The organism is Enterobacter cloacae complex sp. 2021EL-01169, from assembly GCF_020733125.1.
Classification (GTDB): domain Bacteria; phylum Pseudomonadota; class Gammaproteobacteria; order Enterobacterales; family Enterobacteriaceae; genus Enterobacter; species Enterobacter roggenkampii.
In genome coordinates this window covers 345013-459214 of sequence record NZ_JAJFTC010000001.1, presented here as the reverse complement: position 1 = coordinate 459214, position 114202 = coordinate 345013, and the positions used below count along the sequence as shown (strand labels likewise).

Below are 114202 nucleotides of genomic sequence, written 5' to 3'. Positions count from 1 at the left end.
ACGACACCACCCGCCTGTGGCTGGAAGCGTGGATTGCCACCCAGAAGGGCTGGCGCGTGGATGTTCTGGCGCACTCGCTGGCGCAGCTCAGACCTGAGTTTTTCGACGGCCAGACCCTGCTGGTCTGGTGTGGCGAAGTGCCGTCCGCCTCGCAGCAACAGCTGCTGACGGAATGGCGTGAGAATGGTTACCCGGTCTATTCCCTTGGTCCGGATGAGCCATAACGGCATTTAATGGTTCATTAACACCTGCGCTTCACCGTATAATTGTTCCGTTAACAACAGGAGCACATGATGAAGGCAACCAAACTGGCCATTATTACCCTTTTTGTCCTGATGGCCGTAAGCGGTATCGGCGGCGTGATGCTGGCAGGGTACTCGTTTATTGTTCGCGGCGGTGTCGGCTGAGGTACAGCGCCAGCCGCTCAAAAGCGCGATCGACGACGATTGCCGCCAGCGCAACCAGCAGCGCTCCCTGCACAATATACGCCGTATTAAACCCGCTTAAGCCGATAATGATCGGCGTGCCCAGCGTATTAGCGCCGACTGTCGACGCAATGGTCGCCGTCCCGATGTTAATGATGACCGACGTGCGGATCCCGGCAATGATAACCGGTGCCGCTAGCGGCAGTTCAACCTTGCGCAGCCGCTGACCGCGACTCATCCCCATCCCTTCTGCCACGCTCAGCACGGACGCAGGTACCGCCGCGAGGCCCGCCAGCGTGCCCTGCAGCACCGGCAATACGCCGTACAGAATCAGCGCAATGATGGCAGGCTGTTGGCCAAAGCCCATCACCGGCACCGCTATCGCCAGCACCGCCACCGGGGGAAATGTCTGTCCGATGGCCGCAATCGTCTCCACCAGCGGGCGAAACTCCCGGCCCGCGGGCCGCGTGACCGCGATGCCCGCCCCCACGCCCAGCACAACCGCGATGGCGCTTGAGAGCGCCACCAGCCAGAGATGCGCCAGGGCGAGATTAATGAAGCTCTCCTGCTGATACACCGGCCGCGGCAGCCCGGGAAAGAGACCGTTAAACAGCGCCGCGCTGTGGGGCATCAGAAACAGTAAGCCGACAAAGAGCGCTACCAGCCAGAGAAGCGGATCACGCAGTGCCTTCACGCGTCACCTCCCCGGCCAGCAGATCGCGAAAGTGTAAGGTGCCGCACGGCGCGCCCCGGGCATCAGAAACGGGCAATACTTCGCACTGGCGCGCGACAAACGCGGAGAGCGCATCCCGCAGGCTCATCTGCGCCTGCAGCGGTTCGCCGCTCACCGGCGCCGCCTCCCGACGCATATAGTCGCTCACCGTGCGCAGGGAGAGCAGCCTGACGCCCAACTCGCTGCGGCCAAAAAACTCGCGCACAAAGTCGTTCTTCGGCCAGGTTAACAGCTCAAGCGGCGAGCCCTGCTGCACCACTTCGCCATGATCCATCAGCACCAGATGGTCGGCCAGGCGCAGGGCTTCATCAATATCGTGCGTCACGAGCACGATCGTGCGTCCGAGAATGCGGTGAATGCGGGTCATCTCCGCCTGCAGCGCCCCGCGCGTGACCGGATCCAGCGCGCCGAAGGGTTCATCCATCAGCAGCACCTGCGGGTTGGCCGCCAGCGCACGCGCCACGCCCACGCGCTGCTGTTGCCCGCCGGAAAGCTGGTGCGGATAGCGGTCGCGCAGCGCGGGCTCTAGCCCCAGCAGAGACATTAGCTCATCAACACGTTCGGCGATTTTCGTCCGCGACCATTTCTCCAGCTGCAGCACGGTGGCGATGTTCTGCGCCACCGTCCAGTGCGGAAACAGGCCGATGGACTGAATGGCATAGCCCATCCGACGGCGCAGCTCCAGCACCGGCAGGCTGCGGATCTCTTCTCCGGCAAAGCGGATCAGCCCGCTGTCATGCTCAACCAGCCGGTTGATCATCTTCAGCGTGGTGGACTTGCCCGACCCCGAGGTGCCTATCAGCACGGAAAACGCCCCCTCGGCAAAGTTCAGGTTCAGGTGGCTCGCCGCGGGGCGACCGGCAAAGGTTTTACTGACATCATGAAATTCAATCATTGGCTCTTCTCCCGAGCAGCGCGAGCCATAAGGCAAACAGTGCGTCGACGACCACCGCCAGCGCAATCGTGGGCACCACGCCCAATAACACCAGATCCAGGGCACTGCTCAGCAGCCCCTGGAAGACCAGCGCGCCAAAGCCGCCCGCGCCAATCAGCGCCGCAATCACCGCCATGCCGACGGTCTGAACTGCCACCACCCTCAGGCTGCGCAACAGCAGGGGCAGCGCCAGCGGCAGCTGAATTTTCCAGAAACACTGCCGCGCGCTCATTCCCATCGCATGGGCGCTTTCCAGCACGTCAGGTGCGACCTGACCTAAGCCCGCGACCACGCCGCGTACCAGCGGCAGCAGGGCATACAGCACCAGCGCGATAAGCGCGGGCGTTAATCCCGTTCCGGCTATTCCCAGCATTCCCAGCGCCGGAAACGACTTCACCAGCCCGGCCAGCGGCGCAATCAGCAGGCCAAACAGCGCGACGGAAGGAATGGTCTGGATAACATTGAGCACGGTAAAAACCCCGCCCTGGCGTGAAGGATGGCGATAGCACCACATGCCAAGGGGGATCCCAACCAGAAGCGCCGGAAAGAGCGTACCGAAGAGGATCGTCAAGTGCTGCGCGAGGGCATCATCAAACACCTCCTGACGGTTGGCGTATTCTTTTAACAGCGAGAGGTTGTTCAGCTCACCGCTGAACAGCAGGAGTAAAGGAATACACCATATCTGCGCATTGAGCACCCATCGCCAGACGGCGCTGGGGATGAGTCGACGAATCGCATCGCTGCAGGCCAGCAGGCAGAGCGCCAGCCACAGCCACAGGCCGCTGCCGATAGTGGTTCTCGCCAGCGGACTTTCCGCCGAGGCCATATGCGTCGCCGCCAGCCCAGCGCTCCAGAACAGGAGAATAAACAGCCCTTCAGAGAGAAGCAGCGTCAGCCACTGCGCCGGGCGTCCCTGCCAGAGCGACAGGATCACCCACGCGCCCAGCGCCGCCGCCAGCCACCCCGGCGTAAACGACCAGACCTGCCAGAGCGCTTTTCCCTCCCCCGACATCAGGCGGTTTGGGGCAACGTTGACAAACGGTAACGCGACCGCCGCGATGGCTACGAAGGCCAGCAGCAGCAGGACGCGGTTATGACATTTTATTGGCACAGCCTTTTCCCGTTACTTCACAAGCCCTTGTTGTTTCAGGAAGTCGGCGGCCACTTTTTTGGCATCCAGCCCCTCGACGGCAATGCTGGCATTCAGCTGCTGCAGCGTTTTTTCATCCAGCTTTTCGAAGACCGGTTTGAGCCATTCTGCAATGTCCGGGTACGCTTTCAGCACCGCCTCACGCACCACCGGGGTCGGCGCGTAAATTGGCTGTACGCCTTTTGGATCGGTCAGGGTCTGCAGGCCAAGCGCCGCCACCGGGCCGTCGGTACCGTAGGCCATGGCCGCGTTAACGCCGGAAGTTTGCTGTGCCGCCGCTTTGATGGTCACCGCGGTATCCCCACCCGCCAGCGAGAGCAGCTGCGCCTGGTCGAGCTTGAAGTCGTAGGCTTTTTCAAACGCGGGCAGCGCGTCAGGACGCTCGATAAACTCCGCCGACGCCGCAAGCTTAAAGTCGCCCTTCTCTTTCAGGTAGCGGCTGAGATCCGCCAGGGTAGTCAGCTTCCCTTTCTCCGCCACGTCCTTGCGCACGGCGATAGTCCAGGTATTGTTGGCCGGTGCCGGGGTCAGCCAGACCAGTTTGTTCTGTTCCGCGTCGAGTTTTTTGACTTTCTCATACCCGGCTTTGGCGTTTTTCCATGCCGGATCGTTTTCATCTTTGAAGAAGAATGCGCCGTTGCCGGTGTATTCCGGGTAGATATCCAGCTCGCCGGAGGTAATCGCGCCGCGCACGACGGGCGTGGTGCCGAGCTGGACTTTATTGACCGTTTTCACGCCGTGGCTTTCCAGCACCTGCAAAATGATATTGCCGAGCAGCGCGCCTTCGGTATCGATCTTCGAACCCACTTTTACCGGCTCCGCCGCCTGTAACGGCAGGCTCAGCGCCGCCAGTAACACCGCAGATCCCAACATCCCCTTTGCAATCGTCATTCCGCTATCCTCATTTTTTTGCTGCCTTTTTCAGAGGCTTGAGAGAAAAGCGTAGCTTAAAACGGCGGAATTAACCGTCAAAATGCCTTTTTAGCATAAGGTAAGACGCCTCCCCCGCAGGACGGGGGGAGGCAAAGGAGGGAAAGGTTACAGCAGCTCGAACTCGCCTTTATTCACGCGGGCGGAGTCCATGCCGATAAAGACGTTAAATTTGCCCGGTTCCGCATCGTATTTCATCTGCTGGTTCCAGAACTTCAGCGCATCCACGTCGATCGGGAAGCTGATGGTTTTGGTTTCCCCCGGCTTCAGCGTGACCTTCTCGAAGCCGCGCAGCTGTTTCACCGGACGGCTCATCGACGCGGTGACATCCTGCACGTACATCTGGATCACCGTAGCCCCTTCGCGCTTGCCGGTGTTGGTCACCTCAACGCTGGCGGTGACCTTGCCGTCACGCTTCAGGGTCGGCGCCGACATTTTCACGTCGGAGACCTTGAAAGTGGTGTAGCTCAGGCCGTAACCAAACGGATAGAGCGGGCCGTTAGCTTCGTCGAAGTAGCGAGAGGTGTACTTGTTCGGCTTGTCGGCGTTGTACGGGCGACCGGTATTCAGGTGGCTGTAGTAAACCGGGATCTGCCCGACGGAGCGCGGGAAGGACATCGGCAGCTTGCCCGACGGGTTGTAATCGCCAAACAGCACGTCGGCGATGGCGTTACCGCCTTCGGTACCGGCGAACCAGGTTTCCAGAATGGCGTCAGCCTGCTGGTCTTCCTTCACCAGCGCCAGCGGACGACCGTTCATCAGCACCAGCACCAGCGGCTTGCCGGTGGCTTTCAGGGCGGCGATCAGATCGCGCTGGCTCTGTGGAATGGTGATATCGGTACGGCTGGAGGCTTCGTGCGCCATACCCTGCGCTTCCCCCACGACCGCAACAACGACGTCAGACTGCTTCGCGGCGTTCACCGCTTCGTCAATCATCTCCTTCGGCGTTCGCGGATCGACCTTCACCGCTTCCTCGTACTGGTTGAGGAAGGTCACGATGTCTTTATCGTTGGTGACGTTCGCCCCTTTGGCGTAAACCACTTTGGCGTTTTCACCAACGGCACTCTTGATACCGGTCAGCACGGTCACGGACTGGTCAGCCACGCCCGCGGCAGACCAGCTGCCCATGACGTCGCGCTTGCTGTCGGCCAGCGGACCCACCACGGCAATGGTGCCGGATTTTTTCAGCGGCAGCGTGTCGAGGCGGTTCTTCAGCAGCACCAGGCTTTCGCGCGCGACGTCTCGCGCCTCTTTGCGGTGCAGGCGGCTTTCGGCATTGGTATCTGCCGGGTCGGAGTCTTTCGGACCCAGGTGGCTGTACGGATCGTTAAACAGCCCCATGTCGTATTTCACGTTCAGCACGTGACGGGTGGCATCGTCCAGCTCCGCCATCGTCACCTTGCCGCTCTTCACCAGCCCCGGCAGGTACTTGCTGTAATACTCGTCGCTCATGCTCATGTTGATGCCGGACTTGAGCGCCACGCGCACCGCGTCTTCCGGATCGGAGGCGGTACCGTGTTTGATCAGCTCTTTAATCGCGCCGTGGTCGGAAACGGTGATACCCTTAAAGCCCCACTGGTCGCGCAGCACGTCTTTCAGCAGCCAGGAATCAGAGGTTGCAGGCGTGCCGTTCAGCGAGTTCAGCGCCACCATCACCGCGCCGCTGCCCGCATCCAGCCCTGCCTTGTACGGCGGCATGTAGTCGTTGAACAGGCGCTGCGGGCTCATGTCGACGGTGTTGTACTCTTTACCGCCCTCCACCGCGCCGTAGGCCGCAAAGTGCTTGACGCTGGTCATCACCGAGTAGCGGTCCGCCGGGCTTTTGCCCTGCATCGCTTCCACCATGGTTTTACCCATCGTGGAGGTTAAATACGTATCTTCACCAAAGCCTTCCGAGCCGCGGCCCCAGCGCGGATCGCGCGAGACGTCCACCATGGGCGCCCAGGTCATGTTCAGCCCGTCGTCCGCCGCTTCATAAGCCGACACGCGCCCGACGGTTTTCACTGCGTCGAGGTTAAAGGAAGACGCTAAGCCAAGGCTGATGGGGAAGACGGTACGCTGGCCGTGCACCACGTCGTAGGCAAAGAACAGGGGAATTTTCAGGCGGCTGAGATCCATCACCTGGTCCTGCATCTTGCGGATGTCCTGGCGGGTGACGGTATTAAAGATGGCGCCTACCTGCCCGTCTTTGATCATCTCGCGGATGGCCTCTTTCGGGTTATCCGGGCCGACGCTGATCAGACGCAGCTGGCCGATTTTCTCATCGACCGTCATTTTCTTGAGCAATTCCGTGACAAACGCGTCCCGCGCTTCAGGCGTGAGCGGGTGATTGCCAAACAAATCCTCTGCCAGCGCAGGTTGCAGCGCCAGGCTGACGGCGACACCTACAGAACATAGCCATTTCATGTCGTTTTACTCTCTCATCAATAACCGCCGGACGATCTCGGCCATACCGTGCGAAAAGCGCAGTGTGCCACAAACCCTCCGATCGTTGCAGGGTTATTCTCTGATTTTTCTCGTGAATACTCGACCGCTTAACAGTTAATCGCGCTATGCTTTACAGCGAGAAATTTGCCCCACCACAAGGAGTGGAAGATGTCTTCTGTTCGAACTGACGATAACAAAACTTTTATTAACGAACTGTCGCGCCTGGTTGGCTCCTCTCACCTGCTCACCGACCCGGCTAAAACCGCCCGCTACCGCAAGGGCTTCCGCTCCGGTCAGGGCGAGGCGCTGGCGGTGGTTTTCCCCGGCACGCTGCTGGAGCTGTGGCGCGTCCTGAGCGCCTGCGTCGCCGCCGACAAGATTATTTTAATGCAGGCGGCCAACACCGGCCTGACCGAAGGCTCCACGCCGAACGGCAACGATTACGATCGTGACATCGTGATTATCAGCACCCTGCGCCTCGACAAGCTGCACCTGCTGGATAAAGGCGAGCAGGTGCTCGCGTTCCCCGGCACCACGCTTTACTCCCTCGAGAAAGCGCTTAAGCCGCTGGGCCGCGAACCACACTCGGTGATCGGCTCCTCCTGTATTGGCGCCTCGGTGGTCGGTGGGATCTGCAATAACTCTGGCGGCTCGCTGGTGCAGCGCGGCCCCGCCTATACCGAGATGTCCCTGTTTGCCCGTATTGACGAAAACGGCAAGCTGACGCTGGTGAACCACCTGGGAATCGATCTCGGCGTCACGCCAGAACAGATTCTCAGCAAGCTCGACGACGATCGCGTGAAGGATGAAGATGTGCAGCACGACGGCCGCCACGCGCACGATCACGACTACGTGACCCGCGTGCGGGATATCGACGCCGATACGCCGGCGCGCTACAACGCCGACCCGGACCGCCTGTTTGAATCCTCCGGCTGCGCGGGCAAGCTGGCCGTTTTTGCGGTACGTCTGGACACCTTCCCGGCAGAGAAAAAGCAGCAGGTATTCTACATCGGCACCAACCAGCCTGAGGTTCTGACGGAGATCCGCCGTCATATTCTGGGCGAATTCACCCATCTGCCGGTGGCGGGCGAATACATGCACCGGGACATTTACGACATCGCCGAACGTTACGGCAAAGATACCTTCCTGATGATCGACAAGCTCGGCACCGACAAAATGCCGTTCTTCTTCACCATGAAGGGCCGCACCGACGCGATGCTGGAGAAAGTGTCGCTGTTCAAACCCCACTTCACCGACCGCTTTATGCAGAAGCTGGGCAACGTTTTCCCGGCGCATCTGCCGGAGAGGATGAAAACCTGGCGCGACAAGTACGAACATCACCTGCTGCTGAAAATGGCCGGAGACGGAATTGCCGAAGCGCAGAGCTGGCTGACCGAATTCTTTAAAACGGCCGAAGGGGATTTCTTTGCCTGTACGCCTGAAGAGGGCAGCAAAGCCTTCCTGCACCGCTTTGCCGCCGCAGGGGCCGCCATCCGATATCAGGCGGTACATTCCGAAGAGGTGGAAGATATTCTGGCGCTCGATATCGCCCTGCGGCGTAACGACACCGAGTGGTTTGAACACCTGCCGCCGGAAATCGACAGCAAGCTGGTGCACAAGCTCTATTACGGTCACTTTATGTGCTATGTCTTCCATCAGGATTACATCGTCAAGAAAGGGGTCGATGCACACGAACTGAAGGAGCAGATGCTCGCCCTTCTGCGTGAACGCGGCGCACAATATCCTGCGGAACACAACGTCGGACATCTTTATAAAGCCCCTGACGCACTTAAGCAGTTTTATCGCGAGAATGACCCTACAAACAGCATGAATCCCGGCATCGGTAAAACAACGCGGAAGAAATACTGGAAAGAGAGCGCAGACGTGGAGCAGCACATAACGCAAACGTCTGATTAATTCCTACAGCCAAATTTGAGAGATTGTTAAGCGCTCCTTAATCGTAATAGAGTAACGGCTTATCGCCGGAGAAACGTTTCTCCGGCCTTCGATAACGAGGAGCAGGCACATCATGTCGGCTATTGATGTTTTATCCGAGACCGAGCTGGAAGTGCGCGACGCCCGTCCCGATGATGTGCATGCCATTGCCGCGATCTATGCCTGGCATGTGCTTCACGGGCGCGCGTCATTTGAAGAAGTCCCTCCGACTATTGACGAAATGCGTCATCGCATGAAAAGCGTGGCGGAGAACGGTTTACCGTGGCTTATCGCGCTGTACCGCGGCATTGTGGTGGGCTACTGCTATGCCACCCCTTACCGACCGCGACACGCCTACCGCTATACCCTGGAAGAGTCGATTTACGTGGATGCCAGCATCACCGGGCGCGGTTTTGGCACGGCACTGATGGATGCGCTGATCGCACGCTGCGAGCAAGGGCCGTGGCGGCAGATGATTGCCGTGGTAGGGGATGGCAATAACAATGCCGGCTCGTTACGCCTGCATAAAAAACATGGTTTCGTGATTGTCGGCCAACTGCGCAGCGTAGGCTATAAGAAAGGCGACTGGCGGGATACGGTGATTATGCAGCGTCCGCTCAACGATGGTGACTGGACGCTGCCGGAATAAACGCAAAACGGTAACCTGGGTTACCGTTTTTTTGTGTTTGTAGGCCGGGTAAGGCAAAGCCGCCACCCGGCGCTGACAGACGGCTCAGTCGTTCTGCGCCGTCGCCATCTGCTCCGCTTTCTGCTTTTTATACGTCAATGCCGCGGCCGGGACAGGCTGCACTTTTCCTGTTTCAATCCAGGTACGCAGGCGGCTCGCGTCGGCGAAGTGCGTGTATTTGCCGAAGGCATCCATCACTACCAGCGCCACCGGCTTACCGTTAAATACGGTGCGCATCACCAGACAGTGTCCCGCCGCGTTGGTAAAGCCGGTTTTGGTTAGCTGAATATTCCAGTTATCCCGGTATACCAGATGGTTAGTATTGCGGAACGGCAGCGTATAGGCCGGGTTCGCAAAGGTCGCCATCTCTTCACGGGTGGTACTGAGCTGACCAATCAGCGGGTACTGTTTGCTGGCAATCAGCAGTTTCGTCAGATCGCGCGCCGTGGAGACGTTGTTGATCGACAGACCCGTCGGTTCCACATAGTGCGTATTGTTCATCCCCAGCGCTTTGGCTTTGGCGTTCATCGCGCGGATAAACGCGTCGTAGCCGCCAGGATAGTGGTGCGCCAGGCTCGCCGCCGCGCGGTTTTCAGACGACATCAGCGCCAGCAGCAGCATATTTTTACGGCTGATCTCACTGTTCAGCCGCACGCGGGAGTAGATCCCTTTCATCTCCGGCGTGTGGCTAATATCCACTTTCAGTTTTTCGTCCAGCGGCAGATGGGCATCAAGCACCACCATCGCGGTCATTAATTTGGTAATTGAGGCGATCGGTCGCACCAGGTCCGGATGGCTGGCGTAAATCACCTTATTGGTGTTGAGATCGACAATCATCGCGCTGCCGGACGCAATTTGCGGCTGAGCAGCAGCGGTGGTCACCGCGGGCGTTTTGGCGACGGCCGGTACGACTGCGGACGCACCCAGCAACAGCGCCAGGCTAAGTAAAGAGACTCGGAATTTCAGCATGGTGAGACTTCTGATAATTATTCACGCACGTTATGACGTACACCGCCTGGGTTGTTAGATAAACACAGGCTGGCCTCGGCATCATAGCCGTCAGCGGGCGTTGTCGCCAGAGGATAATCGTGAACGGATGCTGCATTGCTGGCATTTACGCCAGCAATGCAGTGAACTCAGAAGAGACGGTATCCATAACCCCAAAGAATCACCGTCAGTGCCAGTAACGCCTCCAGCACCAGCACCCCGATGGCGAGCGTTGAGCTCGAGAAGCTCAGCCCCTCTTCTTTATTGATATTCAGGAAGGTAGGAACCCCCAGATACAGCAGATAACCGGTGTAAAAGAGGGCAATGGTACCGATCAGCGCGCACAGCCAGACCAGTGGATAGAGCGCAACAATACCGCTTAAGAACAGCGGGGTCGCGACATACCCGGCAAAGACCATACAGTGCGCCAGCGATGGACGCTGCGGATAGTTACGCGCCATCCAGTGAATGACGCGCCCCATGACCGCCACCCCCGCCAGCATCAGGCCATAAAAGATGATGGCAAGATAGAGTCCGGTAAACCAGGAAAGCTGAACCACGGTGCCGTCACCGAAGTTCCAGCCGATTTGTGTCGTTCCGATAAAAGCGCATATTACCGGCACCGCGGCCATCAGCAGCACGTGGTGCGTGTAATGATGCGAGACCGTTTCGTTCTCACTTTTAATGACATGCATTTCACGATCGGGATGGGAGAAAAGTCCCCAGACATGGTTCATAGCGCCCCCTTGTTGTCGGCCCGTCAGCGATACCTTAAGTATAATGCAGGCTTTAGATTATTTTATGTACAGTGGGAAATTTCCGTTGATTTCCCCGCCGTTGATTCAAGGGGTATATGATTAAACGAGGCACGCAGAGGGAGAAAACCGTTACGTAATGGATATTAACGCACTCATTGAGCAATATGGCTATGCCGCGCTGGTCATCGGCAGCGTGGCAGAAGGTGAAACCATCACGCTGTTAGGGGGCGTCGCCGCGCATCAGGGGTTACTGAAGTTCCCGCTGGTTGTTGCAGCGGTCGCGCTGGGCGGGATGATAGGCGATCAGCTGCTCTACTTTCTGGGGCTGCGCTTTGGGCCCACGCTGCTCAAGCGTTTCGCAAAGCATCAGAAGAAAATCCGCCGCGCTCAGCGGCTCATTCAACGTCATCCCTACCTGTTCGTTATTGGCACGCGCTTTATGTATGGCTTTCGCATTATCGGGCCGATACTGATTGGCGCCAGCCATCTGCCGCCCAAAATTTTTCTGCCGCTCAATATTGTGGGCGCGATTGCCTGGGCGCTGATCTTTACGACGCTCGGTTATGTAGGGGGCGAAGTGATTGCGCCCTGGCTGCATAATCTCGACCAGCACCTGAAGCACTGGGCGTGGTTGATTCTGGTGGTTGTGGCGGTGATTGCGGTGCGACTGTGGCTGAAGCACCGTGAAAAGACGCGGGATGAGGAGTGAGTACGGCCTGATGCCCTCACCCTAACCCTCTCCCACAGGGAGAGGGAACTAAAAATACCCTCTCTCACAGGGAGAGGGGAATCTATCCCTCCGGCTTAAACTGCGGGTTCGCCAGCATAAAGCCCCCGTCGACGATAAACGATTGCCCCGTTGCGTAGCTGGCGTCGCTGTCGCACAGCCACGCCACCAGGCTGGCAATCTCTTTCGTGTGGCCCGGCCTTGCCAGCGGGATTTCCGGCATGGAGCCTTCCTTCACTTCGCTGTCGTCCATGTCGTTCATCGGCGTGGCAATCGCACCCGGCGCGACGGCGTTCACCAGAATGTTGTGCTTCACCAGCTCCATCGCCATGGATTTGGTTAAGCCGCCGAGCGCGTGTTTTGCCGCCGTGTAGGCACTCGCTTGCGGCAGAGGCGTGTGTTCATGCACCGAGGTGATGTTCACAATCCGCCCCCCTTCCCCCTGCTTCACCATCTGCCTTGCGGCTATCTGTGAACAGAGAAACGCACCGTCCACGTCGACGGTGAAAATATTCCGCCAGTCGTCAAACGGCATCTCGAGGAACGGCGCTTTGGTCATCGCCCCTGCATTATTGACCAGCACGTCCAGCCGGCCAAAGCGCGCAATCAGCGTCTCTATTGCCTCAGCGCCTTCCGGCAGGGTGCTTAAATCAAGATGGACAGCCTCCGCGCGCTGCCCCTGCGCTTCGACTTCACGGCAGGTTTCCAGCGCCCCTTTCTCATCCGAGTGCCAGGTGACGCCAATATCAAACCCGCGCTCAGCCAGCATCAGGGCCGTGGTTTTACCGATCCCGGAATCCGATGCGGTCACAATCGCTACTCTGGTCATACTCACCTCCTGAAAAACTGCAAAGAGGTAAGTATAGTTAATGACCTTTTTTAGTCATGATGATAGCCACCGCCCAGCGCGGAGGTCAGCTGCAGCGTGGCGTCCACATACTGCCCCTTCAGCAGCAGTCCTTCGAGGTGCTCTTTGAGGGCCGGTATTCTGGCTTCACTGACCCGGGAGCCCGCAACGATCCCCGCGCTGAAACGCGCCTGCGCCAGCGCTACAACCCGTGCCGCATCTTTTTCAACCTGCTGCTGGTGGCTGTTTTTCGCCATCAGCGTTTCGACTTCACTGGCCGTGTGTGCCACCTGATTGACGGCCTCTACCACCGCTTTGTTGTAGTTGGCTACCGAAAGGTTGTTCTGCGCCTGAGCGATATCCAGCCCGGCGTTAAGCCTGCCGCTGTCGAAAATCGGCAGCGTCAGCCCGGCGGTCACGCCCATCTGCTGCGCGGACGAACGGAACAGATCGCTCAGATGGAGAGCATCCTGCTGTAAGAACGCCATCAGGTTCACGTCAGGATAAAACGCCGCTCGGGCGGCCTCCACTTCGCTCATGGAGGCTTCGATATACCAGTGCGCCTCCTGCAGATCCGGACGGCGTGCCAGCAGTTCATAGCCGAGCGTCGACGGTAGCGAGGCTTCCACCGTTGGCAAGGCGTGCCGCGTCAGCTTCACGGAGGAGGCGTTCGTCAGCGCGACCAGGCGCGCCTCAATGGCTTTCATTTTCCCGTTGACTTCGGCCAGCTGCTCTTCGGTTTTGCTGGCGTTGATATCCGTTTCAACGCCCTCCACGGAGGAGGTGATCCCGTGTTGATACAGCTCGCGATCGGCACCGATAATATTGTCCTGCTCATGTTTAATCTGCGCGAGGACCTCCCCCACGGCGGCCTGCGTTTGCCACTCCCAGTAGAGCCGCGCCACGCTGCTGGCCAGCAGCTGACGGGTCTGCTCCAGCTCCGCTTTTTGCGCATTCACTTTGCCAATCCGGGCTTCGACCTGCGCGCGATTTTTTCCCCACAGATCGAGATCCCAGCCTGCCGTCAGGCCAAAGGTGCCGTTGGTGTACCACGGCCCGGTTGTCCCTGCCGCCGGGTCGGTAATGGCAAAGGGCCCCATCAGCCCCTCGGCGGACATTTTCTGACGTTCGGCATCCGCTGAAAAATCGATCTGCGGACCGTCGGCAGCCATAGCCGCTTTGGCCTGGGCTTCCGCAAGCGTAATGCGCTGACGGGCAATCTGCATATCCGGCGCATCGCTTAATGCTTTCGCAATAAGCCCGTTAAGTTCCGGATCGTTATATGCTTTCCACCACTCATTTTTCGGCCAGTCCTTATGATTCAGAACCGTATTCACCGACGCCGCCGTGGTTTGCGTTTTAATGGGAGATACCGTGGCATGTTCAGGCGCACAGGCAGCCAGAATAAAAACGAAGGGAGCACACAGAGATAAAATAAGAGAACGTTTCATGACGCCATAAACTCAAAAAATAAAGGCGCAAATTACGCTTGATTCTCTTTATTTTTTTAGTAATGCGTGGCAATGCGTAAATTGTCATAGATTTAAATATACGGAAAAATATTCACCAAAATTATTATTTAAATTGAATTATGCAAATAAAAAATAATCAACCCGACAGGGTGAACATCCCCTGTCAGGTTGATCGCTTTATTAAACTTTCAGCGAAGCGCCTTTTGTCGCAATAACCTCTTTATACCAGTAGAAACTTTTCTTACGGCTGCGCGCCAGCGTGCCTTTCCCGCTGTCATCGCGATCGACGTAAATAAAGCCGTAGCGCTTAGAGAGTTCAGCTTTTGATGCGCTCACCAGGTCGATGGGCCCCCAGCTGGTGTAGCCCATCACCTCAACGCCGTCTTCAATGGCTTCCCGCACCTGCACCAGGTGATCGTTGAGATAGCTGATGCGGTAGTCGTCCTGCACTGTGCCGTCTGCGTCCGGTTTATCCTTCGCCCCGAGGCCATTTTCCACGATAAACAGCGGCTTCTGATAGCGATCCCAGAGTACGTTTAGCAGGGTACGCAGGCCGATGGGGTCAATCTGCCAGCCCCATTCGGAACTGGCCAGATGCGGGTTTGGCACCATGCTCAGGATATTGCCGCGCGCCTGCTGGTTGAGGGCTTCATCCGCGGTGACGCAGCCCGTCATGTAGTAGCTGAAGGAGATAAAATCGACGGTAGATTTCAGCGCCTCGCGGTCGGCGTCCGTGACCTCTAGCTGAATGCCGTTGTCGCGGAAGAAGCGCTGCATATACCCCGGGTAGGCGCCACGGCACTGCACGTCGCCAAAGAATTGCCACGCGCGGTTTTCCTGCAGCGTCTCCAGAACATCTTCCGGCTTGCAGGTCAGCGGATACATCAGGCCGCCCAGCAGCATGTTGCCGATTCTGGCATCCGGGATAATCTCATGGCAGGCCTTCACCGCCAGCGCGCTGGCCACCAGCTGGTGGTGGATCGCCTGGTACACCTCCCCTTTGCTGCTGGTTTCCGGCAGACCGACGCCGGTCATCGGCGCGTGCAGAGACATATTGATCTCGTTGAAAGTCAGCCACAGCTTGACCTTCTCTTTGTAGCGCGCAAACACGGTACGGGCATAGCGCTCAAAGAAGCCGATAGTCTGACGGCTGCCCCACCCGCCGTACTGCTTCACCAGCCCCCACGGCATTTCATAGTGCGACAGCGTCACCAGCGGCGTGATGTTGTGCGCGGCCAGCTCGTCAAACAACCGGTCGTAAAACGCCAGCCCCGCCTCGTTCGGCTGCTGCTCGTCACCGTTCGGAAAAATGCGGGTCCAGGCAATGGAGACGCGCAGGCAGCTAAAGCCCATCTCGGCGAACAGCTTGATGTCTTCCGGGTAGCGATGATAGAAGTCGATGGCGACATCCTTGATGCCGCTGTCCCCAGGGACGCGCTCAACTACCGGGCCGAAGACACCCTGCGGCTGAACGTCAGAGGTGGACAGCCCTTTCCCCTCCTCCAGATACGCACCCTCTACCTGATTCGCGGCAACCGCGCCGCCCCATAAAAAATCGTCCGGGAAAGTTTTCATCACGTTCTCCTGTTATTGATGACTGACGCTGAGTAACGGCGCACCGGCATTGACGGACGTTGCCGCCACGGTCGCCACCTCGCGATACTCGTCGCTGTTACTGATAATAATCGGGGTCGCCAGGTCGTATCCGGCATCGATAATCGCCTGTCGGTCAAACTCCAGCAGCAGATCGCCGGGCTGCACCTTGTCACCGACCTTCACATGGACGGTAAACGGCCTGCCGTCGAGCTTCACAGTGTCGATACCCACGTGGATCAACACTTCAATCCCGCTGTTACTGAGCAGGCCGATGGCGTGTTTGGTCTGGAACAGCGAAGCCACCACACCGGCAAACGGGGCAACCACTTTGTTATCGGAGGGAATAATCGCGGCGCCGCTGCCCAGCAGGCCGCTGGCAAACGTGGTATCCGGCACCTGGTCGAGAGCAAGAACGGTACCGGTCATCGGCGATAGCACATCGTTTTCGCCCGCGGAGACCACATTCTCTGGCGCGGTGTTTCCTGGCATACCGGCGAGCAGCGTCAGGCCGCAGCTCAGCACCAGCGCCACCACCGTGCCGATAATGCCTCCCCACAGCGTGGCGTCCACGCCGCCCGGCGGAATCATCTGGGCGATGGTAAAGATATTGGCGAAGCCGAAGGAGTAAACGTGGGTGTCGCTGAAGCCGACAATCGCCCCGCCGATAGCGCCAGCCACGCAGCCAAAGATAAACGGACGGCGCAGCGGCAGGTTTACGCCATACACTGCGGGTTCGGTGATACCAAAAATACCTGCCGTCACGGATGAACCGGCCAGCATTTTCTGACGCGCATCACGGGTACGCAGGAAAATGCCCAGCGCCGCCCCCACCTGGCCAAACACCGCAGGCAAAAGCATCGGCAGCATGGAGTCATGCCCCAGCACCGCCAGGTTGTTGATCATCAGCGGCACCAGCCCCCAGTGCAGGCCAAAAATAACGCAGACCTGCCACAGCGCGCCCATCGCCGCGCCCGCCAGCCACGGTGCCAGAACGTAAATAGTCTGATAGCCGTTCGCCAGCATCTGGCTCAGCCAGGTCGCCAGCGGCCCGATAACGAGGAAAGTCAGCGGCACGGTCACGGCCAGACAGATCAGCGGCGCGAAGAAGTTTTTCATCGAGGAAGGCAGCAGCCTGGTGCTCTGTTTTTCCAGCCAGCAGCTGACCCACGCGGCGAGAATAATCGGGATCACCGACGAGCTGTAGTTGAACCACGTGACGGGGATGCCCAAAAAGGCTTCCGATACCGCCCCCGGCTGCTGGCTGGCGTTAAATGCCGCAATCATCACCGGATGGGTGAGCGCCCCGCCGATCGCCATGGTAATAAACGGGTTGCCGCCGAACTTTTTCCCGGCGGTATAGCCCAGCACCAGCGGGAAGAAGAAAAACAGCGCATCGCTGGCGGCAAACCAGATTTTATACGTGCCGCTCTCGGTCGTGAGCCAGCCGCAGACCACGGCCAGCGCCAGCAGCCCCTTCAAAATACCGGACGCGGCCAGAATGCCGATAAACGGGGTAAAGATCCCGGAGACGATATCAATCAGGCGGCCCAGCAGGTTCCCCTTTTCGCCCTTCTCTTCCACGACAGGGGCATCGTCGGTCAGGCCTGCTTCATTGCGCACTGCCTGCCAGACGTCGTGAACGTGGTTGCCAATCACCACCTGAAACTGGCCGCCGCTTTCGACCACCATGATCACGCCCGGGTTTTTCTTGAGCCCTTCCGCATCCGCCCGTTGATTCTCTTTCAGTTTGAAGCGAAGCCGGGTCGCGCAGTGCACAAGACTGACGATGTTCTCTTTTCCGCCAACGTGGCCGAGAATATCCTTCGCTAACGCCTGGTATTCCATCTCGATTTCCTTACATCCGATGCCCGCAGGCACCTGTTGACTGAGTACAAAAATAAAAAAACCCGAGAACGACCTTCTGACGAAGGCCGCGCTCAGGTTTTGCCTGCGTGATGCAGTAACAATCCTGTTTTGAGGCTTAACGCCCCTCTTTTCTCACCCGCTCGATATGAATGGCGAGGAACATAATTTCTTCGGTTGTCAGCTCACGCTGATAGCTTTTGTTCAGGTGCTGCGCAATTTTCTCGGCGCATTTCCACGCCTTCGCGTAGTTGTCTTTGACTGCGGTATGCAGCGAGACATCGTCATCTTCCACCACGGTGCGGGTGAGCATCCGCTGGGCAAAAAACTTCAGGTGGGTGACGAAACGCTGGTAGCTGAGCGACTCTTCGTCATACTCAAGCTGCAGCTGATACTTCACCAGTTGCAGGATCTCCTGCATCACCCGCGTCACGTGCATCACCTCCGGCATTTCGCTGTTCAGCTGCGCGGTGACCAGATGCAGCGCGATAAAACCGGCCTCATCCTCCTCCAGTTCGACGTTAAGGCGTCTGGCGATAATGGCCCGCGCCTCCTGCCCTAATTCGAACTCCTTCGGATACAGCCGTTTAATATCCCACAGCAGCACGTTTTTGATGGCCAACCCGTTCTTCTGCCGCTCAATCGCAAAGTAGCAGTGATCGGTGAGGGTGATATACAAGCTCTCCTGCAGCTTGCCCAGCCGCTGCGCCGCCAGCCCGATGATGCGGTCGCAGGTGGTCATCACCTCCAGCGGAATCTGACTCAGCAGCTCGCCGAGCCGACGCACCAGTTCATCGCTTTGTAACGCAAACACCTTTTCAACCCGCGCGGTATCCAGCGCTTCTCCGACGCGCTTCTGAAAGGCCAGCCCACGGCCCATCACCACCTGTTCGCGCCCGCGCTCATCCTGAACAACCACCACGTTATTATTGAGTATCTTGGCGATTTTCATCTGAACCCCAGAAACAAAAAAACCTGACCTCCGGCAGATGCCAGAAAATCAGGTTTTGCCTGCCTAAGCAGTAACAATCCAGTTCTGGCACTCTATCAGTTTCATTCGTAGCCTCAATGCGTCACGCGTCAGAAACGTGACGCGGATCGAACTTGCTACCGTGATATCAGAAGGTCACCACCGTTTTCAGCTCGGTGACCCAGGCATCCTGGGTGCGGCTGACCCCGCCGGGATGGTGCCAGTACTGAATGCCCGGCTGCAGTTCAAGCCATGACACCGGACGAAAGCGGTAGTAAAACTCGCCGTTCAGGGAATGGCCCGGCACCGGGTGCCAGGCCGGATTGTTGTAGTCGCTTACGCCGCTCAGGCTGTTCAGGTAACGCTGGTTGCGCGCGTACTGGCTGCTCATATCAATCCAGGTTAAGCCAAAGCCAATCCAGTCTTCCGGTCGCGCATCAAACAGCCCGCGGTAGCGCAGCGAGGCGGCGTAAACCTGATGCTGCGTAAGCTGCTGGTTCAGCCCGGCGTACATGAACCAGGTCCGGCTGTGGGTATCGAATCCGTCCGGGTCCGTCGCGCCCGCCCCGCCGGATTTGCCGCGATAGAGATCGGTTTGCGGCGCGTTGGTAAACACCACGCCCAGGTTGTACGCGCCCGGCAGGCCGTTAATCAGCGGACGCGCTTCGATTTCAACCGGCAGTAAGACCCCTTCGCTGCCCTTCGTCGACCAGCTCCAGGCATGGCTGCGGCTGGCGGCCTGCGGATTTTGCTCCATCACGCCGCCCTTCAGGGTTAGCGTCGGCGTGAGTTTATACGCAAGCGTGGTTCCCCAGGTGTGGACGTTCCAGTTGTTCCAGGTGAGCGAGTTGGCTGACTTTCCGCCGCACTGGGACAGCAGCTGAAAATCACAGGGGATAATTTGATCGAAGGTCTGCACCTTGTTCATCATCCCGATGCGCCAGGTCAGACGCCGGTCGTCAAAGCTGCGGGCAAAGGTCAGCCAGCCCAGACGGGTAATCGACTGCCCGCCCCAGCTCTCCTGGGTCAGATCGTTGAAGTTGACGCGCGGGTCCTGCACGCGTTTGGTGGTGAGATCGTCATTGTGGTTGCGGTTGACGATGTTCCCCTCGATACGCGCGTCCGGGATACCGGTCCAGCGCTCCAGATCCTGGTTGAAGGTCAGCGCGAACTGGTCAATATAGGCCACGTGGGAGTCGTGGTTATATCCGCCACCGCCGTTCCAGCCAATTTCATTCAGGTATCCGAGGTTATAGGTAAAACCGTTATCGTTAAGGATTTTACGTATGCCGAGCATTTCGCCCAGCACAGGCTCCGGCGGAGCTTCCAACCCTAATACCGTACCGTTCCAGTCTTGCGCCATCGACAGCGGGGATATCGCCAATAAGGCGAACGCATAGAGTTTATTTTTATATGCCATGATAACAACCTGTGATTGAGTATTGAGTGCGTAACCGGCCGCAGGAAATTTTTCTATTTCCTGTCGCTATTTCTTTTTTTAAAAATCATTAAAAAGCGCTAAGCCAAATATCTCTCCTGCGTAAATGACAGGCAAAAAAAAACCTAAGCGCCCCACAGCGAAAATGCTGTGGAACGCTTAGGTTTTGCCTGTTAACCAGTCACAATCCTGCGTTGAAAACAGTGGCACCTTAACACCGTCGCGCCACGTTGAAAACCTGAACTGTTTTCTGTTTTAAAAAAGTGTGAGCAATTTAACGCTTATTATTTGGACTGAATCACCCGCGCAATATCAGCCGACGTCTGTAAAGTACGAATCTCCTGAAATAATTCCAGCGCTTCCTCGTACTCTTTGCGTAAATAACTCAGCCACTGCTTAATACGCGCGACGTGATACAAACCGGTGTCGCCCTGCTTTTCCAGACGGCTGTATTTTTGCAGCAGCGTGACGACATCTGCCCAGGGCATACGCGGTTCGTTATATTTCACCACCCGGCTGAGGTTGGGCACATTCAGCGCGCCGCGGCCGATCATTACCGCATCGCAGCCGGTGGCCTGCAGACAGGCCTGCGCGCTCTCGTAATCCCATATTTCGCCGTTGGCGATCACCGGAATGGAGAGGCGTTTGCGGATCTCACCGATCGCCTGCCAGTTTATGCGATCGGCTTTGTAGCCATCTTCTTTAGTGCGGCCATGCACCACCAGCTCGGTGGCCCCGGCCTGCTGCACCGCATCGGCGATCTCGAACTGTCGGGCATCGCTGTCCCATCCCAGCCGCACCTTTACCGTCACCGGCAAATGCGCGGGCACGGCCTCGCGCATGGCTTTCGCGCCGCGGTAAATCAGTTCAGGATCTTTCAGCAACGTCGCCCCGCCGCCGCTGCCGTTCACCAGCTTAGACGGACAGCCGCAGTTGAGATCCACCCCGTAAGAGCCCAGCTCAACCGCGCGGGCGGCGTTTTCCGCCAGCCATTCCGGGTACTGGCCGAGCAGCTGAATCCGCACCAGCGTGCCGGAAGAGGTTCGGCTCTGGTTGTGCAGCTCGGGGCAAAGCCGGAAGAAGGATTTTACCGGCAACAGCATATCCACCACGCGCAAAAACTCCGTCACGCAGAGATCGTAGTCGTTCACCTCGGTCAGAAGCTCGCGCACGAGGGAGTCGAGCACGCCTTCCATTGGGGCCAGTAAAACACGCATAGCAGTACCTGTGAAAAAAGACGCGCTATAGTAGCCGCTCTCTATATCGCTGGGAAGCGCTTCTGTTCAGGCAGAAAGTCACCCGGCGTTGCCCCAACAATGGCGCGAAACGCCGCCGCAAATGCCGCCGGGCCGGAAAACCCCAGCATCCAGGCCACCTGCTTAACCGGGTATCCGTTGGCGAGGAGATCCAGCGAGGCACAAATCCTTGCGCGCTGTCGCCAGGCCCGGAAGCTAAAGCCGGTATCGTTGATAAACGCACGTGAAAATGTGCGTTCAGACATCGCGGCCCGTTCCGCCAGCCTTTCCAGAGAGAGAGCCCAGAGATTGTTGGCAATGAGGTCACAGGCCACGCGATGTAAGCGCTCATCCACGGGCATCGGCAGTTCGGCTGAAATCTGCTGCGTCTCGCTGAGGATGTCGAGCAGCAAAACGGCCATGCTGCGCTGGCTTGCCGGCCGGTATTCCGCGCTGAACAGCCCGGCAATCAGCTCTTTGAACAACGCTGTGGCCATAATCACGTGAACCTCGTCTTTCCGCTTAAAAGGTTCGCATTGCGAAATCAGCGTAGGGCTAAACCAGACCGCGCGAAGCTCCGTTGCGGATAACACGCTGTAGGTATGCTCCTGAAAGGGAGGGATCCACAGCGCGCGCTGCGGCGGTATGACCCAGCGTTGGCTGCCGGTTTCGACCAGCATGACTCCTTTGATGGCAAACAAAAGTTGTCCCTGCGAATGCTGGTGAGGCGGATCGACTTCGCCGCGCGTATAGCGAATTGCCCCTCTTGACCATCCGATAGCATCGTCGTGAATTGGCGTTTTATCGATAACGGTTGGCATTTCACATTCCTCCCTTCCTCTTATGATGCTGCTTGTACACGTAACCAGAGAGAGACGCAATGCACATCCATTTTATTATTCATGAACATTTCGAGGCGCCAGGCGCCTATGAAATCTGGGGGAAAAGTCGCGGCTGCAGTTTGAGCTACACCAGAGTGTATCAGGGCGATCCGTTACCTGAGGAACTGGGGGGCACAGACCTGCTTATCATCATGGGAGGCCCGCAGTCACCCGCCACCACGCGTGAGGAATGCCCCTGGTTTGATGCGCAGGCGGAAAAGGCACTCATCAGCCGCGCGATAGAGGCAGGTAAAACGGTGATTGGCGTTTGTCTGGGCTCACAGCTTATCGGCGAAGCGCTGGGCGCAGCGTTTTGCCACAGCCCGGAAAAAGAGATCGGCAAATTTCCCGTCAGGCTCACAGATGCAGGCAAGGCGAACCCGCTGTTTGAGGGCTTTGGCAGCGTGCTGAACGTCGGTCACTGGCATAACGACATGCCTGGGTTGACGCCGCAGGCTAAGGTTTTGGCTTACAGCGAGGGCTGTCCCCGCCAGATCGTGCAATACAGCGAACGGGTTTACGGTTTCCAGTGCCATATGGAGCTGACGCCGGAGGTGGTAGAGTTGCTGATTGAGCATTCGCAGAATGACCTCCTCCGTGCGGGTGAATTCCGTTTTGTCGAAACGGCGGAAAAACTCCGCTCGCATGATTATCGCGAAATGAACCAGGTGCTGTTTTCTTTTCTCGATAAACTGACCGCCTGACGCTGATGCCTTCTCTGGCGCGTTACTTCGCCACCGCACTCCCTTTCCTCTAAACTGTAGCCTGCACCAGTAAGGTGATACCGGACGTTCCATTCCGGAATGTCTGGTATGCTCAAAATTCATGATGTGATCCGTGGCACATTTTTAGGTTTAATTGTATGATGAATGCGTTTCAGCAAGGACTATCACCATGAGCAAATCATTGAACATTATCTGGCAATATCTGCGCGCATTCGTCCTGATTTACGCCTGCCTGTATGCCGGGATTTTCATCGCGTCGCTGCTGCCCATCACCATTCCCGGCAGCATTATCGGCATGCTGATCCTCTTCGTGCTGCTGGCGCTGCAAATCCTGCCTGCAAAGTGGGTCAACCCCGGCTGCTTCGTCCTCATTCGCTATATGGCGCTGCTTTTCGTGCCTATCGGCGTCGGGGTCATGCAGTATTTTGATTTGCTCAAAGCCCAGTTCGGCCCGATTGTTGTTTCCTGCGCGGTGAGTACGCTGGTGGTTTTCCTGGTGGTGAGCTGGAGTTCACATCTGGTGCATGGCGAACGTAACGTGATTGGGGAGAAAACAAAAAAATGATGGACAATATCTGGTGGTCCCTGCCGCTCACCCTTGCAGTCTTTTTCGCCGCACGTAAGCTTGCCGCGCGTTTCAAAATGCCCTTGCTGAACCCCCTGCTGGTGGCGATGGTGGTGATTATTCCGTTCCTGCTGCTCACCGGCATCCCTTACGAACGCTACTTTGCCGGCAGCAAAATCTTAAACGACCTGCTGCAGCCCGCCGTCGTGGCGCTGGCGTTTCCTTTATATGAGCAGCTGCACCAGATCCGCGCCCGCTGGAAATCCATCATTACCATCTGTTTTGTGGGCAGCCTGGTGGCAATGATCACCGGCACGTCGGTGGCGCTGCTGATGGGTGCTTCCCCACAGATTGCGGCGTCAATCCTGCCTAAATCGGTGACCACGCCTATCGCGATGGCGGTTGGGGGCAGCCTCGGCGGCATTCCGGCCATCAGCGCGATGTGCGTCATTTTCGTCGGTATTCTCGGCGCGGTGTTTGGCCACACCCTGCTGAACGCGATGCGTATTCATACTAAGGCGGCACGGGGGCTCTCGATGGGCACCGCCTCGCACGCGCTGGGCACTGCCCGCTGCGCGGAGCTGGATTATCAGGAAGGGGCGTTTAGCTCCCTGGCGCTGGTGATCTGCGGGATTATTACCTCCCTGCTGGCCCCGTTCATTTTCCCGCTGATTCTGGCAGTGATGGGCTAAAATATGCGATGCGTCGCGCAAATTTCATTTTGATTTCATAAGTTGCATACATAATGAGAAGTGGATTACATATAAAGCCCTGACGGCTCCGTAAACTACCGATCCATTAACCTTTATGAGGCAAACGCCATGCACCCACGTTTTCAAGCTGCTTTCGCCCAGCTTGCAGAGAATTTGCAGTCAGCCCTTGCTCCCGTTCTGGCAGATGCGCACTTCCCCGCCCTGCTGACCGCGGAGCAGGTCACGATGCTGAAACAGGCAACGGGACTGGACGAAGACGCGCTGGCTTTCGCACTGCTTCCTCTGGCTGCCGCCTGCGCGCGGGCCGATCTCTCCCACTTCAACGTCGGGGCCATTGCGCGCGGCGTCAGCGGCACCTGGTACTTCGGCGGCAACATGGAGTTCCTGGGCGCAACCATGCAGCAAACCGTTCACGCCGAGCAGAGCGCAATCAGCCACGCCTGGCTGCGCGGTGAAAAAGCGCTGAGCGCCATTACCGTGAACTACACCCCCTGCGGCCACTGCCGTCAGTTTATGAACGAGCTGAACAGCGGGCTGCAGCTGCGCATCAACCTGCCGGGTCGCGCGCCGCACACGCTGGCGGATTACCTGCCTGATGCGTTTGGCCCGAAAGATCTGGAGATCAAAACCCTGCTGATGGACGAGCAGAACCACGGTTTCGCCCTGTCCGGCGATGACCTGAGCCAGGCGGCGATTACCGCCGCCAACAAGAGCCACACGCCGTACAGCAAATCCCCAAGCGGCGTGGCGCTGCAGTGCCGCGATGGCCGAATCTTCACCGGCAGCTATGCGGAAAACGCCGCGTTTAACCCAACGCTGCCGCCGCTGCAGGGCGCACTTAACCTGCTGAGCCTGAACGGCTATGACTATCCGGACATTCAGCGCGCCATTCTGGCCGAGATTGCCGATGCGCCGCTGATCCAGTGGGATGCCACCGCCGCAACGCTCAAAGCGTTAGGCTGTACGACAATTGACCGCGTACTGCTGGCGTAATCCTTCCGGCGGGCAGAAATGCCCGCCAGTTTGTTGAAAAACCCCTCAGTTGAGTCGCTGTTTCTTGCGCTAACCAGGCGGGTAAAGTAGCCTGAGTTAAATTTCACCTTCGGTACGAGCCATCTGCATGTTAAAGCGCGTTTTTTACAGCCTGTCTGTCCTGGTCGGCATACTGCTGTTGATCGTGCTCGGCCTCGACCGGTGGATGAGCTGGAAAACCGCCCCCTACATCTTTGACGACCTGCAGGACCTGCCCTATCGTCAGGTTGGCGTGGTGCTCGGCACCGCCAAGTATTACCGCACCGGCGTCATCAACCAGTATTACCGTTACCGCATTCAGGGCGCGCTGAACGCCTACAACAGCGGCAAGGTGAACTACCTGCTGCTGAGCGGCGATAACGCCCTGCAAAGCTATAACGAACCGGTGACGATGCGTAAGGACCTGATTGCCGCGGGCGTGGATCCTGCCGATATCGTGCTCGACTATGCGGGCTTCCGCACCCTGGACTCCATCGTCCGCACGCGCAAGGTCTTCGACACCAACGACTTCATCATCATCACCCAGCGCTTCCACTGCGAGCGCGCGCTGTTTATCGCCCTGCACATGGGCATTCAGGCGCAGTGCTACGCGGTGCCGTCACCAAAAGATATGCTGAGCGTGCGCGTCCGCGAGTTCGGCGCCCGCTTTGGTGCCCTGGCCGATCTGTATATCTTTAAGCGCGAACCGCGCTTTTTAGGCCCGCTGGTGCCGATTCCGGCGATGCACGAAGTGCCGGAAGACGCGCAGGGTTATCCTGCCGTCACGCCCGAGCAGCTGCTGGATATGCAGAAAAAAGAGAAATAACGGGACCGCCTTTATACTTTATTTACGCCGGGCCTGACGCTTTTTATCTCCCCTTTACGTCGGCTCTTTTAAGCTGAGTTCACTGCCGCTACGGCTTCATTGAAGAATTACTATGAACTCGATAATGAATGCGTTTTTCCTCAAAAGTCTCCGCCCATATTTTAACTTTCCCGGCTTATCACTCCCTGGCGCACTTAATTCTGGCCTCTGGCTGGATGAAAAAATTGACGCCCTGCAGCACAACGTTGCCGTGGAAGTGGCCGATTATCTGGAACGTTACCCGCAGACGAAACATGTTGACGTTTACCTGAACGATATCAACGGCACGATGCGCGGCAAGCGCCTCTCGGTAGAGAGCATGCTGAGCCTGGAAAAAGGCTGTTATTTTCCGCTTTCCGTCTACTCCATGGACCAGAAGGGAAACATCGCCGCCCCGCTTTATGATGAACCCGACCGGCTGTGCGTCCCTGTCGCCGGCTCTTTGCGTCCCTGTCCGCAGGATCCAGAGCACACGGCGCAGATCCTGCTGACGATGAAAGACAGCGACGGTAATCCCTGCCCGCTTGAGCCGCGCGCGATACTGCAGAACGTCGTGGCCCGCTTCCACCAGCACGGCCTCTTCCCGGTGATTGCCCCGGAAATCGAGTTCTATCTGACGGGACAGGGCGATCGCGATCCGCAAAATCAGGGCTGTTTTCATATGGATACCTCGTCGGCGCACGCGGCGCTGTTTGACGAGCTGGAACAGCTGGCGCACCTGCAGCGCATCCCGCTGTCAGGGGTGGTAGCGGAAGCCGAGTCCGGACAGTACGAATTAAACCTGAAGCACAGCCAGCGCGTCGTAGAGGTCTGTGATAACGTGCTGGCCCTGCGCCGCCTGACCCGCTATGTCGCTGAAAAGCACGGTCTTCAGGCCAACTTTATGACTAAGCCGTTCAGCCAGCTCTCCGGCAGCGGTTTGCACATCCATTTCAGCCTGAACGATAGCCGTGGCGAAAACGTTTTTGCCTCGCCGGTGAACGCGCTGAGCAGCATGATGCGCTTGTGCATCGCAGGCCAGCTGGCGCTGATGCCCGCCTCCGTCGCCATTCTTGCGCCGGGGGTCAACGCGTTTCGTCGCCTGCGTAAAAACCTGACGGAACCTGTCTTTAACTCCTGGGGCTATAACACACGCTCCGCCGCCTTGCGTATTCCCTGCTCGGATGAGAGCAACCGTCGTATCGAGTACCGGCTGGCCGGGGCCGATGCGAATCCGTATCTGGTGGCGGCCACTATCCTGACAGGCATGCTGTACGGGCTGGAACATATCGACGAGGGGGATCTCCCTGAGCCGCAGCACGACCAACCCGAACTGCCGCTGTTCCAGCAGGAGGCGATTGAGGCCTTTGCCCGCTGTCAGTATCTCACCGACAGCCTGGGCGACGCCTTTTCCGAACAGTGGGTCGCCTGCAAGCTTTCTGAACTCGACTGGTTTGAGCGGATTGTGACGCAGGAGGAGTCCCATCTGGCATAGGGCATAAAAAAAGCCCGCTCGGTGAGCGGGCCGGGTATTGCGAGGGACGATTACTTCTTACGGGCGTACTTCAGTGAATCCAGCGCAACCGCGAAGATAATGATGGCGCCCTTGATGATGTACTGCCAGTACGGGTTCACGCCTATGTAGGTCAACCCGTAGTTGATGACGGTGAAGATGATCACACCCGTCACCACGCCGAGTACGGTACCCACACCGCCGCTGAAGGAGACGCCGCCCACCACGCAGGCTGCGATCGCATCCAGTTCGTACATGAAGCCAAGGTTGTTCGTTGCAGAGCCGATGCGGCCCGCTTCCAGCATCCCGCCGAAGGCGTAGAACACGCCGGACAGGGCATAGATGATAAGCAGGTTCAGGGCGACGTTTACGCCGGACACTTTCGCCGCTTCCGGGTTACCGCCGATAGCGAAGATGTTTTTGCCAAAGCGCGTTTTGTTCCACAGGATCCAGACAAAGGCGACCGCAATCAGCGCATAGAAGGTGATATACGACAGGCGGAAGCTGCCCAGCGCGATAAACCCTTGCGTAAAGGTCGAGAAGCCGCTGTCAAAGCCCGAGATGGGCGAAGCACCGACGAAGTCGTAGTACAGGGAGTTGATACCGTAAACGATGATCATCGTGCCCAGGGTGGTGATAAATGGCGTCACGTTCAGGTAGGCGATGATAATACCGTTGATCAGACCAATCACCGCACCAATGGCGCAGACAATCAGGATCACCACGAAAATCGGCATGGTGGCCATTTCCGGGAAGACCTTGTTGGCGTTTTCCATCGACTGCAGCAGGGTTGCCGCGATAACCGCCGCCAGACCTACCTGGCGACCGGCAGAAAGATCCGTCCCCTGGGTCACGATCAGACCCGCCACGCCCAGCGCAATGATAATACGCACGGAGGACTGGGTCAGAATGTTACTCAGGTTGAGCAGGCTTAAGAACGTAGGGTCCTGGAAAATGATGATTGCCAGCAAGACTAAAAGAACAACGTAAATACCGCCTTCTTTCAGGTAAGTGAGAAAACTTTTTTTATTTAACGCACTCATGAGGAGCCCCTGATCTTAAAGGTGCAAAGACGCAAGACGCAAAATTTCATTTTGCGTTGTCGTTTTGGTGTCAACAATACCGGCGACGAGACCATTGCTCATAACCAGAATACGGTCCGTGATCCCTAACAGTTCCGGCATTTCGGAAGAAATAATAATGATCCCTTTATTCTTTTTCGCCAGCTCGGCAATCAGCTGATAAATTTCAAACTTCGCGCCGACGTCAATACCGCGGGTCGGCTCATCCAGCATCAGGATTTCGGGCTGCGTTAATAACCAACGGCCAATAATCACTTTCTGCTGGTTACCGCCTGACAGCGAACCAATCTGGGTGCGGTGGCCTGGCGTTTTCACGCGCATGGAGTCAATCACCCACTGGGTATCGCTTTTCATGCGGGAATTATCCAGCAGCCCGACTTTGTTTTTGTAATTGCGAATGTTAGAAATTAACGAGTTAAAGTTAATATCCAGATAAGCATAAATACCGGTCGAACGACGCTCTTCCGTCACCAGCGCAAAACCATTATTAATGGCTTCGTTGGCGTTGTGGTTATTGATTTTCTTACCGTGCAGCGTAATGGTGCCTTCGGCTTTCTCACGAATGCCAAACAGGGTTTCCACGATGTCGGTACGCTTTGCCCCCACCAGCCCGGCAATTCCCAGGATTTCACCCTTATGCAGGTCGAAGGAGACATCGCGGATAGACGGCTGACGTAACGAGGTCAGGTTGCGCACTTCCAGGATGACTTCACCCGGCTTGTTTTCTTTGTCCGGGAAGCGCTGGTTCAGGGAACGGCCGACCATCATGGCGATGATCTTGTCCATGTCCAGCCCTTCCAGCGGCTGCGTGGCAATCCACTGGCCGTCGCGCAGGATAGTGATCTCATCGCACAGCTGGAAGATCTCTTCCATTTTGTGGGAGATGTACACAATGCCGCAGCCGCGATCTTTCAGCTTACGAATAATGGTAAAAAGGTGGTTAACCTCTTTTTCCGTTAATGAGGATGTCGGTTCGTCCATGATGACAATTTTCGCATCATAGGAGAACGCTTTGGCAATTTCGATCATCTGCATCTGGGAGACGGATAATGTTCCCACGCGGGCGCGCGGATCGATATCAATATCCAGCTCGTCGAAAATCGCCTTGGTGTCGCGATACATTTTGTCCTGATCGACAAAAACACCTTTGGTGGGATAGCGCCCCAACCACATGTTATCCATGACTGAACGCTGCAGCACCAGGTTTAATTCCTGGTGAACCATCGAGATACCGTTTTCCAGTGCTTCTTTCGCTGAATGGAAATCGATCTCTTTCCCCTGAAAAAGAATGCTGCCAGAATCTTTTTGATAGATCCCAAAAAGACATTTTAATAATGTTGATTTACCCGCACCGTTCTCCCCCATTAAGGCATGAATAGAGTGAGGACGCACTTTTAAATTAACATTATCGAGTGCCTTAACGCCGGGAAATGACTTGTTGATACCGCTCATTTCCAACAGGTATTCACCGGATGACTGAGTTGTTGTGCTGACCATAATTATACCTTGTTGGCCTCGCATATCGCGTTATAAAAGGGCGCAACTCGTTGCGCCCAGTGAAGACAAGTTAACTCTTTTATTTACCGATAAACTCAGCCAGGTTGGACTGGTCTACGCCCACGTAAGGTACGCGAACGATTTTGTTGTCAATTTTCCAGTTGGTGCCATCTGCCGCACCTTTGCCATCGGCCAGGTTTTTCGCCAGGTCGAAGGTGGCTTTCGCCTGGTTGTTGGCATCGTTCAGCACGGTACCGGCCATTGCACCGGATTTAACCAGCGCCAGCGCTTCTGGCAGCGCATCTACGCCGAATACCGGGATAGAGGATTTGTTGTGTGCTTTCAGCGCTTCTACCGCACCCATTGCCATCGCATCGTTGTTGGCGATAACCACTTCGATTTTGTTGGCGTTAGGGCCGGACAGCCACGCGTCCATCTTATCTTTCGCCTGAGCGGTATCCCACATCGCGGTATCTAACGCCAGCTGCTGGGTTTTCAGGCCCTTGTCGTTCAGCTCTTTGATAACGTAGGTGGTACGCGCTTCAGCATCCGGGTGGCCAGGTTCGCCTTTCAGCAGCACGAACTGAATCTGACCGTCTTTGTTCAGGTCCCAGTTCGGGTTCGTCGCCCAGTGTTTCGCGATCAGATCGCCCTGAATAATACCGGACTCTTTGGAGTCGGTACCGACGTAATACGCTTTGTCGTAGCTATCCAGCGCCTTACGGGAAGGTTCTTTGTTGAAGAAGACGATCGGCACGTTCTGGCCACGCGCCTTTTCAATAACCGTGCCTGCTGCAGCCGGGTCAACCAGGTTGATGGCGAGGGCTTTCACGCCTTTCGCCAGCAGAACGTCGATCTGGTCGTTCTGTTTGGACTGGTCATTCTGGGAGTCGTTCATCAGCAGCTGAACGTCTGGCGCTGCTTTCGCATCTTTCTCAATCGCTTTACGCACAACAGACATGAAGTTGTCGTCGTATTTATAGATGGTCACACCAATACGGGTATCCGCAGCGTGCGCTGCTGCACCAAAAAGCATGCTTGCCATTACAGCAGACAGGGTCAACACCTTCTTATTCATGGTATCTCCGGTTTTTTTTATGCAGGGTAGTTCTTGTGAATAACGAGCGGCGGGCAGATGTTAATAAAACGTTACTGACAGCCGAGGTTCACTTATAAAATTTCTCTCTTCCGTGTTCGGTAACGCTCCAGAAATGCGTTTTATTCGTTGTTTGCGGCACATTGGCTATAGTGAAAGTGAATAATCACTGTTACATAGCGTTTCAGCCCCTAAAACGCTGACATCATAGTCAGCGCCTTGTTAAGATACTGTGAATTTACTCACAGATTGAAAACGGTTACATCACCACATGTAATCAGTTAGTGATCGGAACCACAATTTGCCGGGCCGCGACGGAGTGGCGGCGCACTAAAGTCGGCATGAAACAGTGTGTTGCCCCCGGATCCAGCATGCCTGCGGCCCCCTGTAACGCCAGCTCAGTCGCCAGTTTCGCCATAGAGGCAATCGGGTAACGCACGGTTGTCAGCTGCGGGTCGGTGTAACGGGCAATCGGGATATCATCGAAACCAATGAGTGATAAATGCTGTGGCACCGCAATGCCGTTATCCTTCAGCGCGGTCAGGGCGCCTGCCGCCATGCTGTCGTTATAGGCAAACACCGCAGACAATTGCAGATTGCGGCCCAGCAGCTCTACCATCGCCGCTTCACCGCCCTGCATGTCCGGCGTGCCGGTCCCCACCCAGCTCTCGGATGGCGTAATGCCATGCTCTTTCAGGGCGTTTTGCCACCCCTCGCGCCGCAGTTCGTCATCTTCAATCGCGTGGCTGGAAGCCAGATAACCGATCCGCTGATGCCCGTTGTTGATGAGCATTTTCGTGGCCATCATGGCGCCGCTGACGTTATCCAGCCCGACGCAGCGGTGGGCATAGCCGGGGACGATGCGGTTGATCAGCACCATGCCCGGGATCTGCTCCATCAATCCGGTTAGCTCTTCATCGCTCAAGGCTTTTGAATGGACAATCAAGGCGTTACAGCGCTGGCGGATCAGCACTTCAATGGCATGACGTTCTTTTTCCGCCTCATGATAGCTATTGCCGATCAGGACATATTTCTCATGCTGCTGGGCGACCATATCGACCGCTTTCACCAGTGCGCCGAAAAAGGCATCCGAGACATCCATCACGACCACGCCGATGGTGTCGCTGACCTGCGTCGCAAGCGCCTGGGCATTGGCATTTGGCCGGTACCCGAGCTGGGTCACGGCTTTCATTACGGTTTCTCGGGTTTCAGGGCTGACCAGCGCGCTATTGTTCAGCACGCGTGAGACGGTAGCCACAGAAACGCCCGCCTGACGGGCGACGTCACGAATGGTGATCATATTCACCATCCTTCAAAGGATTGCAGCAACTCACAGACACCCCCTGTGTTTAGCAAGGTGGCTATTTTGGCAGCGAGAGAAAGGGGACTACGTGAAGAAGCTCACAGTCATGAAAACGCTTACATCCGTTTTGTTAATGATTGTGATCCAGATCGTTATCTGGATGTATTTTTCAATGATATCCCTGAAGCACGTGCGGTTAACTGACGCCATACCCACTCCAGCGGTCCCTGGCGGAAATAGCGTAGCCAGAGAACAGAAAACGCCAGGTTTACTGCCCAGACCGGAATAACAAACGCCAGCAGCGTAAGTCGGTCGAATTTCATAAACAGGCCAAAGCGATAGAAAAGCGTGGTGCAGATTAGCGTTTGCAGGAGGTAATTGCTTAACGCCATGCGTCCCACGCAGGCGATAGCGCTGACCATCCACAGACGAGAAAGCGAGGGCCAGAAGCCGTAGACCAGCGCCGCGTAGCCGATGGTCTGGAACGGCGCGCTCAGTTCACGCGGCACCTGGAGCAGGAACGCGCACCAGCGGTAATCCCAGTGGATATGCCACTGCGCTATCACCGCCGGGAGGTTAATCAGCACGCCGAGCAGCACCAGACCGGCGCCTGTGCGACGATAGTGACGCAGGCTGAATTCCCCTTTCAGCCAGCCGGTGCGCATCAGTGACGCGCCCATCAGCATCATGCCCGCCAGCTGCCAGCCGTATTGCGCGCCCAGCGCGAGGAGGTTATCCCCCAGCATATCCGCGCGGTTGCTTATCGCTTCCGTACCGCCTTTCAGCTTCCAGAACTGTTCGTTCTGCAGGTTAGCGGCATCCGGGATCCAGGCACGATTCGTCGCCTCGCCGGAGATCATCCCCAGCAGCAGCAGTACCCCAAGCCCCATGACATAGAGCATCACGCCGGTGTTGAACAGGCTTTTAACGCTGTGCGCATCGCGAATGAGGCGCCAGCAGATGAGCCCGACTAACCCATACGCGAGAAGAATATCGCCGTCCCAGAAGAACAGGCCATGGATAAAGCCGAGGATAACCAGCAGCGTCAGGCGCGACTGGATCCAGCGCGTACCGCGTTTGAGGAGGAGCTGCAGGCCTGCGCCAAACAGCAGGGCAAAGAGCGTAAGGAATTTGACCTGCGCAAAGAGATCGAGGATTGCCCAGGTCCAGGCATCACTGCGGGTGATGTCGCCATACCACGCGGGATTGAGATACGCCGCCTTCGGCAAACCGAAGGCGGTGATATTAAGCAGCAGGATACCGAGAATGGCGACGCCGCGAACAAAATCGAGCGTGACGTTTCGCTCCATGGTCCCTGCCCTGTCAGACTTAGTTGTGGTGACGTACGGCGCGCAGGAACTCCTGGCGGGTATTCTGGCTCGATTTAAACAGACCGCCCAGCGAGGTTGTGGTGGTCGCACTGGTGGCATCGCGCACGCCGCGCGCTTTCACGCAGTAGTGAACCGCGTCGATAGAGACGGCCACGTTATTAGTGCCCAGCAGCGTTTGCAGCGCGGTCAGGATCTGCTGGGTCAGGCGCTCCTGCACCTGCGGACGCTGAGCGAAGAACTGCACGATGCGGTTGATCTTCGACAGACCAATCACCGTATCTTTGGGGATATACGCCACGGTCGCTTTACCGTCGATGGTCACGAAATGGTGTTCGCAGGTGCTGGTCAGCGTGATATCGCGGACCGTTACCATCTCATCCACTTTCATCTTGTTTTCAATGACGGTGATTTTCGGGAAGTTGGCGTAATCCAGGCCGGAGAAAATTTCGTCGACGTACATTTTCGCGATGCGGTGCGGCGTCTCCATCAGACTGTCGTCACTCAGATCGAGATTCAGCAGCTCCATGATGTCGGTCATGTGACCGGCAATCAGACGCTTGCGGGTTTCATTGTCCAAATCCTGTACGGGCGGACGCAGTGGCGTTTCAAGACCGCGCGCAACCAGGGCTTCGTGGACCAGGGCAGCTTCTTTACTGAGTGATGACATTTTGTTCTCCTGCAGGTGTGGCGTCTTTTGCCCTCGTTGTGGCAAAAGTATGCGTTCATTGTGCGTGAGGCGGCGCACATAATCCAGTATTCACGACGATAATTATTGCGATTGCTGTTGCCTTTCAGCGTGACGATTCCAGACAAGCGCTCCTCCAACGAACAGCGCAATGCCCGCCAGCCCCAGCGCGGGCTCCAGCCGGTGGGTAAGCCAGGTTGATAACGCCGAGGTGACCGGACCAATCAACTGCCCAATCGCATACCCGGTGGTGAGCAGGCCTGCCATATAACGCGTGTGGTTTGGCGCCAGCTCGCGGCCGTATAAAAGAGAGAGCTGCACGGCACACAAAAAGCCGCCGCCCACCAGCAGCCCGCCCGTCAGCAGCCCGCCAATCCCCGGCAGCAGCCAGGCCGCCAGCACGCCTGCGCCCTGTAACCACAGTACGATCGCCAGCCTGCGATTAGCCGTTGAGGTATGGCGTAACAGAATACTGAGCGCAATCCCCACCACGGCGGCGAGACCAAAAATCGGCCAGACAAACTGGGCAAACAGGCTGCCGGGAAAACGCACGGCCGCCATTTGCGACAGGAAGGTCGCCGGGAGGATATAGCCAAACCCGGCCAGGCTGTAGCTCCAGACCAGACGCGTTAAATCCGCCGTCAGCACCAGCGGCTCCGGCGCGGTGCCGGGTCGATGGAGCTGCCCGGATCGCGGGAGGTAGCGCGCCACCAGCGCAATCAGCACCAGCGCCAGCACGCCGTAGATTTGCCATGCCGCCCCGGCCGACAGGGACTTCGCCTGAATATAGACGGCGAGCAGCCCGCTCAGGGCAATGCCCGCCCCCGGTCCGGCAAACACCGCAGCGCTCAGGCCCGGTTTACCCAGCTGCCCCAGCCGTTCGTTGGTCCAGGCGGCAATGAGTACCATCGACCAGCCGCTCATGCAGCCGATGACAAAGCGCAGCAGGCCGTGCACGACGGCGTTATCCGCCGCCGCGGAGAGCAGCGTCAGCGCCACCGCGCCGGTGATGCCCAGCCAGAGGCGCGTTTCAACGAAGCGGTGCGCACGCATCGCATCCCACGCACCCACCAGATAGCCCAGATAATTCATCGCCGCCACCAGACCCGCGCTGGTCAGCGTAAGCTGTCCGGCAGCAATCATCAGCGGTACCTGAGGCGTAAAGGCAAAGCGCCCTATCCCCATCGCCACCACCAGAACGACAAACCCACTGAGCGCAATACGCAGCGCCATGACCGCTCCAATTGTTAAAGAAAAGTAAATTTATGATGCAGCATCTCGCCGCCTGGCGAAAGTGAAAGTTACTCACAGGTCAATGAAAAGGCTGTATTATGGGTTTTATGAATACGCATTCTCATTAAGGAGCCCTGCATGGAACTGCTCGAAGAGCACCGTTGTTTTGAAGGTCGACAGCAGCGCTGGCGGCACGACTCCACCTCTCTGAACTGTGCAATGACGTTCAGCATTTTCCTGCCGCCGACGGAAAACCCGCCGGTTTTGTTCTGGCTTTCCGGCCTGACCTGTAACGACGAAAACTTCACCACCAAAGCGGGCGCGCAGCGTATTGCCGCCGAGCTGGGCATTGCGCTGGTGATGCCAGACACCAGCCCGCGTGGCGACGATGTGGCCGACGATGCCGGATACGACCTGGGCAAAGGCGCCGGATTTTATCTCAATGCGACCGAGCAGCCCTGGGCGCGCCACTACCGCATGTATGATTACCTTCGCGATGAACTTCCTGCGCTGGTGCAGTCGCAGTTTGCGGTTGGCGAGCGCTGCGCGATCAGCGGCCACTCAATGGGCGGACACGGGGCGCTCATCATGGCGCTGAAAAATCCGGGGAAATACGTCAGCGTGTCGGCATTTGCACCAATTGTGAACCCAACACAGGTGGCGTGGGGGCAGAAAGCCTTCACACACTATCTGGGTGAGGATGCGGAAAAATGGCAGGCATGGGACAGCTGCGCGCTGATGCTGGCCAGCAAAGCTGAAGAAGCCATTCCTACCCTTATCGATCAGGGTGATGCGGACCAGTTCCTCGCCGGACAGCTGCAGCCTGCGGTGCTGGCAGAAGCGGCACGCCAGAAAGACTGGCCGCTGACGCTGCGCATTCAGCCGGGATACGATCACAGCTATTACTTCATCGCGTCCTTTATTGAGGATCATCTCCGCTTCCATGCGGAGCATTTATTTGCATAAGCACCGCCTGTTTTGCCCGGTGGCGCTTCGCTTACCGGGCCTACGGGCCTGTGCCCTTATGTAGGCCGGGTAAGGCGCAGCCGCCACCCGGCACATGGCTACATCAGAACTTATAATCCACGCCGACAAAGTAGCGACGGCCATCTTCCGTGTAGCTGTAATCGTCGCGGCTCAGATCTTTGTCCAGCAGGTTCTGCACGCCCGCGCGCAGCTTCACGCTTTTCGTCGCCTGCCACGCGGCGCCGGTATTCCAGATAACATAGCCACCCGGCGTTGGGTCGCTGCTGGTCAGCGCGCGTTTCTCACCGGTGTAGTTGCCCTGAACATAGAACGACCAGTCCTGCGTCGCCTTCCAGTCAACGGTCCCGTTGGCGGTGTGGAACGGCAGATCGGACAGCGGTTTGTTGCCGCCGTTGCTGATATCACGACCGTCGTTGTAGGTGTAGTTCAGCGTCACTTTCCAGTCGTCCGCCAGCGGGAATTTCAGCTCGGTCTCCACCCCGCGGATGCGCGCCTTGTTGACGTTGTAGTAGCGGAATATCGGCTCACCGTCCGCATTCAGGCCAACGTAGTTAGGGTAGCTCTGCGCCTGCTTCGCATTGGCCGTACGGCTGAGGCTGATGCGGTCATCGACGTTATTCTGGAAGGTGGTCACGCTGGCCTGCACGCCCTCTAACCAGCCCTCTTCCCCGCTGTAGTACAGACCGAACTCGAAGCTCTCGCTGGTTTCCGGCTTCAGATCCGGGTTACCGACAATCTCACAGGCACCGCGGCACGAGCCGGTGACCCAGTCCGGGCTCAGCTGCAGCAGTGACGGCGCTTTAAACGCGGTCGCCCAGCCCCCTTTCACCGTGACGGTATCGGTCGCGTTGTAGACCAGATAGGCGCGCGGGCTCCAGTGGTCGCCGTAGGTATCATGGTCGTCCATACGGATGCCGGTGGTCAGCGCCAGAGGTTCAAAAATACGCCACTCGTCCTCCAGGAACAGGGCATACTGGCTTGTCGACGTACTGCTGCTGGAGCCGCCCGTCAGGTTGACCGGATCCTTCAGCTTATCGTGACGCCATTCGCCGCCGAAGGTCATCAGCTGGTTGATGTCGCCCAGCGGCAGCACGTATTTCCCGTCTACCGCGTTGCTCTCGGAGGTGATCGGATTGCTGTTGCCCGGGTTTTTGTTATCCACCTTCTCGCCGTAAACCTTCAGCTCGCTGTTGCCGACGCCCCAGCGGCCGTTGTGGCTGAGAGAGTAGTTCTGACGTTCAAGGCGGTTTTTGTCGAGGGAATCCGAGTCACGATCCTGACGGTCGAAACCGTAGCCCGCCGTAAAGTCGTGATTTTCAGACGGCGTCCAGGCGAACTCCACATTCGCATCGCGGCTGGTGAAGCCTTCAATGCGCGGTGTTTCACCGCTCGCCGTGGTAGAGGACTTCTGCTGACCGTCTTTCTCACGCTTTGCGAGGCTACCGTAGGCTTTCAGCCCCAGCAGGCCGTCCACCAGCGGACCGCTGGTATAGAACTGGCCGTCGTACGTATCACCACGATCGCGATGTTCCTGAATTGTGGAATCAGCGCTCAGGGTGCCCGTCCATTTCTGGCCGATTTTTTTGGTGATAATGTTCACTACGCCGCCCAGCGCATCGGAGCCATAAAGCGAGGACATCGGCCCGCGCACGACTTCGATTCGTTCGATGGCGTCAACCGGCACCCAGTTGAGGTCGAAATCATTATGGCGGAACACTGCGTTACGGGAATTGACGCGCTTGCCGTCGATCAGGATCAGCGTGTAGCTGCTGTCCAGCCCGCGAATACTTACCCCTTTACGGTTGTCCCCTTCGCTCGTGAGCTGCACGCCCGGCACATCCCGTAACACATCTTTCAGGTTCTGAACGGGTTTGCGCTGCAAATCTTCCTGGGTAATCACGCTGATGCTTGCCGGTGCGTCTTTCAGGTTTTGCTCGGTCGCGGAAGCCGTGACAACCATTGTGTCGCCGGATTCCGCTGCGATAACAGGCAGGGCCAGGGACATTGCGGACGCACAAAGTCCTCCCCTGACGAAGGGATTCAACCTAAACATTCCATATCTCCATGAGGTAAATACAACTCAATCAAATCATCATTGCTCACAGCGTCTTCCTTGCCGCCCACATCTCCGGTGGGTCGGTGATACGCTTATTTTTGATAACGATAAAGCAAACGATAATTATTATCAATTAAATTGTTAAGAAATATATCTTTGTTACAGGGGGCGGGAATAAAAAAGCCCGCTCAAACGAGCGGGCTAAGAGAGAGGAAGTGCGATTATTGTTTAAATCGTTCCGGGAATTCCATTTCACTGTAGCGAACGAAGTGTGTTCCTTTCGTCAGCTTGTAGCCAAACCAGATGACGAGGAACAGCGGAATACCAATGTAGGTTGCCGTGACGGCGCCCCAGTCAATGGTGTCCGCCAGGAACGCTTCATAGTTCTGTCCCAGCGTAATAATCAGGCACAGAATGAAGGCGAAAATGGGACCCAGCGGGAAGAACCCTGAGCGATACGGCAGCTGGTTAACGTCATAACCCTGTTTGACGTAGCCACGGCGGAAACGATAGTGGCTAATGGCAATCCCCAGCCAGGCAATAAAGCCCGTCATCCCGGAGGTGTTAAGCAGCCACAGGTACACCGTCTGGTTGCCAAACATAGAGGTCAGGAAGCACAGACCGGCAATCACCGTTGTGGCGTACAGTGCGTTGCGCGGCACGCCGCCACGGGACAGTTTCGCGAAGATACGCGGCGCTTTACCGTCACATGCCAGCGTGTAGAGCATACGTGTGGACGCGTACATTCCGGAATTACCGGCAGAAAGTACGGCGGTCAGGATAACGGCGTTCATCACTGCTGCGGCTGAAAGCAGGCCGGCATGCTGGAAGACCAGCGTGAACGGGCTGACGCTAATGTCTTTGACGTCATTACGCAGCAGGCTTGGATCGGTGTACGGAATGATCAGGCTGATAATCAGGATCGCGAACACATAGAACAGCAGGATACGCCAGAAGACCTGACGAACCGCGCGCGGAATATTCTTCTCCGGGTTTTCTGACTCACCGGCAGCAATGCCAATCAGCTCGGTTCCCTGGAAGGAGAAGCCGACAATCATTGCCACGCCAATCATTGCCGACAGTCCACCGGCAAACGGCGCATCGCCTATTGTCCAGTTACTCCAGCCCGCAGGTTCAGCGCCTTTGAAAATACCAACGATCATCGCCACACCGACGACGATAAAGATGATGACGGTTGCCACTTTGATCAAAGAGAACCAGTATTCCGCTTCGCCGAAACCGCGCACGGAGATGTAGTTCAGCAGGAAGATGACGGCCAGGAACAGGGCGCTCCAGATCCAGCCCGGCGTATCCGGGAACCACCAGTTCATCACCAGCTGTGCGGCGACAAGGTCAACGGCGATGGTGACCGCCCAGTTGTACCAGTAGTTCCAGCCCAGCGCGAAGCCGAAGCCTTCTTCAACATATTTTTGACCGTAGGTCGAGAACGAACCGGATACCGGCATGTACGCGGCCAGTTCGCCGAGACTGGTCATCAGGAAGTACACCATCAGGCCAATCAGGATATAAGAGAAAAGTGCCCCACCCGGGCCGGCTGCCGAAATCGTTGCGCCAGAGGCAACGAAAAGACCTGTACCGATGGAGCCGCCAATGGCGATCATCGTCAGGTGACGCGCCTTGAGTTCACGACGTAGCGTGGGCGCTTCTGTGGTTTTAATTTCTGAAACCATATGAAAATGCTGTCCATTTAATAAATGAGGCGCGATTGTAGCAGACGATCCGCGTTCCTTCCGGCAGAAATACTCAGTTATAAGAGAGCTTCATGACGCGGCCAGGATTATAAGTAAAGCATAATTTTTCCCTCTCCCCTTTGGGGTGAGGGACGCTGTCAGATTTCGCAATAGCGCAGAAAACGCTGCAGGGAGCTGGAAAGGTGTTTCTGGCGATGATGAATGCACCACAGCGTGCGCACCAGTTTCGGAAGCGGAACGGGAATCTCCACCAGCGATCCGGTTTCCAGCTGTTCGGCAATAACGCGCCGGGAAAGACAGCTGATACCCAACCCGTGGCGCACCGCGTGCTTAATCGCCTCTGAGTTCCCCAATTCCATCCCCAGCTGGAAATGCGGCAGATGGGACAGCAGCAGATAATCGACAATTTCACGCGTGCCGGAGCCCTGCTCGCGCAGGATCCACTGCGCCTGCGCCAGCCGCTCCAGCGTCACCTCGCCCTGCAATAACGACGAGGCCGGGGATGCAAACACCACCAGCTCGTCTTCCAGCCAGGGCTCGGCAATGATATCGACGTTGTGGCAGGGTCCTTCGATGAGGCCGATATCCACGCGGAAGTCGATCACCGCGTTGATGACGTCCTGGCTATTGCCCACGCTCATCTCCAGCGGCAGGGTGGGAAAATCCCGGCGGTAGCGGGCGATCACCTCCGGGAGAATGTAGTTCCCGATGGTGCTGCTGGCGTAGACGCGGATCGCGCCGTTATCTTCGCGGAACAGCTGTTCGATTTCGATAGCCTGCTCCAGCAGCGCCAGCGCGCGTGGATAAAGAAGACGACCGTGTTCGTTGACCACCAGACGCTTCCCTACCCTGTCGAAAAGCTGAACGCCCAGTTGTCCTTCAAGATCGGTCAACGCCGCGCTGACCGCAGACTGCGAGAGCGCCAGCATTTGTGACGCCTGGGTCGTCGAGCCGCTTTTCAGCACCTCGGCAAACACTTCCAGCTGACGCAAAGTAATGTGCATGGTTGCTTACCACTTATATAGATTAATTATAAGTATATAATCAATTTTATTTTTAAGCCAGACCGCCGTAACCTTTAGCCAGACAAAGGAGAAGGTTATGTCAGAAATCACCTTACAACATCATCGTACAGTGTGGCACTTCGTGCCGGGTCTTGCGCTCAGCGCCGCAGTGACCGCCGTCGCGCTATGGGGCGGCAGCATCCCGGCCATCGCAGGCGCAGGTTTCAGCGCGCTGACGCTCGCCATTTTGCTCGGCATGGTCGTGGGTAACACCGTTTATCCACATATCTGGAAATCCTGCGACGGCGGCGTCATCTTTGCCAAGCAGCATCTGCTGCGTCTTGGGATCATTCTTTATGGCTTTCGTCTCACCTTTTCGCAGATTGCGGATGTGGGTGCGAGCGGGATCGCCATCGACGTTCTGACCCTGACCAGCACCTTTTTACTGGCCTGCTTTATCGGTCAGAAAGTGTTTGGCCTGGACAGGCAAACCAGCTGGCTGATCGGTGCCGGGAGCAGTATCTGTGGCGCAGCGGCGGTGCTGGCAACGGAGCCGGTCGTGAAAGCCGAAGCCAGCAAAGTAACGGTTGCCGTCGCGACGGTGGTGATCTTCGGTACGCTGGCGATTTTCCTCTACCCGGCCATGTATCCGCTGGTCGCCCACTGGTTTAGCCCGGAAACCTACGGCATCTATATCGGCTCGACCATGCACGAAGTGGCCCAGGTGGTCGCAGCAGGACACGCCATTAACCCGGACGCTGAAAACGCGGCGGTGATTGCCAAAATGCTGCGCGTGATGATGCTGGCGCCGTTCCTGATTTTCCTCGCGGCCCGTGTTAAACAGCTGGCTCCGGCGGGCGGCAGCGAGAAAAGTAAAATCACCATTCCGTGGTTTGCGATCCTGTTCATCGTGGTCGCTATCTTTAACTCCTTCCACCTGCTGCCGAAAGCGGTGGTGGATATGCTGGTGACGCTGGATACCGTACTGCTGGCGATGGCCATGGCGGCGCTGGGGGTGACCACGCACGTCAGCGCGCTGAAAAAAGCCGGTGCGAAACCGCTGCTGATGGCGCTGGTGCTCTTCATCTGGCTGATTGTCGGCGGTGGCGCGATTAACCTCGCGGTCCATAGCCTGATGGCATAAACCACTACATCCTTCTCCTGTTAACCCGCTATCATAGGCATTTCGGGTTAACAGGAGTCCCTTTATGAAATATGTTGGAGCGCACGTCAGCGCTGCAGGTGGCCTTGCGAATGCCGCCATTCGTGCCGCCGAAATTGAGGCGACCGCTTTCGCCCTGTTCACCAAAAATCAGCGCCAGTGGCGCGCCGCACCGCTCACCGCTGAGGTGATTGATGATTTCAAAGCCGCCTGTGAGAAATACCGCTACGGGCCCGGCCAGATCCTCCCCCACGACAGCTACCTGATCAACCTCGGTCACCCGGTTGAAGAAGCGCTGGAAAAATCCCGCGAAGCGTTTCTGGATGAAGTGCAGCGCTGCGAACAGCTGGGGCTGACGCTGCTGAACTTCCATCCGGGCAGCCATCTGATGCAGATCGACGAAGATGCCTGCCTGGCGCGCATTGCCGAGTCCATTAACATCACTCTGGATAAAACCAAAGGCGTGACGGCGGTGATTGAGAACACCGCTGGTCAGGGCAGCAACCTCGGCTTTAAGTTCGAACATCTGGCGGCGATTATCGACGGCGTGGAGGACAAATCCCGCGTCGGCGTGTGCATTGATACCTGCCACGCGTTTGCCGCCGGTTATGACCTGCGCACCACCGAGGCAACAAAAAACACGTTTGATGAGTTCGAGCGCATTGTGGGCTTTAAATATCTGCGTGGAATGCACTTAAACGATGCGAAAAGCGCCTTTGGTAGCCGCGTTGACCGCCATCACAGCTTGGGCGAAGGCAACATTGGCCACGATGCGTTCCGCTTTATCATGCAGGACGCCCGCTTCGACGGTATTCCGATGGTGCTTGAAACCATCAATCCGGACATCTGGGCAGAAGAGATTGCCTGGCTGAAGGCACAGCAAACCGCTGAACAGGCGGCATAAAAAAAGCCGGGTGCGTAATGCGACCCGGCTTTTTTGTTGTTTATCGCTTACGCTGCTTTCGCCACAACTTCCGCTTCCGGACGTTTCAGCACCGCGTAAGAGAGGCCCGCCACCAGCGTACCGGCAACAATCGCCAGCAGGTAACCCAGTACCGGGGTGATGGCGCCAGGGATCAGCAGCACGAACAGACCGCCGTGTGGTGCCATCAGTTTTGCGCCAATCGCCATGGAGATCGCCCCCGTCACGGCACCACCTGCGATACAGCACGGCAGCACACGCATTGGGTCACGCGCCGCGAACGGAATCGCGCCTTCGGTGATGAAGCACAGACCCAGCACCAGCGCGGCTTTACCGCCTTCCTGCTGCGCTTTATCGAACTTACGACGGGCAATAATCGTCGCCAGGCCGAGCGCCAGCGGAGGCACCATGCCTGCCGCCATGATCGCCGCCATTGGTGCGTAGGTTTGGGTACTCAGCAGGCCCACACCAAAGGCGTACGCCGCTTTGTTCACCGGACCACCCATGTCGGTACACATCATGCCGCCGAGGATTGCACCCAGCAGAACCGCGTTCGCGGTGCCCATGGTCTGCAGCCAGTGGGTCAGACCCGCCAGGATGCCTGCAACCGGCTTACCAATCAGGTAAATCATCGCCAGGCCGACCACCAGGCTGGAAATCAGCGGGATGATCAGGATCGGCTTCAGCGCTTCCATACTCTGCGGCAGCTTCAGCTTCGAGCTAATCAGCTTCGCGACGTAACCGGCGAGGAAGCCCGCGATGATACCGCCGATAAAGCCAGAACCGGTGCTCACGGCCAGCATACCGCCGATAAGCCCCGGGGTCAGACCCGGGCGGTCAGCAATGGAGAAGGCAATAAAGCCCGCCAGTACCGGCACCATCAGGGCGAAGGCTGACCCCCCGCCGATCTGCATCAGCGCAGCCGCCAGGGTACCTTGTTCTTTAAACGCGGTGATACCAAACGCGAACGAGAGCGCGATACACAGACCGCCCGCAACCACCATCGGCAGCATGTAAGACACGCCGGTCAGCAGGTGGCGATAGGCGCCTGCGGACTCTTTCTTCCCTTCCGTCGCGGTCTGGCGCGCGCCGGTTGCCTGGTACGGCTTCGCTTCCACCAGCGCTTTATCAAACTCCTGCGCGGTCTTTTTCAGCGCCAGGCCGGTGGAGGTGCGGTACATTGGCTTACCGGCAAATTTCGCCAGGTCCACTTCGATATCCGCCGCCACAATCACCAGATCGGCCTCAGCCACTTCCTCTGGGGTGATGGCATTGCCGGCACCGACGGAGCCGCGCGTTTCAACTTTTACCCACCAGCCGCGTTTTTTTGCTTCGGTTTCAATGGCTTCAGCCGCCATAAAGGTGTGAGCCACCCCCGTCGGACAGGCCGTCACCGCCACAATGCGTTTCGGGCCCGTGGCCGCAGCCGGTGCCGTCGCGACAGGCGCGCTGTAGACAGACGCGTGACCTTTCGCTTCGCTCAGGAACAGTTCCGGATGTGCCACCGCGCGATTAATATCGCCCAGCCACACTTTTTTGCCGTTCAGCGCACTGTCAGCCGGGATGTTGTCGCCCAGGACAATGGCCAGTTCGGCATCGCCCGGGTTATCAGTCATCTCGAGATGTGCTTTGTTCGCCGCCGCTCCCAGCAAGGTCTTCGCCATATAGGCGCGTGCCTGTCCGAGACCGGAGTCAATGATCAGCAGCGTTTTCATTATTCCTCTCCTGCTGTTAGTTAAAAGGTTTTAAGTCAACGCGCGCCATCATCGCGGCTAACTGGGTACGATCGGTAATACCGACATTGCTCTGGCTGACGGCCAGGGCAGCAACGGCAGTGGCAAGACGTAAGGTATGTTCACTGGATTCCCGCATCAGCAGACCATAAATCAGTCCGCCAACCATGGAATCCCCTGCGCCAACGGTACTCACAACCTCCATTGACGGCGGTTTGGCGATCCATTCGCCAGACGCGTTAACCCACAACGCGCCTTCTGCACCAAGCGAGATCACCACGTGAGCGATGCCCTGCTCGCGCAGCGCATGGGCAGCGTCAATCACATCTTTTAATTCTGGCAGCTTACGGCCCGCCCAGATCTCCAGTTCGCGGCGATTTGGCTTCACCAGCCACGGAGAGGCTTTCAGGCCCGCGACCAGCGCGTCACGGCTGCTGTCAAAAATAATGCATGGGCACTGGCTGCGCAGGCGCGTCATCCAGTCGGTAAACGCTTCCGGGCTGACGCCGGACGGCAGGCTGCCGCTGACGCACACCATGTCGAACTGGCCCAGCCAGGTCAGCGAGTCGTTGACAAAGCGTTCCCAGTCTGACGGCGTCACTTCGAAGCCAGAGAAGTTCAGATCGGTCACTTCACCGTCTTTCTCCGTCAGCTTAACGTTGATACGGGTACGGCCCTGAACAACCTGGAAACGGTTGGCAATGCCCAGCTCGCTGAACAGCTGCTGGAAACCATCCTGGTTGTCTTTGCCGAGGAATCCGCCCACAGTGACATCAATACCGAGATCCTTGAGCACTTTCGCGACGTTAATCCCTTTGCCCGCAGCATGCAGGCCGGTGGTACGCACGAGGTTAACTTCGCCGCGCTCAATTTCCGGGCAAAACCCCACCAGGTCATAAGCCGGGTTCAGCGTAATAGTCGCAACACGTCTGCTCATTATGCGCCCTCCCCCAGACCCGCCGCGATGGCATCGCCAATCGCTTTCAGCGCCTGTTCAGCATCGGCACCCTGCGCGGTGAAACGCAGACGGTGGCCTTTCTTCACGCCCAGCGCGACCACTTTCATCAGACTACGGCCGTTGGCCGGTTTGCCCGTGCCGTCAAGATTCGCCACGGTAATCTCACTCTCGAATTGTTTAATGGTATTCACCAGCATGGTGCCCGGACGGGCATGCAGGCCGTGTTCGTTACGCACCACGAACTCCGCGGTTAGCACGTCATCCGTCAGCGCATCATCACTGGTCAGCAGTGCCAGCACGGTGGACGCATCAGCGTTCAGCAGTTTTTCAGCTTTGTTGTTCAGCAGCAGATCGCCAAGACGCTTCAGCACGGAAACCGGCTGTTCATCAGCCATCGCGACGGTCACCAGCATGGCTGCGCGCTCGCCTTCTACCTCAAACGCCGTGGCAGCACGGCTCACGGCAATCGCACTGCGCAGGTTGCCTTCAGCACTGTCGTTCAGCCAGATGCCCTGACCCAGATTCAACGGCTTATCGTTAATCACGCGCGTCACAAAGGTGGCATCCGCCGCGCCGGCTTCTTTCAGACGACCCGCGTTCAGCGCCTGCAGCGTCACCAGATCGGAAGCAACCACATCCAGCGTCAGCGTTTCATTATCCAGTTTCAGCGCTTCACTCTGTTTTTCGCCCATCAGCAAGGCGCGCAGCTCTTCCGCGGTGGTGGCGGATTTAAGCTGTTCAGCCACCGCGTCATCGCTCAGGACATGCGTCAGCTGACGCAGCAGACCTAAATGTTCATCGCTGCTGGCCGCGATACCGATGGCCACATAGGCCACCTGACCGTCGCCCCAGAGCACGCCCTGCGGGAACTGATACACCTTAACGCCGGTTTTCAGCACCTGATCGCGGGTGTCGGTGGTACCGTGCGGAATGGCAATGCCATTGCCGAGGAAGGTTGAAGTCTGCTGCTCGCGGGCCAGCATGCCGTTGACATAGCCGTCCGCGACGTTACCCGCCTGCACAAGCGCAGCGGCAACCTGGCGAATAGCCTCTTCTTTATCCCCGGCCTGAGCGCCCGGGTGGATATCCTGAACAGATAACTGGAACATGGTTCTCCACTCCTGCTGAACTTGAATCGTTTCAGCTTTAATGAGAAAAAATGCGCTAGCCTGCTCCGTTTGTTAAAACAAGATAGCGCTGAAACGTTTCAAAAAGTCTTGCGCTTTCTGCTGTGCCTTGCAAGTAAACTCGTCTTTCTGATATCAGAATTTAGAGATACAGCACATTTCTTCTTCATTGAGCTGAATTTTGCTGAAGTTCAGCAAGTCAGTTTCAGCTAAGGTCAGCAGCGTGAGATGCAAGTTGAAATGCCATTTTGATTTTTCGTGGCATCATTGACCGCACCCACTGTTTATTTTTTAGCTGACGGCGTACACTCCGCCCCTCTCTGCTACTCGCTAATTATAAAACATGCATAACACCCCTGCGGCTGCCTCGCCAAAGCCCTTTGACTTGACCTCAGCGGCCTTCCTGATTGTTGCCTTTTTCACGGGCATTGCCGGTGCGTTACAGACGCCGACGCTGAGCTTATTTCTGACCAATGAGGTCCATGTTCGTCCGGCGCTGGTTGGCTTCTTTTTTACCGGAAGCGCCATCATCGGCATCCTGGTCAGTCAGTTTCTGGCGGGGCGCTCCGACAGAAAAGGCGATCGTAAAAGCCTGATCGTTTTCTGCTGCCTGCTGGGGGTCATGGCCTGCGTTCTGTTTGCCTGGAACCGCAACTACTTCATTCTGCTTTTCGTCGGGGTATTCCTGAGCAGCTTTGGCTCGACGGCTAACCCACAGCTGTTTGCGCTTGCCCGCGAACACGCCGACCATACCGGACGTGAAGCGGTGATGTTCAGCTCTGTCCTGCGTGCGCAGGTGTCGCTGGCATGGGTGATTGGCCCGCCGCTGGCCTACGCGCTGGCGATGGGTTTTGGCTTTACGGTGATGTACCTGAGCGCGGCAGTCGCGTTTGTGGCGTGCGGCGCGCTGGTGTGGTTCTTCCTGCCGTCCATGCGCAAAGAGCCCAAGGTGGCAACGGGCGTGCTGGAAGCGCCGCGCCGTAACCGCCGCGATGCCCTGCTCCTGTTCGCGATCTGCACGCTGATGTGGGGCACCAATAGCCTGTATATCATCAATATGCCGCTGTTTATCATTAATGAACTGCACCTGCCGGACAAGCTGGCGGGCATCATGATGGGCACCGCAGCCGGGCTTGAGATCCCGACCATGCTTATCGCAGGCTATTACGCAAAGCGCTTCGGGAAACGTTTTTTAATGCGCATCGCCGCCGTCGCCGGTCTGCTGTTCTATCTCGGCATGCTGACGGTACATACGCCTGGGCTATTGCTGGCGTTACAGCTCCTGAACGCTATCTATATTGGTATTCTCGCCGGGATAGGTATGCTTTATTTCCAGGATCTGATGCCGGGCCAGGCAGGCTCCGCCACCACCCTTTATACTAATACCACCCGCGTGGGCTGGATTATTGCCGGTTCAATGGCCGGTGTCGTGGCCGAAATCTGGAACTATCACACGGTGTTCTGGATTGCGCTGGTGATGTGTACGCTGACGATGGGCTGCCTGGCGAGGATTAAAGACGTTTAAGGCGCGGTGAGCGCTTCCAGCTCAAGAAGGTACGTTATCGCCTGCTCTCGCGTGCTGCCGCACATTTCAGCCGTGGGCTGAAGCCCGGAGCAGACCTTCGGGCGCAACGGTGAGCCAAAGATCATGCACAGGTTCGTTTCCGAGAGCTGAACGCAGCGGGTATTGGCAGGTTTGCCCTCGGGCATTCCTGGAATGGGGCTTGAAATGGACGGTGCAGTACAGCACGCGCCACAATCGGGACGACAATCCATAAATGCTCTCTTTCGCTGGCGAATGCCCGTACGGTCGGGCATCGCGCGCACAGTAACACCTTTTTTGTATTGATAGCAAAAGCCACGAATTCCTCTTGCCTGAAAGGCCGCGCGCGAGTAATTTGGCGCGATATTTTTTACCTCCCGTAAACAGGATTACTGCAATGCCAAGAGCGAACGAAATTAAGAAAGGTATGGTACTGAATTACAACGGCAAACTGCTGATTGTGAAAGATATCGATATTCAGGCACCAAGCGCCCGTGGTGCAGCTACGCTGTACAAAATGCGTTTCGCCGATGTGCGTACCGGCCTGAAGGTGGAAGAGCGCTTTAAAGGTGACGATATCGTCGATACCGTGACCCTGACCCGTCGCTATGTTGATTTCTCCTACATCGACGGCAACGAATATGTGTTCATGGACAAAGAAGATTACACCCCGTATATCTTCACCAAAGACCAGATTGAAGAAGAGCTGCTGTTCATCCCGGAAGGCGGTATGCCTGATATGCAGGTTCTGACCTGGGACGGCGTGCTGTTGGCGCTGGAACTGCCTCAGACCGTCGATCTGGAAATCGTTGAAACCGCACCAGGCATCAAAGGCGCATCCGCCAGTGCCCGCAACAAACCGGCTACCCTGACCACCGGCCTGGTTGTGCAGGTGCCGGAATACCTTTCTGCTGGCGAGAAAATCCGCATCCATATCGAAGAAAAACGCTATATGGGTCGCGCTGACTGATTGCGGCGTTTGTCGGGTGGCGCTACGCTTACCCGACCTACGAAAAAACCGGCCCAGAAGCCGGTTTTTGTGTTTTTGTAGACTGGGTAAGGCGAAGCCGCCACCCGGCAATTCCGTTTACAGCAGCTCCGGATACTTCGTCATCTTCAGCGCCAGCTCAACGCCGCGCACTTCCGCCATCCCTTTAAGACGGCCAATCGCCGAATAGCCCGGGTTGGTTTTCTTACGCAGATCGTCCAGCATCTGGTGTCCGTGATCCGGACGGAACGGGATAGGACGCACATCGCCAGCCTGCTTACGACGCGCCTCTTCCGCCAGAATGGCGTCTACCACCGCGACCATATTCACATCGCCGCCCAGGTGCGCCGCCTCATGGAAGGTTTTTGGGTTCTCTTCACGGCAGGTCGCACGCAGATGCGTAAAGTGAATGCGATCGCCGAAGGTTTTAATCATCCGCACCAGATCGTTATCGGCCCGCACGCCGTAGGAGCCGGTACACATGGTAAAGCCGTTGTGGATGCTGTCCACCGTCTCTTTCAGCCACTGCATATCTTCAATCGTAGACACGATACGCGGCAGGCCGAGGATAGGACGCGGTGGATCGTCCGGATGTACCGCCAGGCGAACCCCCACCTCTTCCGCGACCGGCACAATTGCGCGCAGGAAATACGCCATGTTTTCACGCAGCTGGTGCTTATCAATATCGCCGTATTCCGCCAGGCGGGCGCGGAACTGATCCAGCGTATACCCCTCTTCGGCACCCGGCAGGCCCGCAATAATATTACGGGTCAACTTTTCGATGTCTGCGTCACTGGCGGCGTTAAACCACGCGCGCGCCTGCTGCTGCTCTTCCGCGGTGTAATCCGCTTCTGCGCCAGGGCGTTTCAGAATGTGCAGTTCGAATGCCGCAAAGGCAATCTGATCGAAGCGCAGCGCTTTTGAGCCGTCCGGCATTTGATATTCGAGGTCTGTACGCGTCCAGTCCAGAATGGGCATGAAGTTGTAGCAAACGGTATCAATACCGCAGGCCGCGAGGTTACGGATGCTCTGCTGATAGTTGGCAATCCAGGTCTGATACTCGCCGGAATGGGTTTTGATGTCTTCGTGAACCGGAATGCTTTCCACTACAGACCAGGTTAATCCCTTTTCCTCCAGCAGCGCCTGACGCGTCTGGATTTCCTCTACCGGCCAGACCTGACCGTTAGGAATATGATGCAGCGCCGTGACGACACCCGTTGCGCCCGCCTGACGCACATCATCAAGAGAAACCGGATCGTTCGGCCCGTACCAACGCCAGGTTTGTTCCATTGCCTCACCCTCTTAAGTTGTTATACCAATATGCGTTACTACAATGACGACTACCATACATGTTTACCGCGAAGGGTCAATACACCGCCACACATTGATTGATCAAACTCACATAACGGGGATATTTACGGCTCACCAATTTTATTTGCTGTCATATAACTTTACACTGGCATTGTTAATTAATGGTTAATCAGGTGTATCTCATGAAGACAATTGCCTCCACCGCCCTTCCTGCCCGGGTTCAGCAACCGCGCTACGATCGTCAGCAACTGCGCTCCCGCATCGTCCACTTTGGCTTTGGCGCGTTTCACCGTGCGCACCAGGCCTTGTTAACAAATCGGGTGCTGAATGAAAAAGGCGGCGACTGGGGGATTTGTGAGATTAGCCTCTTCAGCGGCGACGTGCTGATGAGCCAGCTGCGCGCGCAGGATCATCTGTTCACCGTGCTGGAAAAAGGGGCTGAAGGAAATGAGGCGATTATCGTCGGTGCCGTCCATGAATGCCTGAACGCAAAGCTGGACTCCCTGCCCGCCATTATTGAGAAATTTTGCGAGCCTCAGGTCGCGATTGTCTCGCTCACCATCACAGAGAAAGGCTATTGCATCGATCCCGCGACCGGGAAACTCGACCTGAATAACCCCCGGATCGTCCACGACCTTGAAAACCCCTCAGAGCCACATTCCGCACCTGGGATCCTGGTCGAAGCCCTCCACCGCCGCCGCGAGCGCGGCCTGCCTGCCTTTACCGTGCTCTCTTGCGACAATATCCCGGACAACGGGCACGTGGTGAAAAACGCCGTGCTGGGCATGGCGCAAAAACGTTCCGCAGGGTTATCTGAATGGATCGATACCCACGTAAGCTTCCCCGGAACGATGGTCGACAGGATTGTTCCCGCCGCGACGGAGGCCTCGCTGGCGGTAATCACCGACGCGCTCGGCGTGGAAGATCCGTGCGCCATCAGCTGCGAGCCGTTCATTCAGTGGGTAATAGAAGATAATTTTGTCGCCGGCCGTCCCGAGTGGGAAGTGGCGGGTGTCCAGATGGTGCAGGATGTTCTGCCGTGGGAGCAGATGAAATTACGCATGCTCAACGGCAGCCACTCTTTCCTGGCGTATCTCGGGTATCTTGCCGGCTACGCGCATATTAATGAATGCATGGAGGATGCAGCGTTCCGAGAAGCCGCCCGTCGGCTGATGCTGAACGAGCAGGCCCCCACGTTACGGATTAAGGATGTCGACCTCACCGCGTATGCCGATAGCCTGATCGAACGCTTTGCCAACCCGGCCCTCCAGCATCGGACCTGGCAAATCGCGATGGACGGTAGCCAGAAGCTTCCGCAAAGAATGCTGGATGGGATCCGCGTTCATCTTGAGCGAAACACGCCGTGGCCGCTGCTGGCCCTGGGCGTGGCAGGCTGGATACGCTACGTCAGCGGCACCGACGAGCGCGGCAACGCGATTGACGTTCGCGATCCCCTCAGCGATAAAATCCGCACGATCGTCAACGCCAGCAGCGACATCGACCGCGTCCCCGCGCTGCTGGGGCTGAGCGAAGTGTTTGGTCACGATCTCGCGCACAATCGTATTTTTGTTGAGGCTGTTAGCCAGGCCTATCAGCGCATCACCCGTCACGGCGCACGTCAGGCTGTTATCGAAACGTTAAATATTTAACGATTGTTGCGCTTAACGCGAACGGATAAAGCCTCCGTTCGCCCTTCCCCTTCTCACAGGTCACGTTTTTCGCCAGGATAGAGAACAGTGTTATCGCATCATCATTCTCATCTGGAGCGCACGTGACCAAAACCAACCTTATCACCGGTTTTCTCGGCAGCGGTAAAACCACCTCAATTCTCCACCTGCTGGCGAATAAAGATCCAGCCGAGAAGTGGGCCGTGCTGGTCAATGAATTTGGCGAGGTGGGCATTGACGGCGCGTTACTGTCATCCAGCGGCGCGATGATTAAAGAGATCCCCGGCGGATGCATGTGCTGCGTCAATGGCCTGCCGATGCAGGTGGGGCTCAATACCCTGCTGCGTCAGGGCAAACCCGACCGCCTGCTGATTGAGCCCACCGGGCTGGGCCACCCGAAGCAGATCCTCGATTTACTGACCGCCCCGGTTTACGAGCCGTGGATCGATCTGCGCGCCACACTGTGCCTGCTCGATCCGCGTCAGCTTCTGGATGACAAGGCGGTGGCCAACGAGAACTTCCGCGATCAGCTCGCCTCGGCAGACGTTATCGTCGCCAACAAGGAAGATCGCGCCACGCCTGAAAGCCAGGCCGCGCTGGAGGCGTGGTGGCAACATTTTGGCGGCAATCGCACGCGGGTGCAGACCACCCAGGGGAATATTGATAGCACCCTGCTTGACCTGCCTCGTCTGAACCTCACCGAGCTGCCTGCCAGCGCGGATCATGCACACAGCCATCCGGTTAAGCAGGGTCTGGCAGCCCTGAGCCTGCCGGAGCACCAGCGCTGGCGTCGTAACCTGAACAGCGGCCAGGGATACCAGGCCTGCGGATGGATTTTCGATGCTGAGACCGTTTTCGATACTATCGGGATTCTGGAGTGGGCCCGCCTTGCGCCCGTCGATCGCGTGAAAGGGATCATGCGCACGCCGGACGGACTGGTGCGGATCAACCGTCAGGGCGACGATTTCTTCATTGAAACGCAAAACGTGGCGCCGCCTGACAGCCGAATAGAGTTAATTAGTGCGGTTAACGCCGACTGGAATGCCCTCCAGTCCAGCCTGTTGAGGATTCGTTTAAGTTCGGGCGGCTAACGTTGCCCCAGTTTTCACTCTATGCAGAACGTTATGACAACTCGATTTCCCCTGATATTACTGCTTAATGTCGCCGGTCTGGCGCTTTTCTTCTCCTGGTATATCCCGGCGAATCATGGTTTCTGGTTCCCCCTGGATTCTGGCATCTTTCACTTCTTCAACCAGGCGCTGGTGAAGAGCGACGCATTCCTGTGGCTGGTGGCCATCACCAACAACCGCGCCTTCGACGGCTTCTCGCTGCTGGCCATGGGCTGCCTGATGCTCTCTTTCTGGCTTAAAGAGGATAAAGCGGGACGTCGGCGTATTCTGATTATCGGTCTGGTAATGCTGCTGTTTGCTGTCGTCATTAATCAGCTGGCTACCGCGATTATTCCGGTTAAGCGTTCCAGCCCTACGCTCTTTTTCACCGATATTTATCGCGTCAGTGAGCTGCTGCATATTCCAACAAAAGATGCGTCGAAGGACAGTTTCCCCGGCGATCACGGCATGATGCTGCTCATTTTTTCCGCAGTCATGCTTCGCTATTTCGGCCGAAAAGCGTTTGCCATAGCCCTGATTATTTTTGTGGTTTTTGCCTTCCCGCGCGTAATGATTGGCGCTCACTGGTTCACCGATATTGCTGTCGGTTCGCTCTCCGTTGCGCTGATTGCGCTGCCGTGGTGTTTAATGACCCCGCTGAGCGACAGGATAATAGCGTTGTTCGATCGCTATCTTCCCGGTAAGGCGCAACAACAATTAAACAAATAACTAACCTAAATTAACGTGAGCTATCAGGGATCGACATGATCCCCGATAGCCTTCCCGCCACGATCTTTTCCCTCTGTCATATTTCTGTCATCACATTCATGATAAAAATGAAGCAATTGCGCGATCACGCGTCGGATCTGACCGCATTTTAAGCAATTACGGATTTTTACTTTCTGTATCACATTTTCTTATAAAAAAAAGGCTTTTTTTACTCGCAATACCCCTGGCAATCGGTTAATCTCGAACTCGTTTTGCCCCATAGGGATAATTATTTCAATGGTGAATAATTTTGTGCGCTATGCCACAAATGTGACCAGAAAGAATTGTCTCGATGTGAACAGATAATTAGTCTCGTCACGTTTGGCATTTTTATAACGATATTTGTCGTTAAGGACTTCAAGGGAAAATAAACAAAATGGTCAAATCTCAACCGTTTCTGAGATATATCTTGCGGGGGATCCCGGCGATAGCAGTCGCGGTACTGTTATCTGCATGTAGTACATCGAACACCGCGAAGAATATGCATCCTGAGACGCGTGTTGTGGGAATGGAAGATTCCTCTTCACTGCAAGCCTCTCAGGATGAATTTGAAAATATGGTACGTAATCTGGACGTGAAGTCCCGCATTATGGACCAGTATGCTGACTGGAAAGGCGTGCGTTATCGTCTTGGCGGCAGCACGAAAACAGGTATTGATTGTTCCGGTTTTGTACAGCGTACGTTCCGCGAGCAATTTGGGTTAGATCTTCCGCGTTCAACCTATGAACAGCAGGAGATGGGCAAGTCGATTTCACGTACCAAACTGCGCACCGGTGATTTAGTTCTCTTCCGTGCCGGTTCTACAGGTCGACATGTTGGCATCTACATTGGTAATGACCAGTTCGTACATGCCTCCACCAGCAGCGGTGTGACCATTTCCAGCATGAACGAACCGTACTGGAAGAAGCGTTATAACGAAGCGCGCCGCGTACTGACCCGCAGTTAATATAACTATTGTATCGTTGGTTATCCCTTGGCTGGCGATATGATGAAAAAAAGCACTGCTTCGGCAGTGTTTTTTTTTGCCCGTTACACTGAATACATCAAGCGGCTTTTCAGGAATCACGACGTCTATGCTCACCCGCTACTTCTCCAGTAATCGTAAAATACTGATCCTCAGTATTATCACGGGTCTCATCACCGCCCTGCTCCTGGGTTCCCTGCAATTTTCGTGGAGTTACCACAAGCGGGAAGTCAAATTCGACACCCTGGTGAATGATGTGAGCGCCTACATGGGGAGCTATTTCGAAGACCTAAAAAAAGCGGTCAATGTTCTCCAGCCTCTCACGTTGAACACGTGCCAGGACGTCAACCAGGAACTCACCTCACGCGCGGCCTTCAGCATTAACGTTCGCGCCTTCCTGCTGGTCCGGGACAAGATGGCATTCTGCTCCTCGGCAACAGGCCCGATGAATGCCCCGATGGAGACGCTCATACCTGAGCTGAACATCAATAAACAGATCGATATGGCGTTGCTTCCGGGTACCCCCATGCTGCCTGATGAACCTGCGATTGCGATCTGGTACCGCAACCCATTAGTGAAGGACGGCGGGGTGTTCACTTCTGTGAATATTAATCTGACGCCTTACCTGCTCTATACTGAGCGCCAGGACGAGTTCGCGGGTATCGCTATCATTATCGGCGATAACGCCTTGTCGACGCGGTCCAGCACGCTGGTTCATACCCGCGACTTGCATGACATCCCGGTCCGCACGGCGACGCTGAAAGACCTCCCCCTGACCATCAACCTGTATGCGGACGCATGGACCAGCGATGAAATTCTCTACGCGCTGTTCTTCGGGCTGGTATGCGGGATTTGTGCCGGATCGCTTAACTACTACATCCTCAGCATTCGGCTCAACCCGGGTAAAGAAATTTTAAGCGCTATCAAGCGCGGTCAGTTTTATGTGGTTTATCAGCCCGTCGTCGATGCCAAATCGCTCAGGATGACCGGGCTTGAAGTCCTGATGCGCTGGAAACACCCGACAATGGGGGAAATTCCGCCGGACGCGTTTATCAATTTTGCCGAAGCACAGAAGCTGATTGTCCCGCTGACGCTGCATCTCTTTGACCTTATCATTCACGATGCTCCCGTGTTACAAACGCTGTTACCTCCGGGCGCAAAGGTGGGTATTAACATTGCACCGGGGCATCTGCATGCGGAAAGCTTCAAGGACGATATGCGCACCTTCAAAGCCCTGCTGCCGCCGGATTACTTCCAGATCGTGCTGGAAATTACCGAGCGCGATATGCTCAACCATCGGGAAGCCAACACCCTTTTCGAATGGCTGCATAACGAAGGGTTTGAAATCGCCATTGATGATTTTGGTACCGGCCACAGCGCGCTGATTTACCTTGAGCATTTCACCATGGACTACCTCAAAATCGACCGTGGTTTTGTTAATGCGATCGGTACCGAGACCGTGACGTCGCCGGTGCTGGATGCCGTTCTGACGCTGGCAAGACGACTGAATATGTCGACCGTCGCCGAAGGGGTAGAGACGCCGGAACAGGCGGCCTGGCTGCGCGAACACGGCGTTAACTTCCTGCAGGGATACTGGATTAGCCGCCCGATGCCGCTGGCGCAGTTCCGCGAATGGCGGCCTGATATTTCGCCCGAAGGCGATTAATTTCACATTGCCCGTGACGTCACTTATTATTCAGCTTAACCGAGCCGGTCTGTAGAGAGGGAGCTGCCGCGAGATGCTTATGCGCTTTATGTTGCTGATGTTGGCATTCACGAGCCTGTCCAGCCAGGCGCAAACCATCAAAGAGAATATCGCCTTCGCGGTGATTGGCGAGCCGAAATACGCGGTCAATTTTACGCACTTCGATTACGTCAACCCTGCCGCGCCAAAAGGCGGTAAGGTCACGCTTTCCGCCACGGGAACCTTCGACAACTTCAACCGCTACGCCCTGCGCGGCGTGGCGGCCGCGCGTACGGAATCGCTTTACGATACGCTCTTTGTCACCTCCGATGACGAGCCCGGCAGCTACTATCCGCTCATTGCCGAGAACGTGCGTTACGCCGATAACTTCGCCTGGGCGGAAATCTCGCTGAACCCGCGGGCACGTTTTCACGATGGCACACCGGTGAAGGCCAGCGACGTTGCGTTCACCTTCCATAAATTCATGACCGAAGGCGTCCCCCAGTTCCGCATCGTATATAAAGGCGCGTCGGTCAGAGCCATCGCGCCGCTCACTGTGCGCATTGAGCTGAGCGAACCGAACAAAGAGAATATGCTCAGCCTGTTCTCGCTGCCGGTGATGCCGGAATCGTTCTGGAAAAATCATAAGCTGAGCGACCCGCTTTCAACGCCTCCTCTGGCTGGCGGCCCCTACCGCATTACCGACTGGCGAATGGGGCAATATGTCGTTTATTCCCGCGTCAAAGACTATTGGGCGGCCAATCTGCCGGTCAACCGCGGACGCTGGAACTTCGACACCCTTCGCTATGATTACTACCTCGACGATAACGTGGCGTTTGAAGCGTTCAAAGCCGGGGCATTCGATTTGCGCGTCGAGAGCAGCGCCAAAAACTGGGCGACCCGCTATATCGGCAAAAATTTCGCCAAAGGCTATATCGTCAAAGACGAACACAAAAATGAATCTGCCCAGGATACCCGCTGGCTGGCGTTTAATATTCAGCGTCCGGTATTTAATGACCGCCGGGTGCGGGAAGCCATCTCCCTGGCCTTTGATTTTGAGTGGATGAACAAAGCGCTGTTTTACGGGGCTTATAGCCGCGCCAACAGCTATTTTCAGAATACCGAATACGCCGCGCGTGATTATCCGAAAGCCGACGAACTGGTTCTGCTGGCCCCCCTTAAAGCAGAGGTACCGCCAGAGGTGTTTACAACGGTGTTTCAGCCGCCCGCATCGAAGGGTGACGGTTACGACCGCGACAACCTGCTCAAAGCCAGCAAGCTGCTGGATGACGCAGGCTGGCACCTGAAGAATCAAAAACGTGTGGATGCCAAAACGGGCAAGCCTCTCAGCTTTGAACTGCTGCTCTCGTCCGGGGGCAACGACCAGTGGGTGCTGCCGTTTAAGCACAACCTTGAGCGGCTGGGCGTGACCATGAACATTCGCCAGGTCGATAACGCGCAGATCACCAGCCGCATGCGCAGCCGTGATTACGACATGATGCAGCGCCTGTGGCCCGCGCAGCCGTGGCCTAGCTCGGACCTGCAAATCTCCTGGGCCTCCAGCTACATCGACTCCTCGTACAATGCGCCGGGGGTAAAAAGCCCGGCGATTGATGCGCTCATTGCGAAAATCGTGGCGGCGCAGGGGGATAAAGACAAGCTCGTGCCGCTCGGGCGCGCCCTCGACAGGGTCTTAACCTGGAACTACTACATGCTGCCGATGTGGTATATGGGCGAAGATCGCCTTGCGCGCTGGGATAAGTTCTCCGTGCCTGCCGTGCGCCCGGTCTATTCTCTGGGCTTTGACACCTGGTGGTATGACGTTAACAAAGCCGCCAGACTTCCCGCTGAGCGGCGATAAGGAATTATCATGGGTGCCTATCTTCTCCGCCGTCTGCTGCTGGTCATCCCCACCCTGTGGGCCATCATCACGATTAACTTTTTCATCGTGCAAATCGCTCCCGGTGGGCCGGTCGATCAGGCCATTGCCGCCATTGAATTTGGCAACAGCGGCGGCATGCCGGGCGGCGGCGGTGAAGGGATGGGCGCCAGCCATGCGCGAACTGGCGTAGGGAATATCAGCGAAAGCCATTACCGCGGCGGACGCGGGCTGGATCCGGAGGTGATCGCCGAGATCACCCACCGCTACGGCTTTGATAAACCGATTCACGAGCGCTATTTCAAGATGCTCTGGGATTACATCCGCTTTGATTTTGGCGATAGCCTGTTTCGCAGTGCGTCAGTGCTGACGCTGATCAAACAAAGCCTGCCGGTTTCGATCACGCTGGGGCTGTGGGGTACGCTGATCATCTATCTGGTCTCTATACCGCTTGGGATCCGCAAAGCGGTGTACAACGGCAGCCGGTTCGATATCTGGAGCAGCACGTTCATCATTATCGGCTATGCCATCCCGGCGTTTCTGTTCGCCGTTCTGCTGATCGTCTTTTTTGCCGGGGGCAGTTATTTTGATCTCTTCCCGCTGCGGGGGCTCGTCTCCGCCGATTTCAGCTCCCTGCCGTGGTACCAGAAAATCACCGACTACCTCTGGCATATCACGCTGCCGGTTCTGGCCACGGTCATTGGCGGGTTTGCGGCCCTGACCATGTTGACCAAAAACGCCTTTCTCGATGAAATTCGTAAACAGTACGTCGTCACGGCCCGCGCTAAAGGCGTGAGCGAGAAGCAGATCATGTGGAAGCACGTGTTCCGCAACGCCATGCTGCTGGTGATCGCCGGATTTCCGGCCACGTTCATCAGTATGTTTTTTACCGGCTCGCTGCTGATAGAGGTGATGTTCTCGCTTAACGGTCTGGGCCTGCTGGGCTATGAGGCCACCGTGTCGCGTGACTATCCGGTAATGTTCGGCACGCTCTATATTTTCACCCTGATTGGCCTGCTGCTGAATATCATCAGCGATATCAGCTATACGCTGGTCGATCCCCGAATCGATTTTGAGGGCCGATGATGCCGCGTTTAAGCCCCGTCAACCAGGCCCGCTGGGCCCGCTTTCGCCACAACCGCCGCGGCTACTGGTCGCTGTGGATTTTTGCCGTGCTGTTTGTCTTAAGCCTGTTTTCAGAACTGATCGCTAACGATAAACCGCTGCTGGTGCATTTTAACGACCGCTGGTACGTGCCGGTCATCGCCAATTACAACGAAAGCGACTTTGGCGGCCCGTTTGCGACGCCGGCAGAGTATCAGGACCCGTGGCTTCGCCAGCAGATTGAGCAGCACGGCTGGGCGCTCTGGGCGCCGGTGCGTTTTGGCGCAAACAGCATTAACTTCGCCACCACGACCCCCTTCCCTTCCCCGCCCTCCGCGCAAAACTGGCTGGGAACGGATGCTAACGGCGGCGACGTGCTGGCGCGCATCCTGTATGGCACGCGTATTTCGCTTCTCTTTGGGCTGATGCTGACGATCTTCTCCAGCGTGATGGGCGTCGTGGCGGGCGCCATTCAGGGCTACTACGGCGGGAAAATTGACCTCTGGGGCCAGCGGGTGATTGAGGTCTGGTCAGGCATGCCGACGCTGTTTCTGATCATCCTGCTTTCCAGCGTCGTACAGCCCAACTTCTGGTGGTTATTAGGCATTACCGTCCTGTTCGGCTGGATGGCGCTGGTCGGTGTGGTCAGGGCCGAGTTTCTGCGCACCCGTAATTTCGACTATATTCGCGCCGCGCAGGCGCTTGGCGTGAGCGACCGCGGGATCATCTTCCGCCATATGCTGCCCAACGCCGTGGTGGCAACGCTCACCTTCCTGCCGTTTATTCTGTGCAGCTCCATCACCACCCTCACCTCACTGGATTTTCTCGGTTTCGGGCTACCGTTGGGTTCCCCATCGCTTGGCGAACTGCTGCTGCAGGGCAAGAACAACCTGCAGGCGCCGTGGTTAGGCATCGCCGCCTTTCTTTCCGTGGCCGTGCTGCTGTCGCTGCTGATTTTTATTGGCGAAGCCGTGCGCGATGCCTTTGATCCGAACAAGGCGGTATAAAATGACCCAGCCCCTGCTCCGTATTGATAACCTGTCGATTGCCTTTTCAAAACAGGACGAGACGCGCACCGTGGTCAGCGACCTGACGCTGCAGATCCAGCGCGGTGAAACGCTGGCCCTGGTGGGTGAGTCGGGTTCAGGCAAGAGCGTTTCGGCGCTCTCCATCCTGCGGCTGCTGCCTTCTCCGCCGGTGAGCTACCCGCAAGGGGATATCCTTTTTCACGGCCGTTCGCTGCTGCACGCCGACGAACAGACCCTGCGCGGCATTCGCGGCAACAAAATCGCGATGATCTTCCAGGAGCCGATGGTGTCGCTTAACCCGCTGCACAGCCTGGAAAAACAGCTCTATGAAGTGCTCTCCCTGCACCGTGGGATGCGCAAAGAGGCCGCGCGGGGAGAAATTCTGGATTGTCTTGAGCGCACAGGCATACGCAATGCGGCCAAACGGCTGAATGATTTTCCGCATCAGCTCTCCGGCGGCGAACGCCAGCGCGTGATGATTGCCATGGCGCTGCTGACGCGCCCCGAGCTGTTGATTGCCGACGAGCCCACAACGGCGCTGGACGTGACGGTACAGGCGCAAATACTGACGCTGCTGCGGGACCTGCGTGACGAGCTAAACATGAGCCTGCTGTTTATCACGCACAACCTGAGCATTGTGAGAAAGCTGGCCGACAGCGTCGCGGTGATGCAAAACGGCCGCTGTGTTGAACAGAATGCGGCGTCCACGCTGCTGAGCGCGCCGCAACACCCCTATACGCAGCGCCTGCTCGACAGCGAACCCTCCGGCGACCCGGTTCCCCTTGACGCTGACAGCACGCCGCTGCTGCGCGTTGAGGATCTGTCCGTCTCGTTCCCGATCCGCAAAGGTATTCTGCGCCGCATTATCGATCGCAACCCGGTGTTAAAAAATATCCGCTTCTCGCTGCGCCCGGGCGAATCCCTCGGGCTGGTGGGCGAATCCGGCTCGGGTAAAAGCACCACCGGTCTGGCGCTGCTGCGCTTAATTGCCTCACAGGGCGAAATCCTGTTTGACGGCATGCCGCTGCACCGCTGGAACCGCCGCCAGATGCTGCCCGTACGTCCTCGCATGCAGGTGGTCTTTCAGGATCCCAACTCCTCGCTTAACCCGCGGCTCAGCGTGTTACAGATTGTCGAAGAGGGCCTGCGCGTCCATCAGCCCGGCCTGAGCGCGCAGCAGCGCGAGCAGGAGGTCATGCGGGTCATGGCCGAAGTGGGTCTAGATCCCGAGACGCGCCACCGCTATCCTGCGGAATTTTCCGGCGGGCAGCGCCAGCGTATCGCCATTGCCCGCGCGCTGATCCTGAAACCAGAGCTAATTATTCTGGATGAACCGACGTCGTCTCTGGACAGGACCGTACAGGCGCAGATCCTGGCGCTGCTGAAAGGGCTACAGGAAAAGCACCGGCTGGCCTATATCTTTATCAGCCATGATTTGCAGGTGGTGCGGGCGCTATGCCATCAGGTGATTGTGTTGCGACAGGGAGAGGTGGTCGAGCAGGGAGAGTGCCAGCGCGTATTTAGCGCGCCAACGCAGCGCTACACGCGCCAGCTGTTGTCGTCAGACTAGCGCTCAGAATGGATACTGGCCGGAGAAAGGCTCTGCAATAGCAACGCCAAAATTTTTCAGACGGCAGGTGGCAGCAAACTCGTCCTGGCTTTTCACAAACAGGCACGGCTCACCTTCGCACTCCAGCACGGAGCTGTCCACTTCGATATCCGTCAGGGCCTGACTGAGACGCTCCATCACCCGCCAGGCATTTTCGTCACTCGGGCTTAACAGCTTGAGCGCCACCAGGCAGTTTTCACAGCCCGCGACGCTTTGCGGAATCGGTTCAACTTTCGAACCAGCAAAACCCGCCGACCAGCGATAGCTCTGGGGCAAGCGATGGACAATAGAAAGTTGTAATGTATTCACGTTCGTTCCCCGGAAGCAAAATTTACTTCACAATTTATTTACATTTATAGTAACACATCATCGCCAGCCTGCACTATTCAGCACTTTTTTATCGGTATTCAGGCTCGCGTCGGCGCTATATGTACCCGTTTCTGCGATCTAACTCAACCTTTTTGAATACAATGATGTGACTTTTTACACAAATAGATTTTACATAAAATAAACAAACACGGCATAAACGAACGGGGGTTTGGTTGATATGCATCAACAAAAAAGGCCCTGCCGGGCCTTCTCTGTGTTTTAGTGGGCCGCTTTTCGCGGTCGACTGGCGTAAAGATAGAAGAGTATCGAGCTGGTTGCGCAAAAAGCCATGGCCCACAGCATGGGCCATGCCGTCGTAAAGGTGGCCATAGAAAGCAACGCGCCAACGATAGCGCCGATGCCGAAGCGGAACGTCCCCGCCAGGGAAGAGGCGGTCCCCGCCATGTGCGGGAACTCATCCAGAATCACCGCCATCGCATTGGACGACACCATCGACACACAGCCGACAAAGGCCGCTACGCCGACCACCAGCGCCCAGAAGCCCACGCCCAGAAACGCGCTCACCACCAGCCAGATCGCCATCACAAACTGGATCCACAGCCCCGCGCGAAACATGTTCAGCGCCCCCACCCGCCGGACAAAGCGGCTGTTGATGATGGTCATGATGAACAGGAAGACGATGTTAAGCGCAAAGTAATAGCCGAAGTGCTGCGGCGACACGTGGTTAAGCTCGATGTAGACAAACGGCCCGGCGCTCAGGAAAGAGAACATTCCGGCAAAGCTGAACCCGCTTGCCAGCATATAGCTGAGCACGCGCTTGTGGCGAAACAGCGAGGCAAAGTTGCCGATGGTGGTACGGATGTGAAACTTCTGGCGGCGCTCGACGGGAAGCGTTTCATCTATAAAGAAGAAGATCATTGCGGAGGCCAGCAGCGCGGCCAGGGCCAGGATCCAGAAAATCACATGCCAGCTGAACCACACCAGCACCGCACCACCCGCCATTGGCGCCACCAGCGGCGCAATCGTCGTCACCAGCATCACGAACGACATCATGCGGGAGAACTCTTCCTTCGGGTAGATATCGCGCATCAGGGCGTTAATCACCACGCTTGCCGCTGCCGCCGCCAGACCGTGGAAGAAACGCATGATGATCAAATGATCGATGGTCTGGGCCAGCGCACAGGCAACCGCTGCGGCCGCAAAGACCAGCGTCCCGCCCAGAATGACGGGCTTGCGTCCAAGGCTGTCCGCCATCGGGCCATAAAACAGCTGGCCAAGGGCAAAGCCGAGAATATAGGTGCTGAGCGTCATCTGCGCGCTGCCCGCCGGGACGCCAAACTGCGCGGAAATGACCGGCAGCGCAGGCAGGTACATATCAATAGACAGCGGCATCAGCATGGCCAGCAGGCCAAGAATGAAGACGATTTTGAACGACGAGTGTGGCCTGGTGGTCACAGAGTTCTCCTGAAATTAGTGCGAAGGCAGACCGACGCTGGCGATCTCTTCTTCCGTTAACGAACGGTATTCGCCTGGCGCAAGGTCTGGATCGAGTTCAATCGCACCAATCCGTTCGCGATGCAGGCCTACAACGTGGTTCCCCACCGCGGCAAACATACGTTTCACCTGATGGTAGCGCCCTTCGCTGATGGTCAGACGGACCTCCGTCGGGGTGATGACTTCAAGCACCGCCGGCTTAGTCAGATCTTTTTCATTATGCAGCTGCACGCCTTTCGCGAAGTGCTCAGCCGTGTCATCCGACACCGGTGACTCCAGCGTCACGAGATAGGTTTTCTCGCAGTGGTGGCGTGGAGAGGTGATGCGGTGCGACCACTGACCGTCGTCGGTCATCAGCACCAGACCGGTGGTGTCGATATCGAGGCGGCCTGCGGCATGCAGCTTGTGCGCCACCGGTTCGTCGAGGAAATAGAGCACCGTCGGGTGATCCGGATCGTCCGTTGAGCAGACGTAGCCTTCCGGCTTATTGAGCATAAAGTAGCGAGGACCGTGCTGCTGGGTCAGCGGATTGCCGTCATACTCCACCTGATGGTCAGGTTGCAGTTTGAACGCGCTGTCTCTCACAATGTCGCCATCCACGGTAACGCGGCTGGCGCGAATTTCGCGCCCGGCAATAGCGCGGCTTACGCCGAGTTGCTGAGCGATAAACTTATCAAGTCGCATGAAATCTTTTTAGCCTTAATGGTGCAGGAAGTCGGACAACAGGTCCGAAAATAGAAGCAGTCTGGAACGGTTCAGTATAATGGTCTGGTTGCGCCACTCAAGGGAAAAAGTTTCGTGGCATACTATCTATACCCTAAATAATTCGAGTTGCATGAAGGCGGCAAAGGAGTGAATCCCCGGGAGCTTACATAAGTAAGTGACCGGGGTGAACGAGTGCAGCCAACGCACAGGCAACTTGAAGTATGACGGGTATATGTGCGGAATAACGAAACCGAGACCCCATGACTTTTACACTTCGTCCCTATCAGCAGGAAGCCGTTGACGCCACCCTCGCCTGGTTCCGTAAACATCGCGAGCCGGCGGCGATTGTGCTCCCGACCGGTGCAGGCAAAAGCCTGGTCATTGCCGAACTGGCGCGTCTGGCCCGTGGCCGCGTGCTGGTGCTGGCGCACGTTAAAGAGCTCGTCGCGCAAAACCATGCCAAGTATTGTGCACTTGGACTGGAAGCCGACATTTTCGCCGCCGGTCTAAAGCGTAAAGAGAGCCACGGCAAGGTGGTGTTTGGCAGCGTGCAGTCGGTGGCCCGCAATCTGGATCTGTTTCGCAGCGAATTTTCGCTGCTGATTGTCGACGAGTGTCACCGCATCAGCGATGACGACGACAGCCAGTATCAGCAAATCCTGACGCACCTGAAAGACGTGAACCCTCACCTGCGCCTGCTGGGCCTGACGGCGACCCCGTTTCGTCTGGGTAAAGGCTGGATCTATCGTTACCATTATCACGGCATGGTGCGCGGCGATGACAAGGCCCTGTTTAGCGACTGCATCTACGAGCTTCCGCTGCGCTACATGATTAAACATGGCTACCTGACGCCACCTGAACGGCTGGATATGCCGGTGGTGCAGTACGATTTCAGCCGCCTGCAGGCGCAGAGCAACGGGTTATTCAGCGAAGCGGATCTTAACCAGGAGCTGAAAAAGCAAAAGCGCATTACGCCGCATATCATCAGCCAGATTGAGGAGTTCGCCGCGACGCGCAAAGGGGTGATGATCTTTGCCGCCACCGTTGAGCACGCGCGCGAAATCACCGGGTTACTGCCCTCCGGCGACGCGGCGCTCATCACCGGCGAGACGCCCGGCCCCGAGCGCGACCGCCTGATTGAGGCCTTTAAAGCCCAGCGGTTCCGCTATCTGGTTAACGTGTCGGTGTTGACCACCGGCTTTGACGCCCCGCACGTCGACCTGATCGCTATCTTGCGCCCGACCGAATCGGTCAGTCTGTATCAGCAAATTGTTGGCCGCGGTCTGCGTCTGGCGCCGGGGAAAACCGACTGCCTGATTCTGGATTATGCCGGTAACCCGCACGATCTCTATACGCCTGAGGTCGGCGCGCCAAAAGGAAAAAGCGACAACGTGCCCGTGCAGGTCTTTTGCTCTGCCTGCGGGTTTGCCAACACCTTCTGGGGCAAAACCACCGCCGACGGCACGCTGATCGAACATTTTGGCCGCCGCTGTCAGGGCTGGTTTGAGGATGATGAAGGGCATCGCGAGCAGTGCGATTTTCGTTTCCGCTTCAAAAACTGCCCGCAGTGCAACGCCGAAAATGACATTGCCGCTCGCCGCTGTCGGGAGTGCGACACGGTGCTGGTTGACCCGGACGACATGCTGAAAGCGGCGCTAAAGCTGAAAGATGCGCTGGTGCTGCGCTGTTCCGGCATGGCGCTGCAGCCCGGCGCCGATGAAAAAGGCGAATGGCTGAAAATCACCTATTACGACGAGGACGGGGCGGACGTCAGCGAGCGCTTCCGGGTCCAGACGCCTGCCCAGCGAACGGCCTTCGAACAGCTGTTTATTCGCCCGCACACCCGCACCCCGGGCGTGCCCCTGCGCTGGATCACCGTGGCCGATATCGTGCGCCAGCAGGTGTTGTTGCGCTATCCGGATTTTGTCGTCGCCCGTAAGAAAGGCCAGTACTGGCAGGTGCGCGAGAAGCTCTTTGACTACGAAGGTCGCTTCCGTCGCGCCAACGAATTGCGCGGTTAGCGGGACTTTTCATTGATGTGAGGGGCATTTGAGTATAAAATGCCGCCCGCTTCACATCCGTGAGGCAGAACACTCACCTGCTGCTGGGTCGCCTGTAGTAGGGTTTTAAATACAGAGAGAAATCAATGTTCACTATCGAAGCAGAAGTACGTAACGTGCAGGGTAAGGGTGCGAGCCGCCGCCTGCGTACCGCTAACAAGTTCCCGGCTATCGTTTACGGTGGCGAAGCTGCTCCAGTTGCAATCGAACTGGATCACGACAAACTGTGGAACCTGCAGACCAAAGCTGAATTCTACAGCGAAGTTCTGACCATCGTTGTTGGCGGTAAAGAAGAAAAAGTGAAAGTTCAGGCTGTTCAGCGTCACGCGTTCAAGCCAAAACTGACTCACATCGACTTCGTTCGCGCGTAATCGCAAACCTGTCGAAAAAAACCCCGCTTCTGCGGGGTTTTTTGTTTCACGATGACTCCAGCCCGGTAGTTCGCTGGACTGCGACGTAGCCCGATACAACAGGTTTATCAATAGCTTACGCGCGTCCATCATATGCCGGTGCTTTCTGAAACTTGACCCGGTTCTCCCTCGCGCCGCTCCTATCTGGCTCCTGGAATCCGGGTCGTTCCAAGGAGTCATCATGGCAAAGATCAAGCTCACCAAGACCGCCGTAGAGTCGGCGCAACCCCAGGCGAAGGACATCGAACTACGGGATACCGTCGTGCCCGGCTTCCTTTGCAAGATTACCCCGACGGGACGCCGGGTGTTCATGCTCCAGTACCGCACGAACTCTGGCCAGCCCCGCAAGCCCTCGCTGGGACTCTACGGGGAGCTAACCGTCGAACAGGCGCGGGTCAAAGCGCAGGACTGGCTGGCCGAGGTTCGCCGGGGTGGTGATCCCGGCGGTGCCAAGGCCGAGGCGCGCAAGGCGCCCACGATGGCCGAGTTGTGCAAAAAGTTCATGGAGGACTACTCCAAGAAGCGCAACAAGGTCAGCACGCAGGACGGCTACCAGGGCGTCATCGACCGCAACATCATCCCGCTGCTGGGCCGCAAGAAGGTGCATGACGTGAAGCGGCCCGACATTGCGGGGCTCATGGAAAAGCTGGCCTACAAGCCGACCGAGGCCAACAAGACCTTCGGCGTGCTGCGCAAGATGTTCAACTTGGCCGAAGTCTGGGGCTTCCGCCCGGACGGTACGAATCCGTGCCGCCACGTCCCGATGTACCCGCCGGGCAAGGAAACCCGGCTCATCGTGGACGAGGAAATGGTGCGGATCTTCCGCCAGTTGGAGAAACTGGAGGCGGAGGGGCTGGAGAACTACGTCATCCCGTTGGCGATCCGGCTGCAATTCGAGTTTGCGGCGCGGCGCTCCGAAATCTGCCCGCTCGAATGGAGCTGGCTGGACTTCGAGAACCGGCGCGTGGTGTGGCCCGACAGCAAGGTTGGCGGCATTTCCAAGCCCATGAGCGAGGAAGCCTATCGGCTGCTTTCGACGGCGCCGCGTCTGGAAGGCTGCCCTTACGTCCTGCCGTCGCCGAACGACCCGGCCAAGCACCTGACCTTTGGCGAGCACTATGGCGGCTGGTGCCGGACGCTCAAGGCCGCCAGCGTGCCGCACGTAGGCACGCACGGCATCCGTCATCGCTCGACCACCGACATTGCCAATTCCGGTGTGCCGACCAAAGTGGGAATGAAGCTGACGGGCCACAAGACCGTGGCGATGTTCATGCACTACGTCCACACCGAGGACAAGCCGGTGCGCGAGGCGGCCGAGCTGGTGGCCAGCCGCCGCCAAGCCATCACGGGCGCGCGGCAGCTTGCGGAGGCGGTGGCATGAACGGGCGCCGGCCATCAGCAGCATCGCTCGCAGCGCCCGCGGCGCTGCTGGGCGACATTCGGGCACTGATCGAGGCGGCGCGCAAGCGCGCCGCCTCGACGGTGAATAGCGAGCTTACGATGCTCTACTGGCGCATCGGCCAACGCATCCACACGCAGGTCTTGGACAGGCGCCGGGGCGCCTACGGCAAGGAAGTTCTGCCCACCTTGGCTGCGCAGTTGGTGGAGGAGTACGGCAGCAGCTTTGCAGAGCAGAACTTGCGCCGCATGGTGCAGTTCGCCGCCACCTTCCCCGACGAGCGAATTCTCGTATCACTGATACGAGAATTGAGCTGGACGCACTTCATCGCCCTGATGCCGCTGAAAGACCCGCTCCAGCGGGACTACTACGCACAGATGGCCAGCACCCAACGCTGGAGCGTGCGGACGCTGCGCGAGCGTATCGACTCGATGCTGTACGAGCGCACGGCGCTTTCCCAAAAGCCGGAAGAAACCATAGCGCAGGAGTTGGCGACCCTGCGCGATGCGCAGCGCATGTCGCCGGCCCTGGTCATGCGCGACCCGTACATCCTCGACTTCCTGGGCCTGCGGGACACTTGGCAGGAAGGCGACTTGGAAGCGGCGATCATCCGTGAAATGGAGTCCTTCCTGCTGGAGCTGGGCGCGGGCTTCTCATTCGTCGCCCGGCAGAAGCGCATTCCGATCGACGACGAGGATTTCCACCTTGACCTTCTGTTCTACAACCGCAAGCTGCGGCGGCTGGTTGCGGTGGAGTTGAAGGTAGGTGACTTCAAGGCGGCCTACAAAGGGCAGATGGAGCTTTACCTTCGGTGGCTAGACAAGCACGAACGGGAGCCGGAGGAAGCCTCGCCGCTCGGGATCATCCTTTGCACCGGCAAGAAGCGCGAGCAGATCGAATTGCTGGAGCTGGACAAGTCCGGCATCCACGTTGCCGAGTATCTGACCGCCTTGCCGCCGAGGGGCGTGCTGGTGGAGCGGCTGCAACAGGCAACGCAACGGGCGCAGTTGCAAATCGAGCAGCGCAAGACGGACAACGAGTAGTCCTGTCCCAAGCAGTCGGGCGTCCCGGCGTGCCGCCGTCGCGCTGTCGTGCTGCGCATCGAGCTTCGCTGCGCGAGTCTCGCCCCTGTCGGGCTTCCATCACTGACGCCTCCGTCCCGGCTCGTTGATCCGGGCCTGCGCGCTCCGCTTGCCAAAAATCGACTCTGTGCAGTGGGCGGGTGTGGGCGGTCTTGCTGTTCCCTTCACCGTATCACGGCGTTCTCGCCGTCAAGGGCGGCGCGCGCCATGCGCGCTTGCGTCCTGGCGGCCGTCTGCGACCCCTGACTGCTTGCGCTGCGCCGTGCTGCCGCCGGTTCCGGGCAATTCCGCCCGAGCAACCGGAGCACGATCATGTCGCAACTGTCCTTTCCCTCGTTCGATTCCTGTCTGCTGGTGCGCGACGCGCACGGGCGCTATCTACCGGCATCGGCCGACGACATTCTGGAAGCTGCGCGCCAGGTCATTGACCGGAAAATGCAGCGCGGAGCAGAGTTCACTTCGCCGGCGGCGGTCAAGGAATACTTGCGTACAAAGTTGGCCAGCTTCGAGCATGAGGTGTTCGTAGTGCTGTTCATGGATACGCGCCATCGTCTGATCGAATACAGGGAGATGTTCCACGGCACTATTGACGGTGCGTCGGTGTATCCGCGCGAAGTGGTCAAGGAGGCGCTGCGGCTCAATGCGGCGGCGGTCGTCGTTTCGCACAACCATCCGAGCGGAAACCCCGAGCCGAGCGCGGCTGACCGGGCGCTGACCCAGCGGCTCAAGGAAGCGTTGGGTCTGGTGGACGTGCGCGTGCTCGATCACATCATCGTTGCGGGCAACGAAACGGCATCGTTCGCCGAGCATGGGCTGATCTAGCCCAAGGGGCTTCGGCCCCTTTTTGCTGCGCCTGGTGGCATAGCTATGGCCCTCGCGGCCTGATGCTCAGGCCGTCGCAACCTGAATCATCTCGTCGTAATGTTTCTTGTCCACCTCTTCCAGCCACTGGAAGATGTTCCCGATGACGCTGTGGCTTTCGCCTGCCAAGTTTTCTGCGGATTCCTCTGTTATCTCAATAACGTCGCTATGTGAATACTTATTGATAAAGCGGTAGATTTTTTCTTTAAGCTCTGGTGTCGTGATGGTGCAATCTTTTAGGCCAGCCTCCATCAATTGACTAATGTCGCTTCGCCGCCTTGGATATTTGAAGGTAAAAAACGATTCAACAAGCTTTCGGGCGAGGTTGGCGGTCAAGAACGCCTCATCTCGATTGAGTGTCGTGTGCGCCCTATATTCGTAAAGCTTCTTGAAGATATAGTGGTACTCGGAACCGTAGTTCTTGAGTGAGTCGTCGGCATCCACAAGTAGGGAGTGACGAGGGGAGCCAGGTGGCGCATCCAGGCGATAAAAGAAGCAATTCTCGGCGTTGCCTTTTTTGACTCGATTCCTATTGGTGCCAGTGAACCAGTCTCTCACTAGCTTAAAGTAAGTGAAGTTGTGAGTCAGCACAAAAAGTTGCTTGGCTTCAGTGCATTGCGTTCTCAAAAACGAGTAGGCGTGAAACAAGTGATTAGAATCAAAGCTTGAGACCGGATCGTCAACGACGACGATCGTATCCTTGATGTTATTTCCATTTTCTTTGAGCTTCGTGATGAAATAGACAAATGCAATCGCAGTCTTCTCACCTTCGCTCAAATTCCCATCGTGCTCACCAACCCCGTTTCTGATGATCTCATAGCCTTTCTTCTTCTGATTGAAGTTCAGGCAAAGCTCAGAGCGGCCAATGAAGCGATGCAGGATGTCATTGAACTCCTTTGCCCCGACCGTTTCATTCGAGAGCGCCGCTTCTATGGCTCCGACCTCTAGACTAATTTTTTCAATTTCCTTATGGTCGTTCTTTGCTTCTGACTCAAGGTCATTGCACTTCTTCTCACTTCCAGCATAGTCAAACTCTTGCACCTCAGCCGCAGCAAAGTGAAGCTCCAGTGCCACCTTGCTTTTTGAGGTCTCAGATTTGAAATTTGAAGTCTTATTGTTGTGCTTTCCAACGAGAGCAACAATCGACTTCAGGATGTCATTGAAATTGGTGACATCGTCTTCAACCACATCCGAGATCTGAATGTCTGTCTTCCCAGGGTCTGTGATCTTGGCCTTCAGGGCTTCCCGCCAGGCGTCCATTTGCTGGTCGATCTTTTCAGCAGCAGTTGCGTAGTCCTTTTGAAGCTTTTCTGCCTCGGCCGATAGTTCTTTATAAAACTCGGTCGATGCGGGAAACTGATTAGCTGGAGCGCCTTGAGATTCAATCCATGTCGCCGCATTCTGAAGTCGGCTCTGAAACTCCGTGAACTCCTTGCTGAAGTGGGCAGCAAGCGCCTCGGCACGAAGCTGGGCGAACGGAGAGCCGCAGAACTCGCAGGATTGCGAGTCGTGGTTTTTATGGATTTCCAAGCCTGCTTGAACCCATTCGCGGATGTCCGGGTTATCGGTAAGCCGCTGGATTGCTTGATTGACCGCCGTAGTCCCAATCAAATCTCTGATGCGGCCCGCCGCTTTCTTAAAGTAGTCCGGCTCAATGGCCGTTGAGGCGAAAGCAATGCTTGGAAGCTGATCTGGCTTGGCGGCATTCGTAAGGTCGATAACCCTCTCATCTGGAAGAACCGACTCCGCCTTGATAATTGTCTCGCCGTTATTCTGTATGAAGTTGGAGAGCTTGCGGCGGTCGTAATTCAAGTAATAACTGTCGCTCGTATCAATCGCCTGAAGTCCAAGCTTCATTTTCTTGGCAGCATTGGTCAGGAACTTCTCTAATGCCTCACGCTGCTTCTTGATATCGCTTTGCTTGTCGTCGTGAGCCTTCTTTTTCGACTGAAGCTCGCTCTTCAGCTTCTCCAGCTTCTGCAAGTCATCAATCTTCTCTTTCGCAATAAGAAGGATGCTCTTTACGGATTTGTCCCAATCAATGTTCTCATGCACGAAGCGTTGATTGAAAACATGAATATTCAATTGGGATGAGTGGAGTGTGGATTCCGTGATCGTTGAGCCATCCTCCAGAACTACTGAAAATTGGCCCGTGCTGAAGCGGGGAACCATCGAGCGAAGCTCAAAGCAAGAGAATAGATTCGATAACGTTGACTTGCCTGTTCCATTCCAACCATAGACCAGGTTGTACCGGCCGAACTTTTGGATCTTCGTTCCATTGAAGTCGCTGAAGATTCCGAACTGTTTGAGGCGGTTGATGCAGACAATCATCTCTAGATCTCCGTGTTCTTGCTTTCCCATCATTAGCTTGCGAAACAAATGGTAAACGAAGAGTCCTCTTGCGTCTCCGCTTCGCGGATCGCGCTGCTCCAGGTTCGCTAGTCGCTCATCCCTGGCGGGACTGGCTTCGCCAGCCTTCCGCATCGCTGACGCCTACGGCCCGGCTTCCAGCTTCGGGCCTGCGCGCTTCGCTTGCGTGCGGTCAGCACAAAGGGATGGCCGTTGCCTTGTCCAGCCGTCTCCCCTGACTTCATCACCTTACCCGCGACCGTAGCCCGCGCCCGTGTGCCGTCAAGGCGCGCAGGGCCGTGTCCTCGGCTGCGCCTGCGGGCCGCACCCACCCTGCGCTTGGCTCCTTGACGGCCCCCGTCCGCGCGCTCCTTTGGCCGCGGGCGATGAACTCAGGAAAGACGGTGGCAACAGGGCCAACCGGGTTCCTCGTGCCGACCGCACCAAACAGCCGAAAGGCTGGGCTCCGAATCTAGAAATCCGGTGTGCGGTGTGAACAGCAAACCTCTTTTGTCAGGAGAAAGACCATGCAACTCGCATCCCGTTTCGCTTTCCGCTCCCCCTCGCTGCGCAGCGATTACCCGCTGTCCGACGACCAGATTCACCGCGTGGCCCCGTCCATCTTCGCGGATGCCCCGCACGAGAGCCGTTCGCAGCGGTACGCCTATATCCCCACCGCCGCCGTGCTGACCGAGCTTCGCAAAGAAGGCTTCCAGCCTTTCATGGTGACGCAAACCCGCGTGCGCGACGAAGGCAAGCGCGAGCACACCAAACACATGATTCGCTTGCGCCATGCCAGCCAGATCAACGGCGCGGAGGCCAACGAAATCGTGCTGCTGAACTCGCACGACGGCACCAGCAGCTATCAGATGCTGGCCGGAATGTTCCGGTTCGTGTGCAGCAATGGCCTTGTTTGCGGCAACACCGTGGCCGATGTGCGAGTGCCCCATAAAGGCGACGTGGCCGGTCTGGTCATTGAGGGCGCTTACGAAGTCTTGAGCGGTTTCGATCGGGTGAAGGAATCGCGCGATGCCATGCGCGGCATCACCTTGGACGATGGCGAATCCGAAGTGTTCGCCCGCGCCGCGCTCGCCCTCAAGTACGACGACCCCGACAAGCCCGCGCCCATCACGGAATCGCAAATCCTGATGCCGCGCCGCTTCGACGACCGCCGCCCCGACCTGTGGAGCGTGTTCAACCGCACCCAAGAAAACCTGACCCAAGGCGGGCTGCGTGGCCGCAGCGCCAACGGGCGCCGACAGCAAACCCGCCCGGTGCAGGGCATCGACCAAAACATCCGACTGAATCGCGCCCTCTGGCTGCTGGCCGATGGCATGCGCCAGTTGAAAGCCTGAATCCCCACGCGGCAGGGGCAGGCAGCAGCCCTTGTCGCTTTCTTCGCTGCTGCATTCCTGAACCGATAGGAGTTATCACCATGAACGCCGTTACCCAAACCGAAGCCCGCGCCATCAACACCGCCGCCGCTATCCCGCTGGAAGCCGCTGACCCGACCAAGAACCTGATTCTGGTTCCGCTGTCGCGGCTGGTGTCGCGCCCCACTGGCCGCAACGTGCGCAAGACCCCGCGCATGTCCATTCCCGAACTCGCCGCCAGCATCCAGCGTGTCGGCCTGCTGCAAAACCTCATCGTGATTGCCGCCGCCGACGGCGAGCATTACGAAGTCGTGGCCGGTGGCCGTCGCCTCGCAGCGTTGAAGCTGCTGGCGAAGAAGCACCGCATCAGCAAGGAATGGGAGGTGCCTTGCCTGCAGGTGGCCGATGGCACCGCACGCACGGCCAGCCTGACCGAGAACGTGCAGCGCGAAGCCATGCACCCCGCCGACCAGTTCGAGGCGTTCGCCGCGCTGGTGGCCGAAGGCCGCAGCATCGAGGATATCGCAGCGGATTTTTCCGTCACGCCGCTGGTGGTGCAGCGCCGCTTGAAACTCGCCAACGTCTCGCCGCGCCTGCTGGCCGACTATCGCGCCGAGGCCGTGAGCCTTGACCAGTTGATGGCCCTTGCCATCACCGACGACCACGCCGCGCAGGAAGCCGCGTTCTACGATGCGCCGACATGGCAGCGCAGCCCGCACAACCTGCGCGACCGTCTGACCGAACGCGAAATCGACGCCTACCGGCATCCGCTGGTGCGCTTTGTCGGGCTGGACGGCTACGAGCAGGAAGGCGGTGGCATCCGCCGCGACCTGTTCGCGGAGGGCGACAAAGGCGTGTATCTGACCGATGCCGCACTGCTGGAACGGCTGGCGCAGGACAAGCTGGCAGGTATCGCCGCCAAGGTGCAGGCCGAGGGCTGGGCGTGGGTGGATGCCACGCCGGGCATGACCCATGCCGATCTGCAAGCCTTCCAGCGTGCGCCAAGGGAACGCCGCAGTCCGAACAAGCGCGACGCGCAGCGCATCGAGAAGCTGCAAACCAAGCTGCACGAACTGGCCGAAGCCGTGGATGCCGCGCTGGACGACGAAGACGAAGAAAAGGCCGATGCCTTGCAGGAAGAAGGCGAACGCCTGGGCGAGCAGTTGCAGGCGCTGGAAGAAGGCTTGCTGGACTATGCGGCCAATGTGAAGGCCGCAGCCGGTGCCATCGTCACCATCGACCGCGACGGGCAGGCCGCGATTCATCGCGGGCTGCTGCGCGAAGCCGAAGCCAAGGCGCTGCGCACGCTGGAACGACTGCGGCAGGGTTTCGGCAGCGAAGGCGAAGCCGCAAACGAGGACGAAGGCGAGGACGACGAGCAGCCCAAGACCGCCACCATGTCCGACCGACTGGCGCAGCGGTTGAGCGCGCACCGTACCGCCGCGCTGCAAATCGAAGTGGCCCGGCATCCGCAAGCCGCGCTGGCCGCCGTGGTGCATGGCATGGTGCAGACCGTCTTGCAGGAAAGCCACTACGGCCACGACCTGCCGCTGGGCGTGCGCCTCACGGTGCAAGACCGGCTGGAAGGCATGGCCCCGGACTGGCCGGAATCACCCGCCGCCGTGGCGCTGCGCGAACTGCAACAGGTGGCAGGCGAAACCTTGCCGGAGGACAGCGCCGAACTGTTCGCCGCGCTGCTGGCGAAATCACAGGATGAACTGGTGCGGCTGCTGGCCGTGTGCTTAGCTTCCACGGTGGACGTGGTGACGCCTCGCGCCACGCCGCACCAGCCCGGCGCGGAACTGGCGCAGGCCGTGGGGCTGGATATGGCCGCGTGGTGGCAGCCCACCAATGAGGGTTACTTCCGGCATGTGCCGAAGGCCGCGATTCTGGAAGCCGTTGGCGGGTTCGCGCCCTCGCACGTCACCCGACTGGCGAAGTTGAAGAAGGGCGACATTGCCAGCGAAGCCGAACGGCTCGCCGCTGGCACCGGCTGGATGCCCGCCATCTTCCGCACCGAAGGCCCGCAGCAGGCCGGGCAGGACGCGCCGGCGGATGGCGAAGCCGAAGCACAGGAAGAAGCGGCCGCCGTGGCGGATGTCCAGCCGCAGGCCGAGGCTTTGGCCGCGTGACTTCGCACCGTAGATAGCGCCCCGGTTCCGGCCGGGGCGCTTCATATTGAGGATGCCTGCCATGACCCACCAACCCGCAAACCGCCCCCGTATGGCTGCGACCTATGCCTCCGGCACGGTGCGCGCCCGCCGCTGGCACGGCGACGGCGACGTGCGCGGCTACCGTCCGCCGCGTGGCTGGACGGCCCGCGCCGACCTGACCGATCTGCATCCCCTCACGGGCCGCGCCTTGCCGCGCGCCGTGTGGTGGATCATCGAAACCAAGAAATAACGAGCCGCACCGGCCCCAAGCCGTGCCGCCTTGGGGCCGGTGGTCGAAAACTCCGGGCGCGGCGGTGGCCGCGCCCGGTTTCACTGCTAAAAAAAAGCCCCATCGCCGCCTTCGGTCGGCGGCGATGGGGCCACGCACAAGGGCGCTCGTGCGCGAAATCCACGAAGCCAGCAAGTGTGGCGGCGCATCGCGCCGCCAACGATTCGACCGAGCCCCGCCGCAATGGGCGGGGCTGGTGTGGCTACGCCCCGGCTTGCTGCGGCAGGTTGCACGAAAGCGTGCCGTCCCCGACGCTGGCGGTTCGTTGTCTGTACGTCACGAAAGACGGTTCACCGACACGCCGCCCAGCCTCGCTTCTATGGAGCTTCCACACCACGCCTCAGTATGTGGCCGTGAGCTGCGGCAGGGGCGCTCTGGCCTTGTCGTCGGGGCATTGACCTGGCCCGCGTCAGGGCGCAAGCCGGTGCAGCCGTCACGCGGGGATGCCGAGTTGGCCACGTCTCCATTCGGGAGCGGGCGGCCTGTGCGTCCTTGTCTTGTTGTGAATCCTGGCGGTGGCGCGGCTGCGCCTTGGGCTTCATGGCCGCAACCTTGCAGCGAAAACAATTTCCCCTGCGCTGCGCGCATTCCTCGCGGGACAAATTCTTTTCGCTTCCAGGTTCTCCACGTTGTTGCGACCGCTGCGCGGTGCGACCAGCCCATCCCCCGCCGGCCGGATCACAACAAGGACGCACTGGCGCGACCTTGTTCAACCCGAAAGGAGAAACATCATGGCTAACATCGGCACCTTCACCGCAGAGAAAGACGGCTTCACCGGCACGCTTCGCACCCTGACGCTCAACGTCAAGGTCAAGCTGGTTCCCAACGACAAGGGCGACACCGAGAACGCCCCCGACTTCCACCTGCAAGCGGCTGGCCACGAAGTCGGCGCAGCGTGGAAGAAGACCAGCGAGGCCGGGCGGGAATACCTGTCCGTATCCATCGACGACCCTTCGTTCCCGGCGACGGTCTATGCCCGCCTGATCGAGAACGAGGACGGCACGCACGACCTGATCTGGTCGCGCAACAAGCCGAAGGCGGCCTGACAGCCGCTTACCGCGTCCCGCCCACTGCGGCGGGGCGCGATGCTGCTGATCGCAGCACCGCACGCGCAGGATTTCTGCTGCTGCCGCGTGCTGGATACGCCCGTCACCGCGGGCCTGCATGCGTGCCTTGTGGCTCGCAATCCGTGTCAACGAGCGGTGTGTGGCGTGTCGGCGCTGTAAGCGCCGCCGGGCTTTCGGGCTTCGCCCCGTGCCGGCAAGCCGTCACGGCCATCCGGCTTCAATCCCTCACGCCTTCGCGCCTGCGGCGCTGCGCGCTCCGCTTGCTGCAATTCAGTACCACACGCCAACGCGCTACGGCGTGTCGGGCTCTTCCAATATCGCCCTGAGTTCCTGGCGCACCTGTGCCAGCAATTCATCAGCTTCGCGGGTGCTGTCACCGGCATAAGCCAATGTGAGCAGCGTGAGCGGATGCACTTCCATGACCTCGCACAGATCGGCCAGCTTCTGGATGGTTGGGCTTTTCAGGTCGCGCTCCAGCGTGCTCATGTAGGTGCGACTGGACACGTTGGAGAACGCTTCCTGGCTCAAACCACGCGCCTTCCTTACCGTCCGAATCGCCGCTGCCAATGAGTTCTTCGCTGCCACCTATGGTTTCCCCAAAAAACCAAGATGACAGCCCATTGCGCCCTATAGGACTACAATCTATAGTGTTCATTTGGTGGTGATGTTTTCCTTTTCCGTGCTTTTACGGAGATCCGCATCTGCGGATTTCCTCAGACCCAGGGAACCGCGTCCGTGTCTTTCCTGACTTCCACCAATACGCCTTCGTGCCTCTCCGCTTTTGCGGCTTCGTGCGCTTGCGCATACGTGCATCCGTCCGCAGGCACAGATGCGCCTCGGCGATTGCGTGTGTTCGTGGAAGGGGCGCGGCCTTGACCACGCTTGTCACCGAGGAAGACCGGGTGCACCTACTGGCCCACGGCCTCACCCGCGCCGCAGGCCAGGAATGTGACCCGCTGCCCGTGGTGCGCCTGTTCACACCGGACGCACATGCGACCTGGCTATTGGCCGCGCTCGATCCGACCGATGGCGATACGGCCTACGGCCTGATCGACCTCGGGATCGGGATGCCTGCCCTGGCGACGGTGAAGCTGTCCGATCTGGCGTCCATCGTCGGGCCGCTCAAGCAGCCCGTGATACGAGATCGGTACTTCCAGCCGACGCGGCCGCTGTCGGAATACGTTCGACTGGCTCAGGAAAACGGTTCGATCACCGATTGACGCATTCCAGCGCGACCAGGCAAAAAGTATCGCATTGTGACTATTTCGGTCTTAGCCAAGACCTGGCAAGTCTTGATCCGCATGCTTGCACCAGGGTGGTGCGCTCCTGACCAAAACAGTCATGATGCCAGGCGCGAGATTCGGCACGGTGTTCAATGCTGCACCCCATTTCCGGGCGGTGCAGTCGTCGCATTTAGACGATTTCGGCAATGCACTGGAGCGAATCTGTCTTGACACCAGCAGTTAAAGCGTAACCCGAGTTTGATGACCACTTGATGGCGATTCGATAGCTCCCGCACAGCGGAATTGTGGCGACGTTCCCAGAAACAGGGAGGTTTCGCCATGACTGACCGCAGCAGCCAACACTGGTATCCCACGGCCGCGTATCTCTACACGCTGCACCTCGATGGCCCAGCGCTGGCTTGGGAGTATTTGCGCAGGAATGCAAGCTACCGGCGCGACTGGCTACGCCGGCGTCGCAAGCCAGATGCGGCGCAGGCCTGGGGCCTGCGCCTGCTGGAAGATCCCGGCCTGGATGCGCGCGATGCACATCCTGCTTGGTTCCCCGATCACGACGGCGTGGTGCAGCTATACCCCGACGCCGACCCACCACCCGATGCGCATACCTTCGAGTTCTGGCGCATTCCTGGGCGCAAGCAACTGACCCACGACGGCAAGCGCCTGGTGCTTGTATCGCATTGGCCAGGCTGCTGCGTTCGGCTCGCACTCGCACCCGACCTAGAAGATGGCTCGGCCTATCTCTACGCCACACGCGCCTGCGCCACGCCCTGTGCGCGCTACCGCACGCTCGCTGCGAAGCTGGATGCGCTATCTGCCGCAACCGTGGCCGCGCCTGTGGCAACAGCCCGCTCTCGCCCCACGCCCGCCGCGCTGCTGGAACTGCATACCTTGCAAGCGCTCGACGCGACCCTCGCGGGAGCCTCTTTGCGCGAAGTGGCCGAAGGTCTGTTCGGCGCGGATGCCGTCGCGGCCGACTGGCACAAAGACAGTGCATTGCGTGCCCGCGTGCGGCGGCTGGTACGCCGCGGCGATGAGCTGATGCACGGCGGCTACCGCCGACTAGCGCAGCTTCCAATGTTCCCGTCGCATTAGGGGGGACGTTTCTCGACCCGTGCGAATCGTCCCTTAGCAAGAAGCCTTGCTTTCTTGAGAGTGCCTCTATCCGGCCGCGTGGTGTGGCCGGGCTTGATGGAGGTACATCCCATGCGACCTGCTCCCTCGCGGCCTGCCGCCGCTGCCGTCACTGCGACCTCGCAGCCTCAACGCTACCTGACAAACGACGAAGCCGCCGACTACCTGCGGCTGTCGCCGCGCACGCTGGAGAAGCAGCGGGTGATCGGCGGCGGCCCCAAGTTCCGCAAGTTCGGCCGCCGCGTCATGTACGCGGTGTCCGACCTCGATGCCTGGGCCGACCAGCGCAGCTACGAGGCCACGTCCGATCCCGAATACGCCGAGCGCCACGCGGGCGACTACCGTGATGGCCGCTGATCGTCGGCGCGTGGGTGGCCTTCGCCATGTCCAGCCCGCCAGGGCAAGCCTTGCCGCAGCGCGAACAGCTCGATCTGTTCCGAGCGCTGCCGGGCGACATGGCGCCACGCGATTCCCAGGACTTGATGGCCTTTCCGTTCTTCTCGCTTGCCAAGTCGCGGCGCACGGCGCCGATCGACTTCCGCAGCGGGAACGTCACCATTCGCGTGGAAGGCACGCAGGAGCACGGCATCGCAACGATATGGGATGCCGACGTGCTGATATGGGCCGCCTCGCAGATCGTGGAGGCGCGCGACGCGGGCCTGCGCCCGTCGCGCTGGATACGCGCCACGCCTTACGAGATTTTGCGCTTCATCGGGCGCGGCACGTCCCTCAACGACTACCAGCGCCTGAAGGCCGCCCTCGACCGGCTGCAATCGACCACGGTGGCCACGTCCATCCGCGAAACCACGGGAAGGCGCTTGCATCGCTTCTCGTGGATCAACGAGTGGAAGGAACTCGCCGACGCCAGCGGCACCCCGCTGGGCATCGAGCTGATCTTGCCGGACTGGTTCTATGCCGGCGTGCTCGACGCCGCCCTGGTGCTGACCATCGACCCGGCCTATTTCCGCTTGAAAGGCGGTATCGAACGCTGGCTGTACCGCCTGGTGCGCAAGCATGGCGGGCGGCAGGAGCACGGCTGGCAATTCGACTTCCGACACCTGTACCGCAAATCCGGCAGCGCGGCCCGCTTCTCGGACTTCGCCTACGACGTGCGCGCCCTGGTGGCGCGGCAGTCGTTGCCCGGCTACGTCCTCGGCATCGAGCGGATGCCGGACGACAACACCGAGCTGCTGACCTTCCGGCCCGTGCCGCACGCGGCACGGGGATAACTGCGGGAGAACCTGTGGACGGCCTCGTGCTATCAGGAGTACCGGGTATCGTGCTATCAGGAGTACGACCCTCGTGCTATCAGGAGTACGAAAACGCCGGAAAGCCAACAACGGCGCGGGTTTGCGTTCCCTCTAACTTACCTAACAAGAAATACATAACTTTTAGTAGAAGCGCGCCGTTTCGGTGGACAACCACGAAATGGCACGCCCAGGCCGGCTTTCCAGCTCGGAGGGCCGCGCCATGATCTTCGCGTTTCTCAACCAGAAAGGCGGCGTCGGCAAGACCACGCTCGCCACGCACATCGCCGGCGAACTGGCGATGCGCGGCCTGCATGTCATCCTGCTGGATGCCGACCCGCAGGGGTCATCGCTCGACTGGACGCAGCGGCGTAGCCAGCAGGGCCTGCCCCGTCTGTTCAGCGCCGTGGGCCTTGCCCGCGAAACGCTGCATCAGGAAGCGCCAGAACTCGCCAGGCGGGCCGATCACATCATCATCGACGGCCCGCCGCGCATCGCCGCCCTCGCGCGCTCCGCGCTGCTGGCGGCCGAGCGCGTGCTGATCCCCGTGCAGCCCAGCCCCTACGACGTATGGGCTTCTGCCGAGATGGTCGCACTGATCCGCGAAGCACAGGTGTTCCGGCCAGCGCTACGCGCGGCCTTCGTCATCAACCGGCGCGTCAGCACCACCATCATCGGCAGGGAGGCACGGCAATCGCTGGCCGAACAGCCGCTGCCCGCGCTGCGCTCGGAGATCCACCAGCGCATCGTCTTTGCCGACAGCGTAGCCGCTGGCCGGCTCGCCCGCGAAACCGCGCCCGACAGCGCCGCTGCCCGCGAGATCGCCGCGCTCACCGACGAACTGCTGCGGTGGCCGACATGACTGGAAAGCCATCACCACGCAGCAAGCGCGTCGGCATCGGTGTACGTCCCCCAGCGAATCCGCACGCCGAAGCGTGGATTCGCCAGGGCGACGCAGATGCCTTGCAGAAAGGCGACCTCTACACCGCTCGACTGACGCTTGACATCACGCCCGCCATGCGGGCGCGCATCAAGGTGTCGGCCTTCACGCGAGGCGTGACCGTAGCCGAACTGCTGCGCAGCCTGCTGGAGCGGGAGTTTCCCCCGGAGGGCACGCCGTGAACGCATCCGCTTCGACCGCCCACACCCCCAAAGCAAGTGCGCCCACGGCTGCACCGCCGCCGGCGCCTTCGACACTCGCCGGCCAGGCCGGCAACGTGCCGCTGACGCGCGTGGCGCTGACCTACATCGAACCCCGCTTCAAGCTCTACCTGCGCTTCGGCGAACCGGCGCGCACGCTCCAGCTCGACCGCTGGCGGCGCTGCGCCGTGTTCCTGCCGAACGCGGTTCTGTGCCGCATCCGTTGGCAGGCCAACGACTACGGCACGATCCGCTGGCAGCTCATGGTGATGCAGACCGCCACGCCGCTGGACGCCGTGCAACGCATCCCCGGCGTGCAGCCGGGCGCGCGTCTGCTGTTGCACGCCGAAGGCGATGCCAACGTTCGCGCCGTGCTGGAACGCATCGACGACATCGAGGCGCTGGGCATCGCAGCCGCAGACACATCGCCCGCGTACTGGCGCACGCTCGCGAACCGGCTCGCAGCGCGCTCGGCGTTACCCACATACACCACAGAACGGCACGCCGCCTGGCTGGCAGGGAGGGCATTGCCATGACCACGATTTCCACGACCGGCCCCGTGCCGCATCCTCGCTCGCGCCTGCGCACTCGCCTCGTGCTGGCAGGCTTCGCCACCGTCGGCCTCGCTGCGCTGGCCTGGGCTGCGTTCGTGCAGCCCCTGCCGCGAATGGCCTACAACCCGTCCGACAGCGTGGCGGTCGGTTGGTATCGCATCGAACCGTTCGACCCGCGCACCGCCTCGCGGCCACGTCCGCTGTCCGTGGACAGCATCGTGCTGGTGCCGCTGCCCGACAGGGCCGCCATGCTGGCTGCGCAGCGCAGTTACCTACCGACCCGCGTTCCGCTGCTCAAACGTGTGGGCGCAGTCGCGCCACAACACGTCTGCATCGTCGCCGGCCAGGTTCGCATCGACGGCGTGCCGGTGGCCGCCGCCCTGCCTGCCGACCGGCAGGGCCGACCGCTGCCATCCTTGCAGCTTTGCCGCCGTCTCGAACCGGGCGAACTGTTCCTCTTGAGCGTGACCAACCCAGCGTCGTTCGACAGCCGCTATTTCGGGCCGGTCAGTGCATCCACCGCGATCGGCGTTGCGCATCCGATCTGGCTGGAGACACGTCCATGATGGCCGCCGATTCGCTGCACTTTGCCGCGCCTCTCATCGTGCCATCGGGCATGTCGTTCTACTGTTCGTCGCCTTGTCATCGCACGTGCAGTGCGGGTGCATTCGCACCGCACTTCGCGCTGCCTTCGGCGCAGCCGTCCAACGTGCAGGCGTCTTGCCTCGAACGCGCCTGGCCTGCGGCCATTGGCGTGTTCGCCGGCGGGCTGGCTGCTGGTGCAGCAGCGCCGCCGGGCCGCCGATGCCCGGAGCGGGAGCGAGGGGCAAAGGCGGAAGGCAAGACAAAAGGACGCGGCACCGGGCCGCGTCGAAGGCCTGTCTGCACATGGGGGTGGCGCGGCACGGAGCGGCTTTGCCGCCGTGCCGCGTGGGGCGCGAGGCCCGCGCCAATGCAGGCATGTCCGCGTGCTTCGCACGCCCGGAGACGCCGGAGCTTGCCAGGGGCGCTGCCATGACCGACCGCCGCGACGACGATTTCCGGGTGCGCCCTGGCGCGCCGAAGAACCGAGGCAAAGGCCAGGGCCAGAGCTTCGTTTCCAAGGTGCTCAAGCGGGCTGGCAAAGCCAGCGGCGGCAAGTCGGCGGTGCGCCGTCCTGTCGCTGGCGGGAGCGGCCAGCACGCGGGCCAGCGGCCCGGCTCACGGCTTGGGCGCGGCCATACGGCAGCGCGCTTCGCAGGTGCAAAGCTGACACCCATGTCACGGCGCGTGACCGTCAAGACGCTGCTGGTCAACCAGCGCAACGCCAGCCCGCAGTCGCTCGCCAAGCACCTGCGCTACATCGAGCGCGACGGTGCCGGCCGGGACGGCGAGCCGGGCCGTGCCTACGGGCCGCAGACCGACCATGCCGACCTCGATGCCTTCAAGGAACGCTGCCAGGACGACCGACACCATTTCCGTTTCATTGTTTCCCCGGAAGACGGAGCCGAGCTGGACGACCTGCGCACCTACACCCGGCACCTGATGAACCGCATGGAGGCCGACCTGGGAACGCGGCTGGATTGGGTGGCGGTCGATCACTGGAACACCGACAACCCGCACACGCACCTGATCGTGCGCGGACGCGACGATACCGGCAGAGACCTCGTCATCGCGGGCGACTACATCGCCCACGGCTTCCGCCATCGCGCCGCCGAGCTGGCGACGGAATGGCTGGGGCCGCGCACCGAACTGGAGATCCAGCAGACCTGGCAGCGCGAGGTGAAGCAAGAGCGGTGGACGAGCCTCGACCGCACGTTGCAGCGCGAGGTCGGCGAGGATGACCGGGTGCGGATCGAACGCTTCAACGAACCGACGTTGCAACGCCAGCGCCTGCTACTGATCGGCCGGCTGCAACGCTTGCAGCGGCTCGGCCTGGCCGACGAGGTGCAGCCCAGCACCTGGGCCATCCATGCCGACGCTGAGAAGACCCTGCGTGCCCTGGGCGAGCGTGGCGACATCATCCGCACCATGCAGCGCGCCATGAGCGGCCAGCCGCGCGAGCTGGCGGTATTCGAGCCGGCCGACGACGGCCGTACCCTCGTCGGCCGCGTGGCCGCCAAGGGGCTGGCCGACGAGCTGCACGACCGCGGCTATCTGGTCATCGACGGCGTGGACGGCAAGGCCCACTACGTCGCTTTGAACGCCCGCGACGAACTGGCGAGCTACCCCACCGGCGCGGTGGTGGAGGTGCGTGGTTCCGCCGAGGTACGGGCGGCGGACAAGAACATCGCCGCACTGGCGAGCGATGGCCTGTACCGTACCGATCATCACCTGGCGATCGAGCAAGGCCGAGCCAAGCCCGGCCGCGACCCGCAGGAAGTCGTCGCGGCCCACGTCCGACGGCTGGAAGCCCTGCGCCGGGCCGGCATCGTGGAGCGCGTGGCGGAAGGGCTATGGAAAGTGCCGGACGACCTATCCGAGCGTGGGCGCCAGTACGATGCGCAGCGACTGGGCGGCGTGGCCGTGGACCTGAAATCTCACCTGCCGATCGAGCGGCAGGCCCGCGTGATCGGCGCCACCTGGCTCGACCAGCAACTGATCGGCGGCGGCCGGGGATTGGGCGACCTGGGCTTTGGTGGCGATGCCAAGCAAGCCTTGCAGCAGCGCGCCGACTTCCTCGAAGAACAGGGGCTGGCCCAGCGGCGTGGGCAGCGGGTGATTCTCTCCCGGAATCTGCTGGAAACGCTGCGCAATCGGGAGCTGGCGCAGGCCGCCCAGCACATTGCCGCCGATAGTGGGTTGGAGCATCGGCACGTCACAGACGGGCAGCGCGTAGCCGGCATCTACCGGCGCTCGGTCATTCTCGCCAGCGGTCGCTATGCGCTGCTCGATGACGGCATGGGGTTCAGTCTGGTGCCTTGGCGGCCGATAATCGAGCCACGACTGGGGCAGCAGATCGCCGCGACTGTACGCGGCGGCGGTGTGTCATGGGAGGTTGGACGGCAACGAGGTCCTGGGATTGGATAGGGGCCGTAGGCTGTCGTACCGAGTTAAGGTGTCGAGCAGCGTTCTGGCCCTAGCTTCTGTGCTCCGTTAAGGCGACTAGTCTGTGCTTATCGCCGACGCTGTGGGTGCATGGTTGCTTGCCGATTCCGGTGCAACTCGCAAACGCGCTGCCCCGACCTGAACTGCCCATTCAACGATCTGCCCGGCCAACACGTCCGTCGCGACACCGAACGCGCTCACCACATCTGCCTCTCGCTTGCTGCCTGTAGCTTGGATTGCTTCGAAGCGTCTACTGGCAATAGCAGTCCGTTTGGCCGGATCGACCAGTTGCACATCGAGCCGAACCCGAACCGCGGCGATCGCTTCAGTGCCGCGGTATTCGAGCTGGAACGCCCGTAGCGTACTGCGCAACTCCATATCGGCGCTCATTGGCGTGCTATCGGTAATCACCGAAGTCGACCGCCCATCGCGCATGAAGGCTTCGACGATTCGGTCGCGTAGCAGCACCGGTGCGGGGTCGGCCCAACGCACTCCTTGCCAAGCCGACAAGCGACCATCGGGCTGCGCAATGAAAAGCCGCTCCGAATCCAGGACGCGACTACTCTCAGGGGCGTAGACGCGCAGCGCCCCAGGTCCAGGAACGGCGCGTGGCGTACTCTCCGCCTGGGCGATGTGATAGTCGGGCAGTTTGTAGGTGACCATTGGAGCTGTTTTGGGAAGCACACTGCACGCGGACAAGCCGAGTACTAGCGTCATAGTCGCGGCAGCGACGGGAATCATCCTGGCGGAAGTGTTCACGGCTTGGTTTCCTCAATGTTCTCTCCACCGAGCAGGTATTGCGCCGGATTGCGATCCAGTCGGCGCAGCACGGTGTTTAGATTGGCCAGCGCCTGCTGGAGTTCGTGCATGGCAGGGCCTGTGGCGGCCATGCCTTGGTTCAGCGATTCCTGATTGTTTTGCAGTAGCGTCTCAACCCTGAAAGCGGCGCGTTCGAGGGATGCCGTTGCATCACGCGTGTTCACCATGATTTGCTTACCATCGTTATTTAGTAGCAGGTTGGCATCGCGAAGAGTGCTATTTGCTTGGCGCACGGCAGCTGTCGATTCTCTGCTTGCTTCGGTCAGATTGCTGATTAACGTCGCGATCTCGGCCCTCTGGTCAGCGACCGCGCCCGTAGTCTGTTCGAGATTCACTAGACTGCGGTGCACAAGAGCCAAATTCTCCTTCGACAGTAACTCCTGCGTGCGCAGCAAGATGCCGTTGAGTGTCGTCATGCTGTTACCCTCGCCGGAGACCAGGGATGCCATCGCCGAACGTGGCGCGAGGATCAACGGTTCCTCGTCCTCTTTCCGATCCAGCAATGGCACGTTTGGCCCACCGTCGCTCAACTCGATCACCGCGTTGCCGGTAATTCCCGTGATGACCAATTCAGCGCGGGTATCCTGCCGGACCGGGATGGTGGCATTGATACGCACGCGCGCTATCGCCCGCCTTGGGTCAGGCGGCGAAAGAGAAAGTGCAACGACTTCGCCAATCGTGATTCCGCTGTACTGAACCTGGCTGCCGGGCGTAAGCCCGGTCACTGGCTCATCGAACATGATCCGGTAATACTGGTAATCGTGGTCGGAACGTGTGTCGCTGAGCCAGATCGCGAAGCCGATACCAATCGCACCGAGCAGCACGACGAACAGACCAATGAATACATGATGGGCACGTGGCTCCATGATCAGACCACCTCGTTTTCAGAGTGTAAATATTGCGTGCGCCCAGCCCAATGCGTGCGCGACGGAAGAATGATGCAGATGCGGAAGGGTTTCATGGCTGCGTCTCTTGGCTGGAAGCACCAGTGGCCTGTGCGGCCGCACGGCCACGGGGGCCGTGAAAGTATTCCTGTATCCACGGGTGCTTGAATCGCTCGACTGCCTCGATGCCGTCGTTGATGAGTACCTTCTGGTTCGCCAGGACCGCGACACGGTCGCATATGGTGTACAGCGTATCGAGGTCGTGGGTTACCAGAAACACCGTGAGACCCAGTGCATTGCGCAGGGTCAGAATCAATTGGTCGAAAGATGCAGCCCCGATTGGATCCAGTCCTGCGGTGGGTTCGTCAAGAAACAGGATGTTCGCATCAAGCGCCAAGGCTCTCGCCAGTGCTGCTCGTTTCACCATGCCTCCGGACAACGAGGCCGGATATTTGTCTCCCGCTCCGGCAGGCAACCCCACCAAGCCCAGCTTGCTTCTTGCCAAACGCTCGGCAAGAGGCCGCGCCAGACCGACATGCTCGATTAAAGGAAGAGCGACGTTCTCCAAGACGGTCAGCGATGAATACAACGCGCCCTTCTGGAACAGAATGCCGAACCTTCGCTCCATACGCGCGCGTGCAAGCCATTGGGCTCGCAGTAGGTCGCGCCCCCCGATACGGACCACGCCCGAATGCGGCTTCTGCAGCCCGACGATGCTACGCAAGAGCACGGATTTCCCGGTGCCTGATCCTCCCACCACGCCAAGGATTTCCCCGCGTCGCACGTCCAGGTCCAGGTCCTGATGGACCTGCTGGGTTCCAAACCTGTTGTCTAGGCCGCGCACTTCAATAGCGTGTCGCACACCGTTGTCGGTGTCTTCCTTCACCGCGCTCACCAGCCCATCTCCATGAAGAACAGTGCAGCGATGGCATCGATCAGGATCACCATGAAGATTGATTGCACAACACTAGAAGTCGTGTGGTCGCCTACCGACTCAGCGCTACCGGCGACCTTGAACCCTTCATGGCAGCCGATAGCGGCGATCATCACCGCGAAGAGCGGGGACTTGCTCATTCCGACAAGAAAATGGCGCACCTCGATTTTTTCCTGCACGATGGCAAGGAACTGTGCAGGAGGAATCTCCAAGCTCAGTGCGCATACAGTGGCGCCGCCCACAATGCCAGCCAAGATGCCTACTAATGTGAGCAGTGGCAAGGACACAAGAAGCGCCAGCACGCGTGGCAGCACCAGCAACTCGATGGGGTCGAGCGCGTTGGAGCGAAGCGCATCGATCTCTTCATTTGCCTTCATCGAACCGATTTGGGCGGTATACGCGCTTGCGGTACGGCCTGCAATCAATATGGCCGGGAGCAGCACTCCGAACTCGCGCATGAACGAGAAGGCGACCAGATGCACCGAGAAGATGCTCGCACCGAAGTTGGCCAGCACCGTTGCGCCCAGGAACGCCACCACCATTCCTACCATGAAGCTCAGTAGCGCCACGATGGGAATGGCGTCCACCGCTGACCGCTGGATTTGAGCGATCACCGAGGTCGTGCGCCAGCGACGCGGGTGACGAACGGTACGGCTCCATGTTTCGATGATCTGACCCACGAACCCGGCCAGACCAAGACACGCACGACAGCCCTGTTCCACGGTCAGGCCTATGCGTCCCAGACCGCGGAGCAGAGGATTCCCGCTCACCGCTGCTTTGTCCGTCTTCTGCTGAGCGGTAGCAGCGGCGGCAAGCGCTTTCATTAGGGCGAGGCGATCCGGGGACAGATTTGGAGCTGCCTCCGGCCGGTCGAGTATCGAGTCTGGCCCGAGAATTTCCACCAGCAGAGCCGCGCCGGCGGTGTCCAGTCTCTGGACTTGCGTCCAGTCGAGCAAGGGAGTGGCGTACCCCTCGGCATGGCTGATGCGGGCGGCGGACACGGATTTTGCCAGACTGGCGTAGTGCTCTATCGTCCAGTCGCCACCCGCCAGCCATTTGTGATCACCGCCGACCATGGCATCCTGCCGGAGCCAAGCCTGTGAAGCGTTGCTCATGGCTGCGTGTCCCGCCAAGCGCTGTCGATGCGCTCGATGCAGTTCGTGATCGCCGCTTTGGCATGACCCAGCAATGTGTACGAACCGGCGAACTCTTTAATGACGTTGCCGCGCTCGAAGCAACTGGCGGCAGCAACGCGTCGTCCCGTACTTACATCGACTGCTTCGAACTCTAGGCTGGCACCGCCCGTCGTCACGGGTCCAACCAGCAGGGTCGTCATTGCATTGACTGCCCGATTCGGTGTCTGCAGTTCGGTGACCGCTACACGCACCCGAACCTGTCCCGTGCCACCTGGGGTGGCGGGACTTTTGCCTTCCTGGCGTTTCAGTTCGCTCGTCACATGGTCTAGCACTTCACGCTGCTGCGCGTCATCGAGCCCATCGATGCGACCCGAGGCGGTCTTGATCTGCGCATCTTCCACCACGACAGCGGCATAACGCTTGGGCTCGAATCCCGCTGCGCGGTACATCAGTACGTTCTCGTATCGTGTCGGCGATAACTTCTCGTAGTCGCCGAGAAATCCGGAGCGCGTCATGCTGTTGGTCGCGCATCCAGAGAGCGCGGCTGCTACGCAAAAAAAAATGCCGCCGCGGATCAATGCAGTTTTGCTCTTCATAATGGGTCTCCTTGATCAAACGAAACTAAGACAGGCAATGCCTGCTGCGATGAGGGCGGTGCCAGACCAGCGCGTCACTGATGCGAGATCGCCTAGCAAGAGGGCGCCGATACCCAAGTTTCCAAGTAGCCCGATTCCTGCCCAGGCTGCAGAGGCCGCGCTGATCGGAATCCGCTTGAGCGCGAGCCACAAAAGTGCGCCGCTGGCCGCCATGCACGTCACTGCCACACAGAGGCCGACCCAGCGCGTCGGACCGCCCGCCGTGATGGCCCGCAGGCCCAATGGATAGCCCGCTCCTAGAACCCCTGCGGCAATGACAATCGACCAGGATTTCCAGATCAGCGGATGGATGCTGAATCGCATAAGCCTAGCGAGACATACGGATGAAGCGTGGGTACATACGAATTCTGAGAATGCGCAGCACGAGGCGGTCCGCAAGAGACTCATGAGCGATCTCCATGCGCGGTGGCGGCACTCAGGCTCCACGGCCCAATTCGCTTGATTCCAAACAGGACTTCGTAAAGCAACGGAATCAAGCCCAACGTCACCAGCGTTCCGAGCGCCAGCCCACCGATCATCGCGATCGCCATCCCTGTCCATAACGGTCCGGAGAAGAGCATGAGTGGCACCAGTCCCGAAATGCAGGTGACCTTGGTCATCACGATTGGACGAAGTCGTTGTATCGCGGCCCCAACCAAGGCTTCATGGCGCGGCAGGCCTTCCGCTAAGCCCTGGTCGATGCGTTCCAGCAACAGCACGGCGTTGTTGACAATGATCCCGAACAAGGCCAGTACGCCGAAGGTCGCCATGAAGCTGAAAGGTGTGCCGGTTAGCTTCAGAGCCAATACCACGCCGATAAGCGTGAAAGGGATCGTCGCGAGGATCACACCGAGCTTGCGGAAGGAATTGAACTGCCATACGAACAGCATCAGCATCGCCAGAAATGCGAGGGGCATGTAGGTCGACAGCGCGGCGTTCGATTCGGCAGCTTCCTCGATCTCGCCGCCAAGTTCGACCGAGTAGCCCGCGGGCAGGTCCAAGGCAGCGACGCTAGGCACCAGGCGGTTGACGATCTCCTGGGCGGTGTAGGAGGTGTTCTGTCCTTGCACGGTGATCGTGCGGATGAGATTGCGCCGTTGGATGACCGATGGCTCGCTCGCGAGCGATACGTCTGCGACCTGGGCCAGCGTCACCGCCGGACCGCCGTTGCTGGGATAGATGAGCGTCGCGCCTACGTCTGCCGTGCTGCGACGCTCGCTTACGATGCTGCGCAGGACGATCGGAACGGAGGTGTCACCGTCGCGAATCACCGAGATCGATCGGCCGCTGTAGCGGACATCCAGCCCGCCAGCGATGTCTTCAGTCGTTACGCCCGCCCGACGCGCGCGGTCCTGGTCAACCTTTACGTCGATGCGGCCAATGCGCGTATCCCAATCGTTCTTGACGTTGATGGTTCCGGGCAGCTTGCGCAGCGCTGCTTCGATTTTGGACGCGGCCTCCAACAATACCTCCTCATCCGGACCGCTGACGCGATAAATGGCAGTCCCTGACTCGGTCGCACCGAGCGAGAAACGCTTGGGCTCGGCGCGCACGTCGCCATGTGCTTGCGCAAAGTAGCTGCGGGTGCGGGCGAGGACGGCGTCGATGTCGCTCTTCGGCTTCAATGTGACAACGAAGTACGCGATGTTCGATGCCGGCAGTGGTGGATTCAGGCTAAGGATGAAGCGCGGGCCACCATCGGCGACGTAGCCGATGTGATCGGAGACTTCTGGATTGATGTTCGTGTCGCCCAGCCAACTACTGATCTGCTTCACGCGGGCGAGCGTTTCGCGCGAGTCGGTACCGGGGGCGAGCTGCACCGGAATCTGGAACTGAAGCCGGTCGGACTTGGGCATGAAATCGTACGGCAGGGTGGTGAAGCCATACAGCGCAATGGCAAGCGCCGCGATCATCGACGCTACATAGACCGCCTTATGGTGGAGCACCCACTCCAGTACGCGCCGGTAGCCACGGTAGAAGCGGGTGTCATAGGCGTCGCCCTGCTCCTGCTTGTGATGGGGTTTGGCGAAGTGGTAGCACAATAGGGGCGTGACAGTCAGGCACAGCAGCCACGAAGCGAACAACGTCAGTGCCAGCACGACCACGAGATTGTGCAGATACTCGCTCGTGGCGTTCTGGCCAAAAAAGAACGGCGAGAACACGATCACGATCACGAGCGAGGACGTGAGCAGCGGAATGGCGAGCGTGCGGCCCGCCTCGAGGCAGGCATGCTTACGATCTTCGCCACCGGCCAGGCGGCGTTCGATGTCTTCGGCAATCACAATGCCGTTGTCCACCAACAAGCCGAGCGCAATGATGATGGCGCCCATCGAGACGTTCTGAAGCTCGATGTTCATCGCGCGCATGACGATGAGTGCACTGAGGATCGTCAACGGCACGATCATGCCCACGATGATCCCGGTGCGCCAACCGAGAAATAGCACGACGACACCGAGGACGACGATGATCGTCTCCATCATGACTTGGTTCATTTTGCCCATCTCGTGCTTGACGACATCGGCCTGGAAAGTGACGTATGACAGATCGAAACCCGCCGGCAGCAGCTTCTCCTGGTCTGCAACCCGTGCTTTGAGCGCTTTTCCGAACTGCTCCACGTTCTGACCGGAGGCCATCGAAACCGCCATGACGACAGCGGGCTGGCCTTTGTAGATGGCAGCAGATTCCGGCGGATCGGCTGGCCGCACACTCACCTGCGCCAGTTCACCCAATGCGATCGTCGGCACGGGCGCCGTACTACTTTGCGGTCGTGGCAGCGCGATCGGCATTGCTCGCAGGGAGGGAGCGTCACGCACTTCGCCACTGACCGCCAAGGTTGCATTGATGCCGCCGACAACAATTTGTCCACCCGAAGCGACGACGTTCTGTTTGACGAGTTGGTCGATCACCCCCTGTGGTGTCAGCTCCAATCGCGCGAGCCTAGGCCGATCGAATTCGAGATAGACGCGCTCTTCCTGCAGGCCGTAGAAAGTGATGCGCTCAATACCAGGCACGGTGTACAGGCGGTCGCGCATCTGCTTGAGCGCGACGCGCATCTCGCTCATGGAGTAACCTGGTGCAGTGACCGCAATCGAGGCAACCGCGACGCGGCCGAAGTCTTCGTCGACGAAAGGCCCCATCGTGCCCTGTGGTAAGGCATCCTTCGAATCGGCGACCTTGGCCCGGACGCGCTGCCAGATCGGTGCCAAGTCGGTGTAGCGGTCCCAGATCGTGACCTGGATCATGGCGCTGCCTGCGCGCACGGTGCTCGTCACGCGCTTGACCTCTGCCAGTTCGCGCAAGCGCTCCTCGATCGGCCGGGCAATGAGTTGCTCAACGCGTTCGGCGGGCAGCCCCGGGTTCAACGCCGTGACCATCGCATCGCGGACCGTGACAGTCGGCTCCTCCTGAGAAGGAAAATTCAGGAAGGTCGCGATGCCGGCGACGAAAATGATGAGCGCTACAAAGTAGGTAAGTCGACTGGCGCGCAGCGCCATCTCGGTGATCTTCATGATGAAGTAACCTGGTGGATCGCGTTAGCGCTTGGTCAATTGAGTGGTGGCTTCCAGTGGTGTCACTGGCTGTCCATCGGTGAGCCATCCTCCTCCGGCGGCAACCACCGTCTCGCCGGGCTTGAGTCCAGCGAGGACGCGCGCGCTGTCTCCTTCCTGTACCGGCGTGAAGCGCACCGCGCGACGGTGCACCTTCTTATCTTCAGGGGTGTAGACGAAGACGGAAGCCTCGCCCGGCTTCGTGCCGAGCACCAGCGAGGCATAAGGTATGGATACAGTCTCGGGCCGAGAGGTCTTGGAGGTTGCCGCAGGTGCGTCGAGCACGACCTGTACGGGAATACCTGGCCGAAGTGCGCGCGCTTGCGCGTTATCTTCAGGCACTAGCACCACGGGTAGGAGCGAGCCATTTTCGGCGCGCAGACCGACACGACGTACCACCGCTCGGATTGGTTGTTCGGCTCCGCTCCAGAACAGTTCTGCGCGTTGGCCGACATCTATGTGAGGTGCCTGTGTAGTAGACGCGTTCGCGATGATCTCAGTGCCACTGCGCACGCCGTCGACCTGAAATACCGGCGCACCAGCAGCAATGTCGGTGAACGCCAAAGCCAGCTTTTCCGCCACGACACCATCGAAAGGAGCGACGATCATCGTGCCACGTTGTGCTCGTTCGGCCAGGCCAAGCGCCGCCTTGGCAGTGCGCGCTTGACCCTCTGCGACCGCTAGCTGCGCCTTCGCGCTCTCGAACGCAGCAGGGGAGATGACTTCGCTTTCGAGCAACCGGCGCTGTTGATCTGTCTGTACACGTCGATCCATCAGGCCGGCTTCGGCGGCCGCCAGGGATGCTTGCGCTTGTGTCACGCGAAGCCGGTCAGGTTGCGCATCAAGTTCTGCCAGGACTTGGCCGCGGGAGAACCGTTCACCCACGTCGACGTTCAACTTGGCGATCCGTCCTCCTGTTTCAAATCCTAGGATGCTGCGCTCGGTTGCTCGCGCCGAGCCAGTCAATTCGATGCGAGAGCTATGCGGGAGATCCGACTGCGCGGCGGCGAGCTTCACTGCGCGCGGAGGCTCGGATACGGTGGATTGCGAGTTTTCGCACCCTGAGAGCAGAGTCGAAATGGATAGTGTGCAAGCAACCGCCAAGGAGCGCGGTGCGCACGCGGTCATGACACCGCTACGGACGCGACTCATGTGCGTCCTTTTTGCCGGGACAAGTTCGAGATGGCCCGAGGCGAGATCCTGGAGCGCCCGAAAGAAATGCCGCCGCTCTGCGGGTGCGAGTATTGGCAAACCCAGAAGATCGGCGAACAGGGCGCCATCCAATGCCAGCATGATGAGTGCCGCGGTCTCGGTGCCACGCGGGGATCGACGCACGCGTTCGTACTGCACGCGGTACCACTCGCGCAGTGGGTCGAGAAGTGTTGGATCTTCCGCAGCTGCCGCGAGCAGCGCTGCGCCCATCTTCTGCATCTCGTCGTCGGGCATCGCTTCCACCTGGCTCGACAGCCAGGGGTCCGGGTCTCCGGCAAACCTGCGCTCGTGATTGGCTTGTACCGCGTCGAACGCCCGGATCATCTCGTCGATCAGTGTCACGAACAAATCGCGTTTGGTCTTGAAGTGATAGAGAAACGCCCCTTTGCTCAACCCGGCCCGCACGACGACGGCGTCCAGCGTCAGACGACTGGCGCCTTCCTCCAGCACCAGTTCGCGAGCGGCCTGCAGGATGCGCTCGCGAGTTAGCTGGGCTCCTTGCTGGAGAACGGGCTGCGCATCGGTGCTGCTATGGGCGGTGGACGGGGGGGGCAACTTTGTTTTCGCGCGAGGCGGCATGGTCGTGCTCCAAAAAAAGCTTGAGTCATATACAGTCCAGACGGTATAGTAGAAGGCGTAAAACAGTCCGTCAAGACTTTTTCGGAATGCAAGGACCTGCCATGTCTCAAATTCTTGAACGCTATCGCCTCATGGCCATGATTTCGCCGCTAATGCTTCTTGCGGCTTGCAGCCATGCTCCGCACTCTGCCGATCCGCCTCGCCTGGATGTACCGGCCCATTTCTCAAATGAAGAGGGAGGTGAAGGCATCCTGGACAAATCATCCCGCCGTACTCTTCCCGTCGACTGGTGGACGGCCTACGGCGATCCACAGCTCAATGTCCTAGTCCGGGCGGCGCTGGAGCGCAACACCGAACTGTCGATTGCGCGCGCGCGCGTCGACGAGGCCTCGGCCGCCACGCGGCGAGCACGGGCCTCCCTGCTCCCCTCGTTGTCCGCGGGCACGCAGGCAACTCGAGGACGCGACTATTCAGAGAACGTTGCGATCGGCAATGATGGCCGCGCCACGTTGTCTGCATCGTGGGAGGCAGACCTGTCGGGGCGGCTTTCGCAGGCAGCAGAAGGTGCGCGCCTGGATGCGGTGGCAGCCGAACAAGCGTGGGTTGCCACGCGTTGGCAGGTCGCGTTTGAAACAGTGTCGGCGGCTGTGCAGCAGCGCCAAGCCAGTGAACTCGAAGCGCTCGCCACGGCGCGGCTGGCATCCGCCGAGCGACTCGTCTTGCTGACACAACGGAAGTTCGAGGCCGGACAAGCTACCGGCTTCGACATCGAGCGAACCCGCTCCGGCGTCGTCGCACTGCGTGTGGAGCAAGAGCAACTTCGGCGTGCGCGCGGCGAGGCGACGCATGCACTTGATGTACTAGCGGGACAAACGCCCGGAGCGTCTGCAGCTTCTCCGACTCTTGCTTCACTCGCCGCCCCCAATTGGACACCGACACGCATACCTGCGGACCTGCTGAGTGAGCGGCCCGACGTGCGCGCCGCCGAAGCGAAGTTCGCAGCCGAAACCGCGCGCTGGAACGCAGCCGAAGGCGAACGCTTCCCTAAGCTGGTGTTGGACCTGAGCGGCGGACGGCAGCGCGTTGAGAGTGCGGGGACGCGCATTACCGGCAACATTTTTTCACTTGGGGCCGGGGTTTCGTTGCCGATCTTCGATGGTGGCGCGATCCGTGCCGGCATCGAGACCGGAGAGGCGCGCAGCCGAGCTGCGCGCGCGGAGTTCGAGCGCACTTTGTTGAGTGCATTGCAGGACGTAGAGAACGCATACCTCGGTTGGCATACGCAGCACGCCGCACTGGAGCATCAGACCGAGGGGGTCGCAGTCGCGGAGCGTCAGCTCGATCGCAGCCGCCGTCTGTTTGAGGCGGGACAAGTGGACGCCACGGTGGTGGCCGAGGCTGAGGCGGGGGTGATGTCAGCGCAGGCTTCGCTGATCCGCACGCGGGCCGAGACAGCCGTGCAATGGGGTGTGCTGGCAAAAGCACTATCCGGCCCACCTGTTTGATCGGGGAAGCTTGCTGGAGCAGCTTGCGAAGGCTAGATAGCGTGGCGCAAGGCGAAGGTGGTGAGGCCTAAGTGAGGAGGAATGCGAACATGGAAATTCGGCATCTGCGCTACTTTCTAGCGGTGGCAGAGGAACTGCACTTTGCCCGAGCCGCAGAGCGCCTCCACATCGAGACATCGCCGCTGTCGCGCGCCATCAAAGAGCTTGAAGAGGAGTTGGGCGTAGCGCTATTTGCGAGAACCACTCGGAGCACCCGCTTGACTCGTGCAGGCAGACTCTTCTTTGAGAGCGTACCCCGTGTCTTCGCAGCTTTGCAGCAGGCGCGCGACAGTGTGAACGCCGCAGCCAATGGCTTTCATTGCCAGCTCCGTATTGCATTGTCTGATGGAATCACGCCATCGCGCCTGCCTGCGTTGTTGGCGCTCTGCCGGCAGGAAGAGCCGGAAGTGGAAGTTCGCTTCTTCGAAGTGCCTTTGTCACAGCAAATCAAGGGATTGTGTGGCGAACTGTACGATCTCGGCTTCGCTCAATCGGATGAAGTCGGCGAAGGCATCATCGCCGTGCCGGTGTGGAGTGACCCTCTGATGGTAGCTGTGCCCGCACGGCACCCCTTGCTATCCCACAAACAGATTCCCCTGGAAGAGCTGTTGCGGTATCCGCTGGTGCTCTGCGACGCGGTGGCGTGTGAGGGCCATGCTCGGCAAGTTGAACGGGTGCTACGTCGCGTGGACATTGAGCCTCTAATTGCCGAACGCGTGACTTCCAGCGATCTAATGATGGTCCTGGTTTCGGCGGGACTTGCACTAGGCCTCACAGGAGGTGCGCATATTACTGCCAGCAGGGAACAGGGTGTGGTCGCACGGCCGCTGACTGGACGTTCGCCAATGCTCACGACCTATCTACTACGGCCGGCCAGCGAGCCGTCAGAAATGCTGACTCGCTTCATGGAACGCGTTCATTCGATCAAATCTCCAGATGCCAAAGGTCGGCGGTAAACCATCACACAATCTCCCAAAGAAAATTAACCATGAAGAAGATTGCTCTCATATTGCTTTCCTCGACATTGGCAGCCTGCAGCCCATCTGGGAAACCAGATAAAGCCAACCTTCCGACAGTCGATGAATTAGCGCTCAATCCTGAGCGTCTGAAAGAGTTGCGCAAGCAATGCAAGTTGGATCGACCAATGCTGGGCGACCAACTATGTAACCGGGTTGCCGAGGCTACGCGAAAGCGCTTTTACGAAGATGGCGATGTGCCCCACACCACGCCTAAAGAGCCGCCGAAGTTCTAAGCTGGTGGTCATGCCGGAGTATGTATGCCGGATATGAAAAATTTGAAGGAGAATCGCAATGGGTTGGATCTATCTTGTTTTGGCTGGATTGTTTGAAATCGGATGGCCGGTCGGGCTGAAAATGGCGCAAGAGCCAACATCGCGTTGGAGTGGGGTCGCAGTAGCCGTCTCTTTCATGACAATTAGCGGCGCCTTCCTATGGCTTGCTCAGCGTCAGATACCGATTGGGACTGCTTATGCGGTGTGGACGGGTATCGGAGCGGCGGGAACGTTCTTAGTCGGAATTCATTTCTATGGCGACCCAACCTCCCTGATGCGATACCTTGGCGTGGCGCTGATCATCCTGGGCGTTATCACGCTCAAGTTATCGAGTTGAGTACTAGCTCCTTTGATAGCGTAGTCACTGGGACACCCTGCGACACAGACTGGATCGGGTTCTGGGAACTCGCACGGTCACCTCCTCCTAGTCGTTATATGTGGTGAGCTTGCCGCAGCCTCGGGAGAGTTCGAGCCAGTGCGCGTAAGGCGGTGGAGCAGCCATTCCGGGTGCTCCACCTTCAGCTCCTGCAAAGGTGGAGAAAGAGTGTGGGTTGGCTAGCATGGCGCGGCCAAGAATCACCAAACCCATCTACCTGCCAGCGATCACGTGCTCGGCCATTCGCGGATCGTCGATGCCCCAACTCACTGCCACAGGTAGCCCAGTCTCGCGGCTCATGCGTTTGGCAAAGGGGCTGACGCGACGGCCGGCAACCAGCGGCTGGCCATTCGCTTCCTTGACATTAACCAGTCCGGCTCGGCCGTGGCAGGCCGCCGCGACCACCCTGCCGTCAGCCCAAGCGCCCGACAGCAGATTGACGAGCGCCCCGCTCCGGGTAAGTCCCACATGGTGCCATGGCCGCCGGGCAGGAACATCACCGCACCCCCTTCCGGGGCGATGCTGTCGATCTTCAGCGAGCCTTCGAGCTTGTCCATCGACACCTTGTCATCGAGGAAGCATTCCACGCTCGGCGGGTTCATGCCTTCGCTCGCTATGGAATGAGGATCCACCGGAATCTCGCCGCCGGCGATTGACGCAATATCCACATTGGCACCTGCATCGACCAAGGCGTAGTACGGGGTGGACTGTTCCTCGAACCACACGCCGGTCAGGCGCGGGTCGTCGCCCATCGTTGCCTGCGAAGTCAAAACCAGCAGAATCTCGAGGGGAGTTCCCATCATGGTTTTCTCAGTTCAGACGCTTGGGATCAAGCGGCCAGCGACCATTACGCCTGCTTGGCTTTGCGCGCTGTCTCGACCAAGCTGTCGAGCCAGTCCTGATGGCCGTTGATCATCGGGTTGGGTTTGGCGTTGTGCAGCTCCTCGGCCGGCTTGCCCTTCTGCGTTTCCTGCGTGAGGATGCGCACGCGCCCGCCGTCCAGGTTCTCGACCAGCCAGGCGTGATGCACATCCAGGCGCGTATCTGTGCCTTCCTCGCCGGACCAGCCGTGCCAGGCCACGCGGCCGGGTTGCCCATCCGCAGGTGCCACGTACTCGTTGCACTGCCCCTCTACCGGGAAGCCGAAGGTCTCGAAATAAAATCGATCGCCGTCGGCCAGTACCGGGCCTTTGCCGCCATGAAAGCGCACGTTAGCCGAGTTGGCGTAGTAGCTTGGCCACAGCGATGGTGTGACGAGTAGCGGCCATACGTCGGCCGCGCTCAAGCCGGCGGCGATGATCTCATTAGAGGCGAAATTCTCAGTAAAGCCCGGCGTGTAGCCTTCGGGCCAGAGGATGGCGTTCTGTTGCTTGCTCATATCGAAGCTCCTTCACAAAATGTCAATGACGCAACAGGGGTGGCTGCGTCATTCAAGTGGTCATAGAGCAATCATGAGCCTCCCTGTGAAATAAGTGAAATCCTAATTTTTTATTTTTGAAATCATATAATTTGATATCAGCGTCTAGGTTCTGCCATCCGCCGACAAGGCTATCTCGCAGCGGTGCTACGAAAGGGTCCGTCTCCAATTGAGCCGGCTGATTGCATATTTGTAGTGCGAGGCAGAGTTGTGCTGAGCATGACGATGAGAGCCATCTTGCCTACTTGTTGTTAGCACAGGAAGTGAACAGCAGTGCTCGTATCCAGCGATGTGCTGGATCGTGATGGGTGCGTTCGTGCCAAGCAGCCGTCTTGGTGAACCCCGGTATCTTCATCGGCGGCAGGGAGATAGCCAGCTTGTCCATACCGGCGACCAAGCGGCTCGGCAAGATCGCGACCATGTCACTGGCACGCAGGATGTCTGGCAAGATCAGAAAGCTCTTGACCGACAGTGTGACGCTTCGTTGTTTGCCCAACTGTTCTAGCGCATCGTCGGTGACGCCGCGGAAACCTCCACCATCGTAGGAAACAAGCGCATGGTCGAGAGCACAGAACTGCTTAACTGTCAGCTTGCGCCCCATAGCCGCTGGATGGTCTTCCCGCAGGACACACACGTAGTGCTCCTTGAATAGCTCTCGGGCATGCAGATTTGGCGGAGTGATCTCTGGCGTCAGGAGGGCTAGATCGATTTGACCGCGCTCAAGCTGGTTCTGTAGCAGTCCGCTCTCGACTGGCACTAATGAGACTCGAACGCGCGGTGCGTGCTGTTTGAGTGCCGATAGAAATGGGACAGCAATGGCACGCAGCGCATAGTCCGTCGCGGCGATGGAGAAGGTCAGTTGTGCGGTGGCCGGGTCGAAAGAAGGTGGCTGGAGCAGCGCGTCGATTTCCGCTAGCACCTGTTTGACAGATATCCCTATGTCTAGCGCCCGCTGCGTCGGAACGATGCCCCGCTGCGCACGCGCGAACAGCGGGTCGCCGAAGCTTTCACGCAGCCGCGCAAGCATGCCGCTCAAGGCCGGTTGGGTTAGTCCAAGACGTGCTGCCGCCCGTGTCACGTTGCGTTCGTCCAACAATACGTCCAGCGCCTTGAGTAAGTTGAGATCCATGCTCTTGATATCTTTCATTCTTATCCAGATTTCAATAAATAATTCTTTCCCATGATATCTAGATTCTGCTCATGAGGGGAGCGAGACCCAGCGAGAATTTTTTTCTGGGCAACCTCTTGGAAACTCCAAATGCGCCATAGGGTGCTTTAGTTTGCGGCGTTTGTCTTCGACTCGCCCCGCCGCTCATTCTTTCTTTTCCCTCGACCGTTGTGCTCAAAACGGTCTTTGACGGGCACCCACGCGGCACCGATCCTCGCTCTATGCGGCACGTTCCTGTGCCGCTTTTGAACGAGGAATCAGTGCAGGGAAATCGGAGGCCAGTCAATGCAAGCTCAGGGCGTACTGTTCGGGCAGATCGCCGCCGTATTCGGCATCGTGATCGCTGGCGTGTGGGGTGCAACGCAATGGACAGCCGCCGCCCTGGGCTATCAACTACGCCTTGGCTCGCCATGGTTCGACTTCTTTGGAACCCCGGTCTATCACCCTTGGCGGCTGTTCGAGTGGTGGTTCTTCTTTGATGCCTACGCGCCGCACGTCTTCGATATCGGCGGGGCCATCGCGGGTGGAAGTGGTCTGGTGGCCGTGGTGGTCGCCATCGCCATGTCGGTGTGGCGCTCGCGGCAAGCGCGCCTTGTCACCACCTACGGTTCGGCACGCTGGGCCGATGCGGAAGACATACGCAAAGCTGGGCTGATCCAGCCCGACGGGGTTTTCCTCGGGCTGCATCGCGGCCAGTACCTCCGCCATGAAGGCCCGGAACACGTCCTGACCTTCGCACCAACGCGCTCGGGCAAGGGTGTGGGCCTGGTCGTTCCCACCTTGTTGAGTTGGCCCGCATCCGTCGTCGTTCACGACATCAAAGGCGAGAACTGGACGCTCACCGCAGGCTGGCGTTCGCGGTTTAGCCACTGCCTCCTGTTCAACCCCACGGATGCGCAGTCGGCAGCCTACAACCCGCTGCTGGAAGTGAGGCGCGGCGCGCACGAAGTGCGCGACGTGCAGAACGTGGCCGACATTCTTGTCGATCCCGATGGCGCACTCGAACGCCGGAACCATTGGGAAAAGACCAGTCACGCGCTGTTGGTCGGCGCCATCCTGCATGTGCTGTACGCAGGCGAGGACAAGACGCTGCGCGGCGTCGCCAACTTCCTCAGCGACCCGGCGTGTCCGTTCGAGCTGACGCTGCACCGGATGATGACGACGAAGCACCTGGGCGATGCGCCTCACCCGGTTGTCGCATCCGCTGCCCGCGAAGTGCTTAACAAGTCGGACAACGAGCGATCGGGCGTGCTCTCCACCGCCATGTCGTTTCTCGGCCTGTACCGCGACCCGACCGTGGCCGAAGTCACATCGCGCTGCGATTGGCGCATCGCCGACCTGATTTCCGCCGAGCACCCGGTATCGCTCTATCTGGTGGTGCCGCCCTCCGACATAAGCCGCACCAAGCCGCTGATCCGGCTCATCTTGAACCAGATCGGGCGGCGGCTGACCGAATCGCTCGACGGCAGCGATGGCATCGCGCGCCGGCACAAGCTGCTGCTGATGCTGGACGAGTTTCCGGCGCTGGGCCGCCTCGATTTTTTCGAGTCCGCGCTTGCCTTCATGGCCGGGTACGGCATCCGCAGCTTTCTCATCGCTCAAAGCCTGAACCAGATCGACAAGGCGTATGGGCAGAACCATTCCATCCTCGACAACTGCCATGTCCGGGTGACTTTCGCCACCAACGACGAAAGGACGGCGAAAAGGATTTCAGAAACCCTCGGCACCGCCACCGAGCTTCGCGCGCAGCGCAACTACGCCGGCCACCGGCTCGCTCCGTGGCTGGGGCACCTGATGGTGTCGCGTCAGGAAACTGCACGGCCGCTGTTGACGCCCGGCGAGGTGATGCAGCTTCCACCTGATGACGCCGTGGTCATGGTGTCCAGCGTCGCCCCGATCCGCGCGAAGAAGCTGCGCTACTACGCCGACGCCAATTTCAAGAATCGCGTCCTGCCACCGCCCGCGCTCGTAGCCGGGAGGTACGCCGACGCGCCGCCAGCCCGCCCCGACGACTGGAGCGGCTTGGCGATCCCGGCCGTACCTGCGGCGCCGGCCTCGGCATCCGCCGATGGCCTGGGCGGCACCGATGACGGCGGCCCACGCCGCCAGCCCGAACTCTCCGAAACCGTCGCCTACGACCCCGAGCCGGACGCACATGCGAACGACCTGGCGCTGCTCGATGACGACGACCTGGCGCTCCCGCTTCCCGGCCAGCTCGACCCGGCCATGCAGCGCACGGCCCGGCTGGCTTCCCTCGACCCCAACGACGGAATCGACCTATGAGCCAATACCGCCTCAATCTTTTCATCCAGCCCGAGCACGCCCAGCGCCTGGACGAACTGGCCGCCAAGAAAGGCGTGTCCAAGTCGTCCATCGTCGCAGCGGCCTTGGCGTCCTGGCTGTCGCCCGATGCTGGCGACCAGCGCGAGGCCGCCATTGCCAAGCGGTTGGATCGACTGTCGCGGCAGACCGAACGCCTGGAGCGCGACCAGAACATCCAGATCGAAACGCTGGCGCTGTTCATCCGCTACTTCCTGACCGTCAGCACGCCGGTGCCCGAAGCCCATCAGGATGCGGCACGCGCCCAGGGCAAGGTGCGCTTCGAGCAGTTCGTCGAACAGTTGGGTCGCCACCTTCTGCGTGGCCGCAGTCTGGTGCGCGACGTGGTGGAGGAACTGCACCCCGATCCGATGCAGATGGATGACGCAGCAGCGATGGCCTCCGCCCATGAACGAACTGCGGAGCGTGCGTCATGAGTGCCGTTCCACAGATCCAGCCCGAACCTCGCTCATCCGCAGCAGCGTCCCAGGATCGCCGCATCCAGATGCTGCGCACTGCAATGGGGCCGCTGATCGCCGCTGCGCTCGAAGACCCGGATGTGGTGGAAATCATGCTCAACCCCGATCGCACCCTGTGGGTGGATCGGCTGTCGTCGGGTCGCTCGCCGCTGGGCGTGGAGATGCCCGAGGCCGATGGTGAACGCATCATCCGCCTGGTCGCCGCGCATGTCGGCGCGGAGGTGCATCGCGGCCAGCCGCTCTTGACCGCCGAGTTGCCGGAAACCGGCGAGCGTTTCGAGGGCATCCTGCCTCCGGCCGCCCCGGGGCCAGCCTTCGCGCTACGCAAGCGGGCCGTGAGCATCATCGGCCTGGATCGCTACGTGGCCGACGGCATCCTGACCGCCGGGCAGGCCGAGTTCCTGCGCCGCGCCGTGCGCGAGCGGCAGAACATCCTAATCGCCGGCGGCACCAGCACCGGCAAGACCACGCTGGCGAACGCGCTGCTGGCCGAGATCGCCGCCACAGGCGACCGCGTGCTGGTGCTCGAAGACACCATCGAGCTGCAATGCGCGGCCCGCGACCATGTGCCGCTGCGCACCCGCGCCGGCGTCGTCACAATGACCGAGCTGGTGCGGGCCACGATGCGCCTGCGGCCTGACCGCGTGATCGTCGGCGAAGTGCGTGGCGGCGAAGCCCTGGACTTGGTGAAGGTCTGGGGCACCGGCCACCCCGGCGGCATTGCCACCATCCATGCCGGCTCCGCCTTGGGCGCACTGCTGCGTCTGGAGCAACTGATCCTCGAAGTGGCAGTGAATCCGCCCCGCGCCCTGATCGCCGAGGCGGTCAACGTGGTGATTCACATCGCAGGCCGTGGCCGCAAACGTCACGTCGAAACCATCTCCCGTGTCGTCGGCTTCGACGGTGCGGGCTATCGCCTGACAGATGCGCTGGAAACGCCGTTTCCCGAGCTGCCGCCGGTTCCTCTTGCAGCCGCTGCCGCTGCGCCTTCCTCGACCCCTGACCAACCTGGAGAACTGCCATGACGCACGTTGATGCTTTCCGTCTTTCCGTAAATCCTATTTCTCGCCTGTCCAGCATGGCGCGGCTGCGCCACCTGGCCCGTCCCGCAGGGCAAGGGCTGCTGCTGGCCGCGCTGATGCTGTTGCTGGCGGGCACGGCGCAGGCCGCCGGTTCCTCGATGCCGTGGGAAGGGCCGCTGACCTCCATCCTCGAATCCATCCAAGGGCCAGTCGCCCGGATCGTGGCGGTGATCATCATCATCTCGACGGGGCTTGCGCTGGCGTTCGGTGATACCAGCGGCGGCTTTCGCAAGCTGATCCAGATCGTGTTCGGCCTGTCCATCGCGTTCGCCGCGTCCTCGTTCTTCCTGTCGTTCTTCAGCTTCTCCGGAGGGGCCGTCGTATGAGTAAGGCCACCGATCTTCCGGGCTTTGAAGTGCCGCTGCATCGCTCGCTGACCGAGCCGATCCTGCTGGGCGGTGCGCCGCGCACCGTGGCGATTGCCAACGGCACGCTAGCCGCCGCCGTCGGGCTGGGCCTGCAACTGTGGATTCCCGGCGTGGTGCTCTGGATCGTCGGCCACTCGCTGGCCGTATGGGGTGCGCGCGTCGATCCGCAGTTCATGCAGGTCTTCGCGCGGCATATCAAACACCGCCCGCTTCTGGACGTGTGAGGGGAGGACGCCATGCTGAACCTTGCCGAATATCGTCAGCGCCCGGCCTTGCTTGCCGACTGGCTGCCCTGGGCCGGGCTGGTCGCGCCGGGCGTTGTGCTGAACAAAGATGGTTCGTTTCAACGCACGTTCCAGTTTCGCGGCCCCGACTTGGACAGTGCGACACAGGGCGAGCTGATTGCCACGTCGGCGCGGCAGAACAACGCGCTTCGCCGTACCGGGTCTGGCTGGGCCTTCTATATCGAGGCCGAGCGGATGCGGGCATCGAGCTATCCGCAATCCTCCTTTCCCGAACCACTGTCCTGGCTGGTGGATGAGGAGCGACGCGCGGCGTTCGAGGAGTCGGATGGCCATTTCGAGAGCGTCTATCACTTCACGTTGCAACACCTACCGCCGCAAGAGTCTCGCGCCCGTGCGGCTGGGATGCTGTACGAGAACCGGCCCACTGAGGGTGTGGACTGGCGTGGTCGGCTTGATTCCTTCGTGGCAGAGACCGATCGCGTGTTCGACCTGCTCGATGGTGTGATGCCGGAGATTGCCTGGCTGGACGATAGCCAGACGCTGACCTACCTGCATGCCACAGTCTCCACGCGGCGCTATCGCGTCGGCGTGCCCGACGTGCCGTTCCATATCGACGCACTGCTGGCCGATGCCGCGCTGGTCGGCGGCCTGGCGCCCATGCTGGGCGATCAGCACCTGCGCGTGGTGTCGGTACGAGGCTTCCCGACCTCGACCTGGCCGGGGATCTTGGACGACCTCAACCGCCTGGGCTTTGCGTATCGCTGGAGTACGCGCTTCCTGTGCCTGGACAAAGCCGAGGCGGAACGGGAATTGGGGCGCTTGCGGCGCCAATGGTTCGCCAAGCGCAAGAACGTCATCGCGCTGCTGCGCGAAACGATCTTTCAGCAGGAAAGCCCGCTGGTCGATACCGATGCCAGCAACAAGGCCGCCGACGCCGATGCCGCCTTGCAGGAGCTGGGCAGCGATCAAGTCGCCTTCGGCTACCTCACCGCCACGGTGACGGTGCTCGACGCCGACCCGGCCGTGGCCGACGAGAAGCTGCGCATGGTGGAGCGCGTCATCCAGGGCCGGGGTTTCGTGACCATCCCCGAAACCCTCAACGCAGTCGATGCCTGGCTGTCGTCCGTCCCCGGCAACGCATACGCGAACGTGCGTCAGCCCATCGTTTCGACGCTGAACCTGGCGCACATGATGCCGATGTCAGCGGTATGGGCTGGGCCGGAGAAGAACGAACACCTCGATGGCCCGCCGCTGATCGTCACCCGCACCGATGGCGCGACGCCGTTCCGGCTGGTGACGCACATCGGCGACGTGGGGCACACCCTTGTCGCCGGGCCGACCGGCATGGGCAAGTCGGTGCTGCTCGCCATATTGGCCATGCAGTTCCGGCGCTACTTCGGCTCGCGGATCTTCGCCTTCGACATGGGGCGCTCGATGCGCGCCACCATCCTCGGCCTTGGCGGTGAGCACTACGACCTCGGTGCCGATGGCGGCATCGCCTTCCAGCCACTCGCGCGAATAGCCCACGAGGGCTACCGCACCTGGGCCGCCGAATGGGTGGAGGGCCGGCTGCTGCACGAAGGCGTGACGGTCGGCCCGGACGAGAAGGCTGCCATTTGGTCGGCGCTGCGAAGCCTTGCCGGTGCGCCAGTGGAGCAGCGCACCATGACCGGCTTGTCGGTGTTATTGCAGTCCAACGCGCTGCGCCAAGCGCTCGCGCCCTATGTGTTGGGCGGCGCCCACGGCAAGCTGCTGGACGCTGACCACGACCGGCTGGGCATGGCCGACGTGCAGGGCTTTGAGATGGAAGAACTGATGCACAGCCCCGCCGCCGTGCAAGCAGTGCTGCGCTACCTGTTCGCCCGCTTCGACGAACGTTTTGACGGCGCGCCCACGCTGCTGATCCTCGATGAAGCGTGGCTGTTCCTCGATGAGCCGTCCTTCGCGGCCCGCATCCGGCAATGGCTCAAGACGCTCAGAAAAAAGAACGTCAGCGTCATCTTTGCCACGCAGTCGCTGGCCGACATCAAGGACTCGACCATCGCGCCAGCCATCATCGAAAGCTGCGCGAGCAGGATCTTCTTACCTAACCCGCAGGCCACCGAGCCGCAGATTCGCACGATCTACGAAGGCTTCGGCTTGAACAGCCGCCAGATTGAGATCGTGGCGACCGCACAGCCCAAGCGCGATTACTACTACCAGTCGCGCCTCGGCAATCGCCTGTTCGACCTCGACCTGGGGCCTGTCGCGCTCGCATTCGCGAGCGCATCCACCCCTCAAGACCAACGCGACATTGACCGCGTGCTGACGCAGGCCGGCGCTCCCGGCTTCGCCGGCGCGTGGCTGCGCCATCGCGGCCTCGGCTGGGCCGCCGACCTGCTGCCGTCCGCTCCGGCGGCAGCTTCCTTTCTCGCTTCTCAACCGCTGGAGGTTTCGCCATGATGACCAAGCCCCGTTTGCTCTCTGTCTCACTCGCTGCTGTGCTGTCGGTATCGCTGTTGGCCGTGCAGCCCGCATCCGCGCTGACGGTGTTCGACCCGTCCAACTTCGTGCAGAACACGCTGACCGCCGTGCGCACGCTGGAACAGATCAACAACCAGATCAACCAGCTCCAGAACGAGGCGCAGATGTTGATGAACCAGGCCAGGAACCTGGCAAATCTCGACTTCAACATCGTCAACCGCCTGCGCTCGACGCTCGCCACCACCGAGCGCCTGATCGCCGAGGCGCGCGGCTTGGCCTACGACGTGCAGAGCATGGATGCCACGTTCGCCCGCCTGTACCCGGAACAGTACGCCTCCACCATCAGCGGCGACCGCATGGCACAGGATGCCCGCGAACGCTGGCAGAACACCTTGAACGGCCTGCACACCGCGATGCGGATGCAGGCGCAGGTGTCGCAGAACCTCGCCCAAGACGAAAGCGCGCTGGCCGACCTCGTGAGCCAGAGCCAGTCGGCCACCGGCGCGCTGCAAGCGATGCAGGCGACGAACCAGCTCCTGGCTTTGCAGGCCAAGCAGTCGATCCAGGCGCAGCAGCTCCAGATCACGCAAGACCGGGCCGCTTCGCTGGAACTGGCGCGGCAAGCGGCGGCTATGGAGCGCGCCCGCGAAGTGCGGCGGCGCTTCCTCGGCACCGGCACGCCGTACACGCCGCAGTCCGTCAACTTCTACAACAACTGACCGGAGGCGGCCATGCGATGCGCTTCCGTCCTGCTGGCCGTGCTGCTGACCGCGTGCGGCCAGCAGCCGGCCGAGAACCTGGCCGACGCCCTGGCCGCAGATCCGGTGCGGCTCAAGGCGTTGCGCGGGCAATGCGCGGTCGACCGGCAGGCCATGGGCGAGGATGCCTGCCGCGCCGCCGCCGAAGCCTTCCGGCGGCGCTTCTTCGCCGGCCATACCGGGCCGGATGAATACAACTCGCTGGCTGAACTCCCGCCGATTCCGCCGAGCTTCGATACGCCCGCAGATGAATTGCCAGAGGGCGCCGTTCCGCTCACTCCGCCCGAGGATTCGCCATGAACGACGTGACCATCATCGACCGTTTCCTCGATACGTTCTCGCGCTACATCGACTCGGGCTTCGGCTTATTGCAGGGCGAAGTGGCATTTCTCACCGCCACGCTCATCGTCATCGACATGACGATCGCTGGCCTGTATTGGGCCATGAGCCACGCCACCGGCCAGGGCGACGACGTGATCGCCAAGCTGCTGCGCAAGGTGCTCTATGTCGGCGCGTTCGCCTACATCATCGGCAACTTCAACTGGCTGGCGAGCATCGTGTTCCGCTCGTTCGCCGGCTTGGGAATCACCGCTACCGGCTCGGCCATCACGATGGAGAACTTTCTTCAGCCGGGCCGGCTGGCGAAGACCGGCATCGACGCAGCCGCGCCGATTCTGGAACAGATCGGGGACATGGCTGGGTTCCCCGAGGTGTTCGTGAACATCGACCCTATCGTGGTTCTGTTCATCGCCTGGCTGGTGGTGATCCTCTGCTTCTTCGTGCTGGCCGTACAGCTTTTCATCACGCTGATCGAGTTCAAACTGACTACGCTCGCCGGCTTCGTCTTGATCCCGTTTGCACTCTGGAACAAGACCTCGTTCCTCGCGGAAAAGGTGCTAGGCAACGTGGTGTCGTCAGGCATCAAGGTCTTGGTGCTGGCCGTCATCGTCGGCATTGGTTCCGGGCTGTTTGCCGAGTTCCAGGTACATCCCGACGAACCATCAATCGACCACGCGCTGGTCGTGATGCTGGCCTCGCTCGCGCTGCTGGCGCTGGGCATTTTCGGCCCCGGTATCGCCACCGGCCTGGTGTCCGGTGCGCCACAGCTTGGTGCGGGCGCGATGGCTGGTGCTGCGGTCGGGGCTGTCGGCACCGGCGTTGCCATCGGAGCCGCCGCAACGGGAGTGGGCGGCGCCGTCATGGCTGGGGCACGAATGGCCCCGGCGGCCGCAAAGCTGGCCGGTGCCGGCGCGCGTGCCGCGACTTCGGCGGCCGGCAGTGCCCGATCGGCGTTCCAGGCCGGTTCCGCTGCGGCCGGCGGCGGTGCCAAGGGCGCGGCGGCTGGCCTCGGCAATGTCGCCAAGACCGGCGCACAAGCCGCAGGCCGCAGCGTCACCTCTGGTGCTTCCGCTGTTGGGCAGAAGGTGGCCGACTCCTTCCGCGCTGGCTGGAACGGCACAGAAGCCGGCAGCGACGGTGCTGGCCGCGGCCAGACCGCAGACGGCACCGCAGGCTCGCAGAAGCAAGAGCAACCGGCCTGGGCCAAGCGGATGCACCGCCGCCAGCAGGCTACCCATGCCGCGACCACTGCCGCCCACACGCTGCGCGGGGGCGACGGCGGCGGCTCCGGGCAAGGCCCGAGCCTGCGGGATTCCGATACCTAACCTTCAAGGAGAACACCCATGCGATTCAAACGACCGCAGGTGCGCTACGCCGATACGCCGCAGCCTGCCACCCCGTATCAAGCCGCCGCCCAGGTGTGGGACGACCGTATCGGCTCCGCCCGCGTGCAGGCGAAGAATTGGCGCCTGATGGCCTTCGGCTGTCTAGTGCTCGCGCTGTTGATGGCCGGCGGCCTGGTGTGGCGCTCGGCGCAGTCCATCGTGACGCCCTATGTCATCGAGGTCGATCAGGCCGGGCAGGTGCGCGCTGTAGGTAAGGCCGCTACGCCGTATCGGCCCGGCGACGCGCAGATCGCGCACCACCTGGCGCGCTTCGTGACGCTGGTTCGCTCGCTGTCCATCGACCCCATCGTGGTGCGGCAGAACTGGCTCGATGCCTACGACTACACCACCGACAAGGGCGCGGCGGTGCTCAACGACTACGCCCGCACCAATGACCCATTCGCCCGCATCGGCAAGGAATCGGTAACGGTGCAAATCACCAGCGTGGTTCGCGCCAGCGACACGTCTTTCAACGTGCGCTGGACAGAGCAGCGCTATGTCAACGGTGCGCCCGCCGGCACCGTACGCTGGAACGCCGTGCTTTCGACCGTCCTGCAAACCCCGCGTACTGAACAGCGCTTGCGCAAGAACCCATTGGGTATCTACGTCAACGGCCTGTCATGGAGCCGCGAACTGGATTCTTCCGAAGGAGCCAAACCATGAAACTTCGTTTCTGCCTTTACGTTTTTCCTTTGACGCTGCTGGCCCTCGCGGGCTGCGCCTCGCAGGGCAAGCCGCCGCCGTCCATCTCGCTCGACGAGCCGGTGCTGGCCCAGCCATTGCCCGAACCGCCCAAGCCCGTCGAAGTCGTCGCCGTCCCTGAACCGCTGGCGCTGCCGGCGCAGTTGAAGCCGCTGCCGGAACTCGATGAGGCCCCCGTTGCGCCGGAGCCGGCCGACGAAAAGGTGCGCGTTTCCCGTGCCAATGCAGAAGCGCGTATCGCGCCTACCCGTGAGGGCTACGTCAACGCGATTCAGGTGTGGCCGTTCACCGATGGCGCGCTTTATCAGGTCTATGCGTCGCCGGGGCGCGTGACGGTGGTTTCGCTTCAACCGGGCGAGGAACTGGTGACGGTCGCCGCCGGCGATACCGTGCGCTGGATCGTGGGCGACACGTCCAGCGGCGGCGGGGCCGATCTGCGCGTCAATGTGCTGGTCAAGCCCATCCGTTCCGGCCTGAAAACCAATCTCGTCATCACCACCAGTCGGCGCACCTACCTGCTGGAGCTGACCTCGACCGAGAAGGCATGGATGGCGTCGGTATCCTGGGACTACCCGAAAGACCGGATGCTCGCGTTGCAGCGCCAGGCGCAGGCTGCGCAGGCGACAACGCCTGTCGATACGGGCCTGTCGCTGGACAAGATCCGCTTCCGCTACGCGGTATCGGGCAGCAACCCGCCGTGGAAGCCGCTACGCGCCTTCGATGATGGAGAGAAGGTCTATATCCAGTTTCCGGCGGGCATCGCCCAGGGCGAGTTGCCGCCGCTGTTTGTCATCGGCGCGCAGGGCGACGGGCAATTGGTGAACTACCGTTTCCGCGCGCCGTACTACGTCGTGGATCGCCTGTTCGGCGCGGCCGAACTGCGGCTGGGCGGCGACGGCGGCGACGTGGTGCGGATCGAGCGCACCGATGGCGTTGCGCGGAGGAACTGACCATGAGCCAGGATGACACTCCCGACCTTGCCGCGCCGCAGGCGGCGGGCAAGATCGCTCCCGAGGCGGTCGCGCTTCGCGCCCAGCCGCGCCCGGTCACGCGCCTGAATCGGCGCACGCTGGCCATCCTCGCCGGCGTCCTGGCGGTGGCCGTGCTCGGCGCGGTGATGTGGTCGCTGCAACCTCAGCGGCGCGGTGCGGGCGAGCAGACCGAGCTTTACAACGTCGATCGTGTCTCGAAGTCTGAAGGACTGGATGCGCTGCCGACGGACTACTCCAAGCTGCCGCCGGCGTTGCCGCCTGCCGTTCCCGAACTGGGGCCGCCGCTGCCGGGCGATCTTGGCCCGGCCATCGTGAAGTCGCAGCAGCCGGCGACGGCCGCCTACGCGGCCCCCGGCCACGACCCGAACGATGCTCTGCGCAAAGAAGCCGAAGCGGCCGCGGCCTCGTCCGTGTTCTTCCGCTCGGGAGGGCAGAATGCGGCGCCGGTGGCGCAGACACAGGTGGCCGCTGCGCCGGGCTTCGCCGCCAATGCGGTGTTTGACCCGCTGGCGGCCGGGCCGGTCTCCACGGCGGCCCAGCCTGCTGACCCGACAGCGGTGCAAAACCGGCAAGACCATAAAGAGGCTTTCTTGAAAGGTGGCTCCACTGAAACCCGTAATTCCGGCAATCTGACCCTGCCAACTTCGCCGTATCAGGTCATGGCCGGAACGGTGGTCGCAGGTGCCTTGGTGACGGGGATTAAGTC

General features: G+C 59.4%; 105 protein-coding genes and 1 pseudogene (2 of these 106 running past the window's edge). 60 read left to right on the top strand and 46 right to left on the bottom strand.

Annotated elements, in window-relative coordinates; genetic code table 11:
• Together mlrA and LLF79_RS02085 are read left to right on the top strand one after the other, a co-directional pair.
• Positions 1–224 carry the final stretch of an HTH-type transcriptional regulator MlrA gene (gene mlrA / locus LLF79_RS02090; protein WP_008500894.1) on the top strand. Its footprint begins 517 nt before the window's first position, so only the last 224 of its 741 coding nucleotides appear in the window; its start codon lies beyond the left edge, outside the window; its stop codon occupies positions 222–224.
• 69 nt (positions 225–293) lie between these two features.
• A complete protein-coding gene (locus tag LLF79_RS02085; RefSeq protein WP_008500895.1) occupies positions 294–407 on the top strand; it encodes a protein YohO in 114 nt (37 codons plus the stop codon).
• Here the strand turns inward: LLF79_RS02085 and LLF79_RS02080 are convergent.
• From LLF79_RS02080 to bglX, 5 genes are all read right to left on the bottom strand, one after another.
• Positions 382–1119, bottom strand: coding sequence for an ABC transporter permease (locus tag LLF79_RS02080; protein ID WP_023344535.1), 738 nt, complete (start codon positions 1117–1119; stop codon positions 382–384). The genes LLF79_RS02085 and LLF79_RS02080 overlap by 26 nt on opposite strands.
• A complete protein-coding gene (locus LLF79_RS02075; RefSeq protein WP_021241488.1) occupies positions 1103–2053 on the bottom strand; it encodes an ABC transporter ATP-binding protein in 951 nt (316 codons plus the stop codon). Before LLF79_RS02075 ends, LLF79_RS02080 begins: the two co-directional genes overlap by 17 nt.
• Entirely contained in the window at positions 2046–3203 is a 1158-nt protein-coding gene (locus LLF79_RS02070) for an ABC transporter permease (RefSeq protein WP_227879038.1), read from the bottom strand. The genes LLF79_RS02075 and LLF79_RS02070 overlap by 8 nt, the downstream gene beginning before the upstream one ends.
• A 12-nt stretch (positions 3204–3215) precedes the next feature.
• A complete protein-coding gene (locus LLF79_RS02065; protein ID WP_021241490.1) occupies positions 3216–4133 on the bottom strand; it encodes an ABC transporter substrate-binding protein in 918 nt (305 codons plus the stop codon).
• A 147-nt stretch (positions 4134–4280) separates the two neighbouring features.
• On the bottom strand, positions 4281–6578 hold the full coding sequence (gene bglX, locus LLF79_RS02060) for a beta-glucosidase BglX (RefSeq protein ID WP_070534213.1): 2298 nt from the start codon (positions 6576–6578) through the stop codon (positions 4281–4283).
• 189 nt (positions 6579–6767) lie between these two features.
• Between bglX and dld the strand changes: the two genes are divergently transcribed.
• Positions 6768–8516, top strand: a complete 1749-nt coding sequence (dld, locus tag LLF79_RS02055) for a D-lactate dehydrogenase (RefSeq protein WP_213802380.1) — start codon at positions 6768–6770, stop codon at positions 8514–8516.
• A 112-nt stretch (positions 8517–8628) separates the two neighbouring features.
• On the top strand, positions 8629–9183 hold the full coding sequence (locus LLF79_RS02050; RefSeq protein ID WP_008500902.1) for a GNAT family N-acetyltransferase: 555 nt from the start codon (positions 8629–8631) through the stop codon (positions 9181–9183).
• A gap of 84 nt (positions 9184–9267) precedes the next feature.
• On the opposite strand, the gene pbpG is transcribed toward LLF79_RS02050, so the two are convergent.
• A complete protein-coding gene (gene pbpG, locus LLF79_RS02045) occupies positions 9268–10191 on the bottom strand; it encodes a D-alanyl-D-alanine endopeptidase (protein WP_023293820.1) in 924 nt (307 codons plus the stop codon).
• Positions 10192–10358: 167 nt separating this feature from the next.
• Positions 10359–10946: a Yip1 family protein gene (locus LLF79_RS02040; RefSeq protein WP_008500904.1), complete on the bottom strand. Its 588-nt coding sequence runs from the start codon at positions 10944–10946 to the stop codon at positions 10359–10361.
• A 157-nt stretch (positions 10947–11103) separates the two neighbouring features.
• Here LLF79_RS02040 and LLF79_RS02035 point away from each other — a divergent pair, with 157 nt between their 5' ends.
• The gene (locus tag LLF79_RS02035; RefSeq protein ID WP_008500905.1) at positions 11104–11676 is read left to right on the top strand and encodes a DedA family protein; all 573 of its coding nucleotides are present in this window, start codon (positions 11104–11106) and stop codon (positions 11674–11676) included.
• A gap of 82 nt (positions 11677–11758) precedes the next feature.
• On the opposite strand, the gene LLF79_RS02030 is transcribed toward LLF79_RS02035, so the two are convergent.
• From LLF79_RS02030 to LLF79_RS01995, 8 genes and pseudogenes are all read right to left on the bottom strand, one after another.
• On the bottom strand, positions 11759–12523 hold the full coding sequence (locus LLF79_RS02030) for an SDR family oxidoreductase (protein WP_084833344.1): 765 nt from the start codon (positions 12521–12523) through the stop codon (positions 11759–11761).
• 50 nt (positions 12524–12573) lie between these two features.
• Positions 12574–13992 carry a multidrug resistance outer membrane protein MdtQ gene (mdtQ, locus tag LLF79_RS02025; RefSeq protein WP_227879037.1) on the bottom strand — a complete coding sequence of 473 codons (1419 nt, stop codon included), beginning with the start codon at positions 13990–13992 and terminating at the stop codon, positions 12574–12576.
• Positions 13993–14193: 201 nt separating this feature from the next.
• Positions 14194–15588, bottom strand: a complete 1395-nt coding sequence (locus tag LLF79_RS02020) for a glycoside hydrolase family 1 protein (protein ID WP_032652739.1) — start codon at positions 15586–15588, stop codon at positions 14194–14196.
• A 12-nt stretch (positions 15589–15600) separates the two neighbouring features.
• A pseudogene (gene bglF / locus LLF79_RS02015) lies at positions 15601–17566 on the bottom strand (PTS beta-glucoside transporter subunit IIABC).
• Between the two features lie 24 nt (positions 17567–17590).
• Positions 17591–18424, bottom strand: a complete 834-nt coding sequence (gene licT / locus LLF79_RS02010) for a BglG family transcription antiterminator LicT (RefSeq protein ID WP_023293816.1) — start codon at positions 18422–18424, stop codon at positions 17591–17593.
• 166 nt (positions 18425–18590) lie between these two features.
• A complete protein-coding gene (locus LLF79_RS02005) occupies positions 18591–19862 on the bottom strand; it encodes a carbohydrate porin (RefSeq protein WP_227879036.1) in 1272 nt (423 codons plus the stop codon).
• 302 nt (positions 19863–20164) lie between these two features.
• Positions 20165–21097, bottom strand: coding sequence for a tRNA dihydrouridine(16) synthase DusC (gene dusC, locus LLF79_RS02000; RefSeq protein ID WP_008500912.1), 933 nt, complete (start codon positions 21095–21097; stop codon positions 20165–20167).
• Between the two features lie 41 nt (positions 21098–21138).
• Positions 21139–21936 carry a helix-turn-helix domain-containing protein gene (locus tag LLF79_RS01995; protein WP_227879035.1) on the bottom strand — a complete coding sequence of 266 codons (798 nt, stop codon included), beginning with the start codon at positions 21934–21936 and terminating at the stop codon, positions 21139–21141.
• A gap of 59 nt (positions 21937–21995) precedes the next feature.
• On the opposite strand from LLF79_RS01995, the gene LLF79_RS01990 reads away from it, so the two are divergent.
• The 6 genes from LLF79_RS01990 (at position 21996) to LLF79_RS01965 (ending at position 27349) form a co-directional block, all read left to right on the top strand.
• Positions 21996–22700, top strand: coding sequence for a type 1 glutamine amidotransferase (locus tag LLF79_RS01990; RefSeq protein WP_227879034.1), 705 nt, complete (start codon positions 21996–21998; stop codon positions 22698–22700).
• A gap of 190 nt (positions 22701–22890) precedes the next feature.
• Positions 22891–23286: a CidA/LrgA family protein gene (locus LLF79_RS01985; RefSeq protein WP_014884558.1), complete on the top strand. Its 396-nt coding sequence runs from the start codon at positions 22891–22893 to the stop codon at positions 23284–23286.
• On the top strand, positions 23283–23978 hold the full coding sequence (locus tag LLF79_RS01980; protein WP_008500916.1) for a CidB/LrgB family autolysis modulator: 696 nt from the start codon (positions 23283–23285) through the stop codon (positions 23976–23978). Before LLF79_RS01985 ends, LLF79_RS01980 begins: the two co-directional genes overlap by 4 nt.
• Positions 23979–24107: 129 nt before the next feature.
• Positions 24108–24992, top strand: a complete 885-nt coding sequence (gene cdd, locus LLF79_RS01975; protein ID WP_023616716.1) for a cytidine deaminase — start codon at positions 24108–24110, stop codon at positions 24990–24992.
• A 127-nt stretch (positions 24993–25119) separates the two neighbouring features.
• Positions 25120–25836, top strand: coding sequence for an outer membrane permeability protein SanA (gene sanA, locus LLF79_RS01970; protein ID WP_008500918.1), 717 nt, complete (start codon positions 25120–25122; stop codon positions 25834–25836).
• 124 nt (positions 25837–25960) lie between these two features.
• Positions 25961–27349, top strand: coding sequence for a glutamine synthetase family protein (locus LLF79_RS01965; RefSeq protein ID WP_227879033.1), 1389 nt, complete (start codon positions 25961–25963; stop codon positions 27347–27349).
• 50 nt (positions 27350–27399) lie between these two features.
• On the opposite strand, the gene mglC is transcribed toward LLF79_RS01965, so the two are convergent.
• From mglC to LLF79_RS01930, 7 genes are all read right to left on the bottom strand, one after another.
• A complete protein-coding gene (gene mglC / locus LLF79_RS01960; protein WP_008500921.1) occupies positions 27400–28410 on the bottom strand; it encodes a galactose/methyl galactoside ABC transporter permease MglC in 1011 nt (336 codons plus the stop codon).
• Positions 28411–28425: 15 nt separating this feature from the next.
• The gene (mglA, locus tag LLF79_RS01955) at positions 28426–29946 is read right to left on the bottom strand and encodes a galactose/methyl galactoside ABC transporter ATP-binding protein MglA (protein ID WP_008500922.1); all 1521 of its coding nucleotides are present in this window, start codon (positions 29944–29946) and stop codon (positions 28426–28428) included.
• Positions 29947–30025: 79 nt separating this feature from the next.
• Positions 30026–31024 (bottom strand): galactose/glucose ABC transporter substrate-binding protein MglB, encoded by a 999-nt coding sequence (gene mglB, locus LLF79_RS01950; protein WP_163341346.1) that lies wholly within the window; start codon positions 31022–31024, stop codon positions 30026–30028.
• Between the two features lie 295 nt (positions 31025–31319).
• Entirely contained in the window at positions 31320–32342 is a 1023-nt protein-coding gene (galS, locus tag LLF79_RS01945; protein WP_008500924.1) for an HTH-type transcriptional regulator GalS, read from the bottom strand.
• A 155-nt stretch (positions 32343–32497) separates the two neighbouring features.
• Positions 32498–33655 (bottom strand): DUF418 domain-containing protein YeiB, encoded by a 1158-nt coding sequence (gene yeiB, locus LLF79_RS01940; RefSeq protein ID WP_227879032.1) that lies wholly within the window; start codon positions 33653–33655, stop codon positions 32498–32500.
• 19 nt (positions 33656–33674) lie between these two features.
• A complete protein-coding gene (gene folE, locus LLF79_RS01935) occupies positions 33675–34343 on the bottom strand; it encodes a GTP cyclohydrolase I FolE (RefSeq protein WP_008500927.1) in 669 nt (222 codons plus the stop codon).
• 102 nt (positions 34344–34445) lie between these two features.
• Positions 34446–35594 carry a YbfB/YjiJ family MFS transporter gene (locus LLF79_RS01930; RefSeq protein ID WP_055321900.1) on the bottom strand — a complete coding sequence of 383 codons (1149 nt, stop codon included), beginning with the start codon at positions 35592–35594 and terminating at the stop codon, positions 34446–34448.
• 138 nt (positions 35595–35732) lie between these two features.
• Here LLF79_RS01930 and fghA point away from each other — a divergent pair, with 138 nt between their 5' ends.
• Positions 35733–36560, top strand: coding sequence for an S-formylglutathione hydrolase (fghA, locus tag LLF79_RS01925; RefSeq protein ID WP_135345322.1), 828 nt, complete (start codon positions 35733–35735; stop codon positions 36558–36560).
• Positions 36561–36663: 103 nt separating this feature from the next.
• Here the strand turns inward: fghA and cirA are convergent, their stop codons facing one another.
• From cirA to yieE, 3 genes are all read right to left on the bottom strand, one after another.
• On the bottom strand, positions 36664–38634 hold the full coding sequence (gene cirA / locus LLF79_RS01920; RefSeq protein ID WP_135345323.1) for a catecholate siderophore receptor CirA: 1971 nt from the start codon (positions 38632–38634) through the stop codon (positions 36664–36666).
• Between the two features lie 224 nt (positions 38635–38858).
• Complete coding sequence (locus LLF79_RS01915) at positions 38859–40328, bottom strand: amino acid permease (protein ID WP_008500931.1); 1470 nt, start codon at positions 40326–40328, stop codon at positions 38859–38861.
• 158 nt (positions 40329–40486) lie between these two features.
• The gene (gene yieE, locus LLF79_RS01910) at positions 40487–41353 is read right to left on the bottom strand and encodes a DNA-binding transcriptional regulator YeiE (protein WP_008500932.1); all 867 of its coding nucleotides are present in this window, start codon (positions 41351–41353) and stop codon (positions 40487–40489) included.
• A gap of 97 nt (positions 41354–41450) precedes the next feature.
• Between yieE and LLF79_RS01905 the strand changes: the two genes are divergently transcribed.
• Complete coding sequence (locus LLF79_RS01905) at positions 41451–42497, top strand: YeiH family protein (protein ID WP_023294037.1); 1047 nt, start codon at positions 41451–41453, stop codon at positions 42495–42497.
• Between the two features lie 64 nt (positions 42498–42561).
• Positions 42562–43419 carry a deoxyribonuclease IV gene (gene nfo, locus LLF79_RS01900; protein ID WP_023294038.1) on the top strand — a complete coding sequence of 286 codons (858 nt, stop codon included), beginning with the start codon at positions 42562–42564 and terminating at the stop codon, positions 43417–43419.
• Positions 43420–43466: 47 nt separating this feature from the next.
• Here the strand turns inward: nfo and fruA are convergent, their stop codons facing one another.
• The 3 genes from fruA to fruB are packed head-to-tail and all read right to left on the bottom strand — an operon-like array spanning position 43467 to position 47237.
• The gene (gene fruA / locus LLF79_RS01895) at positions 43467–45152 is read right to left on the bottom strand and encodes a PTS fructose transporter subunit IIBC (RefSeq protein WP_021241512.1); all 1686 of its coding nucleotides are present in this window, start codon (positions 45150–45152) and stop codon (positions 43467–43469) included.
• 16 nt (positions 45153–45168) lie between these two features.
• On the bottom strand, positions 45169–46107 hold the full coding sequence (fruK, locus tag LLF79_RS01890) for a 1-phosphofructokinase (RefSeq protein WP_008500936.1): 939 nt from the start codon (positions 46105–46107) through the stop codon (positions 45169–45171).
• On the bottom strand, positions 46107–47237 hold the full coding sequence (gene fruB, locus LLF79_RS01885; RefSeq protein WP_039025028.1) for a fused PTS fructose transporter subunit IIA/HPr protein: 1131 nt from the start codon (positions 47235–47237) through the stop codon (positions 46107–46109). Before fruB ends, fruK begins: the two co-directional genes overlap by 1 nt.
• Positions 47238–47598: 361 nt before the next feature.
• On the opposite strand from fruB, the gene setB reads away from it, so the two are divergent.
• Positions 47599–48780 carry a sugar efflux transporter SetB gene (gene setB / locus LLF79_RS01880; protein WP_227879031.1) on the top strand — a complete coding sequence of 394 codons (1182 nt, stop codon included), beginning with the start codon at positions 47599–47601 and terminating at the stop codon, positions 48778–48780.
• Here setB and LLF79_RS01875 read toward each other — a convergent pair.
• Positions 48777–49031: a YkgJ family cysteine cluster protein gene (locus tag LLF79_RS01875; RefSeq protein ID WP_021241515.1), complete on the bottom strand. Its 255-nt coding sequence runs from the start codon at positions 49029–49031 to the stop codon at positions 48777–48779. The two genes, setB and LLF79_RS01875, sit on opposite strands and share 4 nt — an antisense overlap.
• 164 nt (positions 49032–49195) lie before the next feature.
• On the opposite strand from LLF79_RS01875, the gene yeiP reads away from it, so the two are divergent.
• Positions 49196–49768 carry an elongation factor P-like protein YeiP gene (gene yeiP, locus LLF79_RS01870; RefSeq protein WP_008500940.1) on the top strand — a complete coding sequence of 191 codons (573 nt, stop codon included), beginning with the start codon at positions 49196–49198 and terminating at the stop codon, positions 49766–49768.
• A 117-nt stretch (positions 49769–49885) separates the two neighbouring features.
• Here the strand turns inward: yeiP and uxuA are convergent, their stop codons facing one another.
• Positions 49886–51076 (bottom strand): mannonate dehydratase, encoded by a 1191-nt coding sequence (uxuA, locus tag LLF79_RS01865; protein ID WP_227879030.1) that lies wholly within the window; start codon positions 51074–51076, stop codon positions 49886–49888.
• A gap of 203 nt (positions 51077–51279) precedes the next feature.
• Between uxuA and LLF79_RS01860 the strand changes: the two genes are divergently transcribed.
• From LLF79_RS01860 to yejF, 9 genes are all read left to right on the top strand, one after another.
• Positions 51280–52746, top strand: a complete 1467-nt coding sequence (locus tag LLF79_RS01860; protein ID WP_135345326.1) for a mannitol dehydrogenase family protein — start codon at positions 51280–51282, stop codon at positions 52744–52746.
• Between the two features lie 122 nt (positions 52747–52868).
• Entirely contained in the window at positions 52869–53855 is a 987-nt protein-coding gene (locus LLF79_RS01855) for a GTP-binding protein (RefSeq protein WP_008500943.1), read from the top strand.
• Positions 53856–53888: 33 nt separating this feature from the next.
• Entirely contained in the window at positions 53889–54602 is a 714-nt protein-coding gene (locus LLF79_RS01850; protein ID WP_021241518.1) for a phosphatase PAP2 family protein, read from the top strand.
• Positions 54603–55017: 415 nt separating this feature from the next.
• A complete protein-coding gene (mepS, locus tag LLF79_RS01845; RefSeq protein WP_008500946.1) occupies positions 55018–55587 on the top strand; it encodes a bifunctional murein DD-endopeptidase/murein LD-carboxypeptidase in 570 nt (189 codons plus the stop codon).
• Between the two features lie 127 nt (positions 55588–55714).
• Positions 55715–57271: a cyclic di-GMP phosphodiesterase gene (locus LLF79_RS01840; RefSeq protein WP_008500947.1), complete on the top strand. Its 1557-nt coding sequence runs from the start codon at positions 55715–55717 to the stop codon at positions 57269–57271.
• A gap of 73 nt (positions 57272–57344) precedes the next feature.
• Positions 57345–59150 (top strand): extracellular solute-binding protein, encoded by a 1806-nt coding sequence (locus LLF79_RS01835; RefSeq protein WP_008500948.1) that lies wholly within the window; start codon positions 57345–57347, stop codon positions 59148–59150.
• 9 nt (positions 59151–59159) lie between these two features.
• Positions 59160–60254 carry a microcin C ABC transporter permease YejB gene (locus LLF79_RS01830; protein WP_008500949.1) on the top strand — a complete coding sequence of 365 codons (1095 nt, stop codon included), beginning with the start codon at positions 59160–59162 and terminating at the stop codon, positions 60252–60254.
• Entirely contained in the window at positions 60254–61279 is a 1026-nt protein-coding gene (locus LLF79_RS01825; protein ID WP_008500950.1) for an ABC transporter permease, read from the top strand. Before LLF79_RS01830 ends, LLF79_RS01825 begins: the two co-directional genes overlap by 1 nt.
• Position 61280: 1 nt before the next feature.
• Positions 61281–62870 carry a microcin C ABC transporter ATP-binding protein YejF gene (gene yejF / locus LLF79_RS01820; RefSeq protein WP_227879029.1) on the top strand — a complete coding sequence of 530 codons (1590 nt, stop codon included), beginning with the start codon at positions 61281–61283 and terminating at the stop codon, positions 62868–62870.
• Between the two features lie 3 nt (positions 62871–62873).
• Here yejF and LLF79_RS01815 read toward each other — a convergent pair whose 3' ends face one another.
• From LLF79_RS01815 to rsuA, 3 genes are all read right to left on the bottom strand, one after another.
• Complete coding sequence (locus LLF79_RS01815) at positions 62874–63218, bottom strand: YejG family protein (RefSeq protein WP_028013883.1); 345 nt, start codon at positions 63216–63218, stop codon at positions 62874–62876.
• A 279-nt stretch (positions 63219–63497) separates the two neighbouring features.
• Positions 63498–64694 carry a Bcr/CflA family multidrug efflux MFS transporter gene (locus tag LLF79_RS01810; protein WP_008500953.1) on the bottom strand — a complete coding sequence of 399 codons (1197 nt, stop codon included), beginning with the start codon at positions 64692–64694 and terminating at the stop codon, positions 63498–63500.
• 15 nt (positions 64695–64709) lie between these two features.
• The gene (gene rsuA / locus LLF79_RS01805) at positions 64710–65417 is read right to left on the bottom strand and encodes a 16S rRNA pseudouridine(516) synthase RsuA (protein ID WP_227879028.1); all 708 of its coding nucleotides are present in this window, start codon (positions 65415–65417) and stop codon (positions 64710–64712) included.
• A 281-nt stretch (positions 65418–65698) separates the two neighbouring features.
• Between rsuA and LLF79_RS01800 the strand changes: the two genes are divergently transcribed.
• From LLF79_RS01800 to radC, 5 genes are all read left to right on the top strand, one after another.
• Positions 65699–67459, top strand: coding sequence for a DEAD/DEAH box helicase (locus LLF79_RS01800; protein WP_039266769.1), 1761 nt, complete (start codon positions 65699–65701; stop codon positions 67457–67459).
• Between the two features lie 125 nt (positions 67460–67584).
• Positions 67585–67869, top strand: coding sequence for a 50S ribosomal protein L25 (gene rplY / locus LLF79_RS01795; RefSeq protein WP_008500956.1), 285 nt, complete (start codon positions 67585–67587; stop codon positions 67867–67869).
• A gap of 220 nt (positions 67870–68089) precedes the next feature.
• Positions 68090–69289, top strand: coding sequence for a site-specific integrase (locus LLF79_RS01790; protein WP_014603550.1), 1200 nt, complete (start codon positions 68090–68092; stop codon positions 69287–69289).
• Positions 69286–70350 (top strand): YhcG family protein, encoded by a 1065-nt coding sequence (locus LLF79_RS01785; RefSeq protein WP_016487843.1) that lies wholly within the window; start codon positions 69286–69288, stop codon positions 70348–70350. The genes LLF79_RS01790 and LLF79_RS01785 overlap by 4 nt, the downstream gene beginning before the upstream one ends.
• Before the next feature lie 351 nt (positions 70351–70701).
• On the top strand, positions 70702–71211 hold the full coding sequence (radC, locus tag LLF79_RS01780; protein ID WP_016487841.1) for a DNA repair protein RadC: 510 nt from the start codon (positions 70702–70704) through the stop codon (positions 71209–71211).
• 66 nt (positions 71212–71277) lie between these two features.
• On the opposite strand, the gene LLF79_RS01775 is transcribed toward radC, so the two are convergent.
• Positions 71278–73734 carry an AAA family ATPase gene (locus LLF79_RS01775; RefSeq protein WP_016487840.1) on the bottom strand — a complete coding sequence of 819 codons (2457 nt, stop codon included), beginning with the start codon at positions 73732–73734 and terminating at the stop codon, positions 71278–71280.
• 392 nt (positions 73735–74126) lie between these two features.
• On the opposite strand from LLF79_RS01775, the gene LLF79_RS01770 reads away from it, so the two are divergent.
• The 5 genes from LLF79_RS01770 (at position 74127) to LLF79_RS01750 (ending at position 78640) form a co-directional block, all read left to right on the top strand.
• Positions 74127–74954 (top strand): DUF932 domain-containing protein, encoded by an 828-nt coding sequence (locus LLF79_RS01770; protein ID WP_003092327.1) that lies wholly within the window; start codon positions 74127–74129, stop codon positions 74952–74954.
• Between the two features lie 80 nt (positions 74955–75034).
• A complete protein-coding gene (locus LLF79_RS01765; protein ID WP_006379606.1) occupies positions 75035–77104 on the top strand; it encodes a ParB/RepB/Spo0J family partition protein in 2070 nt (689 codons plus the stop codon).
• 61 nt (positions 77105–77165) lie between these two features.
• On the top strand, positions 77166–77375 hold the full coding sequence (locus LLF79_RS01760; protein ID WP_016487839.1) for a hypothetical protein: 210 nt from the start codon (positions 77166–77168) through the stop codon (positions 77373–77375).
• 770 nt (positions 77376–78145) lie between these two features.
• Positions 78146–78460 (top strand): DUF736 domain-containing protein, encoded by a 315-nt coding sequence (locus LLF79_RS01755; RefSeq protein WP_001273857.1) that lies wholly within the window; start codon positions 78146–78148, stop codon positions 78458–78460.
• A 39-nt stretch (positions 78461–78499) separates the two neighbouring features.
• Entirely contained in the window at positions 78500–78640 is a 141-nt protein-coding gene (locus LLF79_RS01750) for a hypothetical protein (protein ID WP_001641504.1), read from the top strand.
• A gap of 132 nt (positions 78641–78772) precedes the next feature.
• Here LLF79_RS01750 and LLF79_RS01745 read toward each other — a convergent pair whose 3' ends face one another.
• Positions 78773–79066 carry a helix-turn-helix domain-containing protein gene (locus tag LLF79_RS01745; RefSeq protein WP_006379425.1) on the bottom strand — a complete coding sequence of 98 codons (294 nt, stop codon included), beginning with the start codon at positions 79064–79066 and terminating at the stop codon, positions 78773–78775.
• Between the two features lie 287 nt (positions 79067–79353).
• Here LLF79_RS01745 and LLF79_RS01740 point away from each other — a divergent pair, with 287 nt between their 5' ends.
• From LLF79_RS01740 to LLF79_RS01700, 9 genes are all read left to right on the top strand, one after another.
• Entirely contained in the window at positions 79354–79701 is a 348-nt protein-coding gene (locus LLF79_RS01740; protein WP_016487838.1) for a DUF2958 domain-containing protein, read from the top strand.
• A 342-nt stretch (positions 79702–80043) separates the two neighbouring features.
• Positions 80044–80814: a DUF2285 domain-containing protein gene (locus tag LLF79_RS01735; protein WP_006379424.1), complete on the top strand. Its 771-nt coding sequence runs from the start codon at positions 80044–80046 to the stop codon at positions 80812–80814.
• Between the two features lie 111 nt (positions 80815–80925).
• The gene (locus LLF79_RS01730; RefSeq protein WP_001247107.1) at positions 80926–81210 is read left to right on the top strand and encodes an AlpA family transcriptional regulator; all 285 of its coding nucleotides are present in this window, start codon (positions 80926–80928) and stop codon (positions 81208–81210) included.
• Positions 81211–81236: 26 nt separating this feature from the next.
• Positions 81237–82082 carry a replication initiator protein A gene (locus LLF79_RS01725; RefSeq protein ID WP_022652188.1) on the top strand — a complete coding sequence of 282 codons (846 nt, stop codon included), beginning with the start codon at positions 81237–81239 and terminating at the stop codon, positions 82080–82082.
• A 241-nt stretch (positions 82083–82323) separates the two neighbouring features.
• Positions 82324–82962 (top strand): ParA family partition ATPase, encoded by a 639-nt coding sequence (gene parA, locus LLF79_RS01720; RefSeq protein WP_003092312.1) that lies wholly within the window; start codon positions 82324–82326, stop codon positions 82960–82962.
• Positions 82959–83222, top strand: a complete 264-nt coding sequence (locus tag LLF79_RS01715) for a hypothetical protein (protein WP_022652187.1) — start codon at positions 82959–82961, stop codon at positions 83220–83222. Before parA ends, LLF79_RS01715 begins: the two co-directional genes overlap by 4 nt.
• Positions 83219–83776, top strand: a complete 558-nt coding sequence (locus tag LLF79_RS01710) for a DUF2840 domain-containing protein (RefSeq protein WP_006379346.1) — start codon at positions 83219–83221, stop codon at positions 83774–83776. Before LLF79_RS01715 ends, LLF79_RS01710 begins: the two co-directional genes overlap by 4 nt.
• A complete protein-coding gene (locus tag LLF79_RS01705) occupies positions 83773–84360 on the top strand; it encodes a S26 family signal peptidase (RefSeq protein ID WP_006379345.1) in 588 nt (195 codons plus the stop codon). The genes LLF79_RS01710 and LLF79_RS01705 overlap by 4 nt, the downstream gene beginning before the upstream one ends.
• 448 nt (positions 84361–84808) lie before the next feature.
• Positions 84809–86803, top strand: a complete 1995-nt coding sequence (locus LLF79_RS01700; protein ID WP_016487835.1) for a relaxase/mobilization nuclease and DUF3363 domain-containing protein — start codon at positions 84809–84811, stop codon at positions 86801–86803.
• A gap of 75 nt (positions 86804–86878) precedes the next feature.
• On the opposite strand, the gene LLF79_RS01695 is transcribed toward LLF79_RS01700, so the two are convergent.
• The 8 genes from LLF79_RS01695 to LLF79_RS01660 all read right to left on the bottom strand — a co-directional run bounded on the left by LLF79_RS01695 (position 86879) and on the right by LLF79_RS01660 (position 96568).
• Positions 86879–87484, bottom strand: coding sequence for an ABC-type transport auxiliary lipoprotein family protein (locus LLF79_RS01695; protein ID WP_223231737.1), 606 nt, complete (start codon positions 87482–87484; stop codon positions 86879–86881).
• Positions 87485–87576: 92 nt separating this feature from the next.
• Entirely contained in the window at positions 87577–88506 is a 930-nt protein-coding gene (locus LLF79_RS01690) for an MlaD family protein (protein WP_227879027.1), read from the bottom strand.
• A 91-nt stretch (positions 88507–88597) separates the two neighbouring features.
• On the bottom strand, positions 88598–89419 hold the full coding sequence (locus LLF79_RS01685; protein ID WP_016487832.1) for an ABC transporter ATP-binding protein: 822 nt from the start codon (positions 89417–89419) through the stop codon (positions 88598–88600).
• On the bottom strand, positions 89416–90573 hold the full coding sequence (locus tag LLF79_RS01680; RefSeq protein WP_016487831.1) for an ABC transporter permease: 1158 nt from the start codon (positions 90571–90573) through the stop codon (positions 89416–89418). The genes LLF79_RS01685 and LLF79_RS01680 overlap by 4 nt, the downstream gene beginning before the upstream one ends.
• The gene (locus LLF79_RS01675; RefSeq protein ID WP_016487830.1) at positions 90570–91190 is read right to left on the bottom strand and encodes a DUF3313 family protein; all 621 of its coding nucleotides are present in this window, start codon (positions 91188–91190) and stop codon (positions 90570–90572) included. The genes LLF79_RS01680 and LLF79_RS01675 overlap by 4 nt, the downstream gene beginning before the upstream one ends.
• 15 nt (positions 91191–91205) lie before the next feature.
• Complete coding sequence (locus LLF79_RS01670) at positions 91206–91553, bottom strand: multidrug efflux SMR transporter (protein WP_032665245.1); 348 nt, start codon at positions 91551–91553, stop codon at positions 91206–91208.
• 80 nt (positions 91554–91633) lie between these two features.
• A complete protein-coding gene (locus tag LLF79_RS01665; protein ID WP_058688200.1) occupies positions 91634–94738 on the bottom strand; it encodes an efflux RND transporter permease subunit in 3105 nt (1034 codons plus the stop codon).
• Between the two features lie 24 nt (positions 94739–94762).
• Positions 94763–96568: an efflux RND transporter periplasmic adaptor subunit gene (locus tag LLF79_RS01660; RefSeq protein ID WP_104468799.1), complete on the bottom strand. Its 1806-nt coding sequence runs from the start codon at positions 96566–96568 to the stop codon at positions 94763–94765.
• A gap of 101 nt (positions 96569–96669) precedes the next feature.
• Here LLF79_RS01660 and LLF79_RS01655 point away from each other — a divergent pair, with 101 nt between their 5' ends.
• The 4 genes from LLF79_RS01655 to LLF79_RS01640 all read left to right on the top strand — a co-directional run bounded on the left by LLF79_RS01655 (position 96670) and on the right by LLF79_RS01640 (position 99740).
• Complete coding sequence (locus LLF79_RS01655) at positions 96670–98073, top strand: efflux transporter outer membrane subunit (RefSeq protein WP_016487825.1); 1404 nt, start codon at positions 96670–96672, stop codon at positions 98071–98073.
• Positions 98074–98162: 89 nt separating this feature from the next.
• Positions 98163–99068 (top strand): LysR family transcriptional regulator, encoded by a 906-nt coding sequence (locus LLF79_RS01650; protein WP_050157749.1) that lies wholly within the window; start codon positions 98163–98165, stop codon positions 99066–99068.
• A 32-nt stretch (positions 99069–99100) separates the two neighbouring features.
• The gene (locus LLF79_RS01645; RefSeq protein ID WP_000717310.1) at positions 99101–99364 is read left to right on the top strand and encodes an EexN family lipoprotein; all 264 of its coding nucleotides are present in this window, start codon (positions 99101–99103) and stop codon (positions 99362–99364) included.
• Positions 99365–99422: 58 nt separating this feature from the next.
• On the top strand, positions 99423–99740 hold the full coding sequence (locus LLF79_RS01640) for a multidrug efflux SMR transporter (RefSeq protein WP_000539741.1): 318 nt from the start codon (positions 99423–99425) through the stop codon (positions 99738–99740).
• Positions 99741–100075: 335 nt separating this feature from the next.
• On the opposite strand, the gene LLF79_RS01635 is transcribed toward LLF79_RS01640, so the two are convergent.
• The 3 genes from LLF79_RS01635 to LLF79_RS01625 all read right to left on the bottom strand — a co-directional run bounded on the left by LLF79_RS01635 (position 100076) and on the right by LLF79_RS01625 (position 102343).
• On the bottom strand, positions 100076–100582 hold the full coding sequence (locus LLF79_RS01635) for a hypothetical protein (protein ID WP_006378996.1): 507 nt from the start codon (positions 100580–100582) through the stop codon (positions 100076–100078).
• A 44-nt stretch (positions 100583–100626) separates the two neighbouring features.
• Entirely contained in the window at positions 100627–101157 is a 531-nt protein-coding gene (locus tag LLF79_RS01630) for a polyketide cyclase (protein WP_016487823.1), read from the bottom strand.
• Between the two features lie 280 nt (positions 101158–101437).
• Positions 101438–102343 carry a LysR family transcriptional regulator gene (locus LLF79_RS01625; RefSeq protein WP_006378991.1) on the bottom strand — a complete coding sequence of 302 codons (906 nt, stop codon included), beginning with the start codon at positions 102341–102343 and terminating at the stop codon, positions 101438–101440.
• 306 nt (positions 102344–102649) lie between these two features.
• Between LLF79_RS01625 and LLF79_RS01620 the strand changes: the two genes are divergently transcribed.
• The 12 genes in view from LLF79_RS01620 to LLF79_RS01565 are tightly spaced (at most 18 nt apart) and all read left to right on the top strand, a layout consistent with a single transcriptional unit that may run on beyond the window.
• Positions 102650–104647 carry a conjugal transfer protein TraG gene (locus tag LLF79_RS01620; protein ID WP_016487822.1) on the top strand — a complete coding sequence of 666 codons (1998 nt, stop codon included), beginning with the start codon at positions 102650–102652 and terminating at the stop codon, positions 104645–104647.
• Positions 104644–105120: a CopG family transcriptional regulator gene (locus tag LLF79_RS01615; protein WP_006378865.1), complete on the top strand. Its 477-nt coding sequence runs from the start codon at positions 104644–104646 to the stop codon at positions 105118–105120. The genes LLF79_RS01620 and LLF79_RS01615 overlap by 4 nt, the downstream gene beginning before the upstream one ends.
• A complete protein-coding gene (trbB, locus tag LLF79_RS01610; protein ID WP_058688201.1) occupies positions 105117–106187 on the top strand; it encodes a P-type conjugative transfer ATPase TrbB in 1071 nt (356 codons plus the stop codon). Before LLF79_RS01615 ends, trbB begins: the two co-directional genes overlap by 4 nt.
• Positions 106184–106570, top strand: coding sequence for a TrbC/VirB2 family protein (locus LLF79_RS01605; RefSeq protein ID WP_000150010.1), 387 nt, complete (start codon positions 106184–106186; stop codon positions 106568–106570). The genes trbB and LLF79_RS01605 overlap by 4 nt, the downstream gene beginning before the upstream one ends.
• A complete protein-coding gene (locus LLF79_RS01600) occupies positions 106567–106836 on the top strand; it encodes a VirB3 family type IV secretion system protein (RefSeq protein ID WP_003092280.1) in 270 nt (89 codons plus the stop codon). Before LLF79_RS01605 ends, LLF79_RS01600 begins: the two co-directional genes overlap by 4 nt.
• Before the next feature lie 12 nt (positions 106837–106848).
• Complete coding sequence (gene trbE, locus LLF79_RS01595; protein WP_058199311.1) at positions 106849–109299, top strand: conjugal transfer protein TrbE; 2451 nt, start codon at positions 106849–106851, stop codon at positions 109297–109299.
• Entirely contained in the window at positions 109296–110039 is a 744-nt protein-coding gene (gene trbJ / locus LLF79_RS01590; protein WP_006378800.1) for a P-type conjugative transfer protein TrbJ, read from the top strand. Before trbE ends, trbJ begins: the two co-directional genes overlap by 4 nt.
• Before the next feature lie 12 nt (positions 110040–110051).
• The gene (locus tag LLF79_RS01585; RefSeq protein WP_006378798.1) at positions 110052–110378 is read left to right on the top strand and encodes a hypothetical protein; all 327 of its coding nucleotides are present in this window, start codon (positions 110052–110054) and stop codon (positions 110376–110378) included.
• A complete protein-coding gene (gene trbL / locus LLF79_RS01580; RefSeq protein WP_006378795.1) occupies positions 110375–111742 on the top strand; it encodes a P-type conjugative transfer protein TrbL in 1368 nt (455 codons plus the stop codon). The genes LLF79_RS01585 and trbL overlap by 4 nt, the downstream gene beginning before the upstream one ends.
• Before the next feature lie 18 nt (positions 111743–111760).
• Complete coding sequence (gene trbF, locus LLF79_RS01575) at positions 111761–112465, top strand: conjugal transfer protein TrbF (RefSeq protein ID WP_058688202.1); 705 nt, start codon at positions 111761–111763, stop codon at positions 112463–112465.
• Positions 112462–113454: a P-type conjugative transfer protein TrbG gene (trbG, locus tag LLF79_RS01570; RefSeq protein ID WP_016487821.1), complete on the top strand. Its 993-nt coding sequence runs from the start codon at positions 112462–112464 to the stop codon at positions 113452–113454. The genes trbF and trbG overlap by 4 nt, the downstream gene beginning before the upstream one ends.
• Before the next feature lie 2 nt (positions 113455–113456).
• Positions 113457–114202, top strand: partial view of a TrbI/VirB10 family protein gene (locus LLF79_RS01565; protein ID WP_016487820.1) — the 5' portion only. Its footprint extends 538 nt past the window's final position; 746 of the gene's 1284 nt are visible here — the first part of the coding sequence; it begins with the start codon at positions 113457–113459; its stop codon lies off the right edge, out of view.

Excerpts from the sequence above, each read along its gene's own strand:
- LLF79_RS01985 (WP_014884558.1), top strand. The coding sequence starts at position 22,891 with ATGAGCAAATCATTGAACATTATCTGGCAATATCTGCGCGCATTCGTC.
- LLF79_RS01850 (WP_021241518.1), top strand. The coding sequence starts at position 53,889 with ATGACAACTCGATTTCCCCTGATATTACTGCTTAATGTCGCCGGTCTG.
- LLF79_RS01670 (WP_032665245.1), bottom strand. The coding sequence starts at position 91,553 with ATGCGATTCAGCATCCATCCGCTGATCTGGAAATCCTGGTCGATTGTC.
- LLF79_RS02005 (WP_227879036.1), bottom strand. The coding sequence starts at position 19,862 with ATGGCATATAAAAATAAACTCTATGCGTTCGCCTTATTGGCGATATCC.
- LLF79_RS01930 (WP_055321900.1), bottom strand. The coding sequence starts at position 35,594 with ATGGCGCTGCGTATTGCGCTCAGTGGGTTTGTCGTTCTGGTGGTGGCG.
- LLF79_RS02020 (WP_032652739.1), bottom strand. The coding sequence starts at position 15,588 with ATGAAAACTTTCCCGGACGATTTTTTATGGGGCGGCGCGGTTGCCGCG.
- fruA (WP_021241512.1), bottom strand. The coding sequence starts at position 45,152 with ATGAAAACGCTGCTGATCATTGACTCCGGTCTCGGACAGGCACGCGCC.
- yejF (WP_227879029.1), top strand. The coding sequence starts at position 61,281 with ATGACCCAGCCCCTGCTCCGTATTGATAACCTGTCGATTGCCTTTTCA.
- LLF79_RS01675 (WP_016487830.1), bottom strand. The coding sequence starts at position 91,190 with ATGAAGAGCAAAACTGCATTGATCCGCGGCGGCATTTTTTTTTGCGTA.
- LLF79_RS02065 (WP_021241490.1), bottom strand. The coding sequence starts at position 4,133 with ATGACGATTGCAAAGGGGATGTTGGGATCTGCGGTGTTACTGGCGGCG.
- LLF79_RS01755 (WP_001273857.1), top strand. The coding sequence starts at position 78,146 with ATGGCTAACATCGGCACCTTCACCGCAGAGAAAGACGGCTTCACCGGC.
- uxuA (WP_227879030.1), bottom strand. The coding sequence starts at position 51,076 with ATGGAACAAACCTGGCGTTGGTACGGGCCGAACGATCCGGTTTCTCTT.
- trbG (WP_016487821.1), top strand. The coding sequence starts at position 112,462 with ATGAAACTTCGTTTCTGCCTTTACGTTTTTCCTTTGACGCTGCTGGCC.
- LLF79_RS01775 (WP_016487840.1), bottom strand. The coding sequence starts at position 73,734 with ATGCGGAAGGCTGGCGAAGCCAGTCCCGCCAGGGATGAGCGACTAGCG.
- galS (WP_008500924.1), bottom strand. The coding sequence starts at position 32,342 with ATGATCACCATTCGTGACGTCGCCCGTCAGGCGGGCGTTTCTGTGGCT.
- trbJ (WP_006378800.1), top strand. The coding sequence starts at position 109,296 with ATGATGACCAAGCCCCGTTTGCTCTCTGTCTCACTCGCTGCTGTGCTG.
- rsuA (WP_227879028.1), bottom strand. The coding sequence starts at position 65,417 with ATGCGACTTGATAAGTTTATCGCTCAGCAACTCGGCGTAAGCCGCGCT.
- mglB (WP_163341346.1), bottom strand. The coding sequence starts at position 31,024 with ATGAATAAGAAGGTGTTGACCCTGTCTGCTGTAATGGCAAGCATGCTT.
- LLF79_RS01630 (WP_016487823.1), bottom strand. The coding sequence starts at position 101,157 with ATGAGCAAGCAACAGAACGCCATCCTCTGGCCCGAAGGCTACACGCCG.
- radC (WP_016487841.1), top strand. The coding sequence starts at position 70,702 with ATGTCGCAACTGTCCTTTCCCTCGTTCGATTCCTGTCTGCTGGTGCGC.
- LLF79_RS01735 (WP_006379424.1), top strand. The coding sequence starts at position 80,044 with ATGACTGACCGCAGCAGCCAACACTGGTATCCCACGGCCGCGTATCTC.
- LLF79_RS01770 (WP_003092327.1), top strand. The coding sequence starts at position 74,127 with ATGCAACTCGCATCCCGTTTCGCTTTCCGCTCCCCCTCGCTGCGCAGC.
- LLF79_RS01715 (WP_022652187.1), top strand. The coding sequence starts at position 82,959 with ATGACTGGAAAGCCATCACCACGCAGCAAGCGCGTCGGCATCGGTGTA.
- LLF79_RS02085 (WP_008500895.1), top strand. The coding sequence starts at position 294 with ATGAAGGCAACCAAACTGGCCATTATTACCCTTTTTGTCCTGATGGCC.
- LLF79_RS01695 (WP_223231737.1), bottom strand. The coding sequence starts at position 87,484 with ATGGTCACCTACAAACTGCCCGACTATCACATCGCCCAGGCGGAGAGT.
- dld (WP_213802380.1), top strand. The coding sequence starts at position 6,768 with ATGTCTTCTGTTCGAACTGACGATAACAAAACTTTTATTAACGAACTG.
- rplY (WP_008500956.1), top strand. The coding sequence starts at position 67,585 with ATGTTCACTATCGAAGCAGAAGTACGTAACGTGCAGGGTAAGGGTGCG.
- trbL (WP_006378795.1), top strand. The coding sequence starts at position 110,375 with ATGAACGACGTGACCATCATCGACCGTTTCCTCGATACGTTCTCGCGC.
- LLF79_RS01585 (WP_006378798.1), top strand. The coding sequence starts at position 110,052 with ATGCGATGCGCTTCCGTCCTGCTGGCCGTGCTGCTGACCGCGTGCGGC.
- mepS (WP_008500946.1), top strand. The coding sequence starts at position 55,018 with ATGGTCAAATCTCAACCGTTTCTGAGATATATCTTGCGGGGGATCCCG.
- LLF79_RS01680 (WP_016487831.1), bottom strand. The coding sequence starts at position 90,573 with ATGAGCAACGCTTCACAGGCTTGGCTCCGGCAGGATGCCATGGTCGGC.
- LLF79_RS01965 (WP_227879033.1), top strand. The coding sequence starts at position 25,961 with ATGAATGCGTTTTTCCTCAAAAGTCTCCGCCCATATTTTAACTTTCCC.
- LLF79_RS01625 (WP_006378991.1), bottom strand. The coding sequence starts at position 102,343 with ATGAAAGATATCAAGAGCATGGATCTCAACTTACTCAAGGCGCTGGAC.
- LLF79_RS01785 (WP_016487843.1), top strand. The coding sequence starts at position 69,286 with ATGAACGGGCGCCGGCCATCAGCAGCATCGCTCGCAGCGCCCGCGGCG.
- LLF79_RS01750 (WP_001641504.1), top strand. The coding sequence starts at position 78,500 with ATGCTGCTGATCGCAGCACCGCACGCGCAGGATTTCTGCTGCTGCCGC.
- LLF79_RS01990 (WP_227879034.1), top strand. The coding sequence starts at position 21,996 with ATGCACATCCATTTTATTATTCATGAACATTTCGAGGCGCCAGGCGCC.
- cdd (WP_023616716.1), top strand. The coding sequence starts at position 24,108 with ATGCACCCACGTTTTCAAGCTGCTTTCGCCCAGCTTGCAGAGAATTTG.
- folE (WP_008500927.1), bottom strand. The coding sequence starts at position 34,343 with ATGTCATCACTCAGTAAAGAAGCTGCCCTGGTCCACGAAGCCCTGGTT.
- cirA (WP_135345323.1), bottom strand. The coding sequence starts at position 38,634 with ATGTTTAGGTTGAATCCCTTCGTCAGGGGAGGACTTTGTGCGTCCGCA.
- LLF79_RS01980 (WP_008500916.1), top strand. The coding sequence starts at position 23,283 with ATGATGGACAATATCTGGTGGTCCCTGCCGCTCACCCTTGCAGTCTTT.
- LLF79_RS02035 (WP_008500905.1), top strand. The coding sequence starts at position 11,104 with ATGGATATTAACGCACTCATTGAGCAATATGGCTATGCCGCGCTGGTC.
- trbB (WP_058688201.1), top strand. The coding sequence starts at position 105,117 with ATGAGTGCCGTTCCACAGATCCAGCCCGAACCTCGCTCATCCGCAGCA.
- LLF79_RS01620 (WP_016487822.1), top strand. The coding sequence starts at position 102,650 with ATGCAAGCTCAGGGCGTACTGTTCGGGCAGATCGCCGCCGTATTCGGC.
- licT (WP_023293816.1), bottom strand. The coding sequence starts at position 18,424 with ATGAAAATCGCCAAGATACTCAATAATAACGTGGTGGTTGTTCAGGAT.
- LLF79_RS01860 (WP_135345326.1), top strand. The coding sequence starts at position 51,280 with ATGAAGACAATTGCCTCCACCGCCCTTCCTGCCCGGGTTCAGCAACCG.
- yeiB (WP_227879032.1), bottom strand. The coding sequence starts at position 33,655 with ATGGAGCGAAACGTCACGCTCGATTTTGTTCGCGGCGTCGCCATTCTC.
- LLF79_RS01650 (WP_050157749.1), top strand. The coding sequence starts at position 98,163 with ATGGAAATTCGGCATCTGCGCTACTTTCTAGCGGTGGCAGAGGAACTG.
- LLF79_RS01760 (WP_016487839.1), top strand. The coding sequence starts at position 77,166 with ATGACCCACCAACCCGCAAACCGCCCCCGTATGGCTGCGACCTATGCC.
- LLF79_RS01875 (WP_021241515.1), bottom strand. The coding sequence starts at position 49,031 with ATGGATTGTCGTCCCGATTGTGGCGCGTGCTGTACTGCACCGTCCATT.
- LLF79_RS01645 (WP_000717310.1), top strand. The coding sequence starts at position 99,101 with ATGAAGAAGATTGCTCTCATATTGCTTTCCTCGACATTGGCAGCCTGC.
- LLF79_RS01765 (WP_006379606.1), top strand. The coding sequence starts at position 75,035 with ATGAACGCCGTTACCCAAACCGAAGCCCGCGCCATCAACACCGCCGCC.
- LLF79_RS01655 (WP_016487825.1), top strand. The coding sequence starts at position 96,670 with ATGTCTCAAATTCTTGAACGCTATCGCCTCATGGCCATGATTTCGCCG.
- LLF79_RS01605 (WP_000150010.1), top strand. The coding sequence starts at position 106,184 with ATGACGCACGTTGATGCTTTCCGTCTTTCCGTAAATCCTATTTCTCGC.
- setB (WP_227879031.1), top strand. The coding sequence starts at position 47,599 with ATGCATAACACCCCTGCGGCTGCCTCGCCAAAGCCCTTTGACTTGACC.
- mdtQ (WP_227879037.1), bottom strand. The coding sequence starts at position 13,992 with ATGAAACGTTCTCTTATTTTATCTCTGTGTGCTCCCTTCGTTTTTATT.
- LLF79_RS01790 (WP_014603550.1), top strand. The coding sequence starts at position 68,090 with ATGGCAAAGATCAAGCTCACCAAGACCGCCGTAGAGTCGGCGCAACCC.
- LLF79_RS01800 (WP_039266769.1), top strand. The coding sequence starts at position 65,699 with ATGACTTTTACACTTCGTCCCTATCAGCAGGAAGCCGTTGACGCCACC.
- LLF79_RS01635 (WP_006378996.1), bottom strand. The coding sequence starts at position 100,582 with ATGATGGGAACTCCCCTCGAGATTCTGCTGGTTTTGACTTCGCAGGCA.
- LLF79_RS01830 (WP_008500949.1), top strand. The coding sequence starts at position 59,160 with ATGGGTGCCTATCTTCTCCGCCGTCTGCTGCTGGTCATCCCCACCCTG.
- dusC (WP_008500912.1), bottom strand. The coding sequence starts at position 21,097 with ATGCGTGTTTTACTGGCCCCAATGGAAGGCGTGCTCGACTCCCTCGTG.
- LLF79_RS02040 (WP_008500904.1), bottom strand. The coding sequence starts at position 10,946 with ATGAACCATGTCTGGGGACTTTTCTCCCATCCCGATCGTGAAATGCAT.
- fruB (WP_039025028.1), bottom strand. The coding sequence starts at position 47,237 with ATGTTCCAGTTATCTGTTCAGGATATCCACCCGGGCGCTCAGGCCGGG.
- sanA (WP_008500918.1), top strand. The coding sequence starts at position 25,120 with ATGTTAAAGCGCGTTTTTTACAGCCTGTCTGTCCTGGTCGGCATACTG.
- trbF (WP_058688202.1), top strand. The coding sequence starts at position 111,761 with ATGCGATTCAAACGACCGCAGGTGCGCTACGCCGATACGCCGCAGCCT.
- bglX (WP_070534213.1), bottom strand. The coding sequence starts at position 6,578 with ATGAAATGGCTATGTTCTGTAGGTGTCGCCGTCAGCCTGGCGCTGCAA.
- fruK (WP_008500936.1), bottom strand. The coding sequence starts at position 46,107 with ATGAGCAGACGTGTTGCGACTATTACGCTGAACCCGGCTTATGACCTG.
- yeiP (WP_008500940.1), top strand. The coding sequence starts at position 49,196 with ATGCCAAGAGCGAACGAAATTAAGAAAGGTATGGTACTGAATTACAAC.
- nfo (WP_023294038.1), top strand. The coding sequence starts at position 42,562 with ATGAAATATGTTGGAGCGCACGTCAGCGCTGCAGGTGGCCTTGCGAAT.
- LLF79_RS01615 (WP_006378865.1), top strand. The coding sequence starts at position 104,644 with ATGAGCCAATACCGCCTCAATCTTTTCATCCAGCCCGAGCACGCCCAG.
- LLF79_RS01600 (WP_003092280.1), top strand. The coding sequence starts at position 106,567 with ATGAGTAAGGCCACCGATCTTCCGGGCTTTGAAGTGCCGCTGCATCGC.
- fghA (WP_135345322.1), top strand. The coding sequence starts at position 35,733 with ATGGAACTGCTCGAAGAGCACCGTTGTTTTGAAGGTCGACAGCAGCGC.
- LLF79_RS01825 (WP_008500950.1), top strand. The coding sequence starts at position 60,254 with ATGCCGCGTTTAAGCCCCGTCAACCAGGCCCGCTGGGCCCGCTTTCGC.
- LLF79_RS01665 (WP_058688200.1), bottom strand. The coding sequence starts at position 94,738 with ATGAAGATCACCGAGATGGCGCTGCGCGCCAGTCGACTTACCTACTTT.
- LLF79_RS01640 (WP_000539741.1), top strand. The coding sequence starts at position 99,423 with ATGGGTTGGATCTATCTTGTTTTGGCTGGATTGTTTGAAATCGGATGG.
- LLF79_RS01995 (WP_227879035.1), bottom strand. The coding sequence starts at position 21,936 with ATGCCAACCGTTATCGATAAAACGCCAATTCACGACGATGCTATCGGA.
- LLF79_RS01705 (WP_006379345.1), top strand. The coding sequence starts at position 83,773 with ATGACCACGATTTCCACGACCGGCCCCGTGCCGCATCCTCGCTCGCGC.
- LLF79_RS01690 (WP_227879027.1), bottom strand. The coding sequence starts at position 88,506 with ATGGAGCCACGTGCCCATCATGTATTCATTGGTCTGTTCGTCGTGCTG.
- LLF79_RS01835 (WP_008500948.1), top strand. The coding sequence starts at position 57,345 with ATGCTTATGCGCTTTATGTTGCTGATGTTGGCATTCACGAGCCTGTCC.
- mglC (WP_008500921.1), bottom strand. The coding sequence starts at position 28,410 with ATGAGTGCGTTAAATAAAAAAAGTTTTCTCACTTACCTGAAAGAAGGC.
- LLF79_RS01915 (WP_008500931.1), bottom strand. The coding sequence starts at position 40,328 with ATGGTTTCAGAAATTAAAACCACAGAAGCGCCCACGCTACGTCGTGAA.
- trbE (WP_058199311.1), top strand. The coding sequence starts at position 106,849 with ATGCTGAACCTTGCCGAATATCGTCAGCGCCCGGCCTTGCTTGCCGAC.
- parA (WP_003092312.1), top strand. The coding sequence starts at position 82,324 with ATGATCTTCGCGTTTCTCAACCAGAAAGGCGGCGTCGGCAAGACCACG.
- LLF79_RS01660 (WP_104468799.1), bottom strand. The coding sequence starts at position 96,568 with ATGCCGCCTCGCGCGAAAACAAAGTTGCCCCCCCCGTCCACCGCCCAT.
- LLF79_RS01905 (WP_023294037.1), top strand. The coding sequence starts at position 41,451 with ATGTCAGAAATCACCTTACAACATCATCGTACAGTGTGGCACTTCGTG.
- mglA (WP_008500922.1), bottom strand. The coding sequence starts at position 29,946 with ATGGTCAGCACAACAACTCAGTCATCCGGTGAATACCTGTTGGAAATG.
- yieE (WP_008500932.1), bottom strand. The coding sequence starts at position 41,353 with ATGCACATTACTTTGCGTCAGCTGGAAGTGTTTGCCGAGGTGCTGAAA.
- LLF79_RS01725 (WP_022652188.1), top strand. The coding sequence starts at position 81,237 with ATGTCCAGCCCGCCAGGGCAAGCCTTGCCGCAGCGCGAACAGCTCGAT.
- LLF79_RS01730 (WP_001247107.1), top strand. The coding sequence starts at position 80,926 with ATGCGACCTGCTCCCTCGCGGCCTGCCGCCGCTGCCGTCACTGCGACC.
- pbpG (WP_023293820.1), bottom strand. The coding sequence starts at position 10,191 with ATGCTGAAATTCCGAGTCTCTTTACTTAGCCTGGCGCTGTTGCTGGGT.
- LLF79_RS01700 (WP_016487835.1), top strand. The coding sequence starts at position 84,809 with ATGACCGACCGCCGCGACGACGATTTCCGGGTGCGCCCTGGCGCGCCG.
- LLF79_RS02030 (WP_084833344.1), bottom strand. The coding sequence starts at position 12,523 with ATGACCAGAGTAGCGATTGTGACCGCATCGGATTCCGGGATCGGTAAA.
- LLF79_RS01840 (WP_008500947.1), top strand. The coding sequence starts at position 55,715 with ATGCTCACCCGCTACTTCTCCAGTAATCGTAAAATACTGATCCTCAGT.
- LLF79_RS02075 (WP_021241488.1), bottom strand. The coding sequence starts at position 2,053 with ATGATTGAATTTCATGATGTCAGTAAAACCTTTGCCGGTCGCCCCGCG.
- LLF79_RS02050 (WP_008500902.1), top strand. The coding sequence starts at position 8,629 with ATGTCGGCTATTGATGTTTTATCCGAGACCGAGCTGGAAGTGCGCGAC.